The sequence below is a fragment of the Streptomyces sp. NPDC054047 genome, from assembly GCF_055585065.1.
In genome coordinates this window covers 1-112,585 of sequence record NZ_JBVJKV010000009.1, presented here as the reverse complement: position 1 = coordinate 112,585, position 112,585 = coordinate 1, and the positions used below count along the sequence as shown (strand labels likewise).

The 112,585-nt window shown below is 71.4% G+C and carries 96 protein-coding genes, 1 rRNA gene and 2 pseudogenes (1 of these 99 cut by a window edge); 35 read left to right on the top strand and 64 right to left on the bottom strand.

Annotated elements, in window-relative coordinates; all coding sequences use genetic code 11:
- From ACZ6ZP_RS29205 to ACZ6ZP_RS29185, 5 genes are all read left to right on the top strand, one after another.
- Window positions 1–368 carry the final stretch of a GNAT family N-acetyltransferase gene (locus ACZ6ZP_RS29205; RefSeq protein ID WP_469408960.1) on the top strand. Its footprint begins 733 nt before the window's first position, so the window shows 368 of its 1,101 coding nt (coding positions 734–1,101); its start codon lies off the left edge, out of view; it ends in the stop codon at window positions 366–368.
- 379 nt (window positions 369–747) lie between these two features.
- Complete coding sequence (locus ACZ6ZP_RS29200) at window positions 748–1,578, top strand: glycosyltransferase family 2 protein (RefSeq protein WP_351171399.1); 831 nt, start codon at window positions 748–750, stop codon at window positions 1,576–1,578.
- Window positions 1,575–2,606, top strand: coding sequence for a glycosyltransferase family 2 protein (locus tag ACZ6ZP_RS29195; protein WP_469408956.1), 1,032 nt, complete (start codon window positions 1,575–1,577; stop codon window positions 2,604–2,606). The genes ACZ6ZP_RS29200 and ACZ6ZP_RS29195 overlap by 4 nt, the downstream gene beginning before the upstream one ends.
- A gap of 31 nt (window positions 2,607–2,637) precedes the next feature.
- Complete coding sequence (locus ACZ6ZP_RS29190) at window positions 2,638–3,438, top strand: polysaccharide deacetylase family protein (RefSeq protein ID WP_469408954.1); 801 nt, start codon at window positions 2,638–2,640, stop codon at window positions 3,436–3,438.
- Window positions 3,431–7,378, top strand: a complete 3,948-nt coding sequence (locus ACZ6ZP_RS29185; protein ID WP_469408953.1) for a lipopolysaccharide biosynthesis protein — start codon at window positions 3,431–3,433, stop codon at window positions 7,376–7,378. Before ACZ6ZP_RS29190 ends, ACZ6ZP_RS29185 begins: the two co-directional genes overlap by 8 nt.
- A 60-nt stretch (window positions 7,379–7,438) precedes the next feature.
- Here ACZ6ZP_RS29185 and ACZ6ZP_RS29180 read toward each other — a convergent pair whose 3' ends face one another.
- Window positions 7,439–8,863 carry a GH39 family glycosyl hydrolase gene (locus tag ACZ6ZP_RS29180; RefSeq protein WP_351171390.1) on the bottom strand — a complete coding sequence of 475 codons (1,425 nt, stop codon included), beginning with the start codon at window positions 8,861–8,863 and terminating at the stop codon, window positions 7,439–7,441.
- Between the two features lie 173 nt (window positions 8,864–9,036).
- On the opposite strand from ACZ6ZP_RS29180, the gene ACZ6ZP_RS29175 reads away from it, so the two are divergent.
- The gene (locus ACZ6ZP_RS29175) at window positions 9,037–10,131 is read left to right on the top strand and encodes a DUF5925 domain-containing protein (RefSeq protein WP_351171387.1); all 1,095 of its coding nucleotides are present in this window, start codon (window positions 9,037–9,039) and stop codon (window positions 10,129–10,131) included.
- Between the two features lie 113 nt (window positions 10,132–10,244).
- On the opposite strand, the gene ACZ6ZP_RS29170 is transcribed toward ACZ6ZP_RS29175, so the two are convergent.
- Complete coding sequence (locus ACZ6ZP_RS29170) at window positions 10,245–10,631, bottom strand: GntR family transcriptional regulator (RefSeq protein WP_351171384.1); 387 nt, start codon at window positions 10,629–10,631, stop codon at window positions 10,245–10,247.
- A 70-nt stretch (window positions 10,632–10,701) separates the two neighbouring features.
- On the opposite strand from ACZ6ZP_RS29170, the gene ACZ6ZP_RS29165 reads away from it, so the two are divergent.
- Both ACZ6ZP_RS29165 and ACZ6ZP_RS29160 read left to right on the top strand, forming a co-directional pair.
- The gene (locus tag ACZ6ZP_RS29165) at window positions 10,702–11,631 is read left to right on the top strand and encodes a GNAT family N-acetyltransferase (RefSeq protein WP_351171381.1); all 930 of its coding nucleotides are present in this window, start codon (window positions 10,702–10,704) and stop codon (window positions 11,629–11,631) included.
- Window positions 11,612–12,127 carry a ribonuclease FAU-1 family protein gene (locus ACZ6ZP_RS29160; RefSeq protein WP_468614823.1) on the top strand — a complete coding sequence of 172 codons (516 nt, stop codon included), beginning with the start codon at window positions 11,612–11,614 and terminating at the stop codon, window positions 12,125–12,127. Before ACZ6ZP_RS29165 ends, ACZ6ZP_RS29160 begins: the two co-directional genes overlap by 20 nt.
- Before the next feature lie 11 nt (window positions 12,128–12,138).
- On the opposite strand, the gene ACZ6ZP_RS29155 is transcribed toward ACZ6ZP_RS29160, so the two are convergent.
- Window positions 12,139–13,611 (bottom strand): methyltransferase domain-containing protein, encoded by a 1,473-nt coding sequence (locus tag ACZ6ZP_RS29155; protein WP_469408948.1) that lies wholly within the window; start codon window positions 13,609–13,611, stop codon window positions 12,139–12,141.
- A gap of 108 nt (window positions 13,612–13,719) precedes the next feature.
- Between ACZ6ZP_RS29155 and ACZ6ZP_RS29150 the strand changes: the two genes are divergently transcribed.
- Entirely contained in the window at window positions 13,720–13,860 is a 141-nt protein-coding gene (locus ACZ6ZP_RS29150) for a hypothetical protein (RefSeq protein ID WP_351171372.1), read from the top strand.
- Between the two features lie 27 nt (window positions 13,861–13,887).
- Here ACZ6ZP_RS29150 and ACZ6ZP_RS29145 read toward each other — a convergent pair whose 3' ends face one another.
- Genes ACZ6ZP_RS29145 through ACZ6ZP_RS29130 form a run of 4 tightly spaced genes read right to left on the bottom strand, consistent with a single transcriptional unit; the run spans window position 13,888 to window position 17,360 of the window.
- The gene (locus ACZ6ZP_RS29145) at window positions 13,888–14,331 is read right to left on the bottom strand and encodes a GNAT family N-acetyltransferase (protein WP_351171369.1); all 444 of its coding nucleotides are present in this window, start codon (window positions 14,329–14,331) and stop codon (window positions 13,888–13,890) included.
- Window positions 14,328–15,836: a tripartite tricarboxylate transporter permease gene (locus ACZ6ZP_RS29140; RefSeq protein ID WP_361469940.1), complete on the bottom strand. Its 1,509-nt coding sequence runs from the start codon at window positions 15,834–15,836 to the stop codon at window positions 14,328–14,330. The genes ACZ6ZP_RS29145 and ACZ6ZP_RS29140 overlap by 4 nt, the downstream gene beginning before the upstream one ends.
- 1 nt (window position 15,837) lies before the next feature.
- Entirely contained in the window at window positions 15,838–16,380 is a 543-nt protein-coding gene (locus tag ACZ6ZP_RS29135; RefSeq protein ID WP_351171363.1) for a tripartite tricarboxylate transporter TctB family protein, read from the bottom strand.
- Window positions 16,377–17,360 carry a Bug family tripartite tricarboxylate transporter substrate binding protein gene (locus ACZ6ZP_RS29130; RefSeq protein ID WP_351171438.1) on the bottom strand — a complete coding sequence of 328 codons (984 nt, stop codon included), beginning with the start codon at window positions 17,358–17,360 and terminating at the stop codon, window positions 16,377–16,379. The genes ACZ6ZP_RS29135 and ACZ6ZP_RS29130 overlap by 4 nt, the downstream gene beginning before the upstream one ends.
- 235 nt (window positions 17,361–17,595) lie before the next feature.
- Here ACZ6ZP_RS29130 and ACZ6ZP_RS29125 point away from each other — a divergent pair, with 235 nt between their 5' ends.
- Window positions 17,596–18,282 (top strand): response regulator, encoded by a 687-nt coding sequence (locus tag ACZ6ZP_RS29125; protein WP_351171360.1) that lies wholly within the window; start codon window positions 17,596–17,598, stop codon window positions 18,280–18,282.
- 27 nt (window positions 18,283–18,309) lie between these two features.
- On the opposite strand, the gene dgt is transcribed toward ACZ6ZP_RS29125, so the two are convergent.
- The gene (gene dgt / locus ACZ6ZP_RS29120) at window positions 18,310–19,635 is read right to left on the bottom strand and encodes a dGTP triphosphohydrolase (RefSeq protein ID WP_351171357.1); all 1,326 of its coding nucleotides are present in this window, start codon (window positions 19,633–19,635) and stop codon (window positions 18,310–18,312) included.
- Window positions 19,636–19,926: 291 nt separating this feature from the next.
- Here dgt and ACZ6ZP_RS29115 point away from each other — a divergent pair, with 291 nt between their 5' ends.
- Window positions 19,927–20,940 (top strand): lytic polysaccharide monooxygenase auxiliary activity family 9 protein, encoded by a 1,014-nt coding sequence (locus ACZ6ZP_RS29115; protein ID WP_469408945.1) that lies wholly within the window; start codon window positions 19,927–19,929, stop codon window positions 20,938–20,940.
- A 77-nt stretch (window positions 20,941–21,017) separates the two neighbouring features.
- Here the strand turns inward: ACZ6ZP_RS29115 and ACZ6ZP_RS29110 are convergent, their stop codons facing one another.
- From ACZ6ZP_RS29110 to ACZ6ZP_RS29090, 5 genes are all read right to left on the bottom strand, one after another.
- A complete protein-coding gene (locus ACZ6ZP_RS29110; RefSeq protein WP_469408943.1) occupies window positions 21,018–21,893 on the bottom strand; it encodes an esterase/lipase family protein in 876 nt (291 codons plus the stop codon).
- A 157-nt stretch (window positions 21,894–22,050) separates the two neighbouring features.
- Entirely contained in the window at window positions 22,051–22,719 is a 669-nt protein-coding gene (locus tag ACZ6ZP_RS29105; RefSeq protein ID WP_351171348.1) for a response regulator transcription factor, read from the bottom strand.
- Entirely contained in the window at window positions 22,716–24,020 is a 1,305-nt protein-coding gene (locus ACZ6ZP_RS29100) for a sensor histidine kinase (RefSeq protein ID WP_469408941.1), read from the bottom strand. Before ACZ6ZP_RS29100 ends, ACZ6ZP_RS29105 begins: the two co-directional genes overlap by 4 nt.
- Before the next feature lie 92 nt (window positions 24,021–24,112).
- On the bottom strand, window positions 24,113–25,087 hold the full coding sequence (locus tag ACZ6ZP_RS29095; protein ID WP_351171342.1) for a DNA polymerase Y family protein: 975 nt from the start codon (window positions 25,085–25,087) through the stop codon (window positions 24,113–24,115).
- Window positions 25,084–28,542 carry a DNA polymerase III subunit alpha gene (locus ACZ6ZP_RS29090; RefSeq protein ID WP_469408938.1) on the bottom strand — a complete coding sequence of 1,153 codons (3,459 nt, stop codon included), beginning with the start codon at window positions 28,540–28,542 and terminating at the stop codon, window positions 25,084–25,086. The genes ACZ6ZP_RS29095 and ACZ6ZP_RS29090 overlap by 4 nt, the downstream gene beginning before the upstream one ends.
- A gap of 163 nt (window positions 28,543–28,705) precedes the next feature.
- Between ACZ6ZP_RS29090 and ACZ6ZP_RS29085 the strand changes: the two genes are divergently transcribed.
- Both ACZ6ZP_RS29085 and ACZ6ZP_RS29080 read left to right on the top strand, forming a co-directional pair.
- Window positions 28,706–29,761, top strand: a complete 1,056-nt coding sequence (locus ACZ6ZP_RS29085; protein WP_351171336.1) for a DUF3533 domain-containing protein — start codon at window positions 28,706–28,708, stop codon at window positions 29,759–29,761.
- A gap of 52 nt (window positions 29,762–29,813) precedes the next feature.
- Window positions 29,814–30,959, top strand: coding sequence for an AAA family ATPase (locus tag ACZ6ZP_RS29080; RefSeq protein ID WP_351171333.1), 1,146 nt, complete (start codon window positions 29,814–29,816; stop codon window positions 30,957–30,959).
- A 16-nt stretch (window positions 30,960–30,975) separates the two neighbouring features.
- Here ACZ6ZP_RS29080 and adhE read toward each other — a convergent pair whose 3' ends face one another.
- The 9 genes from adhE to ACZ6ZP_RS29035 form a co-directional block, all read right to left on the bottom strand.
- Window positions 30,976–33,609: a bifunctional acetaldehyde-CoA/alcohol dehydrogenase gene (adhE, locus tag ACZ6ZP_RS29075; RefSeq protein ID WP_469408932.1), complete on the bottom strand. Its 2,634-nt coding sequence runs from the start codon at window positions 33,607–33,609 to the stop codon at window positions 30,976–30,978.
- Between the two features lie 177 nt (window positions 33,610–33,786).
- Complete coding sequence (locus ACZ6ZP_RS29070; RefSeq protein WP_351171330.1) at window positions 33,787–34,872, bottom strand: S1 family peptidase; 1,086 nt, start codon at window positions 34,870–34,872, stop codon at window positions 33,787–33,789.
- Window positions 34,873–35,147: 275 nt separating this feature from the next.
- A complete protein-coding gene (locus ACZ6ZP_RS29065; protein WP_361469926.1) occupies window positions 35,148–36,074 on the bottom strand; it encodes a slipin family protein in 927 nt (308 codons plus the stop codon).
- A gap of 158 nt (window positions 36,075–36,232) precedes the next feature.
- Entirely contained in the window at window positions 36,233–37,132 is a 900-nt protein-coding gene (locus ACZ6ZP_RS29060; RefSeq protein ID WP_351171324.1) for a S1 family peptidase, read from the bottom strand.
- Between the two features lie 254 nt (window positions 37,133–37,386).
- The gene (locus tag ACZ6ZP_RS29055) at window positions 37,387–38,217 is read right to left on the bottom strand and encodes a DUF1684 domain-containing protein (protein WP_361469923.1); all 831 of its coding nucleotides are present in this window, start codon (window positions 38,215–38,217) and stop codon (window positions 37,387–37,389) included.
- Window positions 38,218–38,295: 78 nt separating this feature from the next.
- Entirely contained in the window at window positions 38,296–39,279 is a 984-nt protein-coding gene (locus tag ACZ6ZP_RS29050) for an ABC transporter substrate-binding protein (protein ID WP_361469921.1), read from the bottom strand.
- 83 nt (window positions 39,280–39,362) lie between these two features.
- On the bottom strand, window positions 39,363–40,124 hold the full coding sequence (locus ACZ6ZP_RS29045) for an amino acid ABC transporter ATP-binding protein (protein ID WP_351171315.1): 762 nt from the start codon (window positions 40,122–40,124) through the stop codon (window positions 39,363–39,365).
- Window positions 40,121–40,996, bottom strand: a complete 876-nt coding sequence (locus ACZ6ZP_RS29040; RefSeq protein WP_351171312.1) for an amino acid ABC transporter permease — start codon at window positions 40,994–40,996, stop codon at window positions 40,121–40,123. Before ACZ6ZP_RS29040 ends, ACZ6ZP_RS29045 begins: the two co-directional genes overlap by 4 nt.
- Entirely contained in the window at window positions 40,993–41,850 is an 858-nt protein-coding gene (locus ACZ6ZP_RS29035; protein ID WP_366464626.1) for an amino acid ABC transporter permease, read from the bottom strand. Before ACZ6ZP_RS29035 ends, ACZ6ZP_RS29040 begins: the two co-directional genes overlap by 4 nt.
- Window positions 41,851–42,291: 441 nt before the next feature.
- Here ACZ6ZP_RS29035 and ACZ6ZP_RS29030 point away from each other — a divergent pair, with 441 nt between their 5' ends.
- A complete protein-coding gene (locus ACZ6ZP_RS29030) occupies window positions 42,292–43,287 on the top strand; it encodes an ABC transporter substrate-binding protein (protein WP_361469917.1) in 996 nt (331 codons plus the stop codon).
- Between the two features lie 19 nt (window positions 43,288–43,306).
- On the opposite strand, the gene ACZ6ZP_RS29025 is transcribed toward ACZ6ZP_RS29030, so the two are convergent.
- Complete coding sequence (locus ACZ6ZP_RS29025; RefSeq protein WP_351171303.1) at window positions 43,307–44,566, bottom strand: DUF5685 family protein; 1,260 nt, start codon at window positions 44,564–44,566, stop codon at window positions 43,307–43,309.
- A gap of 289 nt (window positions 44,567–44,855) precedes the next feature.
- Here ACZ6ZP_RS29025 and ACZ6ZP_RS29020 point away from each other — a divergent pair, with 289 nt between their 5' ends.
- Window positions 44,856–45,299, top strand: a complete 444-nt coding sequence (locus ACZ6ZP_RS29020; protein ID WP_249590824.1) for a cell division protein SepF — start codon at window positions 44,856–44,858, stop codon at window positions 45,297–45,299.
- Between the two features lie 13 nt (window positions 45,300–45,312).
- Here ACZ6ZP_RS29020 and ACZ6ZP_RS29015 read toward each other — a convergent pair whose 3' ends face one another.
- Window positions 45,313–46,509: an acyl-CoA dehydrogenase family protein gene (locus tag ACZ6ZP_RS29015; RefSeq protein ID WP_351171300.1), complete on the bottom strand. Its 1,197-nt coding sequence runs from the start codon at window positions 46,507–46,509 to the stop codon at window positions 45,313–45,315.
- A 130-nt stretch (window positions 46,510–46,639) separates the two neighbouring features.
- Window positions 46,640–48,280 carry an MFS transporter gene (locus ACZ6ZP_RS29010; RefSeq protein WP_361469913.1) on the bottom strand — a complete coding sequence of 547 codons (1,641 nt, stop codon included), beginning with the start codon at window positions 48,278–48,280 and terminating at the stop codon, window positions 46,640–46,642.
- 230 nt (window positions 48,281–48,510) lie between these two features.
- Between ACZ6ZP_RS29010 and ACZ6ZP_RS29005 the strand changes: the two genes are divergently transcribed.
- Both ACZ6ZP_RS29005 and ACZ6ZP_RS29000 read left to right on the top strand, forming a co-directional pair.
- A complete protein-coding gene (locus tag ACZ6ZP_RS29005; protein ID WP_469408924.1) occupies window positions 48,511–49,668 on the top strand; it encodes a glycosyltransferase family 39 protein in 1,158 nt (385 codons plus the stop codon).
- Window positions 49,669–49,905: 237 nt separating this feature from the next.
- Window positions 49,906–50,925: a phosphatase PAP2 family protein gene (locus ACZ6ZP_RS29000; protein ID WP_351171293.1), complete on the top strand. Its 1,020-nt coding sequence runs from the start codon at window positions 49,906–49,908 to the stop codon at window positions 50,923–50,925.
- A 145-nt stretch (window positions 50,926–51,070) separates the two neighbouring features.
- On the opposite strand, the gene ACZ6ZP_RS28995 is transcribed toward ACZ6ZP_RS29000, so the two are convergent.
- Window positions 51,071–51,295, bottom strand: a complete 225-nt coding sequence (locus tag ACZ6ZP_RS28995; RefSeq protein WP_361469908.1) for an I78 family peptidase inhibitor — start codon at window positions 51,293–51,295, stop codon at window positions 51,071–51,073.
- A 366-nt stretch (window positions 51,296–51,661) separates the two neighbouring features.
- On the opposite strand from ACZ6ZP_RS28995, the pseudogene ctaD reads away from it, so the two are divergent.
- A pseudogene (gene ctaD / locus ACZ6ZP_RS28990) lies at window positions 51,662–53,284 on the top strand (aa3-type cytochrome oxidase subunit I); the annotation flags it as partial.
- A gap of 1 nt (window position 53,285) precedes the next feature.
- On the opposite strand, the gene ACZ6ZP_RS28985 reads toward ctaD, so the two are convergent.
- From ACZ6ZP_RS28985 to ACZ6ZP_RS28965, 5 genes are all read right to left on the bottom strand, one after another.
- Window positions 53,286–54,356, bottom strand: coding sequence for a helix-turn-helix transcriptional regulator (locus ACZ6ZP_RS28985; protein ID WP_351171289.1), 1,071 nt, complete (start codon window positions 54,354–54,356; stop codon window positions 53,286–53,288).
- An 82-nt stretch (window positions 54,357–54,438) separates the two neighbouring features.
- Complete coding sequence (locus tag ACZ6ZP_RS28980; RefSeq protein ID WP_351171287.1) at window positions 54,439–55,314, bottom strand: hypothetical protein; 876 nt, start codon at window positions 55,312–55,314, stop codon at window positions 54,439–54,441.
- Window positions 55,311–56,591 carry a glycosyltransferase family 4 protein gene (locus ACZ6ZP_RS28975; RefSeq protein WP_361469906.1) on the bottom strand — a complete coding sequence of 427 codons (1,281 nt, stop codon included), beginning with the start codon at window positions 56,589–56,591 and terminating at the stop codon, window positions 55,311–55,313. Before ACZ6ZP_RS28975 ends, ACZ6ZP_RS28980 begins: the two co-directional genes overlap by 4 nt.
- Window positions 56,592–56,755: 164 nt before the next feature.
- Entirely contained in the window at window positions 56,756–58,036 is a 1,281-nt protein-coding gene (locus tag ACZ6ZP_RS28970; protein WP_351171281.1) for an ABC transporter substrate-binding protein, read from the bottom strand.
- Window positions 58,011–58,610 (bottom strand): MTB12 C-terminal domain-containing protein, encoded by a 600-nt coding sequence (locus ACZ6ZP_RS28965; protein WP_383817981.1) that lies wholly within the window; start codon window positions 58,608–58,610, stop codon window positions 58,011–58,013. Before ACZ6ZP_RS28965 ends, ACZ6ZP_RS28970 begins: the two co-directional genes overlap by 26 nt.
- A gap of 135 nt (window positions 58,611–58,745) precedes the next feature.
- On the opposite strand from ACZ6ZP_RS28965, the gene ACZ6ZP_RS28960 reads away from it, so the two are divergent.
- From ACZ6ZP_RS28960 to ACZ6ZP_RS28950, 3 genes are read left to right on the top strand one after another with little or no spacing between them, the layout of a single operon-like run.
- Window positions 58,746–59,255: a hypothetical protein gene (locus ACZ6ZP_RS28960; protein WP_468614791.1), complete on the top strand. Its 510-nt coding sequence runs from the start codon at window positions 58,746–58,748 to the stop codon at window positions 59,253–59,255.
- 4 nt (window positions 59,256–59,259) lie between these two features.
- Complete coding sequence (locus ACZ6ZP_RS28955) at window positions 59,260–62,658, top strand: ABC transporter permease subunit (protein WP_469408917.1); 3,399 nt, start codon at window positions 59,260–59,262, stop codon at window positions 62,656–62,658.
- Window positions 62,655–63,374 carry an ABC transporter ATP-binding protein gene (locus ACZ6ZP_RS28950; RefSeq protein ID WP_383817975.1) on the top strand — a complete coding sequence of 240 codons (720 nt, stop codon included), beginning with the start codon at window positions 62,655–62,657 and terminating at the stop codon, window positions 63,372–63,374. Before ACZ6ZP_RS28955 ends, ACZ6ZP_RS28950 begins: the two co-directional genes overlap by 4 nt.
- Here the strand turns inward: ACZ6ZP_RS28950 and ACZ6ZP_RS28945 are convergent.
- Window positions 63,371–64,351: a LysM peptidoglycan-binding domain-containing protein gene (locus tag ACZ6ZP_RS28945; protein ID WP_469408915.1), complete on the bottom strand. Its 981-nt coding sequence runs from the start codon at window positions 64,349–64,351 to the stop codon at window positions 63,371–63,373. The two genes, ACZ6ZP_RS28950 and ACZ6ZP_RS28945, sit on opposite strands and share 4 nt — an antisense overlap.
- A 120-nt stretch (window positions 64,352–64,471) precedes the next feature.
- A complete protein-coding gene (locus ACZ6ZP_RS28940; RefSeq protein WP_351171263.1) occupies window positions 64,472–65,125 on the bottom strand; it encodes a LysM peptidoglycan-binding domain-containing protein in 654 nt (217 codons plus the stop codon).
- Window positions 65,126–65,647: 522 nt separating this feature from the next.
- Here ACZ6ZP_RS28940 and ACZ6ZP_RS28935 point away from each other — a divergent pair.
- Together ACZ6ZP_RS28935 and ACZ6ZP_RS28930 are read left to right on the top strand one after the other, a co-directional pair.
- Window positions 65,648–66,451 carry a hypothetical protein gene (locus ACZ6ZP_RS28935; RefSeq protein ID WP_351171260.1) on the top strand — a complete coding sequence of 268 codons (804 nt, stop codon included), beginning with the start codon at window positions 65,648–65,650 and terminating at the stop codon, window positions 66,449–66,451.
- Window positions 66,452–66,629: 178 nt separating this feature from the next.
- Window positions 66,630–66,932: a hypothetical protein gene (locus ACZ6ZP_RS28930; protein ID WP_351171257.1), complete on the top strand. Its 303-nt coding sequence runs from the start codon at window positions 66,630–66,632 to the stop codon at window positions 66,930–66,932.
- An 88-nt stretch (window positions 66,933–67,020) separates the two neighbouring features.
- Here the strand turns inward: ACZ6ZP_RS28930 and der are convergent, their stop codons facing one another.
- From der to ACZ6ZP_RS28900, 6 genes are all read right to left on the bottom strand, one after another.
- A complete protein-coding gene (der, locus tag ACZ6ZP_RS28925) occupies window positions 67,021–68,493 on the bottom strand; it encodes a ribosome biogenesis GTPase Der (protein WP_351171254.1) in 1,473 nt (490 codons plus the stop codon).
- Window positions 68,494–68,563: 70 nt separating this feature from the next.
- Entirely contained in the window at window positions 68,564–69,250 is a 687-nt protein-coding gene (locus tag ACZ6ZP_RS28920; protein ID WP_366464694.1) for a lysophospholipid acyltransferase family protein, read from the bottom strand.
- Window positions 69,208–69,909: a (d)CMP kinase gene (gene cmk / locus ACZ6ZP_RS28915; protein WP_351171248.1), complete on the bottom strand. Its 702-nt coding sequence runs from the start codon at window positions 69,907–69,909 to the stop codon at window positions 69,208–69,210. Before cmk ends, ACZ6ZP_RS28920 begins: the two co-directional genes overlap by 43 nt.
- A 113-nt stretch (window positions 69,910–70,022) precedes the next feature.
- A complete protein-coding gene (locus ACZ6ZP_RS28910) occupies window positions 70,023–71,108 on the bottom strand; it encodes a prephenate dehydrogenase (protein ID WP_469408911.1) in 1,086 nt (361 codons plus the stop codon).
- Complete coding sequence (gene aroH, locus ACZ6ZP_RS28905; protein ID WP_351171242.1) at window positions 71,105–71,467, bottom strand: chorismate mutase; 363 nt, start codon at window positions 71,465–71,467, stop codon at window positions 71,105–71,107. Before aroH ends, ACZ6ZP_RS28910 begins: the two co-directional genes overlap by 4 nt.
- Before the next feature lie 122 nt (window positions 71,468–71,589).
- Window positions 71,590–72,057, bottom strand: a complete 468-nt coding sequence (locus tag ACZ6ZP_RS28900) for a YidB family protein (RefSeq protein ID WP_351171239.1) — start codon at window positions 72,055–72,057, stop codon at window positions 71,590–71,592.
- Between the two features lie 190 nt (window positions 72,058–72,247).
- Between ACZ6ZP_RS28900 and ACZ6ZP_RS28895 the strand changes: the two genes are divergently transcribed.
- From ACZ6ZP_RS28895 to ACZ6ZP_RS28880, 4 genes are read left to right on the top strand one after another with little or no spacing between them, the layout of a single operon-like run.
- Window positions 72,248–72,943 carry a hypothetical protein gene (locus tag ACZ6ZP_RS28895; RefSeq protein WP_351171236.1) on the top strand — a complete coding sequence of 232 codons (696 nt, stop codon included), beginning with the start codon at window positions 72,248–72,250 and terminating at the stop codon, window positions 72,941–72,943.
- A 29-nt stretch (window positions 72,944–72,972) separates the two neighbouring features.
- The gene (locus ACZ6ZP_RS28890) at window positions 72,973–73,566 is read left to right on the top strand and encodes a DUF6529 family protein (RefSeq protein WP_469408908.1); all 594 of its coding nucleotides are present in this window, start codon (window positions 72,973–72,975) and stop codon (window positions 73,564–73,566) included.
- The gene (locus ACZ6ZP_RS28885; RefSeq protein WP_366464697.1) at window positions 73,563–74,030 is read left to right on the top strand and encodes a Rieske (2Fe-2S) protein; all 468 of its coding nucleotides are present in this window, start codon (window positions 73,563–73,565) and stop codon (window positions 74,028–74,030) included. The genes ACZ6ZP_RS28890 and ACZ6ZP_RS28885 overlap by 4 nt, the downstream gene beginning before the upstream one ends.
- Before the next feature lie 22 nt (window positions 74,031–74,052).
- Entirely contained in the window at window positions 74,053–74,760 is a 708-nt protein-coding gene (locus tag ACZ6ZP_RS28880) for a nucleotidyltransferase domain-containing protein (protein ID WP_383817966.1), read from the top strand.
- Here the strand turns inward: ACZ6ZP_RS28880 and ACZ6ZP_RS28875 are convergent.
- From ACZ6ZP_RS28875 to ACZ6ZP_RS28825, 11 genes are all read right to left on the bottom strand, one after another.
- Window positions 74,757–75,773 (bottom strand): ADP-ribosylglycohydrolase family protein, encoded by a 1,017-nt coding sequence (locus ACZ6ZP_RS28875; RefSeq protein WP_399982354.1) that lies wholly within the window; start codon window positions 75,771–75,773, stop codon window positions 74,757–74,759. The genes ACZ6ZP_RS28880 and ACZ6ZP_RS28875 overlap by 4 nt on opposite strands.
- Window positions 75,770–76,528 carry an NUDIX hydrolase gene (locus tag ACZ6ZP_RS28870; protein WP_469408907.1) on the bottom strand — a complete coding sequence of 253 codons (759 nt, stop codon included), beginning with the start codon at window positions 76,526–76,528 and terminating at the stop codon, window positions 75,770–75,772. The genes ACZ6ZP_RS28875 and ACZ6ZP_RS28870 overlap by 4 nt, the downstream gene beginning before the upstream one ends.
- Before the next feature lie 123 nt (window positions 76,529–76,651).
- On the bottom strand, window positions 76,652–77,902 hold the full coding sequence (locus ACZ6ZP_RS28865; RefSeq protein ID WP_351171219.1) for a pseudouridine synthase: 1,251 nt from the start codon (window positions 77,900–77,902) through the stop codon (window positions 76,652–76,654).
- Window positions 77,903–77,912: 10 nt separating this feature from the next.
- Entirely contained in the window at window positions 77,913–78,578 is a 666-nt protein-coding gene (gene scpB, locus ACZ6ZP_RS28860; protein ID WP_351171216.1) for an SMC-Scp complex subunit ScpB, read from the bottom strand.
- Window positions 78,575–79,549: a segregation and condensation protein A gene (locus tag ACZ6ZP_RS28855; RefSeq protein WP_361469965.1), complete on the bottom strand. Its 975-nt coding sequence runs from the start codon at window positions 79,547–79,549 to the stop codon at window positions 78,575–78,577. The genes scpB and ACZ6ZP_RS28855 overlap by 4 nt, the downstream gene beginning before the upstream one ends.
- An 18-nt stretch (window positions 79,550–79,567) precedes the next feature.
- A complete protein-coding gene (locus ACZ6ZP_RS28850; protein ID WP_361469876.1) occupies window positions 79,568–80,161 on the bottom strand; it encodes a hypothetical protein in 594 nt (197 codons plus the stop codon).
- Window positions 80,146–81,348 (bottom strand): ParA family protein, encoded by a 1,203-nt coding sequence (locus ACZ6ZP_RS28845; RefSeq protein ID WP_351171210.1) that lies wholly within the window; start codon window positions 81,346–81,348, stop codon window positions 80,146–80,148. The genes ACZ6ZP_RS28850 and ACZ6ZP_RS28845 overlap by 16 nt, the downstream gene beginning before the upstream one ends.
- A 324-nt stretch (window positions 81,349–81,672) precedes the next feature.
- The gene (gene ald / locus ACZ6ZP_RS28840) at window positions 81,673–82,788 is read right to left on the bottom strand and encodes an alanine dehydrogenase (protein ID WP_351171429.1); all 1,116 of its coding nucleotides are present in this window, start codon (window positions 82,786–82,788) and stop codon (window positions 81,673–81,675) included.
- A 144-nt stretch (window positions 82,789–82,932) separates the two neighbouring features.
- Window positions 82,933–85,032, bottom strand: coding sequence for a tetratricopeptide repeat protein (locus ACZ6ZP_RS28835; RefSeq protein WP_383817961.1), 2,100 nt, complete (start codon window positions 85,030–85,032; stop codon window positions 82,933–82,935).
- A gap of 193 nt (window positions 85,033–85,225) precedes the next feature.
- Complete coding sequence (locus ACZ6ZP_RS28830) at window positions 85,226–85,852, bottom strand: NUDIX hydrolase (protein WP_351171207.1); 627 nt, start codon at window positions 85,850–85,852, stop codon at window positions 85,226–85,228.
- An 86-nt stretch (window positions 85,853–85,938) separates the two neighbouring features.
- Window positions 85,939–87,588 carry a CTP synthase gene (locus ACZ6ZP_RS28825; RefSeq protein WP_351171423.1) on the bottom strand — a complete coding sequence of 550 codons (1,650 nt, stop codon included), beginning with the start codon at window positions 87,586–87,588 and terminating at the stop codon, window positions 85,939–85,941.
- Window positions 87,589–88,000: 412 nt separating this feature from the next.
- Here ACZ6ZP_RS28825 and ACZ6ZP_RS28820 point away from each other — a divergent pair, with 412 nt between their 5' ends.
- A complete protein-coding gene (locus ACZ6ZP_RS28820; protein ID WP_351171204.1) occupies window positions 88,001–89,812 on the top strand; it encodes a glycoside hydrolase family 15 protein in 1,812 nt (603 codons plus the stop codon).
- 9 nt (window positions 89,813–89,821) lie between these two features.
- Here the strand turns inward: ACZ6ZP_RS28820 and ACZ6ZP_RS28815 are convergent, their stop codons facing one another.
- Entirely contained in the window at window positions 89,822–91,345 is a 1,524-nt protein-coding gene (locus tag ACZ6ZP_RS28815; protein WP_361469873.1) for an APC family permease, read from the bottom strand.
- A gap of 159 nt (window positions 91,346–91,504) precedes the next feature.
- On the opposite strand from ACZ6ZP_RS28815, the gene ACZ6ZP_RS28810 reads away from it, so the two are divergent.
- On the top strand, window positions 91,505–93,148 hold the full coding sequence (locus tag ACZ6ZP_RS28810; RefSeq protein ID WP_361469871.1) for a PucR family transcriptional regulator: 1,644 nt from the start codon (window positions 91,505–91,507) through the stop codon (window positions 93,146–93,148).
- Window positions 93,149–93,165: 17 nt separating this feature from the next.
- On the opposite strand, the gene ACZ6ZP_RS28805 is transcribed toward ACZ6ZP_RS28810, so the two are convergent.
- The 3 genes from ACZ6ZP_RS28805 to recN all read right to left on the bottom strand — a co-directional run bounded on the left by ACZ6ZP_RS28805 (window position 93,166) and on the right by recN (window position 97,212).
- On the bottom strand, window positions 93,166–94,311 hold the full coding sequence (locus tag ACZ6ZP_RS28805) for a glycosyltransferase family 4 protein (RefSeq protein WP_468614769.1): 1,146 nt from the start codon (window positions 94,309–94,311) through the stop codon (window positions 93,166–93,168).
- Window positions 94,312–94,639: 328 nt separating this feature from the next.
- A complete protein-coding gene (locus ACZ6ZP_RS28800) occupies window positions 94,640–95,449 on the bottom strand; it encodes a hypothetical protein (RefSeq protein WP_469408904.1) in 810 nt (269 codons plus the stop codon).
- 35 nt (window positions 95,450–95,484) lie between these two features.
- Window positions 95,485–97,212 (bottom strand): DNA repair protein RecN, encoded by a 1,728-nt coding sequence (gene recN / locus ACZ6ZP_RS28795; protein WP_361469962.1) that lies wholly within the window; start codon window positions 97,210–97,212, stop codon window positions 95,485–95,487.
- A gap of 208 nt (window positions 97,213–97,420) precedes the next feature.
- Here recN and ACZ6ZP_RS28790 point away from each other — a divergent pair, with 208 nt between their 5' ends.
- Complete coding sequence (locus tag ACZ6ZP_RS28790) at window positions 97,421–98,770, top strand: FtsX-like permease family protein (protein WP_361469865.1); 1,350 nt, start codon at window positions 97,421–97,423, stop codon at window positions 98,768–98,770.
- Between the two features lie 138 nt (window positions 98,771–98,908).
- Here the strand turns inward: ACZ6ZP_RS28790 and ACZ6ZP_RS28785 are convergent, their stop codons facing one another.
- The 3 genes from ACZ6ZP_RS28785 to ACZ6ZP_RS28775 are packed head-to-tail and all read right to left on the bottom strand — an operon-like array spanning window position 98,909 to window position 100,978.
- A complete protein-coding gene (locus ACZ6ZP_RS28785; RefSeq protein WP_351171187.1) occupies window positions 98,909–99,814 on the bottom strand; it encodes an NAD kinase in 906 nt (301 codons plus the stop codon).
- A gap of 11 nt (window positions 99,815–99,825) precedes the next feature.
- Window positions 99,826–100,641: a TlyA family RNA methyltransferase gene (locus ACZ6ZP_RS28780; protein WP_351171184.1), complete on the bottom strand. Its 816-nt coding sequence runs from the start codon at window positions 100,639–100,641 to the stop codon at window positions 99,826–99,828.
- A gap of 7 nt (window positions 100,642–100,648) precedes the next feature.
- Window positions 100,649–100,978 carry a hypothetical protein gene (locus ACZ6ZP_RS28775; protein ID WP_351171181.1) on the bottom strand — a complete coding sequence of 110 codons (330 nt, stop codon included), beginning with the start codon at window positions 100,976–100,978 and terminating at the stop codon, window positions 100,649–100,651.
- A 42-nt stretch (window positions 100,979–101,020) separates the two neighbouring features.
- Between ACZ6ZP_RS28775 and ACZ6ZP_RS28770 the strand changes: the two genes are divergently transcribed.
- Entirely contained in the window at window positions 101,021–101,368 is a 348-nt protein-coding gene (locus ACZ6ZP_RS28770; protein ID WP_361469860.1) for an alkyl sulfatase C-terminal domain-containing protein, read from the top strand.
- Here the strand turns inward: ACZ6ZP_RS28770 and ACZ6ZP_RS28765 are convergent.
- Genes ACZ6ZP_RS28765 through ACZ6ZP_RS28755 form a run of 3 tightly spaced genes read right to left on the bottom strand, consistent with a single transcriptional unit; the run spans window position 101,352 to window position 104,322 of the window.
- Window positions 101,352–102,257: an ABC transporter ATP-binding protein gene (locus ACZ6ZP_RS28765; protein ID WP_351171175.1), complete on the bottom strand. Its 906-nt coding sequence runs from the start codon at window positions 102,255–102,257 to the stop codon at window positions 101,352–101,354. The genes ACZ6ZP_RS28770 and ACZ6ZP_RS28765 overlap by 17 nt on opposite strands.
- On the bottom strand, window positions 102,254–103,282 hold the full coding sequence (locus tag ACZ6ZP_RS28760) for a FecCD family ABC transporter permease (RefSeq protein ID WP_351171172.1): 1,029 nt from the start codon (window positions 103,280–103,282) through the stop codon (window positions 102,254–102,256). Before ACZ6ZP_RS28760 ends, ACZ6ZP_RS28765 begins: the two co-directional genes overlap by 4 nt.
- Complete coding sequence (locus tag ACZ6ZP_RS28755) at window positions 103,279–104,322, bottom strand: FecCD family ABC transporter permease (protein WP_351171169.1); 1,044 nt, start codon at window positions 104,320–104,322, stop codon at window positions 103,279–103,281. The genes ACZ6ZP_RS28760 and ACZ6ZP_RS28755 overlap by 4 nt, the downstream gene beginning before the upstream one ends.
- A gap of 53 nt (window positions 104,323–104,375) precedes the next feature.
- Here ACZ6ZP_RS28755 and ACZ6ZP_RS28750 point away from each other — a divergent pair, with 53 nt between their 5' ends.
- Genes ACZ6ZP_RS28750 through ACZ6ZP_RS28740 form a run of 3 tightly spaced genes read left to right on the top strand, consistent with a single transcriptional unit; the run spans window position 104,376 to window position 107,292 of the window.
- Window positions 104,376–105,416, top strand: a complete 1,041-nt coding sequence (locus ACZ6ZP_RS28750) for an ABC transporter substrate-binding protein (protein ID WP_469408899.1) — start codon at window positions 104,376–104,378, stop codon at window positions 105,414–105,416.
- Window positions 105,416–106,459, top strand: coding sequence for an ABC transporter substrate-binding protein (locus ACZ6ZP_RS28745; RefSeq protein ID WP_469408897.1), 1,044 nt, complete (start codon window positions 105,416–105,418; stop codon window positions 106,457–106,459). The genes ACZ6ZP_RS28750 and ACZ6ZP_RS28745 overlap by 1 nt, the downstream gene beginning before the upstream one ends.
- Entirely contained in the window at window positions 106,459–107,292 is an 834-nt protein-coding gene (locus ACZ6ZP_RS28740) for a siderophore-interacting protein (RefSeq protein ID WP_361469853.1), read from the top strand. The genes ACZ6ZP_RS28745 and ACZ6ZP_RS28740 overlap by 1 nt, the downstream gene beginning before the upstream one ends.
- A gap of 135 nt (window positions 107,293–107,427) precedes the next feature.
- On the opposite strand, the gene ACZ6ZP_RS28735 is transcribed toward ACZ6ZP_RS28740, so the two are convergent.
- The gene (locus ACZ6ZP_RS28735) at window positions 107,428–108,456 is read right to left on the bottom strand and encodes an HAD hydrolase-like protein (RefSeq protein WP_469408896.1); all 1,029 of its coding nucleotides are present in this window, start codon (window positions 108,454–108,456) and stop codon (window positions 107,428–107,430) included.
- Between the two features lie 72 nt (window positions 108,457–108,528).
- Between ACZ6ZP_RS28735 and ACZ6ZP_RS28730 the strand changes: the two genes are divergently transcribed.
- Entirely contained in the window at window positions 108,529–109,806 is a 1,278-nt protein-coding gene (locus tag ACZ6ZP_RS28730; RefSeq protein WP_469408895.1) for a DUF1015 domain-containing protein, read from the top strand.
- Window positions 109,807–109,885: 79 nt separating this feature from the next.
- Here the strand turns inward: ACZ6ZP_RS28730 and ACZ6ZP_RS28725 are convergent, their stop codons facing one another.
- The 3 genes and pseudogenes from ACZ6ZP_RS28725 to rrf all read right to left on the bottom strand — a co-directional run bounded on the left by ACZ6ZP_RS28725 (window position 109,886) and on the right by rrf (window position 112,374).
- Window positions 109,886–110,722 carry a tetratricopeptide repeat protein gene (locus ACZ6ZP_RS28725; RefSeq protein WP_361469960.1) on the bottom strand — a complete coding sequence of 279 codons (837 nt, stop codon included), beginning with the start codon at window positions 110,720–110,722 and terminating at the stop codon, window positions 109,886–109,888.
- Between the two features lie 135 nt (window positions 110,723–110,857).
- A pseudogene (locus tag ACZ6ZP_RS28720) lies at window positions 110,858–111,682 on the bottom strand (hypothetical protein); the annotation flags it as partial.
- Between the two features lie 575 nt (window positions 111,683–112,257).
- A 5S ribosomal RNA gene (rrf, locus tag ACZ6ZP_RS28715) occupies window positions 112,258–112,374 on the bottom strand.
- Window positions 112,375–112,585 lie beyond the last annotated feature (211 nt).

Below are 112,585 nucleotides of genomic sequence, written 5' to 3'. Positions count from 1 at the left end.
CGCACTTCGGGCTGTGCTCCGAGCGGGTCTTCGCCCAGTGGTTCCCGGCCTACGACCCGGCGTTCGCCAAGTACTCGCCGGGCCTGATCATGCATCTGCGCATGGCCGAGGCGGCCGCCGCCGACGGCATCGCGTACATGGATCTGGGACGCGGCCAGAAGCAGTACAAGGACTCCCTCAAGACACGTGAACTCACCGTGTCCGAGGGATGGGTGGCTCTGCGCCATCCGGCAGCGATCGGTCACCGGGTGCGGCGCGCTCCGGTCAGGGCGCTGCGCAACACGGTGCTGTCCCGGCCGGAGCTCTTCGAACCGGCCGACAAGCTGCTGAAACGCATGGGTCAAATTCGATCAAGAAAGAAGGAATAAGAGGGATCAGAAAGGAACGGGGCGCTCCATATGCGCCCACCAAGACAGGCCAAATCATCAAAAGGGTGAGGCCTCGTTCCAGGTCTTGCCATACGGTCGCAATCATCAATACCGTCGTACATCCACCCGCATCGGTCCATCACGCAATGCGATCTAGGGGAGGGCTCAAGATCGCGGTGGTTCCGGCGCGGGGCGCGGTAGGGGGGTGCCGTGCTCGGCGACTGAATTCGTGCCGAGTCACGTCCCGCGCAATGCCAGCTCATTTGGCGTGCACGGAGATCGATTTCGTCATGCTCAAGTGAGAACCCCCCTTTCGAACCGGATACATATCCGGACCGCCCGGGGGTGGGCGGTCCACCGGACGAGAGGGATCAGACTCATGAGTTCTTTTGTGCGCCCGGCGACCGAGTCGGACGAAGACCCGTTAAACAAGCCGACGCTGTCCGGCAACTACCGGCCCATTTCCACGCACCTGGCGATCACACCGCCGGTGAGCGTCGTGATCCCCGCGATGAACGAAGCGGAGAATCTTCCCTACGTCTTCAAGACCCTGCCCGACTGGATCCACGAGGTCGTCCTGGTGGACGGAAACTCCACCGACGACACGGTGGCCGTCGCACGGGAGCTCTGGCCGGACGTCAAGGTCGTCCGCCAGCTCGGCAAGGGCAAGGGCGACGCCCTGATCACCGGATTCGAGGCGTGCACCGGCGACATCATCGTGATGGTCGACGCGGACGGCTCGGCCGACGGGCACGAGATCGTCAGCTATGTCTCCGCCCTCGTCTCGGGCGCGGACTTCGCCAAGGGCTCGCGGTTCGCCAACGGCGGTGCCACGGACGACATGACGCCGATCCGCAAGCTCGGCAACCACGTCCTGTGCTCCGTCGTGAACGCCAAGTTCGGCGCCCGCTACACCGACCTGTGCTACGGCTACAACGCCTTCTGGCGGCACTGCCTGGACAAGATCGACCTCGACTGCACGGGCTTCGAGGTCGAGACCCTGATGAACATCCGGGTGGTCAAGGCCGGGCTCAAGGTGCAGGAGATCCCCAGCCACGAGTATCTGCGCATCCACGGCGTCAGCAATCTCAGCGCCGTACGCGACGGTCTGCGGGTCCTGAAGGTGATTCTCACGGAGCGCTCCAACCGCCGCGGCCGACGCCGCACCCGTGGTGTTCCCTTCCGCACACGCCAGGGAGAGGTGTCTTGAGCGGTTCCGGACACCACGGGGGGAGCACGGTCGCGGGCATCTCCGTCGTCATCTGCGTCTACACCGAGGACCGCTGGGAAGACATCCTCGCGGCGGTCGCCTCGGTGCGGGCGCAGTCCCTGGCGGCGCTGGAGACGCTTCTCGTGGTGGATCACAACGCCTCGCTCCTGGACCGGCTCACCAAGGAGTACAAGGAGACCGAGGGGGTGCGGGTGCTCGCCAACACGGGCCCCCGCGGCCTCTCCGCGGGCCGCAACACCGGCATCGCCGCCTCCAGCGGCGAGGTCATCGCGTTCCTGGACGACGACGCCGTCGCGGAGCGCGACTGGCTGCGCCACTTCGCCGAGGGGTACGCCGATCCGAAGGTCTTCGCGGTGGGCGGGCGCACCCTGCCCGTCTGGGAGTCCAGGCGCAGGCCCGCCTGGTTCCCCGAGGAGTTCGACTGGGTCGTGGGCTGTACGTACAAGGGGCTGCCCGAGGGACGGGTGCGGGTGCGCAACGTCCTGGGCGGCAACGCCTCCTTCCGCCGCACCGCGTTCGAGGCAGCGGGCGGCTTCGCGACCGGTATCGGGCGCGACGGCGACAAGCGTCCGCTGGGCTGCGAGGAGACGGAGCTGTGCATCCGCCTCACCCGGGCCAGGCCGGACGCGGTCCTGCTCATCGACGACCGCGCGGTGATCCACCACCGTGTGCCCGCGGCCCGGGAGCGCTTCGACTACTTCCGCACGCGGACGTACGCGGAAGGCCTGTCCAAGGCGCTCGTGGCCCGAAGTGTCGGCGCGCAGAAGGGACTTGAGTCCGAGCGGCGGTACGCCACGCGCGTGCTGCCCGCCGGTGTGGCGCGCGGACTGCGGGACGCGCTCCTTGCACGGCCGGGCGGTGCGGGCCGTGCGGGCGCCATCGTGGCGGGCGTGGTCACCGCGGCGGGGGGGTACGTCCTCGGCAGTGTCCGCGCACGCAGGGGAGGCGCCACTTTCTCGGTCGTGGAGATCGAGAAGGATGCGGACGGTGAGGGGGCTGCGGCATGAGCACGGCACCGATCGGCCGAGGGGGGCCGTCATGAACGCTCCTGTGCCGATACTCATGTATCACTCGATCGCGCATGAACCGACCCTGGAGACACGGGCGTTGTCCGTGTCTCCAGAGGCGTTCGCCGAGCAGCTGGAGCTGCTCGGCGAGCGGGGGTTCACGCCGCTGAGCACGTCCGGGCTCGCCGCCATCTGGCGTACGCCCGGCCGCGCCCTGCCGGCCAGGCCCGTCCTGATCACCTTCGACGACGGATACGAAGGCGTGCACCGGCACGCGCTGCCCGTGCTCGCCAAGCACGGCTTCGCGTCGACGCTCTTCGTCTCCACGGGCTGGATTCGCGGCGCCCATGACACCGGGGGCGGCCTCGACCTGATGCTCGACTGGGACCAGGTGCGCGAACTGGCCGCGGCGGGCACGGAGATCGGCGGGCACAGCCACACGCACCCGCAGCTCGACCAGCTGGACGACGACGACCTCTGGTTCGAGCTGCTGCGCTGCAAGGAGATCGTCACCGACGAGGTCGGCACCCGACCGGCTTCCTTCGCCTATCCGTACGGCTATTCCAGCCGCCGGGTGCGCAACGCGGTGCGCGGCGCCGGATTCGCCCAGTCGCTCGCGGTCGGCAACGGCCTCGCGCGGCGCTCCCAGGGGCCGTACGCCCTGCAGCGGGTGACCGTGCGCCGCTCCACCGGCATCGCGGAGTTCGAGCGGCTCGTCGAGGGCCGTGCGATCGCCCGCAACTTCGCAAGGGACCGTGCCCACACCAAGGGGTACGCCGTGGTCCGCAGAGCCCGACAGGCCCGCCGGAAGGCAACTCGTACCCGTGTCTGACACGTCGACCGCCCAGGCAGACGTCTCTGGGTCTCCCCGCACCGAACAGCAGCCGCCGTCCGGCAAGTCGGGCAGGCAGCGCAGAATGCGCCTGCCCGGCAGGGGCGGCCTCGGCGGCTCCAGCGGTTCGGGCGGCGGGAGCCCCCTGTTCCGCAACGCCTATGCCCTGATGCTGAACACCGGCATCTCCGGCGTGCTCGGCCTCGGGTTCTGGCTGGCCGCCGCCCGGTACTACTCGGAGTCGGCGGTCGGCCAGGGTTCGGCGGCGATCGCCGCCATGAAGTTCCTGGCGGGGCTCACCGCCCTCACCCTGATGGGGGCGCTGGCCCGCTTCATCCCCGTCGCGGGGCGCGCCACAGGCAAGCTCATCTTCCGTACGTACGCGACCAGTTCGCTGGTCGTCGCGTTCGCCGGGCTGATCTTCCTGGCCACGCTCGATCTGTGGGGACCCTCCTACCAGTTCCTGCACGGGTGGCTCAACGGCCTCGGCTTCATCGCCGCGGTCGTGGCCTGGTCGCTGCTCACCCTGCAGGACGGGGTGCTCACGGGGCTGCGCAGCGCGCTGTGGGTGCCGGTCGGCAACACCGTCTTCTCGGTCGTCAAGCTGGGGCTGCTCATCGCGATCGCCGCCGCGATCCCCACGGCGGGCGTGTTCGTCTCGTGGGTCGCCGCGATCGCCATGTCGGTCGTCCCGCTCGGCTATCTGGTCTTCCGGCGGCTCGTGCCACGGCACGTGAAGGCGACCCAGGACAAGACACAGCCGCCGACGCTGCGCGAGATGGGCCGCTTCCTGGCCGGCGACTACACCGGCTCGCTCTTCTCGCTCGCCGTGGTCTATCTCGTACCGGTGATCGTCGCCTCGCAGGTCAGCTCGGTCGACAACGCGTACTTCTACATCACCACCACGATCGGCGGCACGGTCAATCTGCTCGCCATCAACATGGGCGCGTCGCTGACCGTCGAGGGCGCGCACGACCCGGCGCGCCTTGCCGCGAACACCCGGGCCGCGCTGCGCCGCATGGCGCGCATCATGCTGCCGGTGTGCGCACTGCTCTTCCTCTGCGCGCCCTTCATCCTGCGCGTCTTCGGCCAGGGGTACGCGGACGCGGCGACGCCGCTGCTGCGCTGGTTCGCGGTGGGCGCGGCGCTGCGGGTCGTCATGGAGACGTACTTCGCGGTGATGCGCGCGCAGAGCCGTACGTCCGGGATCGCCTGGATGCAGGGCCTGTTGTGCTTCCTCGTGCTCGGCCTGACGCTGCTTCTGCTGCCGCGGATGGGGCTGACGGGGGCGGGCGTCGCGGAGATCTCCAGCCTCGCGGTGATCGTGGCCATCGCGGCGCCGAAGCTGTACCGGGTGGCGCGGGGAGCTCCCTCCTCCGAGTCGGCCGACGCGGCGCCGGACGGCGATCTCGCCGACCTGGGGACGCCCGCGACGCCGCCCCCGTCCGCCCCCGAGGAGCCGGGACAGAAGAAGGAACGGCGCGGGCCCGCGTGGGCGCTGCGCGAGACACTGGACTCGGACACGCTGCAGCTGGCCGTGCAGACCGACTTCGAGCATCCGGAGCGCAGGCCCGACGTGCGTCCGGGGCCGGGTACGCCGACGGGCGGGACACCGGCGTTCGGCAGGTCCGCTCCCGGGCGGGCCGCTGCCGGGAAGTCCGCTCCTGGGCAGTCCGCCGCGGACAAGCCGGCTCCGGCGAAGCCCGCTGCCGGGAAACCCGCGGGCACGGGGGACGAGGGGGACGACGTGGAGCACCGGCCGACCTGGGCGCTGAGAACTCCGCCCAAGCCCCGCGAACCGGCGGCGTCCTCGCCGATGCCGCCCTCGGTGTCCTCGGCCGTCACGGCGCCCGCCGAGGAGCCGGGCACCGAGGCACGCGTGCCCGAGGCCCCGACTTCGCCGCCCGCCGTCGCAGCGGAACCAGCGCTCCCCCGCCGCCGCGCCCTGTTCATGGCGCTGCTCCTGGCCTTCGCGATCGCCCTCTACTGGCTGCCCGCCCTGGGCATCACCGAGGCCGATCTGGACACGATGGGCGGGCTCGGGCTCATCTCCATCCTGCCCGCGCCGACCCTGGTCGGGGCCGCGCTGCTCGTCGTCGTCTTCGCCTCGCTGCTCTGGATGGAGCGGCCGCACAAGGCCCTGCTCCTGGTGACCCTGATCGCCACGGTGGTGTGTCTGCACGCGCTGCCCGCCGTCCTGGAGGACGAGCCGCGGTTCGCGACGGCCTGGCAGCACCTGGGCTTCATGGAGTACATCGACAGGACCGGCTCGGCGGTGCCCGACCTGGACGCGCGCTGGAGCTGGCCCGGGTTCTTCGCCGCGGCCACGTTCGTGGCCAAGGCGTGCGGCCTCTCGGACATGACCGAGGTGATCCGCTGGTGGCCGCTGGCCATGCAACTGCTCTACCTGGCGCCGATGCTGCTGCTCGTGCGCTCCATGCGGGCGGCCTGGCGCGCCAAGTGGGCCGGCCTGTGGATCTTCGCGCTCAGCGGCTGGGTCGGCCAGGACTACTTCTCCCCGCAGGGCTTCACGTACCTGCTCTATCTGGTGTTCGTCGCGGTGCTCCTGGTGTGGTTCCGCGCGCCGCACGTGCTGTGGGCCAAGCGGCGCCCGGGCGAGCTGGAGGTCGAACCCGTCGACCGGCGCCAGCGCGCCGTGCTGCTCGGGGTCCTGATCGCCCTGTTCGCGGCGACGGTCCCGGCGCACCAGCTCACGCCGTTCGTGATGCTCGGGGTCCTTGCCGTGCTCGTCCTGGTGGGCCGCTCGGAGCTGCGCGGCCTGCCGATCCTCTTCGCGGTCCTCGTCGCCGTCTGGGTGGGCTTCCTGGCGGAGCCGTACTGGTCGGGGCACTTCGACGAGCTGTTCGGCGGGATCGGCGGAGTCGGCGGCAATGTGTCGTCGTCGGTGTCGGGACGGATCGAGGGCGGCAGTTCGACCCACCAACTCGTCCTGTACGCCCGCGTGGCGCTGGCCGGCGGCGTCATGGCGCTGGCCTGCTGGGGCTGGTGGCGGCGGCGCGACCACAAGTACACGGAGCGCTCGCTGCTCGTCCTGACCTTCGTGCCGTTCCTGGGCTTCGGCATGCAGTCGTACGGCGGCGAGATGGCCCTGCGCGTCTTCATGTTCGCGCTGCCCGGCGCCGCGCTCCTGGCGGGGCTCGCGCTCTTCCCGCGCGCGGGCATCACCGCCAAGGAGCGCGACCGCGACAAGGTGAGCCTGGCGCCGCTTGCCGCCCTGATGGCGGGTCTCGTCCTGATGGGCGGCTTCCTGGTGGCCCGCTGGGGCAACGAGGCCTTCGAGCAGACCCGGGCCGGCGAGGTCGCCGCGATGGAGTACGTGTACGAGCACGACGACCCGACGGTGCGGCTGCTCTGGATGAGCGACGACACCGTCAACAACGTGACGCCCGCGATGCCGTGGGGCACGCGCGACATGGAGAAGGTCCAGTACGTCCCGACGCTCGCCCCGGCCGACCCGGTCCTGGTCTCCAGCCTGGTGAAGGCGCTCAAGGACGCGGGCCCCAACTCGTATCTGATGATCAACAAGAGCCAGACGATCTATCTCCAGATGGACGTGGGCTACTCCAAGACCTGGGACTCCCGGCTGATCACGAACCTCGACAACCGCCAGGAGCTGAAGAAGGTCCTCACGAACGACGACGCGACCCTCTACACCCTGCGCAAGCAGCCGAACGGCGCGGTCGAGAAGGCCGATCCGGGCCCGATCGGCCCGCAGGTGACGTGGACGCCCTGGTCGGTGATCGGCGCGCTCGCGGCGATCGCCGTGGTCCTGCTGCTCACCACCCGTGAGGTCGTGCGGGTGGCGGTGGAGCCCAGCGTGCGGCAGCTGCGCTGGCTGCAGAGCAGCTTCTGGTTCTCGCTGCCGCTGCTCGCGGTGCTGTTCGCCTCGCTGATCCAGCGGTTCCTGACGATGGCCTGACGTTCCTCGGGGCCGATGGCCGGGCGTGCCCTGGGGCGGGGTGCGGGTGGCTGAGGCGGATCACCGCTTCAGCCACTTCACCTCGTACCCCTTCATCGCGAACCGCTTCCCGTCGACCTTCGCGTCGATCGAGCGGTCCAGGGTGTTCACGACGAGCACCGTGTTCTTGTCGGCCAGGACGCGGACGTTCGGTACGTCGTCGGCGGCGACGGAGACCTTCTCGTACTCCGTGCCGGGCGGGAAGGCCTCGCTGAACCGGGAGAGCATCTCCAGCATCGGCAACTCCGTGCCGCCGTCGTCCAGTTCGGTCGAGCGCCACAGGCAGCCCGCGCAGGTCTCGCCCCTCTTCTGCGGGTTCCAGTAGAAGCCGCTGCTCGCGCCGCCGCGGGCCATCGCCATCAGGCCGCTGGCCTGGACGGCGACGCGGTGCGGCTCGGACCAGTCGTCGCGGTTGTCCTTGCTGTCACCCGGTTCCACGTAGTACTCGGCCCACCACAGCGGCAGGTCGCCGGTGCGCTCCCGCACCCACTTGCCGACCGCGGTGAGCTTGTCGGTGGCCTTGAACTCGTCGGGGAGCATCTCGTCGTCCACGGTGTAGCTGGAGCCGTCCACCACGACGAAGTCCGCGCCCGTCTTGTTCTTGTTCCAGTAGTCGAAGGCGTCGAGGACCCGCTGGTCCAGGCGGCCCCAGTCGCCCTCGACCTCCTTCGAGGCCCCCTCGCTCTGGCGCGGGTCGACGCTGTCCATCACGAGGTAGGGGCCGCCGACCATGATGTCCTTGTTGACCTTCTTGAGCTCCTTGTAGACCAGGTTGTAGAGGTCGGTGTAGCCCTCGTAGTCCCAGCGGGCCTTCTCGTCGTTCCAGAAGCCCTTGAACTCGTTCCAGACGATGAAGTGGCGTACGTCCGGATAGCGCTTGGCGACGGTCGCGGCGAGCTTGGCGAAGTCCTTGTAGTGGGCGCGCTCCGGGGCGGTCTCCAGGGCCTGCTGGCTCCAGTCGGTGTTGTCCGCGCCGGGCTCGCCGCCCTTCATCCAGTCCGGGGAGCAGCACAGGGTGACGACCGGCGTGCCGTCGGTGGCGCGGATGAAGTCCATCCGCTGGTCCATCTCCGCGAAGTCGTAACGCCCCTTGACCGGCTCGGGGTTGCTCGCTCCCCAGCCCATGATGTGCTGGATCTGCGGCAGCGGGCGCGGCTTGTCCGCGAGCAGCGTCTCGGCACGCCGCGTGGCGGCGTCGGTGCCCTCGTCCGCGCTGTACTGGGTGTGGGTGAAGCCCCAGCCCACTTCCGGCTTCGCGTCGCCCGGCGGGACGGCGGGGGTGCCGTGCACCTTGTCCCCGTCGCGCGTGGTGCCCTGGGTGCCCGTGTCGTCCTCGGGGAGCGTGGTGATGACGGTCAGGACCAGGGCCAGTGCGGCCAGACCAATGCCGAGCAGCGCGGTGAGCCGCCACCGCCGTACCCCCGAATTCCACCCATGACGTGCCATCAGGGGCAATAGTAACGGCGGTAGTTGGCGGTAGGACAGGTTCCGGACCACGGGATTGCGGCTTCCCGGCAGCATTGGCGCTGCTCGCGCAAACCTGCGGGCACCTGAACGGAGTACGGCGGAGTGCGTAAACCAGGATGCACGAGGGCACTTGCGTGCCGGATCATGGCGGCATGTCTGCGAACCCTCAGGACACCCTGCCGATCCGGCTCAACGTCGACGACAGCGACTCTCCGTCCGATGTCGTGGACGCCCTCTTCCTCGGGCGCTTCGCCACGGGCGAGCAGCCCTTCTCGCACAGCTCCAACATCGACCGCGTCAAGTCCGGCTGCACGCTGCTCCCGCCGGGTGCGACGGTGCTGCGCGCGGCCCGCGACGACGACCGCAGCGCGACGCTGGCCGAGGGTGACGGCTGGACGCTCCTGATCTCCCGCTGGAACCGCGGCGCGGACGTCACGGTGACGGCGACGAGCGCCGACCTCGCGGAGAAGGTCCTGAAGCAGGCGACGGACGGCGCGCAGGACGAGCCCGAACCGCAGCCGGACAACGTGACCATGGGGTTCTGGTACGTGTCCCCCAGGCGCGGCCCGCACCGCACGACGCGGCAGATCGCCGCCGGTACGTGGGAGGAGGTGCGGGAGAACTACACCGCGCCGGTCGCCGAGGCCATGGACTCCCTGATGAAGACGGGCCCCGAGGACATCTCGGGCCGTCTCCTGCTGCTGCACGGACCGCCGGGCACGGGCAAGACGTCGGCGCTGCGGACGCTGGCGCGGTCCTGGCGCGACTGGTGCCAGGTGGACTGCGTCCTGGACCCGGAGCGGCTGTTCAGCGACGTCGGCTACTTGATGGACATCGCGATCGGCGAGGACGACGGCTCGGCGAAGGGCCGCTGGCGGCTGCTGCTCCTGGAGGACTGCGACGAGCTGATCCGCGGGGAGGCCAAGCACACCGCGGGGCAGGCGCTGTCGCGGCTGCTGAACCTGACGGACGGGCTGCTCGGTCAGGGCCGCAACGTCCTGGTCGGCGTGACGACGAACGAGGACCTGGAGCGGCTCCACCCGGCGGTGGTCCGGCCCGGGCGGTGCCTGGCCCGCATCGAGGTCGGGAACCTGACCCGCGCCGAGTCGATCGACTGGCTCGGCACGGACGAGGGGGTCGCGCGCGAGGGCGCGACACTGGCGGAGCTGTACGCGTTGCGGCGCGGGACCTCCCCCACGTCGGTCCCGGACCCTCGCGAGGGAGCGGACGCGGGGCTGTATCTCTGACAGGTGCCGCTCCCTGTCGTGGGCAGGCGTTCCGCGGGGCGGAAGCGGTGGACACCACGCGAAGCTGCCGGGTACTGACCGAGCAAGGCCTCACGCACCGCCCCGGTGCGGTCTCACCCCGAGTCCCCGTAGGCCGCGCGCACCGCGTCCCGCGCGGCGGCCAGCGCCGCGGCCTCGGAGAGCCCGAGCCGCTGAGCCCGCTCGGCGAAAGCCTGGGCCGCGGCCGAAGCCTCCCGCGCCGCCGCGTCACCGGCCGCCGCCACGAACGTCCCGTGCCGCCCCCGCGTCTCGATCACCCCGTCCCCCTCAAGGGCCCGATACGCCTTGGCCACCGTGTTGGCGGCCAGCCCCAGCTCCTGGGCGAGCCCCCGCACGGTCGGCAACTTGTACCCCACCGGCAGCACTCCGCCGCGCGCCTGCTCGGCGATCTGGGCCCGCACCTGCTCGTAGGACGGCACACCACCCGCACCGCCACCGTCGATCTCGATCTTCAAGGTCACGCGGTGATTGTCCCGCACCCCCGGAAAATAGGAGGCATCCCGGCGCGCCCCGCGCGTAGCGTGCGGCACCATGACCGTCCTAGTCCGCGCCCTGCGCCCCGGCAGCAGACCCGATGCCGAGGCCTTCGCCGCCGTCCGTCGCGCCTGCGTACCCGCCATGCTCGCCACGGCCGATTCGATCCAGTTCGACCTGGCGCACGCCCATCCCCGCTCCCACTACCGCCAGTTGGTCGCCGAGGCCGACGGGGAGATCATCGGCACGGCGCAGGTGGGCGTCGCCCACGACAGCCCCGAACCCGGCCAGGGCTTCGCCAACGTCTACGTACTCCCGGAGCGGCGCGGGCTCGGCGCCGGTTCGCTGATCCTGCGGACGGCGCAGGAGTACCTCGCGGACCAGGACGCCACCACGGTCTTCTCCTGGGTCCTCGACGAGCCCGCGAACCGCGCCTTCGCCGCCGGGCGCGGCTACCGCGCGAGCCGTTCGGCCCACTTCCTCCGCCTCGACCTGGCGGGCGGCGCGCTGCCGCCCCGCCAAGAGCCGCCCGCGGGCGTGGAGTTGCGTACGGGGGCGGAGTTCGGGGACGACCCGCGGGCCCTCTTCGAGCTGGACGCGGAGACGGTCGCGGACGAACCGGGCGATGTGGCAGCTCAGTTCACGGACTACGAGCACTGGCTCGCCGAGACCTGGCACCACCCCTTGGTGAACCGCGAACTGACCTCGGTGGCGATGGTGGACGGCCGTCCCGCGGCCTTCACCCTGGCCCGCACGGACGACGCGTCGCGCTACGCGAGCGGCATGACCGGCACGGCACGCGCGTTCCGCGGACGCGGGCTCGCCAAGCTCGCCAAGAACGACTCCCTGCACCGGGCGCGGGCCGCTGGCTGCACCGAGGCGTTCACCGGCAACGACGCCGGGAACGGCCCGATGCTGGCGATCAACAAATGGTTCGGCTACGAGATCTGCGCAACGGAGGTACGCCATGTCCGAGACCTCGGCTGATACGTCGACGGCCGACAAGGTGGAGGTCGTCCTGACGAAGGCGGGCCGCACGAAGATCCGCTATCCGGCGGAGGTGGTCGCGGACGACGGCACCGTGGTGACGGTCCGCGCACCCTGGGCGGCGGACGGGGTGCGGGACTTCGGCTTCGTACGCTTCGAGCCGGGCGACGTCTTCACGGAGCACTACTGGCGTGACCGCTGGTACGCCGTGAAGGAGGTCCGCACGTCCACCGGCGTCCTGAAGGGCTGGTACTGCGACGTGACCCGGCCCGCGGTACGGGACGGCGCCACGCTCACGGTGGAGGACCTGGACCTGGACCTGTGGTGCTCGGCGGACGGCGGGACGGTCCTGCGCCTGGACGAGGACGAGTTCGCCGAGAGCGGCCTCGCCGAGCGCGATCCCGCCGCCGCCTCGGCTGCCCTGGCCGCCCTCGACGTCTTGGAGGGCCTGGCGCGCGGGGGCGGCTCCCTCTCGCCGGCTCCGCCCCTCCCCTAAGCGGACTCGCGTCAGCCTCCGACCACCAGCTCCACCTCGAACCCCGCCCCGTCCTCCAGGTAAGCGGCACGGTGCTCCTCCCCTCCCGCGAACGGATGCCGCTCCGGGAAGAGCAAGGACCACCCGTGCTCCGGGGCCCGTGCCACGAGACGGTCAAGCTCCGCCGCGCCCGTCACGTGGAACGCCAGGTGATTGAGGCCGGGCAGCCGCCGGTCATGCGCCTCGCCCCGCATGTCCGGCGACTGCTCCAGCACCACGTACGTCGCACCCCGCCGCCAGCTGCCGCCTCTCTCCCACCGCTGCTCACGGACATGCCCCAACTCCCCCAGCAGCCAGCCCCACGAGGCCTCCGCGGCGGCGAAGTCCGTTACCCAGAGCTCGACATGGTGCGCGCCCCGCGCGGGTGCGAGGGCGACCGCCCGCTCGGGCCCGCCCCTCTCGTACCGCACCGCGTCCCCCTCCTCCTGCCAGTGCAGGGCGAACCTCTGCCCCGTCCGCCACGCCTCAAGTGCCGCCCTGCAGTACGCGACCATGTCGTCCGGCAGTGCGTCCGCTCTGTGCCAGCTCAGTCCGTCGCACTTCTCGGGCTCCGCGTTGAAGGGTTCGCCGCCCGTGCCGTACGTCGCCTCGAAGAACCAGCCGATGCGGGCAGCCTCGCCCGGGCCGCGGTGCTGGAGGACCAGTTCGGCGCTCACGTCCTCGGGGGCCAGGTCGAGGCCGATCTCCTCCTTCGCCTCACGGATCACCGCCGTGCGGACGTCCTCGCCGGGCTCGACGTGGCCGGAGGGGACGTTGAACAGGCCGTCGCCGTAACCGGTGTTGGCGCGGCGGGCCAGCAGGACCTCGTCGCCGCGGCGGAGGATCAGGTGGACGTCCACCACCTCCTTGTGGCGGCTGGGGGCGGGGATGACCGCCACCACCGCGTAGCGCTCGTCCTCCACCCTTCTCCCCCACAGCCGCTCGTCGCCCGACAGGCGTTCGGAGTGGAGGTGCGTGGCCAGGGGAGTGAGCGCGTCGACCAGGCGGGACGCGGGGATGCCGGAGGGGTTCGTCGTGCCCCAGACGCCCTCGACGAGAACCAGGCGGCCGCCGGGCCGCAGCAGCCCGCACCAGTGCCGCAGCGCCGCCTCCGGGTCCGGCAGCGTCCACAGCACGTGCCGGACCAGAATCGCGTCGAAGCGGCGCCCCTGAACGGGCGGCTCGCCCGCGTCGCCGACCAGCACTTCCGCGGCGTGCCCCGCCAGCTTCTCGCGGGCCCGCTCCACCATGCCCGGGGACAGGTCCACCGCCGTGACGCGGTGTCCTGCCTCGGCCGCGAGCAGAGACAGGCTTCCGGTGCCGCAGCCCAGGTCAAGCACGTCGCCGGTGGCCGGAAGCCAGTCCCGCAGGCGCTCCGCCCACGCCTCCCGCACCGCCGGGTCCCGCAGCCCGTGGTCCGGCTCTTCGTCAAAGGTGGCCGCCTCGGCGTCCCAGTCGATCCGCATCCGGCGATGGTGACACCCGCCACTGACAATCCCTCTCCGACGAGAAACCCTCCCGGCAGAGGTCTACAGACGTCCCACCTTGGACATCGGTAGTACAGGGAGGCAGCCATGCGCCGTGTGACCGTGCACAAGACCGTCGGGAAGCCCACCAATCGGCAGATCCGGGAGAAGTTCGAGGCCGAGGAGCGGCCCCGCGAGCGCCCCGAGGTCCGCAAGGACGTCCAGCGGACCTGGTGGCCGGACGGGTGAGCCCCGGCGCCCGCGGGGCGCGCACCGCTAGAGGCGCTTCCTGTAGTGGTAGCGGTCGTACGGACCGTCCACTCTGCGCTCCACCATCTCGTAGCCGTACCGAGGGTAGATCTTCTGGTTCTCCCACATCATCGCGTTCGTGTAGAGCCTGACCTCGGGCAGTCCGAGCGACCGCGCCCGGTCGTCCACGAACGTGAGCAGGCGGCGGCCCACTCCTTGGCCCGCCGCCTCGGGGTGGACCGCGATGCTGTCCAGGAAGAGGTGGTCCTCGTACGGGACGAGGACCAGGACGCCCACCACCGGGTCCCCGGTGACGTACACCCGCCCCGCCGCCACCTCCGCCGCGTGGTCCGCCTCCATGGGGACGGGCACGACACCGATGCGCTCGATGTAGGGGTGGTAGGCCGCGTACGTCACCGCCTGCACGGCGGGGACGTCGGCGGCGCCGGCGAGGCGGATGTCGGGTGTCATGCCTTTACGTCTACGTCAGTCCTCCCGCCCCGCACCAGCAGTTTCTTCAGGAGCGGCCAGAGCACGATCAGCGCGATGATCACGTACACCGTGATCGAGAAGGGCGTGTCGACCAGGCCGCTGACGCTGCCGTCGCTGATCTGGAGGGCACGGCGCAGCTGCTGCTCGGCGTTCGGGCCGAGGATGACGCCGATGACGGCGGGCAGGATGGGCAGTCCGTAGCGCCGCATGCCGAAGCCGATCAGGCCGATGATCAGCAGGATCACCAGGTCGAGCGCCTCGCCGCCCACCGCGTACGCGCCCACCGCAGCGAAGAAGAGGATGCCCGCGTAGAGGTAGGGCCTGGGGATGCGAAGGAGCTTCGCCCAGACCGGGGCCAGCGGCAGGTTCAGGGCCAGGAGCAGGACCATGCCGACGAAGAGGGACGCGATCAGGCCCCACACCAGGTCCGGTTCGCGCTCGAAGAGGAGCGGGCCGGGCTGGATGCCGTACTGCTGGAAGGCGGCGAGCATCACGGCCGCCACCGCCGTCGTGGGCAGGCCGAGCGTCAGCATGGAGACGAGGGTTCCGGCCGCCGATGCCGATGCCGCCGACTCGGGGCCCGCCACTCCCTCGATCGCGCCCTTGCCCCACTCGTCCTTGTGCTGGGACAGGCGCTTCTCGGTGACGTACGAGAGGAAGGTGGGGATCTCGGCGCCGCCCGCGGGGATCGCGCCGAACGGGAAGCCGATGAGCGGGCCGCGCAGCCAGGACTTCCAGGTGCGCTTCACGTCCGCCCTGCCCAGCCAGGGGCGGCCGACCGGGATCGCCTCGCCGCTGGTGCGCCGCAGGTGGGCGGCGACCCACAGGGCCTCGCCGATCGCGAAGAGGCCCACCGCGACGATCACCACGTCGATGCCGTCGGCGAGTTGGAGCGAGCCGAAGGTCAGGCGCTGCTGGCCGGTCATCTGGTCCAGGCCGACCAGGCCGAGGGTGAGGCCGATGAGGAGCGAGGCCAGTCCCCGTACGCGCGAGGAGCCGAGGACGGAGGTCACGGCGATGAACGCGAGCACCATGATGGCGAAGTAGTCGGGCGCCCCGATGTCGACCGCGAGGTCGGCGACCGTCGGCGCGAGCGCCACCAGGAGGATCGTGCCGATGATGCCGCCCGCGAAGTGCCCGATGGCGGCGGCCGCGAGCGCTTGTGCGCCGCGCCCCGCCTTGGCCATCGGGTTGCCTTCCATCGCCGCCACCACCGCGGCGCTCTCGCCCGGTGTGTTGAGCAGGATGGAGGTCGTCGAGCCGCCGAACATCGCTCCGTAGTAGATGCCGGCGAACATGATGAACGCGCCGGTCGGCTCCAGGCCGTACGTCACGGGCAGCAGGAGTGCCACCGCCATCGCGGGGCCGATGCCGGGCAGGACGCCGATCGCGGTGCCCAGGAGCACGCCGACGGCGGCCCAGAGCAGGTTCATGGGGGTGAGGGCCGTGCCGAAGCCGTCCATCAGGGAGTTGAAGGCGTTCATGTCACAGCACTCCCATCAGCGGTCCGCCGGGGAGCGGCACCCCGAGCAGGTTGTTGAAGACGACGTACGTGAAGAGGGAGAGCCCTGCCGCGATGAGCGGATCGCGGTCCAGGTGGCGGCTGCCGAGCGCGTACGCGGCGCCCCAGAAGAGCAGGGCGCCCGCGATGGGGAAGCCGAGCGGTTCGATGAGGACGGCGGCGCCGAGGAAGACCCCGGCCAGGAGCAGCACGGTGCGCCAGTCGGCTGGTTCGGACAGGTCGATGTCCTCGCCGCCCTCGGCCTCGCCGCGGCCGCCGCGCAGGACGTCGACGGCGAGGATCACGGCGACGGCCAGGAGTCCGATGCCGACGGCGACGGGAACCGTCTTGGGGCCGATCGGGCCGCGCTGGGCGATCTCGACGTCCATGGTGAGCGCGTCGGTGAGGACGAGGGCGCCGAGGGCCAACAGCATGACGCAGACGCCGAGTTCGGAGTGTTCGCGCAGCCAGGCACGGCGGCTGTTCCGGTGCTCGCCGGGCGCGGTTTCGGGGGTCGACGTCGTCACAGTCCCAGCTCCTTCAGCACGGACACCACGCTCTTGTCCTGGGCGGCCAGGAAGTCGCCGAACTTGTCGCCGGTGAGGAAGGCGTCGTCCCAGCCGTTGGTCTTGAGGGACTTGCGCCACTCAGGGGAGTCGTGGAGCTTCCTGACCAGGCCGGTGAGCTTCTTGCGTTCGGCTTCGGAGAGGCCGGGCGGGGCCACGATGCCGCGCCAGTTGGTGAAGTCGACGTCGTAGCCCGACTCCTTGAGGGTCGGTCCGTCCAGGCCCTTGGCCCGCTTGGGTCCGGTGGTGGCAAGCAGGCGCAGTTCGCCCGACTTGATCTGGTCGAGGTACTCGCCGACGCCCGAGACGCCGAAGGCGACCTTCTTGCCGAGGATCGAGGCGAGGAGTTCGCCGCCGCCGTCGAAGGGAACGTAGTTGACCTTCTTCGGGTCGATCCCGGCGGCGCGCGCCATGAGCATGGGGGCGAGGTGGTCGGGGCCGCCGGGGGAAGAGCCGCCGCCGACGGGGAGTTTGCCGGGGTTCTTCTTCCAGGCGGTGACGAGCTGCTTGATGTCCTTGTACGGCGAGTCCTTGGCGACCACGACGACGTCCGGCTCTTCGGTGAGGCGGGCGATCGGGGTGGTGTCGGCGAGGGTCTTGGCCGAGTCGTTGGAGCGTGCGGCGCCCACCACGCCCAGGCCCATGGACATCGCGAGCTTGCCGTTGCCGTGCTCGCCGACGAGGCGGCTGAGGCCGACGGTGCCGCCGGCGCCGGGCAGGTTGAACACCTCGATGTTGTGGGTGAGTCCGGCGTCCTCGGCGTTCTTCGCCGCGGTGCGGGCGGTGATGTCGTAGCCGCCGCCCGGCGTGTTGGGGACCATGAAGCGCAGGCCGGGGATCTGTGTGCCGGTCTCGGCGCCGCTGCCCGTGGAGAGCAGCGGCGGGCCGGCGAGCACGAGCAGCGCGGCCCCGAGCAGGGCAAGGGGTGTGCGCAGACGCACGTGTGCCACCACCTGTCGGTACGTAGTCGTACGGCGTCGTACGCGGTCGGTACGGAGTCGCACGGGGGAATGGACGGCGGCCGGGTTCCCCGTGGGGGCGGGAGCCCGGCCGCCGTCCGCGGGGACGGGGATACCTGTGAGGTGGCCCACATGTTGCCTGGGCGTTAAGAAGCTGTCTCTCTTCCGGAATCAACGGACGTTGTGGTCGTTGTGGTCGCGCCCATAGCCTGCGGCGATGACAAGGGTGCTGGTCGTGGACGACGACTTCATGGTCGCCAAACTGCACAGCCGTTATGTGTCCGCGGTGGACGGGTTCTCGGTGGTGGGAGTGGCGCACAGTGGGGCTCAGGCGCTGGCGGCGGCGGAGCGGCTGCGCCCCGATCTCGTACTCCTCGACATCTATCTGCCCGATATGGACGGCATCGCGGTGCTACGGGAGTTGCGGGCCGTCGAGGAGCGCGACCGGGACCGGCAGCCGCTGGACGCGCTGTTCATCACGGCGGCGCGGGACGCGGAGATCGTGCGGGCCGCGCTGCGGGCGGGAGCGGTGCACTACCTGATCAAGCCGTTCAACCAGGCGGCGCTGCGCGAGCAGTTGCTGCACGTGGCGGCGTTGCGGGCCCGCCTGGCCGGCCTGGACGAGGCACGCCAGGAGGACGTGGACCAGCTCTTCGGCCCCCGCCCGCCCGGCTCCCGCGAACTCCCGAAGGGCCTGGCGGCACACACCGCGGACCTGGTCGAGCAGACGCTGCGGGGGCACCCGGACGGCCTCTCCGCCTCGGAGTGCGCGCAGGAGGGCACGCTCTCGCGGGTCAGCGCGCGCCGTTACCTGGAGTTCTTCGCGGACACGGGGCGGGTCGAGGTGACGCTCCGGTACGGGGGGACGGGGCGGCCGGAGCGGCGGTATCGGTGGGTGCGGTAGCGGGCGGACCGCAGGGCTTTTTCGGCGTCACAGCCACACGTTGTCGTTGACCGAGCCGAGGCCCGTGCCGGACAGGCGGCGGTGCAGGGCCAGGGCCTGGTCCTCGGTGAGCGAGGCGACGTGGTCGGCGGCGGCCCGCAGCCGGTCGCCGTGCAGCGCCAGCTCCTCGGCGCGGTCGGGAGGCAGCAGCTCGGGCGCGTCATGGCTCCAGCGCAGCAGCTCGCCGACCACGCGCCGCTTGCCGTGCTGCTGGGTGGCGAGCGCGGGGCGGTCGATGACGTAGCACCACACCAGCTCCTTGAGCAGATCGCAGGCCGCCCGCCGCTCGGCCGGGATCACCAGGCGTGCCCCGTACCGGATCGCGGCGGGGCCGCCCACCTCCAGCTCGATGCCGCGGGTGAAGTACGAGATCAGGTCGGCGGTGCGCCGGTTGACCGCGACCGCGTCCTCGTGGCTGCCGCTGTAGGGGGCGTGCACCGCGAGGCGCTTGCCGATGTCCGCCATCAGGAGCAGCGCCGCGGCGCGGTCGAACGCCTCGCCCGCCCGCTCCCGCTTGGCCTGTACGTAGTCGAGGAAGCGGCGGGTCTCGCGCTCGGTGTCGCCGCCCGCGGCTCCGTCCGGCGGGAACAGCGCGGCCAGCGGGATCAGGCCCGTGCGGTAGAAGTCCTCCACGTCGTGGCAGGCGTAGGTGACGTCGTCCGCCCAGTCCATGACCTGCTCCTCGACCGGTACGGCGGTGTCGGTGCGATCGGCCCGCACCCACGCGAACGCCTCGCGGTCGGCGACGTACACGCCCCACTTCACGTGCCGCGCCGGATTCCGGTCGACCGGCGCCCGCTCCCACGGGTATTTGGTGGACGCGTCAAGACAGGCGCGGGTCAGGTGCAGTCCGCGGTGGCCCGGGTACTTGTGGGCGGCGAGGAAGGTCAGCACCCTCAAGGTCTGGGCGTTGCCCTCGAAGCTGTCCAGGACACCGTCCGCGAAGTGCAGTTCGTCCATCGTGTCGCGCAGCGCCAGCTCGCCGGCGTGCCCGAAGGGCGGATGGCCGATGTCGTGCGCCATGCAGGCCGCTTCGACGAGCGCGGGATTGGGCCCGCCGTACTTGCGCTCCAGGCGCTCGGCCATGCGCCGGCCGAGCTGGGCCACCTTCATCGAGTGCGTGAGCCGTGTGTGGTAGGCGCCGAGCTCGGCGCTGGCCACCACCTGGCTCTTGCCCGCGAGGGCCCGCCACTGCGTCGAGTACAGGATGCGGTCCACGTCGTGCTCGAACCCGGACCGCTGTCCGTCGTCGGACACCCGGCGCCGCAGGGAGTGCTGCTCTAGATCCTCGTCGCTGTATCTGGCTGGTCGCATGCGCGGATGGTACGGCCTGCTCCCCCGGACCGTCCCCTGGCGCACGTACTGGGCGAACCGGCCCTCACGGGGGCTCAGCCTCAGCCCTCGGTTAGCCCTCCCTTAAGTCGACCATAAAGATCACCATCACCCCCTTCCAGCAGGCGAATTCGGGGATTTCAGCGGCTAGTTTTCTCGTCGCCGGGCCGGTTACGAACCGTCGGCGCCGCACGCAATCGGGGGGCGGCACCGGCCGTTCGCAACCGTCTCGTGTCCCCCACCCCCCAGAACCGCCGCTGAGGAGAACCACTCATGACCGCACGTCGAAGCAAGGTCGCCGCGATCGCCGCCGCGGGCATCGCCCCGCTCGCCCTGACCGCCCTGTCGGCCGCCCCCGCCGCCGCGCACGGTTCGATGACCGACCCGGTGAGCCGTGTCTCCGCGTGCTTCCAGGAAGGCCCGGAGTCGCCGACCTCCGCCGCCTGCAAGGCGGCTGTCGCGGCCAGTGGCGCGCAGGCCTTCTACGACTGGAACGGCGTGAACATCGCCAACGCCGCGGGCAAGTCGAAGGAGATCATCCCCGACGGCAAGCTGTGCAGCGCGGGCAACGACAAGTACAAGGGTCTCGACCTGCCGCGCGCCGACTGGCCGTCCAGCAAGATGTCCGGCGGCAACCACACCTTCCGCTACAAGGGCACCGCCCCGCACAAGGGCTCCTTCGAGCTGTACATCACCAAGGACTCGTACGACCCGACCAAGCCCCTGAAGTGGTCGGACCTGGAGGAGAAGCCCTTCGTCGACGTCGCCGACCCGAAGATGGAGAACGGCGACTACGTCTTCGACGGCAAGGTCCCGGCCAAGTCGGGCCGTCACCTGATCTACTCGGTCTGGCAGCGCTCGGACTCCCCCGAGGCCTTCTACACCTGCTCCGACGTCGTCTTCGGCAAGGACAGCGGCGGCGCGGCGGCTGCTCCGGCCCCGGCCGCCTCCGCGCCCTCCGAAAAGGACATCGCCGCGGGCGCGGAGAAGTCCACCGTCGAGCACCACGGCCACGGCGACAGCGACGCGAAGACGGGCGCCGAAGCCTCCGAGGCGGCCCCGGCCGCGGGTGACGGCGCGGCGCCGGGTGACGACGCCGCCGCGAACGAGCCCGAGGTGAACGGCGGCGCCGAGAAGCCCGTCGCGGCCACGAACGAGAACCTCGCCGAGACCGGCGGCGACAGCACCACCCCGTACATCGCGATCGGCGGCGCCGCCGCCCTGGCCGTCGGTGCCGCGGCCATGTTCGGCACGGCCCGCCGCCGCACGGCGCGCCACGGCCGCTGAGCCTGAGCTGAACCTCCGCTGACGCACGGAGCAGCCGCTGACCTCGGTCAGCGGCTGCTCTCGGTTCCGGTCTCGGTTCAGGAGAAGCAGGTGCTCGGCGTCGCGTGCGCCGGGTCCAGCGCGTTGGCGACCTCGTGGTGCGCGACCCGGTCGAGGATGCCTATCGCCACGTGCTCCGACAGGTCCACGGGGCAGAGGTCCTGGATGGTCACGTTGCGTACGTCAGGGCCGTTCAGGAATTGCGTGCGGTACGGGGTGACCACCTCGTCGTACTTGGTGGCGATGACGGTGTAGCGCACGCCGGGGACGGTGTCACCGCCTTCGTTGAGTTTGGTCAGGAACGGCGATCCGGCCACCTGGTCGGCGAGGCTCGGGGTCTTGGTGGTGAGCAGGTCCTCGATGCCGGGGAAGTGGGGCAGCAGCCTGGTCAGGCCGAGCAGGGTGGTGCCGTGGTTGTCGGGCGCGAGGCCGACCAGGGCGTTCACCTTCTGGGCGCCGCCGAGGAACTTCAGGTAGTAGCGGGGCATCATGCCGCCCTGCGAGTGGCCCACGAGGTCCGCTTCGGCTGCGCCCGTGGCGGCGAGCACCTTGTCGACGAAGCCGTCGAGCTGCTCGGCCGACTTGTCGATCGGGCCGAGCCCGTTGAAGAACGGCACGCCGGGCAGCTGGCCGTAGTCCAGGGAGTAGACGCAGTAGCCGCGCCGCACCAAGTAGGGCGCCAGGACGAGCCAGTTGTCGACGGAGTTGCCGAAGGTGCCGTGCACGAGGACCACGGGGCGCGGGTGGGCTGCGGACGGCTTGCAGTCGTAGTCGTTCCAGCCCCGTGACGAGGCCGCGGAGGCTGCGGACGAAGCGGTGCCGGCGGTCGCCGTGGCGGTGGGGGTGAGGGTGAGCGCGCCCGTCATGAGCAGGGCGGCGGTGAACGCTCTGAGCGCTCGTCTCCAGGGCAGCATCGTGTGATCTCCTTGCGGCTCAAGGGAGTTGCGATGGGTGAGCCCTGTGATCCGGATCACGAGGATGCCGTGCACACGACAAATTAAGGGCGGGCCGTGGAAGTGTGAAGTTACGCGTCAGTAAAAACTTCCAGTAACCACTGGCGCGGTCGCCGCCTCACCGCGGCGGCGAGACAAGCCCCGACTCGTACGCGATGATGACCAGTTGGACCCGGTCACGGGAGTCGAGCTTGGTGAAGAGCCGCGCCACGTGCGCCTTCACCGTGGCCACGGTGATGAACAGCTCGGCCGCGATCTCCGCGTTGGACAGGCCGCGGCCGACCAGCGTGAGCACCTCGCACTCGCGGTCGGTGATGCCGTTCACCGTCCGCCGGGCCCGCGGTCTCGGATCGGGCCGCGCGGCGAACTCCGCGATCAGGCGCCGGGTGACGCTCGGCGCGATCAGGCCGTCCCCGGCGGCCACCACGTGGATCGCCGCGAGGATGTCCTCCAGCGCCATGTCCTTGACGAGGAACCCGCTCGCGCCCGCGCGGAGCGCGCCGTACACGTAGTCGTCGTCGTCGAAGGTGGTGAGGACCAGGACCCGCGTCGCCTCGGCCTCCGCCGTGATCAGGCGGGTGGCCTCGATGCCGTCCATGCCGGGCATGCGGATGTCCATCACGACGACGTCGGGGCGTACGGCGCGGACCAGTCGGACCGCTTCGGCGCCCGTCCCCGCCTCCCCCACGACCTCGATGTCGGGGGTGTCGGCCATCAGGACGCGCAGGCCCGCGCGGACGAGGGGCTGATCGTCGGCGAGTACGACGCGGACGGTGGGGCCGGTCATCGGGCCGCCTCCCGCAGGGGCGCGTCCGGCAGGGGCAGCAGGGCCGTCACCCGGAAGCCGCCTTCGGGGCGCGGGCCCGCGGTGAACCGGCCGTGCAGCAGGGCGACCCGCTCGCGCATGCCGACGAGGCCGAACCCGGTGCCCGCGGGCAGGCCGCCGCGGCCGTCGTCCTCTATGTCGAGGGACAGTTCGCCGTCCCGCCGTTCGACGGTCACCCGGCAGGTGTCCGTTCCCGCGTGCCGTACGACATTGGTGAGGGCCTCCTGGAGGATGCGGAACGCGGCCAGGTCGATGTCGGCGGGCAGCGGCCCGCGCTCCCCGCGCCAGCGGACCTCCGCGCGGACTCCGGCGTCCCGCGCCGAGGCGGCGAGGCGCTCGACGTCGGCGAGGCCGGGGGCGGGTTCGCGGGGCGGCGCGGACGCCTCGCGGACGGAGTGCGCCGTGCCGTCGACGGCCCCCCGCTCCGGCTCGGGCCCCGACTCGGGCCTGCGCAGGGCGACCAGCGTGCGGCGAAGGCCCGCGAGCGTCTCCCTGCTGGTGGCCTCGATGGTGGTGAGCGCGTTGCGCGCCTCTGCGGGCTGGGTGTCGATGACCCTGCTGCCCACGCCCGCCTGGATGGCGATGACGCCGATGCTGTGCGCGATCATGTCGTGCAACTCCCGCGCGATGCGCAGCCGTTCGGCGGTGACGGCCCGCGCCGTGGCCTGGGCGCGCAGCGCGTCGGCGTGCGTACGGCGCTCGCGGGCCGAACTGCCCGCCGTCCAGGCGGCGACGAGGGCGACGGCGACGAACGCCACGGTCTCGCCGTTGTTGCTCGCCCAGCCGGAGGACGGGCAGCCGCCCGCCTGGTACGGGGGGTGGCAGTCGCCGTCGGGCGGGAAGGCGAAGAGGGTGACGGCCTGGGTCGCGAAGGCCATGACGGCGGCGACGACCGAGGTGCGGCGCGGACGGGTGGCGGCGAGATAGCCGATGGCACAGGCCCCGGCCAGCGTCTGCAGATAGCTGACCTCCGTCTTGCGCATCTCCATCGTCGCCGCCACCGCGCCCAGGAGGAGGAAGGCGAGCGCCGGCAGCGGTCTGCGCCGCAGGAGCGAGGCGACCACGGCCGTCAGGGCGATCGACGCGAGGACCATCAGGGTGTCGAAGCCCTGCCGCCCGTGGTCGAAGGTCACGTACGTGACGAACGGGTAGACGACGGCTCCGCTCCAGGCCAGGCCCGTGCGCACGGGTGGCCACAGCCGTCCGGGCGCAAGCCGGCTCCGGCCCTCCCCGGGCAGCGGCTGACCTGGCTCGATGTCCATGCGCCGATCGTATGTGCCCTTTCCTCGCGGGGGTATTGGCCCGCGGTCGTACGCCCAGGGGCTACCGGAGCGACCCGCAGCCGCCGCGGCGGTTACGCCGCCAGCGTTCCCGGCACGATCGCGCCGGGGCCGAACTTCGCCCGCGCCCGGTCGGCCACCGCCTCGATGCGGCGGGCCTTGTCGTCCACCGGGTCGAACATCAGCTGGTGGGCGGCGTGTTCGGCGGGGCCGAGCCCTTCGGCGCGCAGCGATATGCCGCGCACCCGGGCCCGCTGGAGGCCGAGCGCCTCGTACATCCGGTACGCGGATCCGGTCAGCGCGCTGGAGTGCGCGGTCGGCTCGGGCAGCGTACGCGTGCGGGTCGTCGTGGAGCGGTCCGCGTACCGCACGGTGAGGGTCAGGGAGCGGCACACCTGGCCCTCGTCGCGCATCCGCGCACCGAGTTCCTCGGTGAGCGAGAGCAGCGCCCTGCGGTGTCGCGCGGGGTCCAACTCGTCGCGCGGGAAGGGCCGTTCGGCACCGAGGGAGCGGGCGGCGGCGTTCGGCACGACGCGCGCGCGGTCGACACCGCCCGCCTTCTCGCGCAGTTCGCGGCCGGCGCGGGCGCCGACGAGGCGCTGCAGCGTGGACAGCGGCGCCGCGGCCACCTTGCCGACGGAGTCGAGCCCGTACGAGCAGAGGGTGCGGGCGGTGGCGCGGCCGACCCCCGGCAGCTCGGCGACCGGCTTCGCCCCGAGGAACTCCGCGACGGCGTCAGGGTCCGGGCCCACGACCCGGGTCACCCCCGGCGCGGCCTCCCGCACGGCCATCCGCGCCAGCATCGGGCCGGGCCCTGCGCCGATCACGCAGTCCACCCCGCAGTGGGCGAGCGCCCGTACCCGGATCACCGAGGCGATCTCGACGGCGTCCCACCCGAAGTAACGCATCGCCCCGCGCACGTCGACGAGCGCGCCGTCGGGCGGCAGGGCCTCGACGACCGGGCTGAACTCGCCGAGCAGTGCCAGCAGTCGGGGCATGGCGGCCTCGTACATCGGCGGCAGGAGGAACCGTACGCAGAGGGTGCTCATCCCGCGCTCCCCGGGCTCTGGTGCCACAGCTTCCGCCCTGTCGCCGCCCGTTCGCCGGGTGGCTGGAGGTCGGCCCAGGGGTGCATCTCGTACCCCGTGGACATGCGGATGCGACGGCCGGCGTCCGCTGGGGCGCCGTCGGACTCCCCCTCCGATGCCGACGCCGGACCCGGCCCTGGCCCCGGTTCGGCGAGGCGCGCGCCCACCGCGTCGAGCCCGCCCTCCCGCCGCAGCTCCACCAGTTCCGCCAGGTTCCACGCGGCGGCGCCGACCACGCTGAGGCTGCGCGGGCCGCGCCGCTGCACCACTCCGCGGACCAGGAGCAGCCAGGAGTGGAAGACGGTGTGCGCGCACCGTTCGTGGGCGTCGTCGAAGAAGGCCAGGTCGACCAGGCCCGTGCCGTCGTCCAGGGTGGTGAAGATGACCCGTTTCCCGGAGCGGATCGGCGGGGTCTGGGTGGCCGCCTTGGCGCCCGCGACCAGGACGGTCGCCCCGTGTTCGGCCTCCCGCAGGCGCCGGGCCGTCAGGACGCCGAGCTCCCGGAGGAACCGCGCGTGGTCGCTCATGAGATGGCGCGAGGAGTCCATGCCCAGGACGCCGAGCTCGGCGCTGAGCCGCTCGGCGTCGTCCAGGTCGGGCAGCCCGGCGGGGGCCGTCTCGCGCCCGCCGGACAAGGGGAGTTGGCCCCCGGATGCGCCTCGGGAGCCGCGCCGCAGCTCCGTCAGGTGCAGTTGCAGGTCGCGGCGGTTGGCGCCGAACGCGTCGAGCGCGCCGACCTGCGCGAGGCGCTGGGCGACCGGTTTGCCGGGCCTGGCCCGCTCCCAGAAGTCGAGGAGCGAGGCGTAGGGCTGCCCGTCCGCGATCCGCGCGGCCTCGGCCTCGCTGATGCCGTGGACGTCACAGAGCGCGAGGCGCAGGCCCCACCGGTCCGGAGCTGAACCAGAACCGGACACCAGTTCGATACGGTGAGCGACCGCGGACCGGTTCACGTCCAGCGGCAGGATCGGCACCCCACGCCGCCGCGCGTCCGCGAGCAACAGCCGCTTCGGGTACATGCCGGGGTCGTGCGTGAGCAACCCCGCGTAGAACGCGGCCGGATGATGGGCCTTCAGCCACGCCGACTGGTAGGTGGGCACGGCGAAGGCCACCGCGTGCGCCTTGCAGAAGCCGTATGAACCGAAGGCCTCGATGATCTCCCAGGTCCGGCCGATGGTCTCGGCGTCGTACCCCTTCGCCGCCGCCTGCTGCGCGAACCAGAACCGGATCCGCCCCTGGGACTCGGGGTCGGAGAGCCCGCGGCGCACCCGGTCCGCCTCGTCGCGCCCGCAGCCGGTCATGATGTCCACGATCTCGATGATCTGCTCGTGGAAGACGACGACGCCGTACGTCTCCTTGAGCGGCCTCGCCAGGTCCGGATGCGGATAGCGGATGGGCGCGCGGCCGTGCCTCGCCTCGATGAAGGGCCGCACCATGTCGGCGGCGACCGGCCCTGGCCGGAAGAGCGAGATGTCGACGACCAGGTCGTGGAAGGTCGCGGGCTGAAGGCGTCCGACCAGGTCGCGCTGGCCCGGCGACTCGATCTGGAAGCAGCCCAACGTCTCGGTCGACTGGATGAGCCGGTACGTCGCCGGGTCCCCCGGCTCCACCGCGTCCACGTCCACCCGCTCACCCGTGGCCCGCTCGACCTCCCCCACCGCGTACGCCAGCGCCGACTGCATCCGCACGCCGAGCACATCGAGCTTGAGCAGCCCGAGGTCCTCGACGTCCTCCTTGTCGAACTGGGACATGGGAAAGCCCTCGCCGCTGGTGGGCACGACGGGCGTACGCGCGAGCAGCGAGGCGTCGGAGAGCAGCACCCCGCACGGGTGCATGGCGACCCCGCGCGGCAGCGCGTCCAGGGCCTCGACCAGCTCCCACAGACGGCCGTGCTTGTCCACGTCCCCCGCGACCTCGCGCAGTTCGGGCAGTTCCTCCATCGCCGAGCGGGCGTCGCGCGCGCGGATGTGCGGGAAGGACTTGGCGATCTTGTCGATCTCGGCCGGGTCCATGGAGAGGGCGGCGCCCACGTCGCGGATGGCGTGGCGGACCCGGTAGGTCTCGGGCATGGAGACGGTCGCGACCCGCTCGGTGCCGAAGCGGCCGATGATCGCGCGGTAGACCTCCAGGCGGCGGGCCGACTCCACGTCGATGTCGATGTCCGGCAGGACGGACCGCCGCGTCGACAGGAACCGCTCCATGAGCAGGCCGTGCTCGACGGGGTCGGCGTGCGCGATGCCGATGAGGTGGTTGACCAGGGACCCGGCGCCGGAGCCGCGCGCCGCGACCCGGATGCCCAAGTCGCGTACGTCGTCGACCACTTGGGCCACGGTCAGGAAGTAGGAGGCGAAGCCGTGGTACGCGATGATGTCCAGCTCGTGGTGCATCCGCTCCCAGTACTCGCGGTGCCTGTCATAGCCCCGCAGCACCATCCCCGCGGCCGCCCGGGACGCGAGCACGCGCTGGGCGGTGCGGCGGCCCGCGCCGACGAGGTGCGGCTCGGGGAAGCGCACGGAGCCGATGCCGATGTCGTCCTCGGGGTCGACGAGGCACTCGGCGGCGGCCGTCTGCGTCTGCTCGACGAGGCGCTGGGCGGTGTCGCGGCGGAATCCCGCCGCCTCCACGATGCGCTCGGCGTTGCCCAGCATGGCGTCGGCTCCCTTCAACCACCGCTCCCCGCTGTCGAGTTCCTTGCTCGGGTCGACGGGGACGAGGCGGCGCGCGGCGTCGAGCACGTCGGCGACCGGGCCGAGCCCCGCGTCGGCGTAGCGGACGGCGTTGGTCAGGACGGGGCGCACACCCTGCTCGGCGGCGAAGCCGACGGTGCGGGCGGCGAGGCGGAGCGAACCGGGTCCGGTGCCTTCGCGGCCGTGCCAGACGGACTCCAGGCGCAGCGCGTCCCCGTAGCGCTCGCGCCAGGGGGCCAGGAGCCGGACGGCCCGGTCGGGGCGTCCGGCGGCGAGCGCGCGCCCCACGTCGGACGCGGGCCCGAGCAGCACGGTCATGCCGTCGCCGTGGTTCTCCTCCCACGGCAGCACGGGCTGCCCCTCGCCGCCGCGGTGCGCTGCGGTGATCAGGCGGCACAGCGAGGCCCAGCCGGTGGCGCCGTCACGGGCGAGGAAGGTGACACGCGGGGTCGACTCGTCGATGAAGGCACCTCCGCGCACCGGAGTCCGCCGCCGCGCACCGCTCGCCGACGCGGGCTCCCCCACCGCGAGCTCGGTGCCGAACAGCGGCCGCACCCCCGCCTTCGCGCAGGCCTTGGCGAACCGGACGGTGCCCGCGAGGGTGTCCCGGTCGGTGAGCGCGAGGGCGTCCATGCCCCGCTCGGCGGCGCGCTCGGCCAGCCGCTCCGGGTGCGAGGCGCCGTAGCGCGGGGAGAACCCGGAGACGGTGTGCAGATGCGTGAACCCCGGCACACGCACCTCCTGAAACCCTGAACCGATCCGACCTCACATCCCCCGCCTCCACCATAGACCAAGTTTCGAACGCATGTGCGACACCCGAGTCGAACCGCACCCCGCTTCGCCCATTCGGCCCCGCCCACCTGCGGGAACGGCAGGGGCCACGGAGCGTGGGGGCATGAGTTTCACCGATGAGTTGAAGAGCGCCGTCACCCCGCGAGCAGCCCTGCTGGTCATCGGTGTACTGGCCCTGCAGCTGCTGTTCATCGCCTCCTACGTAGGGGCCCTGCACGACCCGAAGCCGAAAGACGTGCCCTTCGGAGTCGTCGCTCCGGGCCCCGCGGCCAAGGAGACCTCCGACAAGCTCGGGAAACTCCCCGGTGAACCGCTCGACCCGCGCGTGGTCGAGGACGAGGCCGCGGCCCGGCACCAGATCATGAACCGCGACATCGACGGCGCCCTGATCGTCGACCCCCGCGGCACCACCGACACCCTTCTGGTCGGCTCCGGCGGCGGCACCGTCCTCGCCACCGCACTGGAGAAGATCGCCACCGAGGTCGACGGGGCCCAGAAGCGGACGGTCAAGACCGTGGACGTGGCCCCCGCCTCCAGCAAGGACTTCGACGGGCTCTCGTCCTTCTACCTGGTCGTCGGCTGGTGCGTCGGCGGCTACCTGTGCGCCTCGATCCTGGCGATCAGCGCGGGCTCCCGGGCCGCCAACGGCCGCCGCGCGCTGATCAGGACCGGCGTCATGGCGCTCTACTCGATCGCGGGCGGCCTGGGCGGCGCGATCATCATCGGGCCGATCCTGGGCGCCCTGCCCGGCAGCATCATGGGCCTGTGGGGCCTGGGCTCCCTCGTCGTCTTCGGGGTCGGCATGATCACGCTCGCCCTGCAGTCGCTCACCGGCATCGTGGGCATCGGCCTCGCCGTCCTGCTCGTCGTGATCGCGGGCAACCCGAGCGCGGGCGGCGCCTTCCCGCTGCCGATGCTGCCGCCGTTCTGGAAGGAGATCGGCCCCTGGCTGCCGCCGGGCGCGGGCACCTGGGTGGCGCGTTCGATCGCGTACTTCAAGGGCAACGCGATCACCGGACCGATGCTGGTGCTCGCCGCCTGGGCGATCGTGGGCACCGCCGTCACCCTGGTCATGTCCTCGCTGCGCGGGGACCGCCAGCCGGGCCAGAAGCCCGCGATGCAGGAGACGGACACGGACACCGGCGCCCACCGCGGGTGAGCCCGAGCGGCGGCCCGGGGCGATTGTCAGACCCGGGTGCGAGTCTTGAGCAATGATCACCACCCTGGCGGTCGAGAACTACCGCTCCCTGCGCAAACTGATCGTCCCCCTGGACCGGCTGAACGTCGTGACGGGCGCGAACGGCACCGGCAAGTCGAGCCTGTACCGCGCGCTGCGGCTGCTCGCCGACTCCGCGCGGGGCGGTGCCGTCTCGGCCCTGGCCCGCGAGGGCGGGCTGCCCTCCGCGCTGTGGGCGGGCCCCGCGAAGGCGGAGCCGACCAGCCTGCGCCTCGGCTTCGCGGGCGACGATTTCGGGTACGCGGTCGACTTCGGGCACCCGGCCCCCACCTCGGGCGCCGGCGCCGAGCCCTCCCTCTTCAATCTCGACCCGGAGATCAAGCGCGAGTGCACCTGGGCGGGCCCTGTGCTGCGCCCCGCCGCACTGCTCTGCGACCGTGCGGGCCCGGCCGTGCGCACCCGCACCGCCGACGGCGGCTGGCACCGCACCCAGGGCATCCGTCCGTACGACAGCATGCTGAGCGAGCTCGCCGACCCGCAGCTCGCCCCCGACCTGCTGCGGCTGCGCGAGCTGATCAGGTCCTGGCGGTTCTACGACCACGTCCGTACGGATGCCGGAGCCCCCGCGAGAGCCGCCCGCATCGGCACCCGCACCCCGGTCCTCGGCCATGACGGCGCCGACCTGGCCGCGGCCCTGCAGACCATCCGCGAGATCGGCGATCCGGCCGCCCTGGACGACGCGGTGGACGACGCCTTCCCCGGCAGCCGGGTGGGCGTCGTCGAGCACGGCGGACGGTTCGAGCTCCAGCTGCACCAGCGCGGACTGACCCGCCCCCTCGGAGCCGCCGAGCTGTCCGACGGCACTTTGCGCTATCTGCTGTGGGCGGCGGCCCTCCTCACCCCCCGGCCGCCCTCGCTCCTGGTCCTGAACGAACCGGAGACGAGCCTGCACCCCGACCTCCTGCGCCCCCTCGCGGATCTGATCCTCACCGCCACGAGGGACACGCAGGTCGTCCTGGTGACCCATGCCCGCCCTCTCGCCGAAGCCGTGGCCAAGGGGGCGGTGCGCCACCGGGTGGACGTCAACTCCATAGAACTGGTGAAGGAGTCGGGGGAGGCGACGGTGGCGGGCCGCGAGAGCCTCCTGGACGAGCCGCTGTGGTACTGGCCGAAGCGCTGATCTCGACTGCGGGCCGTCAGTGGCTGGTCGCGCGGTTCCCCGCGCCCCTACGGGGCTCGCCCCCGTAGTACGCCCGCCTCATCAACTCCCGCATCTCATCGAGCATCGGCATCCGGGGGTTGGCCGGCGCGCACTGGTCCGCGTACGCGTTCATCGCCTGCTCCGGCAGGGCCTCGATGAAGGCGGCCTCGTCGACGCCCTCCTCCTGGAAGGAGGCGGGAAGGCCACACTTCGCGCGCAACTCCTCGACGGCGGAGGCGTAGGACTCCACCCCCTGCTCCGGGGAAGCCGCCGCGAGGCCCAGCATGCGCGCGATCTCCTGGAACCGCTCCGGGGCCCGGTAGACCTCGGCCTTCGGCCAAGGCGTCGCCTTGGCCGACACCGTGCCGTTGTGCCGGATGACGTGCGGCAGGAGCAGCGCGTTGGTGCGGCCGTGCGAGACGTGGAAGGTGTTGCCGAGGGTGTGCGCCATCGCGTGCACCAGGCCCAGGAAGGCGTTGGCGAAGGCCATGCCCGCCACGGTCGAGGCGTTGTGCATCTTCTCGCGCGCCTCGGGGTCGTCGGCCCCGTTCACCACGCACCGCTCCAGGTTCTCGAAGATGAGCTTGATGGCCTGGAGGCAGAGCCCGTCGGTGTAGTCGTTCGCGTACACCGACACGTACGCCTCGGTGGCATGGGTCAGCGCGTCGAAGCCGGAGTCGGCGGTGACCGTCGCGGGCAGCCTCATCGGCAGCACCGGGTCGACGATGGCGACGTTCGGGGTGAGCGCGTAGTCGGCGAGGGGGTACTTCCGCGCGGCCTTCGGGTCGGAGATGACCGCGAAGGGGGTGACCTCAGAACCCGTTCCGGAGGTCGTCGGGACGGCCACCATCCGCGCCTTCTCGCCGAGGCCCGGGAACGTGAAGGCGCGCTTGCGGATGTCGAAGAACTTCTCCTTGGTGTCCGCGAACTCGATCTCCGGGTGTTCGTACATCAGCCACATGATCTTGGCCGCGTCCATCGGCGAGCCGCCGCCGAGCCCGATGATCGTGTCCGGCCGGAACTCCCGCATGCGCGCGGCTCCGGCCCGCACGGTCGCCAGCTCCGGGTTGGGTTCGACGTCGTCGATGACCTGGACGGTGACGGCGTCGGGGCGCGCGGCGAGGATGTCGGTCACCCGGGCGACGAAGCCGAGCTGCGACATCGTCTTGTCCGTCACGATCGAGACGCGCCCGATGCCGTCCATCTCGCCCAGGTACCGCAGGGAGTTGCGCTCGAAGTAGATCTTCGGCGGGACCTTGAACCACTGCATGTTGGTGTTGCGCCGTCCGATCCGCTTGACGTTGATCAGGTTGACCGCGGAGACGTTGTTCGACACCGAGTTGTGCCCGTAGGAGCCGCAGCCGAGGGTGAGCGAGGGCAGGAAGGCGTTGTAGACGTCGCCGATGCCGCCGAAGGTGGAGGGCGCGTTGACGATGACGCGCACCGCCTTGACGCGCCTGCCGAACTCCTCGGCGAGCTCCTCGTCCTCGGTGTGGACGGCGGCGCTGTGCCCGAGGCCGTCGAACTCGACCATCCGGGCGGCCAGTTCGAGGCCCTGCTCGGTGGAGTCGGCCTTCAGGGCGGCGAGGACCGGGGAGAGCTTCTCGCGGGTCAGCGGCTCGGCGTCGCCGACCTCCGCGCACTCGGCGACGATGACCGACGTACCCGAAGGGACCTCGAACCCGGCCTGTTCGGCGATCCACCGCGGTGACCTGCCGACGACGGACGCGTTCAGCTTCGCGCCCGAGCAGTTCGCGCCGAAGGCCGTGGCGCCGAAGACGAACTCCTCCAGCTTGGTCTTCTCGGCCGCCGTGACGACGTACGCGCCGAGCCGTTCGAACTCCGCGATCCCCGCGTCGTAGATCTCCTTGTCGAGGATCACGGCCTGCTCGGACGCGCAGATCATGCCGTGGTCGAAGGCCTTGGAGAGCACGATGTCGTGCACCGCGCGGCGCAGCTTGCCGCTGCGCGTGACATACGCGGGTACGTTGCCCGCGCCGACGCCGAGCGCGGGCTTGCCGCAGGAGTAGGCGGACTTGACCATGGCGTTGCCGCCGGTGGCGAGGATGGTGGAGACGCCGTCGTGGTTCATGAGCAGACCGGTCGCCTCCACCGAGGGCTCTTCGATCCACTGCACGCAGTCCGCGGGGGCGCCGGCCTCGATCGCGGCGTCGCGCACGATGCGGGCGGCCTCGGCGGAGCAGCGCTGGGCGCTGGGGTGGAAGGCGAAGACGATCGGGTTGCGGGTCTTCAGGGCGATGAGGGCCTTGAAGAGGGTCGTCGACGTCGGGTTGGTCACCGGGGTCATGGCGCAGACGACGCCGACCGGTTCGGCGATCTCGGTGATGCCGTTCAGTTCGTCGCGGGAGATGACGCCCGCGGTCTTCAGGCCGCGCATCGAGTTGACGACGTGCTCGCAGGCGAAGAGGTTCTTGACGGCCTTGTCCTCGAAGAGCCCGCGCCCCGTCTCCTCGACGGCCAGCTTCGCCAGTTCCCCGTGCCGGCCCAGTGCGGCGATGGAGGCCTTCTTGACGATGTGGTCGACCTGCTCCTGGTCGTACGACGTGAACCGGCCGAGCGCGGTGAGCGCCCTCTCGACCAGTCCGTCCACCATCTCCTTGGCCGCCATGACAGGGCTCCTTCAGCTGAGACCTTTTCGCTCGTGCCTCCATTGCACACCTGCACACAGCCCCGCAGGGGCCGAGAAAGACCCCTCCGGGCAGGTCGAAGGTCCCCTTGTGAAGGATTTCACAAGGGGACGGGCGAAGGGGCCGGTCCGCCGTGGCGGACCGGCCCCGGGCCTACGTCAGCCGATCTCCGCACCGAAGGCGGAGAGCGCCTCGGGAACCGGCTGGAAGAACGTCTCCCCGCCGGAGCCGCAGTCACCGCTGCCGCCCGAGGTCAGGCCAAGGGCGGTGTCGCCCGCGAAGAGCGCGCCGCCGCTGTCACCGGGCTCGGCGCAGACGTCGGTCTGGATGAGCCCGTTGACGATGTCGCCGTTGCCGTAGTTCACGGTGGCGTCGAGACCGGTGACCGAGCCGTCGTGCAGCTGCGTGGTCGAGCCGCTGCGCTGCACCTTCTGGCCCACGGTCGCGTCGCCGGCCTTGGTGATGGCCTGCGTCGAACCGTTGTAGAGGTTCACCTCGCTCGGGTGCGCGGTGTCGCCGCTGTACTTGACGATGCCGTAGTCGTTGTCCGGGAAGCTGGAGCCCGCGTTCTCACCGATGACCGGTCCGCCCTGCTCCTCGGACCAGCTCGTGATCGACTCGGTGCAGTGGCCCGCGGTCAGGAAGTGCGGCGCACCGTCCTTGACCACGTTGAAACCGAGCGAGCAGCGGCCGCCGCCACCCCAGATGGCGTCGCCACCCGCGATGAAGGGCTTGAACTCCCCCTTGCTGCGCTGGAGTTCGGCCTTGGAGCCGAGCCCCTTCACGACCGCGCCGAGCTTGTCGAGCTGGGCGCCCTTGACCGTGCGGTCCGCCGTGACGACGACCTTGTTGGTGGCCGGGTCGACCGCCCACGAGGTGCCGGGGATGGACGCCTTGTCGGTGAGGGTGGTGCGCGCGCTCTTCAGCTCGGCGAGGGAGTTCTCGACGATTCTCGCCTTGGCGCCCGCCGACTCGACGGCGTCCGCCGCACTCTTGTCGAGGACGTTCACGACGAGGTTCTTGGCCTTGGCGTCGTAGTACGTACCTGCCGCGTCCGGACCGAGGTCCTTGCCGAGGGACGAGGCGAGCTTTCCGGCCTTCGCGACCGAGAGGGTGTCCGGCGTGGGGGTCGGGGCACTCTCACTCGCGTTCGCAGTCTGGAAGGTGATTCCGGCGGCGATCAGTGCGGTGATGCCCGCACCTGCCACGGCTGCACGTCGCTTGGATATGCGTCGGTGCTTCAAGTCACGTCCTCCTGTGGGGGGTCGGCCCGTTCGGTGTGGGGACCTGGGGACCGGAAGGCGTACCGGCACGGAGTCGCACACGCTGCGAAAGCCGCGTCCATGCCAAAGGGTGCGGCCCACTATCCCGATCCCGCCTGGTAGCACACAAGGTCTACTTCAGGACGCGCACGCGACAATCACCGTGCGCCCCACATGTCTTCACCGGCGCCGGTCTCACCACGTCGGTTCCCGCTGCAAACACCGCGTGCGAGCGGGTGATCGGCAGCGGGTAAGGACTAGTCCTGTCCGGTTCTCGACGCTCCTGGCGCGTCCGGCACTCCGGCTTCCGAATCCGCCGTACCGAAATCCGGCAGCTCGACGGCGGGCGGCCCGGACCCGGCCGCGGGTGACTCGGACACGGCGGCCGGTGACTCGGACACGGCGGCGGGCGGCTGCGGCTGCGCCTGCTGGGCCCGCTCCAGGAAGCGCAACAGCTCCACGGGGAAGGGCAGGACGAGGGTGGAGTTCTTCTCGGCGGCGACCGCCACCACCGTCTGAAGCAGCCGCAGCTGGAGCGCGGCCGGCTCGTCCGCCATCTCGTGCGCGGCCTCGGCCAGCTTCTTGGAAGCCTGCAGCTCGGCGTCCGCGTTGATCACGCGGGCCCGCCGCTCGCGGTCGGCCTCGGCCTGCCGGGCCATCGAGCGTTTCATCGTCTCCGGGAGCGACACGTCCTTGATCTCCACCCGGTCGATCTGCACGCCCCACCCGACCGCGGGAGAGTCGATCATCAACTCCAGGCCCTGGTTGAGTTTTTCGCGGTTGGAGAGCAGATCGTCCAGGTCGCTCTTGCCGATGATCGAACGCAGCGACGTCTGCGCCATCTGCGAGACCGCGAAACGGTAGTCCTCCACCTGGACGACGGCCTCGGAGGCGTCGATCACCTTGAAGTAGATGACCGCGTCCACCCGCACCGTGACGTTGTCCCGGGTGATGCCGTCCTGCGCCGGGACCGGCATCGTCACGATCTGCATGTTCACCTTGCGGAGCCGGTCCACGAACGGCACGATCATCGTGAACCCGGGCCCCCGCACCGAGCGCTGGAGCCGCCCGAGCCGGAGCACCACGCCCCGCTCGTACTGTTTGATGACACGCGCCGCAGCCATCACATAGACCGCTCCGACAGCCCCGACGGCCACTCCCGCCGTCACCAGCTCCTCGACCATGCCGGCCCCCCAGGGTCCGAATTGGGCGTGTTGGGCGTGCACTTCGAAGGTAGCGCCGCACGGCGCGCAAAGGGAGACGGGAGACAGGGGAGAGCCCCCGCCCGGACTCCGGGCGGGGGCTCTCCTGCTGCTGGCTGCAGACTGGTCCGTTACCCGGATCAGTAGACGCTCACGCCGTACGCGCTCAGCGCCTCGGTGACCGGCTGGAAGAAGGTCGTGCCGCCCGAGGAGCAGTTTCCGCTGCCGCCCGAGGTGAGACCCAGCGCCTTGGTCCCCGCGTAGAGCGGGCCGCCGCTGTCGCCGGGCTCGGCGCAGACCGTGGTCTTGATCATGCCGTAGACGATGTCACCGCCGCCGTAGTTGACGGTCGCGTTCAGGCCGGTGACCCTGCCGCTGTGGGTACCGGTGGTCGAGCCACGCCGCGTGACGTTCTGACCCACGGTGGCGTTGCCCGCGCTGGTGATGTCCTGGCTGCCGACCGTGCCGGACTTGGTGATCGACGAGTTGGAGTACTTGACGATGCCGTAGTCGTTGGTCGGGAAGCTCGATCCCGTCGTGGACCCGAGGACCGTGGTCTTCGCCGAGTTGGCCCACCAGGTGCCCGCACCGTCGGTGCAGTGACCGGCGGTGAGGAAGTAGTAGGTGCTGCCGCTGCGGACGTTGAAGCCGAGCGAGCAGCGCCAGCTGGACGCGTAGATCGCGTCGCCGCCGGAGATCAGCTTGCTGAACTTGCCGGGAGTGCGCTCGACCTTGAGGGCGTCCGCGTTGCTGCCCGCCGCCTTCTTGATCTTGGCGATCTCGGCCTTGGAGACGGTGCTGTCGGCGGTGACGACCAGACGGTTCGTCGCCTTGTCGACGCTCCATGCGGTGCCTGCGACATCCGCGTCGAGCACCGCGTCGCTCGCCTTGGTGAGCTGCGCCGAGCTGAAGGTGGTGACGTCATTGGCGTTCGCAGCGGGGACGGCGAGCGCGCCGACGGCCACAAGTCCGGTGGCCACGGCGAGCAGACGAGTGTGTCTCGCTATGCCGCTGCGGGGGGTGGTGCGCTTGATCCTCACTTGTTGTTCCTCCCGGGGGGAAGTCAGTGGGCCGCGTGGGTTGGGGCCCGTGAGGCGCAGCCAATGAGCAAGAGGCAGGCCGGATTCCGGATACGCCGTGCTCCTGACAAGCGCTGCTCGGGAGTATTCGGGCCGGGGACACCGCGCACAAGGGCGCCTTTCGGCCGTCAGCCGGATACGGCGACCGGCCCCGGCGGCTGTCGTACCTGTCGTACGCCGCCGGGGCTTGGGTCATCGGCTCTGCTTCTGACGTGTCAGCTGCCGATGAGGTTCCGCTCCCCCGCGGCGATCTCGGCGCCGAGGGTGTTGCCCGGAGGCGGGAAGGGGCAGATGAAGTGGTCGGCGAAGGCGCACGGCGGAAGCAGCGCCCGGTTGAAGTCCACCGTCGTGCGCCCCTCGGCGTCCGGCGCGGCGGGCCGCAGGAAGCGGAACCGGTAGCTGGACACCCCGCTGGTCGCGTCGGCGAACACCGCCCAGAGCGACCCGTCGCCCTCCACCGACACCTGGAGCGTGTGGTCCTTTCCGGCCAGGCTGAAGGCCAGCTCACCCCCGAGGCCGAGCCCCCGCTCCACCCCGTCCGCGTTGCCGACCCGCACGGTGCGCACCCCGTCGGTGGTGCTCTCGGCGGCGTACGGAGTGAAGCGCCCCTCCACCGCCCAGCGCGCGTCGTACTCGGTGGCCTCGATGCCCCGGAAGGCGCGGCGCGTGGCGGACTCCGGGTCGAAGTCGCGTACCGCCCAGAGCCCTTCGCGCCGCAGCACGACCAGGCGGCGGTCGCCGTGCCCGACGCGGGCCGCGGCGACCGGGCCGGGGTCGGCGCCGAGCCGGGCCTCTCCGTCGAAGAGCTGCCCGTCGAGGGTGAGCCCGTCACCGGCTTCCGCGGTCAGGACGATCTCGTCGCCCGCCTCGGTCCAGCGCCCGGGGATGTCCGGAAGCGACCCGTCCGGGTAGTCCGCGAGCCAGTGCGTGCCCGTGAGGGAGAGCGGGCCGTAGGGCGCGGACACCGTCTCCGTCCGCTGCTCGTGCCAGTGCTTCCAGTCGCGGGAAGCGTCCGTCGTGCCGTCCGTCGATGCGTCCGTCGTCATGTGCCAACCCTTTCATACCGGTATGTGCCGCATGCGGTGTCCCCTTGCGGCTTTCCGCTGACGCTTGCTGACGCTCCCCTACGGCTTGGGCAGCCCCTTGGGGTTGATCTGCGACTCCTTCACGGCCTCGCTCGTCAGGTCCCAGCGCCCCAGGACCTTGGCGTAACTGCCGTCCTTGATCACGTGGTTGAGCGCGGCGGCGTACGCGTCGACGAGCCCGCTGTCCTTCTTCGTGGTGGCGGCGATCTCGCCCTGGATGCTGGGGCCGCCGCCCGAGAGCGTCCCGATGATCTTCGTCTGTCCGGACGACGCGACGTGATAGGCGGCCGACGGGTTCGGCCCGAGGTAGGCGTCGATGCGTCCCGACTGGAGGGCGAGGTAGTAGTCGGAGTCCTTCTGGAAGTACTTGATGTCCACCGGCTCGCGGCCGGCCTTCTCGTTCCGCTCGCTCCAGTCGACGAGGATCTTCTCCTGGTTGGTGCCGGAGGAGACCGCGATCGACTTGCCCGCCACGTCCGCGGGCTTCTTCGCCGTCCACTTCGCGTCCTTGCGGGCCTCGAAGGCGATGTTGTCGTGGCGGTAGGTCGCGAAGTCGTACTTCTCCTTGCGCTCCTCGGTCACCGTGACGTTCGAGAAGACGCCGTCGAACTTCCCGCTGTCCAGGCCGACGAAGAGGTTCTCCCAGGAGACCTGCTCGAACTTCGGCTTGAGGCCGAGCGTGTCGGCGACCAGGCTCGCGATGTCGACCTCGGAGCCGATGCGCGTCTTGTCGTCGGTGGCGTAGAAGCCGAGCGGCGCGACCGAGTCGGCGCTGCCGCCGAGCCGCAGCGTGCCGCGCTCGCGCACCTTCGCGGGCAGGAGCTTCGCGATCGCCTCGACCTTCTTGCCGCGTACGCGGTTCTGGTCGGGCCCGATGTTGATGCCGCCGACCTTCTTGGTGCCGGGCTCGCCGCCGCCGGTCGCGGCGTCGCTGTCCCCGCCGCAGGCGCTCAGCAGGGGCGCGATGGCCAGGGCGGCGACGGAGACGGAGACGGTGCGTCGGCGGGTACGTCGGGAAAGCATGCGGGAGCTCCTGGAGAACTGGAGGGGACTGGACGGGAACGGACGGGAACGGACGGGAATGGTCGGGACGGGATGAGAGAGGGCTAGAGGACCTTGGAGAGGAACGCGCGGGTGCGGTCGTGCCGCGGCCGGTCGAGTACGTCGCCGGGCGCGCCCTGCTCGACGATGAGCCCCTCGTCCATGAAGACGACCGTGTCGGCCACCTCGCGCGCGAAGCCGATCTCATGGGTGACGACGATCATCGTGGTGCCCTGGCTCGCCAAGTCCTTGATGACGTCGAGGACTTCACCGACCAGCTCGGGGTCGAGCGCCGACGTCGGCTCGTCGAAGAGCAGCAGCTTCGGCTCCAGGGCGAGCGCGCGGGCGATGGCCACGCGCTGCTGCTGACCGCCGGAGAGCTGCTTGGGGTAGGCGTCCGCCTTGTCGGCGAGCCCGACCCGGGCGAGCAGGGCCCCGGCCTGGGCGACGGCTTCCTTGCGCGGGCGCTTGAGGGCCGAGATGGGCGCCTCGACGACGTTCTCCAGGACGGTCAGGTGCGGGAAGAGATGGAAGTTCTGGAAGACGAAGCCGATCTGGGTGCGCTGCTTGAGCACCTCGCGTTCGCGCAGCTCGTACAGCTTGTCGCCGGAGCGCCGGTAGCCGACGAGCGCGCCGTCGACGCTGATCCAGCCCTTGTCCACCTTCTCCAGGTGGTTGATGGCACGCAGGAGCGTGGACTTGCCGGACCCGGAGGGCCCGAGGATGACGGTGACCTCGCCCTTGCGCACCTCCAGATCAAGGCCCCGCAGGACCTCCAGGGGTCCGAAGGACTTGTGTACGGCGCGGAGTTCGACCATCGCGCTCATCGCGATGCCCCCTTAGAGAAGTGACGTTCGACGTAGTGCTGGAGGACGGAGAGGGCGCTGGTGAGCAGGACGTACCAGGCGGTGGCGACCATCAGGAGCGGCACGACGCGGCCGTTGCGGCCGTAGATGACCTGCACCTGGTAGAAGAGCTCGCCGATCGCCATCACGGAGACGATCGATGTGCCCTTGAAGAGGGAGATGATCTCGTTGGCCGCGTTGGGCAGGATCGAGCGCATCGCCTGCGGCAGGACGATGCGGCGGATCTGCCGCAGCCGGGGGATGCCGAGCGCCGCCGCGGCCTCCAACTGGCCGCTGTCGACGCTCAGTACGCCCGCGCGCACGATCTCGGCGGCGTACGCGGCCTGGTGCAGGGCGAGCCCGAGGACCGCCGCGCTCATCGCGCCGACGAGCCCCATCGTGTCGAAGGTGAGGAAGCCGGGCCCGAACGGGATGCCGAACTGCAACTCCTTGTAGAGATAGGCGAGATTGAACCAGAACAGCAGCTGCACGATGAGCGGGATCGAGCGGAACGCCCAGATGTAGGCGAAGGCGACCGCCCGCAGGAAGGGGCTCGCCGAGAGCCGCATGAAGGCGATCACGACACCGAGCGCGAAGCCGAGCGCCGTGCCGTAGAAGGTGAGCTGGAGGGTGACCCAGACCGCCTTGAGGATCACGTCGGCGGTGAAGAACTCGGCGAACACCTCCCATTCCCAGCCGGAGTTGGTGGCCAGGCCGTGCGCGAACTGGGCCACGAGGACGGCCGTCGCGACGACGGCGGCCCAGCGCCAGGGATGGCGCACCGGGACGACCTTCAGCGCGCCGAAGTCGTCCTTGGCGATGTCACTGGCCGGCTTGCGCTCCGTCACGCTCATCGGGTGCGCTCCGAACCGCGCGCGTAGTGCCGCTCCACGTAGTACTGGCCGACACTGAGCAGCGAGGTGATCACGACATACCAGATGGTGGCGACCAGGAGCAGCGGGATGACCTGGTAGGTGCGGTGGTAGACGAGCTGCACGGAGTAGAGGAGGTCCTGCACCGCGATCACGCTGACGATCGACGTGCCCTTGAGCGTGCCGATCAGCATGTTCCCGGCGGGCGGCACGATGGAGCGCATGGCCTGCGGCAGGACGATCCGCCGCCATCTGCGCCACCGGCTGAGGCCGAGCGCCTGCGCGGCCTCGATCTGCCCGCGGTCGACGGAGAGGATGCCGCCGCGCACCACCTCGGCGGCGTACGCGGCCTCGTGCAGGGTGAGCCCGATGACGGCGATGGTGATGGGCCCGAGGAGGTTCACCGTCTTCACGCCGAAGAGGTACGGGTACAGCGCCCCGATGTTGAACCAGAACAGCAGCTGCACCAGGATCGGCATCGACCTGAAGAGCCAGACGTAGCCCCAACTGACCGCGCGCAGCACGGGGTTGGACGAGAGCCGCCCCAGGGCGAGCACCGCGCCGAGCGCGAAGCCGAGCACCATGACGACGGCGGTCAGCCAGAGCGTGAGCCACAGGCCGCGCAGCACGGACGCGGAGGTGAAGTAGTCGCCGACCACGTCCCACTGGAACGCGTCGTTGCGGACGACGGAGTTGACGGCGATGGCGAGGAGAGCCAGGACCGCCGCGGCGGCCACCCACTGCCCGGCGCGGCGCTGCGGCACGATGCGCGGGACATCGGGGGGCGGGTCCTGGGGAGGGGCGGGTGCGGCTTTGGCGAGCGTGTCGGAAGACATGGCGAAGGCTCCGTGGATACGGGTGGTGCCTTCACACGGACCGAGCCCCTCAGCAACGATCCGCCTTGAGAGTACGGGGCGCTTTCGGCCCGCTGTCAAGGCTGTCCAGGATATGAGCGTTACGTCTCACGGCAGTTGACGCGGAAACGGATGCCTGCTCCACTTGCCCCATGCATCCGCAGCAGTGGCTGGTCACGCGCTCCCACATCGACTTCGGTCGAGTGTGGTCGGCGTCGTGTTCGACGACTCTCTGAGCCGCCCCCCTGCGCGTTGAGCCCTTCTTCTCCCGGGTCTCTCCCGCCTTGCATCTCCCGTGCGCCCGCGCGCCGTTGACCTCGCCTTCACACGCGTACTCCGCCATCGCACCGCTCTGCGCGACGGCACCCCTCCCTCGTACGTCCGCTTCGCCCTGCCCTGCTGCCTGATGGAGAACGTCACGCCATGAGCACGTACCCGCATTCCCGCCGCGCCCCGCACTCCCGCAGCGTGTCGCACTCCCGTCGCATCCCGGCGGCCTTCGCCCTGATCACCGCCGCCACCCTGACGCTCACCGCCTGCGGCTCCGGCGGCTCCGCCGACACCACGGGCGGCGCGGCGCCCGCGGGCAAGAGCGACAAGATCCCCACCCAGGACGTGGTCTCCTCCGTCGAGAAGAACGCGGCGGCAGCCGAACTCCTGCCGGCGGACGTACGCGAGCGGGGCACCCTCGCTCTCGCGACCGCCGTCGGCGGCAGCCCACCCGGCAACACCTATCTGGAGGACGGGAAGACGATCGTCGGCCAGGACGCCGACTTCGCGGAAGCCGTCGCCAAGGCGCTGGGCCTGAAGCTGAAGCGCGAGGCGGCGAGCTTCGAGGCGATCCTGCCGGCGCTGGACAGCGGTAAGTACGACCTGGGCACCGGAAACTTCGGCGTGACCGAGGAGCGGCGCAAGACCATCGACTTCGTCACGTACATCAACGACGGCCAGGGCTTCGCCGTCCGCGAGGACAGCGAGCTGAAGAAGGTCACCGACTTCCGGCAGCTGTGCGGCCTGAACGTGGCGACCGGCGCGGGCACCACCTTCGAGGTCACCCTGGAGGACAACAAGCACGTGTGCGAGGACGCGGGCAAGAAGCCGTACAGCGTCAAGACGTACGCCGAGCAGGGCGCGATCTGGGGCTCGCTCCAGCAGGGCCGCACCGATGTGGTGATGTCGACCATCAACGGTCTGCGCTACGCGGTCGACCACCAGGAGGGCCTGAAGTTCCTCGGCGAGTACCACCGTCTCGACGTCGGCTTCGCCTTCAAGAAGGGCACGAAGCTGGCGCCCGCCTTCCGGGCGGCGGTGAACCACCTGATCGAGGACGGGACGTACGACCGCATCCTGAAGAAGTGGGGCACCCGGGACTCGGCGATCGACGAGTCCCGGATCTCACCCCCGGAGATCAAGGACTGACGGACGCTCAGGGCGGACCCTAGAGCCCGCAGTCGCAGCACTGGCAGCACTCGCAACAGCCGCAGCACCCGCTGTCGCCGCAGTTGTTGCAGCAGCCCTCGCGCTTCTTGCGGGACCAGGGGCCCTCGTACGAATCGGCGCAGCACAGCTTGCAGGTGCAGCAGAGCCCGATGGCGACCGCGCACCCCGCCCAGAACCCCCGCTTGCCCGGCTTCGGCGGCGGCTGCGGCTCGAACCCGGGCCCGCCGCCCCCAGGCCCACCGGGACCGCCGGGCACCCCGCCTCCGTACGGATTGCCACCTCCGTACGGGGACTGCGGGCCGTACGGACCGCTGGAGGGAGGTCCGTACGGCCCGCCCTGCTCCGGGGGCGGTCCGAAGGTGCCGCCCTGATGAGCCGTCACCTCGTGGGTGTGCCCGCAGGCGTCGGTACCGAAGGCGCGGTCCACCGAGCGCCCCAGCTCGTGCGCGAGCAGCATGTGAGCGAGCTTGCCGTCGGTGAATTCGACCTCGCGCAGCGCGAGGCGGATGCCGTGCAGCGCGTCGTCGGCCAGGCGCCGGGCCTCGGCGAGGCCGGTGCCCGTGGCCGTCAGCGGGTTCCAGGCACCCGACGCGGCGTCAGCTTCCTTGTCCTCCACGGCATCCAGGAGATGCGCGAGCCTGCCGAAAAGCCGCCCGGCCTCGGCGAGCGGCTCGGCGTTGCCGGGCCTGCCCGCGATGACGGCGGTGTGCGCGAAGGCCGCGGCGGTCGCGGTCTCGGTCGGCTCGGTGACCGCGAGCAGGGGCGTGCCGGGGCCCGCCAAGCCCTCGATGCCGACCTGCCGTTCGACGGCGTCGAGCAGGACCGCCGTGTCGAAGCCCACATCGGCGCCGGTGCGCGCGCCCGCCCGGTCCCAGCTCCGTGCGACCTTCCGGGCGGCGGCCGCCACCGGCCTGCGCGCCAAGAAGCCGTCCCCGTCGACCACGTGGTCGCGCACCTTCGCCGACGCGAGCACCAGCGAGACGGCGGCGGCGAGCCGCGCCCCCTCGCCCTGCGCGACGGACGCGGTGCGCATGCCGCGCAGCGGACAGGGCCCCGCGGTGCGCCGCCGGCCGGGCGACTTGGCGGCCTGAGCCTCCGTCAGAACCGAGATGATCAGGCCGTCGTAGTTGGTCACGACCCGGGCGAACTGCCCGTGATCACCGCGCAGCGCGAGGCAGAGGCCGCACAGGTGCGCCATCCACTGCGCCTTCAGCCCCTCGCCCAGACGATGGGTGCAGGGCCTGACGATTCCGAACATGCGACTCCCCCGTGAGCCTGTTTTCGATCAACTGGGGCATCGTATCGAGGGGTCCGTTCACCCGGACGCACCGGTCGTCACCCATACGCCGTGAAGAATCATATTTCACTCACTGTCAGCAGCCGTACACAGCAGGACCCTTGGAGAACCACGTGAAACACCGTGTTGACTCTGCACCAGTACCGTCACGAAAACCCCGCGCGGCGACTATCCACTTGGCGCACTATCCGCATCATGGACGAACATGGGGATGCGGAACGCAGAAAGCCCGCTGTGAGAGGAGGCGTCCATGGGATCGGTACGCAAGGCGAGTGCCTGGCTTGGCCTCGTCGACGACAACAACAATGACGAGCGTTACTACGACGGCTACGACGACGACGGAGCCGAGGGGCCCGGCGATGCCTGGGTGACCGACCCGCGGGTGCGGGTGGTGGCCGAGGCCGCCGAGGAGGAAGGGCGCCGCATCGGGACCGTGACCCCGGACAGCTTCCGGGACGCGCGCGGCATCGGCGAGCTCTTCCGGGACGGTGTCCCGGTCATCATCAACCTCACGTCGATGGAGCCCGGCGACGCCAAGCGCGTCGTGGACTTCGCGGCGGGCCTGACCTTCGGTCTGCGTGGCTCCATCGAGCGCGTGGCGACGCGGGTCTTCCTGCTCACCCCCGCCAACACGCAGATTGTCAACGGGGAGGCCACGAGCCGTCCGTCGGACGGCTTCTTCAACCAGAGCTAGCGGGCGAGGCCGCTCACCGGAAGGCGTCGAGGCCGGTGAGCGCCTTGCCCAACACGAGTTGATGCATCTCGACGGTGCCCTCATAGGTGAGCACCGACTCGAGGTTCGTGGCGTGCCGCATCACGGGGTACTCAAGCGAGATCCCGTTCGCGCCCAGGATCGTCCGGGACGTGCGGCAGATCTCGATCGCTTCTCGTACGTTGTTGAGCTTGCCGAAGCTGACCTGTTCGGGGCGGAGCCTGCCCGCGTCGAGGCGCCGGCCGAGGTGGTGGGCGAGCAGGATGCCCTTGTGCAGCTCGACCGCCATGTCGGCGAGCTTGGCCTGGGTGAGCTGGAAGCCGCCGATGGGCCTGCCGAACTGCTCGCGGGTCTTGGAGTACTCGACGGCGGCCTCGAAGGAGGAGCGGGCGGCGCCCATGGCTCCCCAGACGATGCCGTAGCGCGCGTGGGAGAGACAGCTCAGGGGGCCCTTGAGCCCGGTGACCTCGGGAAGCACCGCGTCGGCCGGCAGCCGCACCTCGTCGAGGACCAGCTCGCTGGTGACGCTCGCGCGCAGCGACCACTTGTGCTTGATCTCGGGGGCCGAGAAGCCGGGCGTTTCGGTGGGGACGACGAAGCCCCTGATCCCGTCGTCGGTGTGCGCCCAGACCACGGCGACACCGGCCACCGAACCATTGGTGATCCACATCTTGCGTCCGGTGAGCACCCAGTCGGTGCCGTCCTTCTTCGCGAAGGTGCGCATGGAGGCCGGGTCGGAGCCGTGGTCGGGCTCGGTCAGGCCGAAGCAACCGATGATCTCGCCCGCGGCCATGCCGGGCAGCCAGCGCTGCTTCTGCTCCTCGGAGCCGAAGCGGTGGATGGCGTACATGGCCAGGGAGCCCTGCACGGAGACGAGCGAGCGGATGCCGGAGTCGGCGGCCTCCAGCTCCAGACAGGCCAGGCCGTACTGGACGGAGCTGGCGCCGGCGCAGCCGTAGCCCTCCAGGGACATGCCGAGCGCGCCGATCGAGCCGAGCTCGCGGGCGAGATCGCGGATGCCGGGCAGCTCGCCCTTCTCGTACCAGTCGGCGATGTGCGGCAGGACGCGGTCGGCGGCCCAGCCGCGGACGGTCTCGCGGATCGCGAGGTCCTCCGGCTCCAGGAGGTCGTCGATGCCGAGGGGGTCGGTGGGGTCGAAGGGCGGCAGGGGCGTACGGCTGCGTGCGGACATCTCGGGCCTCCGGCGGCGCAAAAACTAGCAGTGGTAGTTACTACGGCTCGCGCTGACGTTACGACGCGGGGTCGCGCAGGAACAAGGGCGGGCGGGTGGGAGAATTCCCCGGCCGAAGGCCGGAATCACGTCAGCGGACGGACTCCGCGGGAACTCCGGCCTCGCCACGGGGTGCCGGTACCCCCTGCTCGCAAGCCCCCTGCTCAGGCAGCGCCGCGGGCGCCCCGCATTCCATGGTCCGCGGCAGCTTCAGCGCCATCAGCGCGCCGAGCAGCAGCAGCCCCGCGCTGACCAGCAAGGTCACGTGCAGCCCGTGCACGAAGGACTCCCGCGCGGCGCTGCGCAACGCCGCGCCCGCAGCGCCACCGAGGCCGGAAGCGACTTCGTACGCCTCGCCCAGCGAGTGGCTTGCGGCGGCGCTCTCCTTGGCGGGAACGCCCCGCACGGACGAGAGGCCCGGCGCGTACGCCGCGTTCATGACGCTGCCCAGCAGCGCGATGCCGATGCCCGCGCCCAGCTGGTAGGAGGTCTCGCCGATCGCGGCGGCGCCGCCCGCCTGCGACTGCGGCGCCTCGCTGAGCATCGACTCGTACGAGCCGAAGAGGGTGGTCTGCAGACCGAGGCCGAGCAGCACGAAGCTGGTGATCATCAACGGGTCGTTGAGCTGGTCGCCCATCCCGGTGAGCACCACCACGGCCACCGCGGTCAGGGTGAAGCCGGAGGCGACCATCACCCGCGGGCCGAAGCGGTGCAGGAACTTCGATCCGGCGAGGCCTGCCACCATCGCGGCGACGGTGAGCGGCACGAGCCGCATGCCGGTCTCCAGCGGGGAGAGGCCGAGCACCAGCTGGAGATACTGCGCGGCGACCAGTTCGAGGCCCACCAGGGCGAGCATCGCGAGCACGATGCAGCCCAGCGAGGTGCTGAACGCGGGCCGCGCGAACATCGACAGATCGATGAGCGGGTGCTTGCGCCGCCGCTGCCTGCGGACGAAGCCGATCAGGAGGGCCCCGCCGATGAAGAAGGAGAGGAGGGTCGTCATGCCGAACGGCGACTCTCCGCCACCGGCCCGCTTCACCGCGAACACGAGGCCGAAGAGGCCGCCCGCGGCCATCAGCGCGCCGACCACGTCCCACGGGCCGTCGCGGTCACCCGTCGACTCGGGAAGGAGCAGCCGCCCGATGGGCAGGCTGACCAGCATCAGCGGGATGTTTATCAGGAAGACCGAGCCCCACCAGAAGTGCTCCAGGAGGAAGCCGCCGAGCAGCGGTCCGCCCGCCGCGCCGATTCCGGCCACCGCGCTCCACACGCCGATGGCGACGGCGCGCTCACGCCGGTCGGGGAAGACCTGGCGGAGGATCGAGAGGGTCGCGGGCATGATCATCGCGCCGCCGACGCCGAGCAGGGCGCGGGCCGCGATCAGGACCTGGGCGTTGTCGGCCATGGCCGCCACGGCCGAGGCCACGCCGAAGAGGGCGTAACCGAGCAGCAGCACGCGTCTGCGGCCGACCCGGTCACCGAGGGTGCCGAAGAGGATGAGCAGCGAGGCGCAGACCAGTGGATAGACGTCCACGATCCACAGCAGCTCGATGCCGCCGGGCTTGAGGTCTTCCGTGACGGCGGGCACCGCGACGTGCAGAACGGTGGCGTCGACGGCGACGAGCAACAGGCTTACACAGAGAACGACGAGCACCAGCCAGCGGTTGGCGCCACCCTGCGACCCGGGTACCCGACGGCCGGAAGGAGCGGTGGCCGTGGTTGAACCCGACATGTGCGATACCTCCCAGTGGTCCCTCGCATCGGCGGCCCCGCGGGACGTGATCTCCCAGCTGGCGGCGGCGAAAGGCGAGTGAGCCGTCAGAGTACGCGAGTTCACGGCTGTGGCGCGTGGCGGACCTCTCATGGTTGAGCGGAGAGGGTGTGGCGTACGCCACGCCGCCCACCCATGGACCACGCCCCCGGGCGGGGGGCCGGTTCCCGCCGACGCCGATAATCGACCCCGTGACCGACCTGGATCAACGCCCGCCGCCCTCGTACGGAGCCCGTGCGGGCGCCGCCCTGCACCGCGCGGCGCCCGCGCTCCTCGCCTACGCCGGGGTGCGCGCCCTGGGGGTCGCGGTGCTCGCGGCCTGGAGCGCGGCGGCGGGCAAGAGCCCGCACACGCTGCTCACCGCCCGCTGGGACTCGCTCTGGTACACCCGCGTCGCCGAGCACGGCTACGGCTGGGAGGTGACGCTCCCGGACGGCAGCGTCCACTCGAACCTCGCGTTCTTCCCGCTGCTGCCCTGGCTGGAACGCCTCGTCTCGGCGATCACCCCCTTGTCGTACGCCGACGCAGGACTGGTGGTGAGCTGGCTCGCCTCGCTCTGCGCCGCCGCGGGGATCTTCGCGATCGCCGATCACCTCTACGGGCGACGTGCCGGGATCTGCGCGGTCGCCCTCTGGGCGGTCCTGCCCGTGGGGATCGTGCAGTCGATGGCGTACAGCGAGTCGCTCTTCACGGCGCTCGCGGCCTGGTCGCTGTACGCGGTGCTCACCGGACGCTGGGTGTGGGCGGGCGTGCTGGCCTCCTTCGCGGGCCTGACCCGTCCCGTGGGCGCCGCGGTCGTCGCGGCACTGTGGGTGACGGCGGCGGTCCAGGTGCGCCGGGAGCGCGGCGCCGACCGGCGCATGGTCCTCGGCGTGCTCCTGGCACCGCTCGGCGCCGCGGGCTATGTCCTGTGGGTCGGCCACCGCACCGGGGACGGCCTCCTCGGCTATCTCGACGTCCAGGCCGGGTGGGGCAACGGCTTCGACTTCGGCTACGCCTTCGCCCGCTTCGTCGGCGACAAGTTCACCGCCTTCCCCGCGGCCCTCGCGGGCGTCGGCCTGATCGTCGGGGTCGCCCTGGTGGTCTGGCTGTACGTCATCGGCGTACGGCAGAGGCAGCCGCTGCCGCTGCTCGTCTACTGCGGGATCGTCGTGGCGCTCGCCCTGTGCGCGGCGGGCTATTTCGGCTCGAAGCCGCGCCTCCTGCTGCCCGCCTTCCCGCTGCTCCTGCCCCTCGCGGTGGGGCTCGCCGGGCTGCGTACGTCCAGGTCGGCGCTGGTCCTGGGGGGTGTGGCGGCGGCGAGCGCGGTGTACGGGGCGTTCTGGCTGAACGGCTCGGGTCCGCCATGATCATTTCCGGGTCCCGCGGTGAGCGCCGGGCAAATTCCACACCAGACCCCGGTGAACGAATTCATAAGCGCCATAAAACGGTCGCACTAATGATCAACCAATTCAGTAAGGGGCTCGTCGCGGAATAGCGGGGCCGCCGGAATAAACCCCCGCCTGAGATCAATGCCACATCACATCGTCATCACAAAGCCACTGATTCGGCCTAGTCGTGCACTCACTCGCTGTAACGTCGATTGGGTGCGTACCGAACGAAACCTCACCCGTCTGGACCGGGTCTTCGCCCGTCTTGACCGTGAGCCGGAACGACCGGCCGGCCTCGATGTGCCGAGGATGAGCAGGCACCGGATCGTGCTCTTCAGCGCGACCCTCGCCTTCTACCTCGCCATCGTGGTCGCCGTCCTTGCCACCTCGTGGCTGGTGCGGTTCGACTGGCAGGTCATGTTCTTCCGGCCCTACCAGCAGTGGCCCGAGATCCACGCCTTCCTCGACTACTGGGTGGTCCTCGGCCAGCGCGGTCCGACCGCGGTGATGGTCGCGGCCTGGCTGGGCTGGCGCTCCTGGCGTCAGCACACGATCCGCCCGCTCCTGACGTTCGGCGCGGCCCTGCTGCTCCTGAACGTCACGGTCGGCGCCGCCAAGATCGGCATGGGCCGCCTCGGCCCGCACTACGCCACCACGATCGGCGCCAACGAGATGTGGCTCGGCGGCGATATATTCCCCTCCGGTCACACCGCCAACGCCGTGGTGACCTGGGGAATCCTGGCCTACATGGCCTCCACCCCGCGCACCCGCCGCTATCTCTCGGCGCTCTCGGCGGTGGTCTCCCTCAGCGTCGGCCTGACCACCGTGTACCTGGGCACGCACTGGCTGAGCGACGTCTTCCTCGGCTGGGCCGCGGGTCTGCTCGTCCTGCTCGCGCTGCCCTGGGTGGAGCCGCTGCTCACCCGGGTCGAGGGCTGGATCTTCAGCCTGCGGGACCTCTGGCGCGAGCGCCGCGCCGGCGCCGGCCTCCCGGCCCCGGTCGCCCCGGTCCCGGCGACGCTGCCACGGCCCGCAGCCGCACCGGCCGACGAGCCCCAGGTCCGCGAGCCGGTCGGCGCCTCACGCCCCTCCCGCGCCCCGGCCTACCTCGCGCCGGGCCCGCACACACCGCGCTCCGAGCGCAGCCCGGTCACCCCGGCGGGCAGCCGCCGCCCGCCGCACTCCGAGCGCGCCTCACGCGCCGCCACGTCGCCCCGCCCGGTGGCGGGCGGCTAGCCCCGGACAGCGGGGGTCGGTACGCACAACCCATCCCCCGCATCGCGAAGGCCCCGGTTCCGTCCAGGAACCGGGGCCTTTCGCCGTGCCGCGTGCTGCCTCGCCGCACGCCGTCACGGGTCGTCGTGGGTCGCCGGGGGCGCGGTCAGCCCTTCCAGCAGCGGATCACGACGCCTTCCTTGACCTCGAAGTTGAGCCGCCCCGCGAGGTACTCCATGGTGATGATCGCGCCCGGCGGCAACGACCTGACCGTGGACCAGCCGCGCTCGCGGGCCTGCTGCTCGGCGCCGTCGGCCGCGAGGCCCACGTAGGCGTCGATGCTGTCCTGGGGTTCCTGGGGTTGGGCGGGAGGGGTCGGAATAGGTGCCATGGCCGCCACGTTAGGCGGCGCGGCCCGGCCGGGGAAGGCCGTAGCCGGACACCATGCGTCACCGGTCCCCCTCCGGTCACGCTTTTGTCACAGCATCACGACCGGCGTTTCGCCTTAACTCCGTCACACGTACGGGCGGTTCCGGAGTTGTTCCGACGTGATTCCCGGATTTCCCGCGGGGTTCCCCACCGCGCCCAGAAACGACCGTATTAGCACGGCCGAAAAGTGGACGAGGCGCCTTTACACACCCCACCCAATTCCCGAATCCCGGACGCTCCGGGGGATGTGACGCCGCATAGGGAATTCAAGGTTCCAGCACAGCGGTCTCGTACGCCCCCTGTCGGAGCCGGGTGGGACGCGAGCATCATGGCGGGTGCTTCAGGCAGGCCCAGCGGCGCGACGGCGAAGGGGCGAGCGATGGGGACTGAGACCGCGACCGAGGCCGCACCACCGGTCCGGCACAAGAGTTCGGGCCGGGTCCTCGTGGACTGGCTGACCACCACCGACCACAAGAAGATCGGCCACCTGTACCTGATCACGTCCTTCGTGTTCTTCCTCGCCGCGGGCCTGATGGCCCTGATGATGCGGGCCGAACTCGCCCGTCCCGGCTTGCAGCTGATGACGAACGACGAGTTCAACCAGATGTTCACCATGCACGGCACGATCATGCTGCTGCTCTTCGCGACGCCGACCTTCGCCGGCTTCGCCAACGAGATCATGCCGCTGCAGATCGGCGCGCCCGACGTCGCCTTCCCGCGGCTCAACATGCTGTCGTACTGGCTGTTCCTCTTCGGCGGCCTGATGGTGCTCGGCTCGTTCCTGGTGCCCGGCGGCCCCGCCGCGTTCGGCTGGTTCGCCTACGCGCCGCTCAACAGCCTGGAGCGGTCGCCGGGGATCGGCGCCGACCTGTGGATCATGGGGCTCGCGCTCTCCGGGTTCGGCACGATCCTGGGCTCGGTGAACTTCCTGACGACCATCATCGGGATGCGGGCACCGGGGATGACGATGTTCCGGATGCCCGTCTTCACCTGGAACGTCCTGTTCACCTCGATCCTGGTCCTGCTCGCGTTCCCCGTGCTCGCCGCCGCGCTGCTCGTCCTGGAGGCCGACCGGCGCTTCCACTCCATGGTCTTCGCCTCGGAGAACGGAGGCGCGCTGCTGTGGCAGCACCTCTTCTGGTTCTTCGGGCATCCGGAGGTCTACATCATCGCGCTGCCGTTCTTCGGGATCATCTCCGAGATCATCCCGGTGTTCAGCAGGAAGCCGATCTTCGGCTATCTGCCCCTGATCGGCGCGACGATGGCCATCACCGGGCTCTCGGTCGTCGTGTGGGCGCACCACATGTTCGCGACGGGCGCGGTGCTCCTGCCCTTCTTCTCCTTCATGTCCTTCCTCATCGCGGTCCCCACGGGCGTGAAGTTCTTCAACTGGACGGGGACGATGCTCAAGGGCTCGCTGTCGTTCGAGACACCGATGCTGTGGGCCGTCGGCTTCCTGGTGAGCTTCCTGTTCGGCGGGCTCACCGGCGTCATCCTGGCCTCGCCACCGCTGGACTTCCACGTCACCGACTCGTACTTCGTCGTCGCGCACTTCCACTACGTGGTGTTCGGCACCGTCGTCTTCGCGACCTTCGGCGGCTTCTACTTCTGGTGGCCGAAGCTCACCGGGAAGATGCTCGACGAGAGGCTCGGCAAGATCCACTTCTGGACGCTCTTCGTCGGCTTCCACGTGACGTTCCTCGTCCAGCACTGGCTGGGCGCGGAGGGCATGCCCCGGCGTTACGCGGACTATCTGGCGGCGGACGGCTTCACGGCGCTCAACACCGTCTCGTCCATCGGCGCGTTCCTGCTCGGCCTCTCCACGCTGCCGTTCCTCTACAACGTCTGGAAGACCGCCAAGTACGGCAAGAAGGTCGACCTCGACGACCCCTGGGGCTTCGGCCGCTCCCTGGAGTGGGCCACCGCCTGCCCGGCGCCGCGCCACAACTTCGTCACGCTGCCCCGGATCCGCTCGGAGTCCCCGGCCTTCGATCTGCACCATCCGGAGTTCGCGGCGTTCCATCCGCCCCAGGCGCAGTACCCGGACCCGCAGACCGAGCACCCCGGTCCAGGGCCCGGCTCAGGAGGCCCCTCGCCGAGCTGAGCCGCTCGGTGAGGCCGGCCGGTTCGACGACCTCGAACTCGAAGCCCATCATCAGCACGTGGATCACCAGGACGTCCAGGCTCGTGGCACCCGTGCGCAACAGGCAGCTGCTCTCGGTCTCGGCCTCCAGCGTGCCGTCGGACGGGGAGACCCGCTGGGCCGCCTCCTCCAGGGGCACCAGGAGCCGGAACACCGCCTGGGCGGCGTACGCGCGCGTGGAGACGCCCCTGGCGACGTACGCGGCCAGGTCCTCGGCGGGCGCGGCGCGCGGACCGAAGCGGGGGCCGTGCGGCGGCCTCGGGGTGATGCGGTCCGCGCGGAAGGTGCGCCAGTCCTCGCGCTCGACGTCCCAGGCGACCAGGTACCAGCGGCGCTCGGTGCAGACGATGCGGTGCGGTTCGACCGTGCGGCGGGTCGAACTGCCCTGGTGGTCGCGGTAGTCGAAGCGCAGCCGCTCGGAGTCCCGGCAGGCGTGGGCGAGTTCGGTCAGGACCGAGGGGTCGACGGCCTGCCGCTGCGGGGTCCTGAGCATCGGCACGGTGAACGCGGTGAGCGCGCCGACCCGGCGCCGCAGCCTGCTCGGCAGGACCTGCTCCAGCTTGGCCAGGGCGCGTACGGAGGTCTCACCGATGCCCTCGATGCCCTGCCCGGCGGCGGTGCGCAGGCCGACGGCCACCGCGACCGCCTCGTCGTCGTCCAGGAGCAGCGGCGGCAGCTCCGCGCCCGCGCCCAGCTGGTAGCCGCCGCCCGTGCCGGGGCTCGCGTTGACGGGGTAGCCGAGCTCGCGCAGCCGGTCCACGTCACGCCGCACGGTGCGCGGGGTGACGCCGAGCCGGTCGGCGAGGTCGGCGCCCGACCAGTCGCGGTGGGCCTGCAGCAGCGAGAGCAGGCGGAGCAGTCGTGCGGAGGTCTCCAGCATGGGGCCGATTGTGCCCGGCGTCGCGGACAGCCACGGTCCGCGACGGCGTCGGCCACCGATGGCATTCAGCCTCTCGACGAGGTCAGCCGTCGATCGCGTCCGCCTCGCGGATCCGCACCGAGAGGTCGTTGTCGTTCGTGTAGTACGGCCCCGCGTCGAGCGGTCCGTGCGCCGCGGTGTCGAGCCGCACCACCGGGTAGGTGAAGATCTGCTTCTTGTCCGGCACGTCGTCCAGGAGCCTCGCGAGCCGGATGCGCGGCCCGCTCTCCCCCGCCGGGCGCAGCCAGAGGTCCCAGGGTCCCGGGCCGCTGTCGGCGAGCACGTCGCAGTGCAGGCCGAAGCTGAACTCCACTCCGTCCGCGGTCAGTTCGGAGCGCTCGACGCGGTCGGGCTCGGCACGGCGGGACGCCTCGGCGTAGGCGGCGCCGGTCAGCACGGTGCCGTAGACGCGGCCCTGGGCGGTCACCGCGGGGCCGGAGATCCGCAGCTCGCCGATCTCCGCGTGCGGGGCGCGCAGCCAGCTGCGTACGGAGAGGTTGCCCTGCTTGGTCGCGTACGGGATGCGGACGGCGATGTGGCCGCGGGCCCCGCTGGGGGCGCGGTCGACCAGCGAGCGCAGGTCGTTGACGCCGGGCGCGAGGCGGCGCGGGGTGCCGCCGCCGACCTCCGCGTAGGCGTTCCAGCGCCCCTCGGCCAGCTGGACGCTGCTGGGCAGTGCGGCCCGCAGCCTGCCGTCGGCCGCCGGGGACAGCGGCAGGCGTACGTCCTCGTCGGCGGACGCGGCGTCGCGGCGGCGCAGCAGAAGGTAGGCCGCGCCCTTGCCGCCGGGGTCGGTGACGTCGAAGGTGAGGCCGCCGGCGGAGTCGGCTATGCAGTCCGCGCGCGGTGCGGCGGCGACGTCGTGATCGACACCGGCGTCGCAGGGCGATGAGGCGTCCGAGGTGGCCAAGGCCGTCATGCGGTGGATCCCTTCGTCTGTATGCCGCTGGTCGGTACCCCGTGTCCGATGTCCCGCAGCGCGTACGCGCCGCCGAGCAGCGCGCCGCGGGTGCGGTGCAGTGAGCCGCGCATCCGGCCGCCGAAGGAGCTGCCGCGGGCCAGCATCCCGGTGAACATCGCGTCGTAGCGCTCGGCGATGCGGGCCGGGTCGAAGCGCTCGGAGTCGTGGAGCGCGGCGCCCGCCATCCGTCGGCGCAGTGTGTCGTTGTTGATCAGTTCGAGCAGTCCGCCCGCGATCGCGTCGGGGTTGCCGACCTCGACCAGGCGCCCGTCGACACCGTTGTCGATGATCTCGCCGGGACCGTGCGGGCAGTCGGTGGCCACCACGGGCAGACCGCAGCGCATCGCCTCGACGATCGTCATGCCGAAGGACTCCAGGCTGGAGGTGACGGCCGCGATGGAGCCCTTGGCCCACTCGGGCTCGATGGGGTGGGCGGGGCCCATCAGGAAGACGTGGTTGTAGAGGCCGAGTTCGTCGATCAGGGCGCGCAGCTTGTCCTTCTGCTTGCCGCCGCCGTATATCCGAAGCCGCCAGTCGGGGCGCTCGGCGCGCACCTGGTCGAAGGCCCGTATCAGCAGGTCGTACCGCTTGACGGGGGCGAGCCGCCCTGCCGCGACGACCCACTTCTGGTTGCCGTCGGCGGGCTCTATGCCGGGCGCGGGCACGGGGTTGGGCACGGCCTGGACGTGGACTCCGGGCAGGCGCATCATGCGGCGATAGGCGCGGGCGTCGGCCTCGGTCGTCGTGGTCAGGACGTCGAGGCGGGGGTAGACGCTGCGCAGCTGTCGGCGCAGTTCCTTGGAGTGGCTGTCGAGCGTGAGGTGCTCCTGGCCGACCCGCAGCGGGCCGCGCGCCGCCTCGCGGGCGATGTGCACGTTCAGGCCCGGCCGCGTGCCGACCACCACGTCGGAGTCGAGCGAGGAGAGGTGCGCGGCGATGCGCCGGTCGGTCAGGGCGCTGTACTGGTCGTAGCGGCCTTCCGCGCCGGGGAACGTGCGGGCGGGCCGCAGGGCCTCGGGGGTCTCCCCCTCGTAGCCGGGGCTTTCCTTGCGCATGTCGACAAGGTGACGGAGCCCGACGCGGGAGTCGGGCGAGAAGACGGGTTCGTCACGGTGCCGGAAGACGGAGACGATCTCGACGTCGTGGTGCTCGGCGAGTGTGTTCGCCAAGTTGTACGTCGTCCGGATCGTCCCGCCGATTCCGTACGCGTTGTGAATCAGGAAAGAGATGTGCATGCGTCCCCGTATCCCACGCTTCCCCGCGGACAGTCCTTCTCGTCCGCCTACCGCAGGGTTAGACGGGGATTACGGCCTCAGGGTTGGGCTCCATCATCATCTTGTTCCTGAACGGTTGTGCCATTGGTATCCGGTTCCGGGAACTTTCCTGCTAGGTACACGCATCATGGCTGGTAGGAGAGCTGCGGCACGTCGAAGCAGTTGTCGTTCATGTCTCCCTGTGTGACCCAGCCCTCACTGTCCTTCCAGCGGGCCACCGACACACAGGTCATACGGGTCTCGGGCGGATCGGCCCGCTCCTCGTACGTCACCGGAAGCAGCAGCCCCCGCGCGGTGTACGACTTGCCCCGGTTCATAAAGCGGTCGACGCATGCGCGCGTGACATCACCCCGGCACGACGTCGCCGCGTCCGTGAACCACATGGCGGCTGCCCAGCCCTCCAGCTGCCACTGGGAGAGGTCCTTGTGCCCCTTCATGGCGTCGCGGAACTCGCGGACGGCCGGCTGACCGGTGTCCTCGTAGTTGCGGCTCGCGCCGGTGGCCCACAGGGCGTTGCGGCAGCGCGGTGCGTCCTTGTAGTCCTCGGCCACCGACGAGGTCCAGTTCTGCACGTTGGTGACCTTGGCGGTGACCTCCGCCCCCACCTCGTCCATCGCCTCGCACAGCTGGGCGTTGCCATGGGTGTCCATCGCGTCGAAGACGAGGTCGACGCCCTGCTCCTTCAGGTCGGCCGCCGCCGCGCGGAAGTTGGGCAGCGCGAAGTCGACCTGCTCGGTGACCACCTCGTACCCCTCGGCCTTCAGGCCCCGGGCGACGAGTCGGGCGTACGCGGCGGACGCGGCCTGGTTGTAGGAGACGACGCCGGCGGTGCGTGCCCCCTGCTCCCGCTTGAAGTAGCGGTAGACCTCGGTCCCGCCGATCAGCTTGCCGTCCCAGCCCGGCTTCCCGTTCCGCGGGGCGACGCTGCCGTAGATCCCGTACAGATGCGGATAGGTGTCGTACGCGGACCCGATCGGCTGGCCCCCGACGTCGGGCACCCGTGCGCGGGAGACCCGGGAGGCCCCGGCGTAGTCCAGCGAACTGGTCGCGACGAGCGCGACGACGCGCTCCTCGTCGACCAGCTTGTCCACGCATTCACTGTTGCCGACACCGCTGCCGCCGTCGTCGCACGTACGCACCTCGACCTTGCGCCCCTCGATGCCGCCCCGGGCGTTCAGGCGCTCGAAGTACGCCTTGGCCCCGTCCCGGGGCCCGGTGAACGCGGAGCCGCCGACCGGGCTGGTCGCGCTGGTGATGACGCCGACCCGGATCGGCGCCCCCGACGGGGCGGGCGCCCGGCTCCCGCCCTCGAAGTCGCTCTCGGGGAGCCGGCTGCCGCACCCCGCCACCGCCACGAGCAGCGCGGCTACGGCAAGGGCCTCAACAGCCCGGACCGGGCGACTCATTGCCGCTCAGCTTCACCAGGGCGCAGAGAGTCTTGACGGACACCTTCCAGGTGTCGTCCTGGTTGACGGAGGTGCCCGAGGCGTCGGGCAGCGCGGTGGCACCCTTCAGGGTCAGGGCGTACGTCACGTCCGCCTCGGTCGCCGAGCTGAACTCGACCTTGTTCACGTCGGCGCTGACCTGCTTGCCGCGCTCGTCGCCGCTGAAGCTCTTCAGGACGGCGCGCATCTTCGGCCCGTCCTCGAGGACGGCCTCCTTCTCCTTCATGGAGACGGCGGGATCGAAGAACTTCTCGAAGTTCTCCTTGACCTCTTTCTCGGCCGCCGCCGGATCCGCGGGCGCGCTCGCGTCCTCCGAAGGAGCGTCCTCCGAGGGGGCGTCCTCCGAAGGCGTGTCCGGGGTCGACGTCTCGGCGGACGGCTTGGGCGGATCGCTGTCGCCGCCACCGCCGCTGTCGTCACCGCATGCCACGGCGGCCGGAGCGACCAGCAGGACCGCGGCTGCCGCCAGCGCCGCGCTCCTCACCCTGCCCCGCCTGAGATCGCTCCCCCGCTTGGGGCTTGTCCAGAGCACCATCTGGCTCACCACCGGGTGTCGGTCCGGGCCATCAGGGCCCGGTGCTTTCAGGGTCAGCTTGCAGAAGGCATAGTGCAAGCCATCGGCTGACATGGACAGCCCACCGACGCTACGAACGTGTCCCAGGGGGCGCAGATGCGGGCGGCTCAATCGGATCGGACAGCTCGTTCGGCGCGGCTCCGCGCCGTGCGCCCCCTCCTCTGGGTGGCCTTCGCCGCCCTCGCCACCGGCGCCGTGCTCTGCGTGGTCGGCTGGTACGGCATCTCCGGCGAGCGCTTCGCCGAGCGGCAGCTCCCGTATCTGGCGTCGTGCACGGTGCCGGGCGCCGCGCTGATCATCGCCGGGGCGGTGCTCCTCACCCACGGCAGGAGCACGCTGGCCACGGCCCGCGTGGAGGAGCTGTACGAGCTCCTGGTGACGGCGGGCACGCCGGACGCCGCGGCGGAGCGGCCGGCCCCGGCGGTGGCGACCAGCGGCGCATCGCTGATGATCCCCGGCGGAACCCTCTGGCACCGCGCGGACTGCCCCCTGGTGGCGGGGAAACCGGAGGCCGTCCCCGCGGACGCCCACATCCTCGCGACCGGCGATCTGAGCCCCTGCCCCATCTGCGAACCACGGCCCGCCGCCGCTCCCCCGGAGCGATGACCCGGTGGCCTCCCTGAGCTACGACCTGACGCTGGCCGGGCTCGCGGTCGGCAGCGCGGCGGCCCTCACCGGCATCGGCCTGATCGTCACGTACCGCGCGACCGGTGTCCTCAACTTCGCGCACGGCGCGATCGCGATGGTCTGCGCGTACGTCCTGCGCCAACTGACGGTGGAGTGGCACTGGCCGCTGCCCCTGGCCACGGCGGTCACGCTCCTCCTGATCGCCCCGGCCATCGGCCTGCTCCTGGAGAAGGCGGTCTTCCGCCCCTTGGCGGTCCTGGGCAGCGAGCCGGCCCAGACCCTGGTGGCGTCCATCGGCGTCTTCATCCTCCTGGTAGGAGGCGCCGCCCTGATCTGGGGCCCGGGAGCGAAGGCGGACGCCCCCGCCCTCGTGTCGACGGACCCCTGGGTCCCCCTGGCCGCGACGGTCGCCCTCGCCACCGCGGTCTGGGCGATCACCCGCTGGACCCGCTTCGGCGGCGAACTGCGGGCGGTGGTCGACAACCGCCCGCTCGCGGTCCTCAGCGGCATCGACGCGGACCGGGTGGCGTCGGTGGGCTGGGCGTTCGGCGCCTTCACGGCGGGCCTGACCGGCGCGCTGCTCGCCCCCTTCGTACGCCTCGACCCCTACGGCATGCCCCTCCTGGTCATGGAGGTGGTGGCGGTGGCGGTGGCGGCCCGCATGCGCAGCCTGTCCATCGCGGTGGTGGTGGCCCTGGGCCTTGGCGTGGCCCAGAGCCAGCTGACCCGCCTGCACCCGTCGGGCTGGGCGGAGCCCCTGATCCAGGCGCTGGGCGCGAACCTCTTCGTGGTGGCCCTCCTCGTCGCGGCCCTGGTGCTCCCGGGCATCGGCTCGCGGACCACGCTGCCGCGCGCGGTGACGGCACGGGTGCCGACGCCGCCGGGCGCGTGGATAGTGGCGGCGGTGCTCTTCCTGATCCCGCTGGGCTTCGCGGGCTCGGACCTGACGACATCGGTCCAGGTCCCGGCGCTGGCGGTGATCCTCCTCTCCCTGGTGATCGTGACGGGGCGCGGCGGCCAGATCTCCCTGGGCCAGGCGGCGTACGCGGGTCTGGGCGCGCTCTTCACGGCGCTCCTGACGGCGGGCCGCTTCCCGGGCCTGCCCGAGCTGCCCCACCTCCCGGCCCTGGCCGTGGCCGTCCTCCTGGTGGCCCCCCTCGGCCTCCTGACCGGCTGGCCCGCGATCAGCCGCCGGGGGCTCGCGCTGGCCCTTGCGACGTTCGCGGTGGGCGTCGGCGTGAGCCGCTTCGTCTTCGCCCAGCCGTACGCGACGTCGGGGCTCACCCTGGACCGCCCCGCGGGCTTCGACAGCGACCGCGCCTACTACGTCCTCGAACTCCTCCTGCTCGCCGCGGCGTTGCTCTTCGCGAGCAGCATGCGCCGGGGCCGCATGGGGCGCGCGCTTGCCGCGATGCGGGACCACGAGGCGGGGGCGGCGGCCGCGGGCGTGCCGGTCCGCACCCTGAAGCTCACGGCCTTCGTGGCCGGTGCGGCGCTGGCCGCGCTGGGCGGGGGGATGCTGGGCATGGGGCTGCGGGCCTTCGACCCGGCCGCGTACGACCCCGTGCGCGGGCTCCTCTGGTTCGCGGCGGTGGTGGTCCTCGGCGCGGACAGCCTCCTGGGCGCGCTGCTCGCGGCGGCGCTGCTGGTGGGGCTTGACGCGGGGACGCGGGGCGGTGTGGCGGCGGCCCTGATCGGCGTCCTCGCGGTCCTGCTGACCCGCGTGCCGCCCCCCGCCGGCCGGCCCCGCCGCCGCTCCCTGACCCCCCTGGCCCACCGGACCCGCACCACCCTGCCCCCACCCCTCCACACCCCCCACATCCACCCCTACCCGGCCCCGCTCTCCCACCCAGCCACCCGATCCCCCCAAAACACCCGACCGGACCTCGCCCGATGGCACCACAGTGCGCGGGCGCTCCTCGCCCGATGGCGCCCATGGCGGGCGGGCCCCGCCCGGCCGCCCCGGTGGTGGGTGGGCGCCCCTCGAACACCCCGCAGCGAGCCGACAGACCCCACACAACCGCGCCGATGGCGGCTCAGCCCCACACAACCTCCCCGCAGCAAGCGGGCAGGACGCACCCGGTCACGCCGATGGTGGGTGGGCGCCCCTCGATCGGCCCGCAGCAAGCCGACGCCCCCCACCCGACCGCGCCGATGGCGACTGGGCCCCGCCCGACCGCGCCACAACGAACAGACGAACTCCACTCCGTCACGCCGTTGGTGGCAATGCCCCGCCCGGCCGCCCCGCGGCGAGCAGAGGGGCTCCACCCGGCCTCCCGCCCGCGACGGACAGCCGGACGGTGAAAGTGGTGGCGCGCGAGCGCGGGAGAGCGGCACCGGGCCGCAGACGCCGGTCCGGCCCGAGGGGACGGGTCGGTATGTCCGCCCGGAGCACGGTTCGCGGCGCTCCGGCGCCGAAGCAGCTACGCGGCCACCGGACGATAGCGAGGACGGACATACCGACGCGGCCCCGTCCCCCGATCGCCCCCGCCGCGAAACCCCGCACCCCGCTCAACCAGACCACGAAACAGCCCCGCACCCCGGCCGCCAGAGCGACAAATCCCTGCCCCCCGGTCACCCACACCGCGAGGCCCCGCACCCCCCTCAACCCCACCACGAAACAGCCCCACACCCCAGCCACCCCAACGACGAAGCAGCCCTGCCCCCCACCCCCCGTCACCCCCACCGCAAAGCCCCCCACCCCCTGACAGCCCACGGAATCACCGCCACCTACGACGGCTTCACCGCCCTGGACCGCGTCGACCTCTCCGTACCCCCCGGCCACATCACCGCCGTAGTAGGCCCCAACGGCGCAGGCAAAAGCACCCTCTTCCACTGCCTGGCCGGCACCCTCCGCCCCGACTCCGGACGCATCACCTTCGACGGCAAGGACATCACCGGCACACCCGCTCACGCCCGCACCCGCCTGGGCCTGGCCCGCACGTTCCAACAGCTGGCGGTCTTCCCGTCCCTGACCATCATGGAGAACGTCCAAGTGGGCACAGAGCAGGGAAGACTCACCCACCCTCAAGCCACCGCCCAAGCCCTTCGCCTCTTCTCCCTCCACGACGACGCCACCCGCCACCACCCCGCCGCGGACCTCCCCACCGGCACCCTCCGCCGCGTAGAACTGGCCCGAGCCCTCGCAGGCCAACCCCACACCCTCCTCCTGGACGAACCGGCAGCAGGCCTGGACACCGCCGAAGTGGCCGCACTGGCCCGCGTCCTGCGCGCCCTCGCGGCCGACGGCATGGCGCTCCTCGTGGTCGAGCACGACATCGACCTGGTGGCGGACCTCGCCGACACCGTGCACGTCATGGCCGCGGGCCGCATCGTCACCTCCGGCCCCCCGACCGAAGTCCTCCACAGGACAGCCCCATGAGAACCGGCATCGAACTCCACGAAGCCCGCGTCCGCTACGGCCCCCTGGAGGCCCTGCACGGCGTGACCCTCGCCGCCCCCGCCCCCGGCCTCACCGTCCTCCTCGGCCGCAACGGCTCGGGCCGCACCACCACACTGCGCGCCCTGGCCGGCACGGCCCCCCTCACCAGCGGCACCGTCACCTGGGACGGCACCGACGTCACCCGGCTCCCCGCCCACGCACGCGCACGGCGCGGCCTGTGCTTCGTACCGGACGGACAAGCGGTGTTCGGCCACCTCACCGTCGCCGAGAACCTCGGCCTCTCCGGCCCCGGCCGGAAGGCCGACATCACCCCGGCCCTGGACGCGTACCCCGAGCTGCGCCCGCTCCTCCCCCGCCCGGCAGGCACCCTCTCCGGCGGCGAGCAGCGCATGCTCGCCCTCTCCCGCGCCCTCCTCACACCCCACGCCCGCGTGATCCTCATCGACGAACCCACCCAGGGCATGTCCCCCGCCGTCGCCTCCCGGACGTACGACCTCCTCGTCGGCCTGAGCGCGCGCACCACCCCCACCTGCGTCCTCACCGCGGAACAACGCCTGCCGCCCGGCCTGCGGCGCGAGCACGCGGGCGGCCGGACGGCAGTGGTGGTGCACGAACTGCGCCGTGGCGCGGTCGTGTTCAGCGGCGAGGCAGCCGAACTCGCCGGAACCGACACCTCAGGCTTGACCGACGCCTAAGGCTTCGCCTTCGCCGACCCGGCAGGCTCGGGCAATGCGTCCGGCTTGACCGACCCGGCGGGCTTCGCCGACTCGGCAGGCTTAGACGACCCGTCAGGCTTCGCGGACTCAGCGGGCTTAGCCGACCCGGCAGGCTCCGGCGATGCGCCAGGCTTGACCGACCCGGCGGGCTCAGGCGACTCGGCTGGCTTCGCCGACTCGGCGGGCTTGGCGGACTGGGAGGGCTTCGCCGACTCGGCGGGCTTGGAGGGCTTCGCCGACTCGGCGGGCTTGGAAGGCTTCGCGGACTTGGAGGGCTTCGCCGACTCCCCCGGCTCCACGGGCTTGCCCGGCTTGGACTGCTTACCCGGCTTCCCCGGCTTGGACTGCTTCCCCGGCTCAGGCGGCGCCTTGGCCGTCTTCTTCGGGATGACCAGCTTCGTGCCGACCGCCAGCCTGTCGGGGCTGCTCCCGACCGCCTTGCGATTGGCTCGATACAGGGCTTCCCATCCGCCCTTGACGTCGTATCGGCGGGCGATGGAACTCAGCGTCTCCCCCGCCTTGACGACGTGCACGACGCCCCAGCCCTCCCGGATCTCCCGGGGAATCCTCTTGGAGCACACGGGCCAGGCCTTCCAGCCCTGGACCCGCAGCACCGCCTCGGCGACCTTGATCTGCTCCGCCTTGGTGGCGAGGTCGGCGCGCCGCGCGTACTTGAGCCCGCCGAACTCCTCCCAGGTGGACTGCTTGAACTGCAGCCCTCCGTAGAAGCCGTTCCCCGTGTTCACATGCCACCGGCTGGTGCTCTCGCACTCCGCGAGGCACTCCCAGCGCCCCGCGGTGCGGGAGCAGTCGTACGCGGCAAGACCGGCCCCCGGCCCCGGAAGGGGCCGCGGCGGGGTCGGAGCCGCGTTCGCGGACCCGGGCAGCAGCAGTGAGCCGGCGGCGACGATGACCAGACCAGCGGGCCACGACGAGCGGAGACTCTTGATCGGCATCGGATACATCCGCCCACGCTAGGCAGCGCCCCCGCGGCGCGGAGCCGTGCCGCGCCGCCACGGGCGCGGCCCCGCCCGGTCGGACGACCGGGCGGGACCGCGCCCCTGAACGGCCGGAGCTCAGAGGTCGAGCCGCTGCCCGGGCAGGATCACGTTCGGGTCCCCGCCGATGACCGCCTTGTTGGCGGCGTACACCTTCTGCCAGCTGACGCCGTGCGCCGCCGCGATCCGGCTCAGGGTGTCCCCCTGCCGAACGGTGTAGTCACCGCGCCCCGAGCCCCGGTCGGCATGGCTCGGCACGTGCTGCCGCGGCGTGGCGGGCCGCTGCTTCGCCGCCTTCGGAGCCTGCGCCGCCTTGGGGGCCCGGGGCGCCTTGGCCGCCTTGGGGGCCGCGGGAGCGGCCGCCGCCCCCGGCGCGCTGCCGGACGCACCCGCACGCGCCGAACAGCTGGGCCAAGCGCCCCACCCCTGAGCACGCTGGACCTTCGTGGCGACAGCGATCTGCTGCGCCTTGGACGCCTTGTCGGCGGTCGCCGCATAGGCTCCTCCGCCGTACGCGCGCCAGGTGGACGCGGAGAACTGGAGCCCTCCGTAGTAGCCGTTCCCGGTGTTGATCTGCCAGTTTCCGCCGCTCTCGCACTGAGCGATGCGATCCCACACTCCGCCGTCCGCCGCCGACGCCTGGCCGGTGGCGGTGAGCAGTCCCAGCGGGGCGAGCAACGCCGCTCCGCCGATCACTGCTGTCCTGCGAACGCACTTGGGACGTGCGGACATGAATATCCCTCTCGAAGGACCCGGGGTCCCCCAGGTGTCCCGGACCTCCTCGCGCATCTGACGCCGGAGGTCCGCTCACCCCGTCCGCCGGAGTGCGGCACTCCTGTGCCGCGGTGCTTGAGCTGGCTGGTGCGGCCGGCGGACGTACCCGAGCGGTGCTCGCTGCACACGGCGGTGGAATCTAGGTGCCTGCTCGCCCCGATATCAACCAACTCCTTGTCATTCCAGGCCAGTTGGCCGTTACCCGGAGTATCGGCGAATTCAAGCCAGCCACTTAATTCACTGATTTCATGATTTGTCGACCGGTCGACCTGGTGATCTGTGACTCAGCTCACCGCACCAACTTCCCTGTACGCAGCAGACGTTGGCGCTCAGTGACGGATTCCGCCGGACAACTCACCCTCCGCTGCGGATGGTTCGATTCCGTTCGCCTTCACGCGTGACCTGTGCCACTGATCGCCCGTTGTCTTCTTATGAGCCGGGCACCCCCGGTCCGTACGCAACGATTCCGAGGAGCCACCCGTGCCGCGCATGCTCGACGTCGGCGACGACGTCCGCGCCGAGATCGGCGACGAAGAAGCCGACCGGCTGCTCGCCGGAGAGAACGCCCCGGGCAGTTACGACTGCACCTCCTGCCGCACTCCCGGCGACACGGAGCAGGAACGCACCAGCACGGTCCTGTTCATCGGCGACGAAACCGCCGTACTCGCCTTCGCCCACGCCACCTGCCTGCCCTCCCAGATCGTCCAGGTCTCCGAGGAGCAGCTGCAGGGTGCCGTGCGCTCGATCACCGGCGAGGACGGCACCGGCCTCGCCGGGGTCCCCGCCCCCGCTCCCGGCGAGGGAGTGCCCGACCAGGCGGTCCTGGGCGTGACCAGCGGTCTCGTCCTGATCGAGGGCGAGCTGCGGCCCGCGCTCGTCGTCGAGCCGACCGGCGCCATCGCGCGCCCCGGCACCGCGCCCGGCGGCGGCGACGACTTCCTCCAGCTCCTGGTCGAGCAGGGCTTCCACCCGATCGCCTCGCTGGACGGCGTGCCACCGGCGCTGCACGGCTGGTCGGTGCTGCTCGCCGCGGGTCAGCTGCACGCCGTGCTCCAGCCCGGCACAGGCGGCTCCCCCGTCGCCTGGTGGCAGGCCCACCACCCGCTCCAGGTCACCGAGGCCTGGCGGTCCGCGGCCAACAAGCTGCAGACGGTGCTCCTGTTCGCGGCGCCGGTCGGCTCCATCGGCCGCCAGCCCCGCGAGGACCTGCTGCGCGGGGCCCTGGACAAGGCGGCGGTGCACGGGCGGCTGGTCGCGGCGTCGATGCCGCTCGCCGGCACCTGAGCCCCCAGGGGCCGCGCCGCCACCGCGCTCCGCATCCCGACTGCGCCGGTCACACTCCCGGCGCCCCGTGAAAGCGGCGCGGCCCCCGCATCCGTACGCGGACAGGGTCGTTGGCACATACGTGCACACATACGACCCCTCCCGCCCCCGGCCGGCGTACCAGACCCCCATCCCCTCCATGCGCTCCGCGCAGGAGACGGGGGCCGACCACTCGGCCACACCGATCTACGACGCGCTCTACTCGGAGTACCGCAGGTCGTTCAAGGCCCTTCCGGGTGACCGGACCGGCGAGGAGGATCTGGGCTTCACGTCGTTCGGCGGCTCGCCCTACGGCATGCACCGTGCCGGCGACCGGTACGACCCCCGGCACAACACCTTCAGCCAGCTGCACGTCACCCGCTACGGCGGCCACGATCAGCACGGCACGGGGTACCAGCAGTTCCCCGCGGCGCTGCCGCCGGGGCCGCGCAGGGAGCGCTGAGGCGCCGTCGCGAACGGGCCGGGCCCCGCCTTCACGAAGAAGGCGGGGCCCGGCCCATCGGTCTGTCCGCGCTGACGCGTCGCGGTGCCTACTTGTTGCGGCCGCGCTTCTCGCGCACCCGCACCGAGATGTGGATCGGCGTGCCCTCGAAGCCGAACTCCTCACGGAGCCTGCGCTCCACGAAGCGGCGGTAGCCGTGCTCGATGAAGCCGGAGGAGAAGAGCACGAACCGCGGCGGCTTCGTGCCCGCCTGCGTGCCGAAGAGGATGCGGGGCTGCTTGCCGCCCCGGATCGGGTGCGGGTGCGAGGCCACGAGCTCGCCGAGGAAGGCGTTGAGCCGACCGGTCGGCACACGCGTCTCCCAGCCCGCGAGGGCCGTCTCGATCGCCGGGACGAGCTTCTCCATGTGGCGGCCGGTCTCGGCGGAGACGTTGACCCGCGGGGCCCACGCAACCTGGAGGAGCTCGGTCTCGATCTCCCGCTCCAGGTAGTAGCGGCGCTCCTCGTCGAGGATGTCCCACTTGTTGAAGGCGACGACGATGGCGCGGCCCGCCTCGACGGCCATGGTGACGATGCGCTGGTCCTGGACGCTGATCGACTCGCTGGCGTCGATCAGGATGACCGCGACCTCCGCCTTCTCGACGGCGGCCGCCGTGCGCAGCGACGCGTAGTAGTCGGCGCCCTGCTGGAGGTGGACGCGCTTGCGGATGCCCGCGGTGTCCACGAACTTCCAGACGATGCCGCCGAGCTCGATGAGCTCGTCGACCGGGTCACGGGTGGTGCCCGCGACCTCGTTCACGACCACGCGGTCCTCGTCCGCCACCTTGTTGAGCAGGGACGACTTGCCCACGTTCGGACGGCCGATGAGCGCGATGCGGCGCGGGCCGCCGAGCGCGGTGCCGAAGGTCTGGGCGGGCGCCTCGGGCAGCGCGTCCAGGACGGCGTCCAGCATGTCGCCGGTGCCGCGGCCGTGCAGCGCGGAGACGGGGTGCGGCTCGCCGAGGCCCAGGGCCCACAGGGCGGTGGCGTCGGCCTCGCCGGACTGGCCGTCGACCTTGTTCGCGCACAGCACGACGGGCTTGCCCGACTTGCGAAGGAGACGTACGACCGCCTCGTCCGTGTCGGTGGCGCCGACCGTGGCGTCCACGACGAAGACGACCGCGTCGGCCGCCTCGATCGCGTACTCGGCCTGGGCGGCCACGGAGGCGTCGATGCCGAGGACGTCCTGCTCCCAGCCGCCGGTGTCGACGAGCTTGAAGCGGCGGCCCGCCCACTCGGCCTCGTACGTCACGCGGTCGCGGGTCACGCCGGGGCGGTCCTCGACGACGGCCTCGCGGCGGCCGATGATGCGGTTGACGAGGGTCGACTTGCCGACGTTCGGGCGGCCGATGACCGCGAGGGCGGGCAGCGGGCCGTGGCCCGCCTCGCCGATCGCGCCTTCGACGGTCTCGGGGTCGAAGCCCTCTTCCGCGGCGAGCTCCATGAACTCCGCGTACTCGGCATCGCCAAGCGCCCCGTGCTCGTGTGCAGCCGAGCCTTCGGGCTGGATCTGGTCGTTCATGAAGTCCGTACCTCTGTCGTATTCGTGATCGGTGGACCGCCTCGCGACGGGCCACTACTGAAAGTCTCGCTCAGTGCCCGGTCAGGCGCCTGGCGTTGTCCAGGTGAGCGGTGAGCCGCTGCTGGATGCGCACGGTCGCCTCGTCGAGGGCCGTGCGCGTGCGCCGTCCGCTGCCGTCGCCCGCTTCGAAGGGGTCGCCGAAGACGACGTCGACCCTGCTGCGCAGCGGGGGCAGCCCCTTTATCAACCGTCCGCGCTTCTCCGTGCTTCCCAGTACGGCCACCGGGACGATCGGCGCCCCGCTGCGTACGGCGAAGTAGGCCAGGCCCGCGCGCAGCGAGGCGAAGTCTCCCTCGCCCCGGGTGCCCTCGGGGAAGATCCCGAGGACGCCGCCGTCGTCGAGCACGCCAAGGGCCCGGGTGATCGCCGTGCGGTCGGCGATCTCACGGTCCACCTTCACCTGCCCGATGCCGCGCAGGAAGCGGTCCAGGGGGCCGATGAACGCTTCCTTCTTGATGAGGAAGTGGGTCGGCCGGGGCGCCGTGCCCATCACCATCGGGCCGTCGACGTTGTGGGAGTGGTTCACGGCCAGGATCACCGGGCCGGTCGCGGGGACCTTCCAGGCGCCGAGGACGCGGGGCTTCCACAGGCCGTACATGAGGCCGACGCCGATGCGGCGGCCGACCTCCGCACCCCGTTCCGATGGCGCCGCCGTCACTTCGCTGCCCGCTTCTCCTCGACGAGGGTGACGACGCACTCGATGACCTGCTGCAGCGTGAGCTCGGTGGTGTCCACCTCGACGGCGTCGTCGGCCTTGGCCAGCGGGGACGTCTTGCGGCTGGAGTCGGCCGTGTCCCGCTTGATGAGCGCCTCACGCGTGGCGGCGACGTCCGAGCCCTTGATCTCGCCGCTGCGGCGCGCGGCGCGGGCCTCGGGCGAAGCCGTCAGGAAGATCTTCAGGTCGGCGTCGGGCAGGACGGTCGTACCGATGTCACGCCCCTCGACGACGATGCCCTTCTCGGCGGAGGCGGCGATGGTGCGCTGCAGCTCCGTGATGCGGGCGCGCACCTCGGGGACGGCGCTGACGGCGCTGACCTTGGAGGTGACCTCGGTGGTACGGATCGGCCCGGCGACGTCCGTGCCGTCGACCGTGATGGTCGGGGCCAGCGGGTCGGTGCCGGAGATGATCTCGGGCTTGCCCGCGACCGCGGCGATGGCGGTCGGGTCCGTCAGCTCGATGCCGTTGTGCACCATCCACCAGGTGATCGCACGGTACTGGGCACCGGTGTCCAGGTAGCTGAGGCCGAGCTGGGCGGCGACGGCCTTGGAGGTGCTCGACTTGCCCGTGCCGGAGGGCCCGTCGATGGCGACGATCACTGCTGCGGGCGCCGAACCGGCGGTTTCCACGGTTTCCACGGGGTGCGGACACCTTTCTCAGGACGCGGGGGGAGGGTAGCGGGGCGCGGACACGCCCCGCACAAGGTTACTGGCTCCCGCGCGCACCTCTTACTGCCGGATGCCCCAGCTCTTCACTGCCGGATGGCCCAGCCCCGCTCCCGCAGTGCCGCGGTGAGCACCGGGACCGCCTTCGGCTCCACCATCAGCTGCATGAGACCCGCCTGCTGACCCGTCGCGTGCTCGATGCGTACGTCCTCGATGTTCACCCCGGCCCGCTCCGCGTCGGCGAAGATCTTCGCCAGCTGCCCCGGCTGGTCGTTGATGAGCACCGCGACGACCTCGTACACGGCCGGCGCCGCACCGTGCTTGCCGGGCACCCTGACCTGTCCCGCGTTGCCCCGCCGCAGCACGTTCTCGACCCCGGCGGCGCCCTCGCGCCGCTTCCCGTCGTCGGCCGACTGGAGCGCCCGCAGCGCCGTCACCGTCTCGTCGAGATCGGTGGCGACGGCGGACAGCAGATCGGCGACGGGGCCGGGGTTGGCCGACAGGATGTCGATCCACATCCGCGGGTCCGAGGCCGCGATGCGCGTGACGTCGCGGATGCCCTGTCCGCACAGGCGCACCGCCGTCTCCTCGGCGTTCTCCAGCCGTGCCGCGACCATGCTGGAGACCAGGTGCGGCATGTGCGAGACGAGGGCGACCGCGCGGTCGTGCGCGTCGGCGTCCATGACGACCGGCACGGCACGGCACAGGGCGACGAGCTCCAGGGCGAGGTTGAGGACCTCGGTGTCGGTGTCGCGGGTGGGCGTGAGCACCCAGGGCCGTCCCTCGAAGAGGTCGGCGGTGGCGGCGAGGGGCCCACTGCGCTCGCGTCCCGACATGGGGTGCGTGCCGATGTACGGGGTGAGGTCGATGCCGAGCGCCTCGAGCTCACGGCGCGGGCCGCCCTTGACGCTGGCCACGTCGAGGTAGCCGCGGGCCACCTCGCGCCGCATCACGTCGGCCAGCGTCGACGCGACGTGCGCGGGCGGCACGGCGACGACGCACAGGTCGACACGGCCCTCGGGGGCTTCGTCGGTGCCCGCGCCGAGCGCGGCCGCCGTGCGCGCCTGTCCGGGGTCGTGGTCGGCGAGGTACACGCTCACGCCGCGCGATGCGAGGGCCAGGGCGGCGGAGGTGCCGATCAGGCCGGTGCCGATGACGAGGGCGGTTCTCACTGGGCGATGTCCTTGCGCAGGGTGGCCGCGGCGCCGAGGTAGACGTGCGTGATCTCGGAACGGGGCTTGGGGGACTCTATGTGTGCGAGGACGCGGACGACCCGCGGCATGGCGCCCTCGATCTGCAGTTCCTGCGCGCAGATCAGCGGGACGTCCACGATGCCCAGCCTGCGGGCCGCCGCCGCGGGGAAGTCGCTGTGCAGGTCGGGCGTCGCGGTGAACCAGATGCTGATCAGGTCCTCCTGCGTCAGCGCGTTCCGCTCGAGGATGGCGGTGAGCAGCTCGCCGACCTGCTCGTCCATGTGGTCGGCCGCGTCCCGCTCCAGTTGGACGGCGCCCCGGACCGCTCGTACCGCCACAGTGCTGCTCCTCGCTCGCGTACGTATGACCGATGTACCGACAAGGGTAGTCAGGGCCCCGGGGACGAGTGCGCGGCGCCCGCCTGCCGAGACGGACGCCGCGTTGCCTCACCGGGGTGGGATCAGAGCTTCTGCTCCTTGATGATGTCCTCCAGCGAGCCGGTCGGGACCTGACCCTCCGGGGTCAGCTTGTCGACGGCCTGGGGCAGCTGCCGGGCGATCTGGTCCGCGGCCTCGTCACGGCTGACGCCCGCGTCGGTGGCGACCTTGTCCAGGGTCTCGTCGGGGACGGCCTGCTTGACCTGGTCCGGGCTCAGCGGCTGGTTGTCGCCCTTGCCGACCCAGGAGTCGAGCTGGTCCTGGCTGACCAGGCCGGACTTCGTGATCATGTCCATCAGGCCGCCCAGCGGGTTGTTCCCGCCGGCGCCGCCCTGGGCGCCGCCCGCGCCACCCGCGCCGCCGCCGAGCAGTCCGCCGAGCAGCGAGCCGAGGACGTTGCCGCCTCCGGAGCCTCCGGCCGCGCCGCCTTGGCCGCCCTGTCCGCCGCCGAGGAGACCGCCGAGAAGGCTTCCCAGATCGTTACCCGCCATGGTCGCGCCTTTCGAGTGAGGGGCCGGGCCGGCGCCTCGAACGGGCGCGGACCTCGGACCATGCCAATGTCGCCCTAATCGCCCCCTGTCGCCACTTGGCCCGATTGGTGGCCGTTCAACTATGGACGCCGGGGGCACGGGTCCGCTTGCATGGAGGGGCCGTCAAGGCCACGCCTCGGGGGAGGCCCGCATGAAGCGCTCCGGACCGCTCTACACGCTCCTCGGGGGGCTGCTGCTGGCCCTGTTCATGCTGTCGCTCAACGCGACGACAGGGACGGGCAACACGTCGTACGGAGGGGACGCGCCCGGCGCCGCGTCGCCCGCGCCCACGTCCGCGGAGCCCACCTCCGCGAAACCCACCGAGGACGCCCCGTCCGCCAAGCCCACCGACAGCCCTTCGAAGAGCCCCTCGAAGAGGCCTCCCGGGAAGTCCGAGTACGCGGGCCGCACCGCTGACGACGCCGCCGCGATCTCCCTCTCGATCCGCGACGACAAGGCCATCGCGTACTACTGCAACGGCCGCGACGCGGAGTCCTGGCTGAAGGGCGACGTCGAGGACGACGGCTCCATGCGGCTGACCGGCAAGCACGGCGCGAAGCTGGAGGCCACGCTCGCCGACAACGCGGTGCGCGGCAAGGTCGAGATCGACAAGAAGCCGCGGGACTTCACCGCCGCCAGGGCGAAGAAGCCCTCCGGTCTGTACCGCGCGACGACCGAGGTGCGCGGCGCCGAGATCGACGGCGGCTGGATCGTCCTGCCCGACGGGCGGCAGGTCGGGATCCTCAAGCAGGACGGCAAGCCGCAGAAGGCCCCGCGCCTCGACCCGGAGACCGGCACCGTCCCGTTCGACGGCGGTGAGCTCACCGCCCGTCCCGTCGTGCCCTGACCCCGCTCCGCCCCGACCAGGGAGCCGCCATGAGCGTCGATCCGAACGCCGCGACACAGGGCGGCTTCGGCCCGCCCCCGGCGGCGGGCGACCACCGCCGCCCGCACCCCGCCCGCTACCTCGTCCCCGCCCTGGTCGCCGCCGCGGTCGCCGTCGGTCTCGGCGTGTACGGCAAGACGCACGACCCCGAGGGCACGGCCTTCAACCTCGCCGGGTTCAGCAGCACGAGCGCGGTCAAGGCCTGGCTGGGCACCACGGCGTTCGCCTTCGCGCTGGTCCAGATCGTGTCGGCGCTCATGGTGTACGGGCGCCTGCCGGGACCGTCCTGGTCGTCGGCGCTGCACCGCTGGTCGGGCCGGATCGCGTTCCTGGTGGCGGTCCCCGTGGCGGTCCACTGCCTCTACGCGCTCGGCTACCAGACGTACTCGAGCCGGGTGATGTGGCACTCGCTGCTGGGCTGCTTCTTCTTCGGGGCATTCAGCGCCAAGATGCTGCTGCTCCGCTCGGAGAAGCTGCCCGGCTGGCTGCTGCCGGTGATCGGCGGCCTGGTCTTCGTGGTCCTCACGGTGGTCTGGTGGACGTCGGCGCTGTGGTTCTTCCGTACGTTCGGGGTGACGACATGAGCGGCGCACGCCCCTCACGGCGCACCGTCATCGCCGCGGGCGGCGTGGTCGCGCTGACTGCCGGGTGCACCAAGTACGGGGACGAGGGCGCGGAACCGGAGGCGCCGAAGTCGCAGCCGCCGACGGCATCGCCCTCGGCGTCGAAGCCGGGCGACAAGGATCAACCACCTCCCAAGGCAGAGGAGTTGGCCAAGACCTCCGACATCCCGGTCGGCGGCGGCAAGGTCGTCAAGGACAAGAAGGTCGTGGTGACCCAGCCGGAGAAGGGCGACTTCAAGGCCTTCTCCGCGGTCTGCACGCACTCGGGCTGCATCGTCAGCGAGGTGTCGGACGGCACGATCAACTGCGCCTGCCACGGCAGCAAGTACCGCGTGGCCGACGCCTCGGTGGCGGACGGCCCTGCGCCGCGCCCGCTGCCCCCGCAGAACATCAAGGTCACCGGAAATTCGATCACCCTCGGCTAGCTCCTGGCCGTACGCTCCCCGCATGCACAGCCCCAAGGCCCCGGGCCCCGATCTGGATCTCGTACGCGACCACACCGTCTACGCCTGCGTGATGGGCTCGCGCGCCTTCGGCCTGGCCACGGACGGCAGCGACACCGACCGCAGGGGCGTCTTCCTGGCCCCCACCCCGCTCTTCTGGCACTTCGACAAGCCGCCCACGCACGTGGAGGGCCCGGCGGAGGAACAGTTCAGCTGGGAGCTGGAACGCTTCTGCGAACTGGCCCTGCGCGCCAACCCGAACATCCTGGAGTGCCTGCACTCGCCGCTCGTGGAACACGTGACGGACACGGGCCGCGAGCTCGTCGCCCTGCGCGACGCGTTCCTCTCCCGCCGGGCCCGCGTCACCTTCGCCGGCTACGCGCTCGGCCAGCACAAGAAGCTGGAGGCCGACGTACGCCTGCACGGCGCGCCCCGCTGGAAGCACGCCATGCACCTCCTGCGCCTCCTCACCAGCTGCCGCGACCTGCTGCGCACGGGCGAGCTGACCATCGATGTCGGCGACCAGCGCGAGCCGCTGCTCGCGGTCAAGCGGGGCGAGGTGCCCTGGCGGGAGATCGAGTCCTGGATGCGACGCCTCGCGGAAGAGGCGGAAGAGGCGGCCTCGCGCACGTCCCTGCCGGCCGAGCCGGACCACCGCCGGGTCGAGGACTTCCTGTTCCGCGTGCGCCGCGAATCGGCGGCAGCGGCCTAGGCGACTCGGCCGTCCCCGTCCCAGAGCGCGCCGAGCTCCAGCAGCTCCTGCCGGTACTCGATCCGCTCGGCCCACTCGGCGGGCCAGGCGTCCGCGCCCAGGTGGGCGCCCGCGAAGGCGCCGGTCAGGCAGGCGATCGAGTCGGAGTCGCCCGAGGTGCAGGCGGCCCTGCGCAGCGCGGTGAGGGGCTCGTCCACGAACTGCAGGAAGCACAGCAGCGCCGTGGCGAGCGCCTCTTCGGCGATCCAGCCCTCCCCCGTGGCCAGGCAGGGGTCCGTCTCCGGGTTGGTGTGCTTCAGCGCGGCTTCGAGGCGCTCCAGGACGGCCAGGCACTCGTCCCAGCCGCGGGCCATGAACGCCTCGGGCGTCGGATCGTCCGCGCGCGTCCACAGCTCGCCGAGCCACTGCGCGCGGTACGTCTCGCGGTTCTCGTACGCGTAGGAGCGCAGCAGCCCGACGAGCCCCGTCGGCTCGGCGCCCTGCGCAAGGAGACGTACGGCGTGCGCCGTGAGGTCCGACGCGGCGAGCGCGGTGGGGTGACCGTGGGTGAGCGCGGACTGCAACTGGGCCGCGCCCGAACGCTGCTCGTCGCTCAGGCCGGGGGCCAGTCCGATGGGCGCGACGCGCATGTTGGCGCCGCAGCCCTTGGAGTGCACCTGGCTGGCCTCCTCCCACGGCTTGCCGGTCTTGAGCAGGTAGCAGGCCTTCAGGCAGGTGTTGCCGGGCGCGCGGTTGTTCTCCGGCGACTGGTACCAGTCCACGAACTCCTCGCGCACCGGCCGCTCCATCCGCTTCGGCCCGAGCGGTCCCCGGTCCATGGCGGTCCGCAGGCCGCGGCCCAGCGCCAGCGTCATCTGCGTGTCGTCCGTGACGATCGCGGGCCTCGGCAGCTCCATCTCCCGCCAGGGCCCGCACTTGGCGAGGATCGACGGTACGTCGTTGAACTCGGTCGGGAAGCCGAGCGCGTCCCCCAGGGCGAGGCCTATGAGGGATCCGGTGGCGGCACGCTTCATGAGGGCTGTCCTTCCGAGGGGGTGACCGTGGGGCGGAGCAGGGGCGGGTGCAGGGAGGTGGCAGGACCGGCGCGGTACACGGCCGCCGGTTTGCCCCGGCCGCCCGTCAGGCGCGCCGCCCCGGGGACGGCCTCGACGAAGCCCGGCGTGCCGAGCACCTTGCGCCGGAAGTTGGCCGGGTCGAGTTCGGCGCCCCACACCGTCTCGTAGACCTGGCGCAGCTCGCCGAGCGTGAACTCTGGCGGGCAGAAGGCCGTGGCGAGGCCGGTGTACTCGAGCTTGGCGCGGACGCGGTCGTGGGCGTCGGCGAGGATGCGGTCGTGGTCGAAGGCGAGCGGCCCCTGGGCGCCGTGGGGCAGCCACTCCGCGCGGGCCGCGTCGCTGCCCGCGCGCACCGCGGGCGGGTCGGGGACGAGCGCCGCGAAGGCGACGGAGACGACGCGCATCCGCGGGTCGCGGTCCGGTTCGCTGTAGGTCCGCAGCTGCTCCAGGTGGAGCCCGCCGCTGTCCGCGAGGCCGGTCTCCTCGGCGAGCTCTCGTTCCGCCGCGGTCTCGGCCGACTCCTCGGGCAGGACGAATCCGCCGGGCAGTGCCCAGCGGCCCGCGTACGGCTCCTGGCCGCGCTCCACGAGCAGCACGTGCAGGCGGCCCGCGCGGACGGTGAAGACGGCGAGGTCGACGGTGACGGCGAACGGCTCGAAGGCGTACTTGTCGTAGCCCCGCACGACTCCCCACCCCCTTTTCTTTATGGTCACTGAGACTATAAAGGTGTGGAGGTCGGCCCGCAAGACACGAAGAAAGGCGGCCGGCCCCTGCGTGCGCAGGGACCGGCCGCCTTCACCGATCTCGGGGCCGGAGCCTCGGGATCTTCGTACTGCCTAGAGGTCGACTTCCTGCATCAGCATGCCGACCTCGGTGTTGGACATCCTGCGCAGCCACCCCGACTTCTGGTCGCCCAGCGCGATCGGCCCGAAGGACGTCCGCACCAGCTTGTCGACCGGGAAGCCGGCCTCCGCGAGCATGCGGCGCACGATGTGCTTGCGGCCCTCGTGCAGCGTCACCTCGACCAGGTAGTTCTTGCCGGTCTGCTCGACGACGCGGAAGTGGTCCGCGCGGGCGTACCCGTCCTCGAGCTGGATGCCGTCCTTGAGCTGCTTGCCCAGGTCGCGCGGGATCGGACCCACGATGTGCGCGAGGTAGACCTTCTTCACGCCGTACTTCGGGTGCGTGAGGCGGTGGGCCAGCTCACCGTGGTTGGTGAGCAGGATGACGCCCTCGGTCTCCGTGTCCAGACGGCCCACGTGGAAAAGCCGCGTCTCGCGGTTGGTCACGTAGTCACCCAGGCACTGGCGGCCCTCGGTGTCCTCCATCGTGGAAACGACACCGGCGGGCTTGTTCAGGGCGAAGAACTGGTACGACTGGGTGGCGACCGTCAGGCCGTCGACCTTGATCTCGTCCCGCTCGGGCTGGACCCGCATGCCCTGCTCGATCACGATCTCGCCGTTGACCTCGACACGGGACTGCTCGACCAGCTCCTCGCAGGCACGGCGCGAGCCGTAGCCCGCGCGGGCGAGGACCTTCTGCAGCCGCTCGCCCTCCTGCTCGGCGCCCGGGAAGGTCTTGGGCGGGCTGACCTTCGGCTTGCCCGCGTACCGCTCGCGGTTGCGCTCTTCCTGCCGCGCGTCGTACTCACGGGACGTCGCGGGAGCACCCGCGCCGCGCCGGGTACCCCGGTCCGAGCCCTGAGGTGCCCTGGGGCCGCCCTTGGCGCCGCCGCGCGCCGCCGCGCCACGGCCCTTCTTCGAGGCGTCGCCGCCTACGTCGTAACGGCGCTCCTCGGGACGGGGCCTGCTCTCCCGCTTCGGCGCGGCCTGGTCGTCGCGCGCGCCACCGGCGCCGCGGCCCTGCCGGTCGGGGCTGTTGCCGGAACCCCGGAAGTCGCGGCCGCCACCGCTGCCGCCGCGGCCTGCGCCGCCACCGCTGCCACGGCCACCGCCGGTCGGGCGGCCACCGCCGCTCCCGCGACCGCCGCCGGTCGGGCGCCCACCGCTGCTGCCACGGCTGCCGCTGTTGCCACCACGGCTCCCGCCGTTGTTTCCGCTGCTGTTCCTGCCGTTGCTGCTTCGCATCAAATTTCCGTTAGTCGGCTGTGTCCTGGGTGTACTCGTACCCCGGCGCATCGGGTGCGTCCGGGTCGAACGACAAAGCGCCTTCCAGCGTCTCGGCCTCGATCGCCTCCGCCTCGGGGAGGAAGGGCGCGAGCTCCGGGAGCTCGTCCAGGCCACGCAGGCCCATCCGCTCCAGAAAGTAGTTCGTCGTCCTATACAGGATCGCACCTGTTTCGGGTTCCGCGCCCGCCTCCCCCACCAGACCCCTCTGGAGAAGCGTCCGCATCACGCCGTCACAGTTCACTCCGCGCACCGCGGAGACCCTCGACCGGCTGACCGGCTGGCGGTACGCGACGACCGCGAGGGTCTCCAGGGCCGCCTGGGTGAGCCGCGCCTGCTGCCCGTCGAGGACGAAGCGCTCGACGGCCGCGGAGTACTCGGGCCGCGTGTAGAACCGCCAGCCGCCCGCCACGAGCCGCAGCTCGAAGCCCCTGCGCTGCACGGTGTACTCGTCGGCCAGCTCCCGCAGCGCGTCGGCGACCTGCCGCCGGGGGCGGTCCAGGATCTTGGCGAGGTGCTCCTCGGTGGCCGGTTCGTCGACGACCATGAGCACGGCCTCCAGGGCGGGCCGCAGCTCCAGGTCGGCTACGGCGCCCGCCAGGTCCCCCGCGGGACCCGCGTCGCTCACGTGGCTCATGTGACCGTTCCCTCACTCGTCGTCTCGGGCGGCCGGTCGAATTCGTCGGTCACCGTCGGCTCCCCGTCGCCTTCCCCACCGGTCCACCGCACCATCAGCTCGCCCAGGGCCTCTTCCTGGTCCAGCTCCACGGCCTTCTCGCGGTACAGCTCCAGGAGCGCCAGGAACCGGGCGACGACGGTGAGGGTGTCCCCCGCGTCCTCGACGAGCACCTGGAAGCTGACCTCGCCCCGCTCCCGGAGCCGGGCCACGACGAGCCCGGCCTGCTCCTGCACGGACACCAGCGGGGCATGGATGTGGTCGACGTACACCTGGGGCTTCGCACGGGGCTGCATCGCCTTCACCGCGAGCGCGGCGAACCCAGCGGCGCCGATGCTGATGACGACCTCGGGCAGCAGCTCGGCGTGGTGGGCCTCGAGCCCCACGGTGCGCGGATAGCGGCGCGCCTCGGACTCCAGGCGCCCGCTGAAGATGTCGGCGATCTGTTTGTACGCGCGGTACTGCAGCAGCCGCGCGAAGAGCAGGTCCCGCGCTTCGAGCAGCGCGAGATCCGCCTCGTCCTCGACCTCGGCGGAAGGCAGCAGCCGGGCCGCCTTGAGGTCGAGCAGGGTGGCGGCGACCACGAGGAACTCGGTGGTCTGATCCAGGTCCCAGTCGGGCCCCATGGCCCGGATGTGCGCCATGAACTCATCGGTCACGGTGGACAGCGCTACTTCGGTGACGTCCATCTTGTGCTTCGAGATGAGCTGGAGCAGCAGATCGAAGGGGCCCTCGAAGTTGGCGAGGCGGACCTTGAACCGCCCGTCGTCCGGCGCGGCCACCGGGGCCGGCTCCGGCGCCGGTTCCGAGGGCTCCTGGACCGACTCCTGGACGGGCTCCGGCGCCGGTTCGGGCTCCGCCGGAGCCACCCCCGGGCCCCGCCCCAGGGCGCGGCGCGGGGCAGGCTGCGCGGAGTCGTCAGTCGTGGCCATCAAGCGGGAACGCTACCGCTACCGCCCGCGCAACCGTCGTACGAGAATGCTCGCGTCCCCGCGGGACTCGAGATCCGCCAGAACCACGGCCACCGCCTCACGGACGATCCGCCCGCGGTCGACCGCGAGGCCGTGCTCGCCCCGCAGGACGAGACGCGCGTGCTCGAGGTCCATCAGCTCCTCGGCGGACACATACACGGTGATCTTCTCGTCGTGCCGCTCGCGCCCGCTGGGCCGCCGGTTGGCCGCCCGTGCGCGGCGCCGCGCCTGTGCCGTGGAGGAGGAGTTCGCGGACCGGCCGCCGCCCTGTGCGGCGGCGCCCTCCTGGCCCTGGGCGGGACGGCGTCCGTCCCGCTCGCCCTCGCCACCGGCCGACCGGCTGCGGGACTCGCCCGACTCCGCGTCGGCGGCGCCGTGTTCGGCGGCGTCACCGCCGTCCCCCGCGCCGCCGCCGTGTCCGTCACCGGCAGCGGTCTCGTCGCTCTCGCCCGCGGGTGCGGGCACCCGCGTCTCGCCGTTCGCCTGGCGTCGCGGGGACGACGACTGCAGCGCCATCCCCCCGGTCGTACGGAACAGTTCGTCGGCCCCCGGCAGACTCACTCGGCGTGACACCGGGCGAGCACCTCCCTGGCGAGCTGGCGATAAGCGGCCGCGCCGACCGAGTTCGATGCGTACGTCGTGATCGGCTCACCGGCGACCGTGGTCTCCGGGAAGCGGACCGTGCGTCCGATCACCGTGTGGTACACGTGATCGTCGAAGGCCTCGACCACCCGTGCGAGCACCTCACGGCTGTGCACCGTGCGGGAGTCGTACATGGTGGCCAGGATGCCGTCGAGCTCCAGGTCGGGGTTGAGCCGCTCCTGGACCTTCTCGATGGTCTCCGTCAGCAGGGCCACACCGCGCAGCGCGAAGAACTCGCACTCGAGCGGCACGATCACCTTGTGAGCCGCCGTCAGGGCGTTCACGGTGAGCAGGCCGAGCGAGGGCTGACAGTCGATCACGATGTAGTCGTAGTCCTGCATCAGCGGCTTCAACGCCCGCTGCAGCGTGGACTCGCGCGCGACCTCGCTCACCAGCTGCACTTCGGCGGCCGACAGGTCGATGTTGCTGGGCAGCAGGTCCATGTTCGGGACCGCCGTCTTCAGCAGCACCTCGTCGGCCGACATGCCCCGCTCCATGAGCAGGTTGTAGACCGTCAGGTCCAGCTCCATCGGGTTCACCCCGAGGCCCACGGAGAGCGCGCCCTGCGGGTCGAAGTCGACCAGCAGGACCCGGCGTCCGTACTCCGCGAGCGCGGCACCCAGGTTGATGGTCGACGTCGTCTTGCCCACGCCGCCCTTCTGGTTGCACATCGCGATGATCTTCGCGGGGCCGTGATCGGTCAACGGACCCGGAATCGGGAAGTACGGCAGCGGGCGGCCGGTGGGACCGATGCGCTCACGGCGCTGACGGGCCGCGTCCGGGGCCAGCGTGGCCGCGTACTCGGGATCGGGCTCGTACTCGGCGTCAGGGTCGTAGAAGTGCCCCTGGGGCAGTTCCTCGTAGTCGGCGAGTTGGGTGTGGGTGGTGTTCTCGCCACTCCGGTCGCCGGCCATGGCGTTCACGTGATGGCCATCCATGCTCTGGGGTGCAGACGATGTCGACTGGGTCGCCCCAGTCGGCTGTGCCTGCTGGGGGTTCTGGCGGGCTGCGAAGGTGCGGACAGCGACGGAGCCGACAGCCTCGAGCCCCACGGGTCCTTGGCCCCGCTCAGAGGTTCCTGGTTGACCACCCCCGGGAGCAAATGTCGACTCATTCACAAGTCGTCTTACCTCCTTGGTGACCAGGAAATTTCTCGATAGGTCAGCGTGGCACCATGCCGACGGTTGGCGACTCTATGGCGTGTCACCGGTCCGCAGCAACACAATCCGCCGGACCCGGCCCGATGTGTCGGCAATCGAACGCCCCCATGTCAAGGGCGCGCGGGGTGCCATTGGCACATTTCCGGGGTGCGCGAATCGGTTAAAGGGTTACGTTCAAGGCGAGTTGACCATGTCCACGGACATACGCATACGGCCGGACCCCTCTCAAGGTCCGGCCGTGGGCGTGAGATTGACGACTTTCGTTGACGAAAGCGGTCAGGTTCAGCCGAGGAGCGTCTCCAGCTCGACGTGCTCGAGGCCGTGCGACTCCGCGACCTCCTTGTAAACCACCTTGCCGTCATGGGTGTTGAGGCCCAGGGCGAGCGCGTGGTCACGGCGCAGGGCCTCGACCCAGCCGCGGTTCGCCAGCTCGACGATGTACGGCATCGTCGCGTTGGTCAGCGCGTACGTCGAGGTGTTGGGCACCGCGCCGGGCATGTTGGCGACGCAGTAGAACACCGAGTTGTGGACCGGGAAGGTCGGCTCGGCGTGCGTCGTCGGATGCGAGTCCTCGAAGCAGCCGCCCTGGTCGATCGCGATGTCGACAAGGACACTTCCCGGCTTCATCCGCGACACGAGCTCGTTGGTGACGAGCTTGGGGGCCTTGGCGCCCGGGATGAGGACGGCGCCGATGACGAGGTCGGCGTCGAGGCAGGCCTTCTCGAGCTCGAAGGCGTTGGAGACGACGGTCTGGATCTTCGTGCCGAAGATCTTGTCCGCCTCCTTGAGCTTGTTGATGTCCTTGTCGAGCAGGGTCACGTGGAAGCCCATGCCGATGGCGATCTGCGCGGCGTTCCAGCCGGAGACGCCGCCGCCGATGACGACGGCCTTGCCGGCCGCGACACCCGGGACACCGCCGGGCAGGACACCGCGGCCGCCCTGGGCGGCCATCAGGTGGTAGGCGCCGACCTGCGGGGCCAGGCGGCCCGCGACCTCGGACATCGGGGCGAGCAGCGGGAGCGCGCGGTTGGCGGTCTCGACCGTCTCGTAGGCGATGGCGGTGGTGCCGGACTCCAGGAGCGCGTCCGTGCACTCCTTGGAGGCGGCCAGGTGCAGGTAGGTGAAGAGGGTCTGGTCCTTGCGGAGGCGGTGGTACTCCTCGGCGACCGGCTCCTTGACCTTCAGGAGGAGGTCGGCGGTGGCCCAGACCTCGTCGGCGGTGTCCAGGATGACCGCGCCCGCGGAGACGTACTCCGCGTCCGTGATCGAGGAGCCGACACCGGCGTTCCGCTCGATGACGACCTGGTGGCCGTGGCGCACCAGCTCGTGCACACCGGCGGGGGTGATGGCCACCCGGAACTCGTTGTTCTTGACCTCGCGGGGGATGCCGACCTTCACGTCGATCACGGTCCTCTTGGCTCAGGGGTTTTTCGGGCAATGCACTACATACCGATACACAAGAGGGCGCATCGGAGACACCACGGAAGTACGCGGCGGAGCCAGTCTAATGAAGGACTTCTCGCTGTCTAGCCTTTCAATGCATCAATCTTCTGCGGAAGCGCTACGGATTTCGTAGGCGGAAGCCCCTGCTCCATCCTTGGAATCCTTCGATGCAGGCCCTGTGACCTCCTCGAGCCCCGTTCCCAGCATGCGCTCGGCCGCACCGCGGTGCAGCCGGGCGGCCGCCGGGTCCCCGAGCCGGTCCAGGGTGTCGGCGAGCCTGAGCTGGAGCGCCGCCTGCAGACGTACGTCGTCGGCCTGCCGCGCCCACTCGACGGCCTCCTGGCAGGTGCGCAGCGACTCCTCGGGCCGCCCCGCGTACTCCTGCACCCGCGCCAGCTCGCTCAACGCCCTTGCCTGGCCCGCCACATCGCCGGTCTTGCGGTGCCCGGTGACGGCCGAGCTCCAGTTGCGCAGCGCCTCGCCGTAGCGGCCCGCGTAGGTGTGCACCGCCGCGATCCGGCCGTAGAGCCGGGCGGCGTCGGTGCGCTCGTCGCGCGCGAGCCGATGGGCGAGGGCGCGCCCGAACCAGTCCGAGGCCCGCGACCAGTCCCCCAGCTCCTGGTAGGCACTGCCTACGGATTCCATCGCCCGGCCGGTCGCGTACGGATCATTTGCCTCCCGTCCGGCGTCCAGAGCCAGCCGGTAGCGCACCAGTGCCTCCTGCGTACGTCCCGTCCTGGCGTCCAGGTCCGCCAGATTCAGCAGGGCTGCCGCCTGCTCGCGGGGCAGGTGCCGGCGCTCGGCGACATCGAGGACGAGGCGGTGGATGCCGTACAGGTCGGGGGCCGCTTCCTCCGTGCCCCGATGGGCGACCAGGGCCCGCGTCAGGGCCGCCATCAGGCGTCGCGCGAGGGTGTCGAGCTCCCCGTCGGCGACCGCGAGGCGGGCGGCGGCGAGCAGCGCGGGCCGTCGGATGCGCAGCCACTCGGAGGCGGCGCCGGGGCTGGGGAAGCGCAGGGCGCGCGGCATCCCGGCGAGCTTCTTGCGGGCCGCCGAGCCGTCCGGCTCCGTGATCGCCCGGCAGGACTGGAGCAGGCGCACGGTCCGCTCCAGCATCCTGGCCCGCGCGAGCTGCACCTCGGCGGGCCGGTCCAAGGTCTCGGTGAGCGTGCGCAGCAGCGGCATCAGGCAGCTGGGCAGCTCGTACTGCGGCAGGGGCGACGGGACGGCCCTGACCAGGCCGAGCTTCACGAAGTCGTCCAGGGTCGTGCGGGCGGCGGAGACCGAGCAGCCCGCGAGCGCGGACGCGGTGTGCGGGTCGACGTGGCCCGCGGGGGCGAGGGAGAGGAAGCGCAGTATCCGCGCTGCCGTCGACGGCAGCGAGGCGTAGGTGTGCCGGAAGACGCGTGTGAGCGCGGAGCCCTCCTCGGGCCGGTCGTGCACCTGCTTGGCCAGGTCGGCGACGGCCGCCTTGGGCCGCACGGAGAGCCAGCCGCCCGCCAGCACGAGGGCGGCGGGGTGCGCGGCGCAGGCCTCGACCAGGCTCTCCGCGGAGCGCGGGTCGACGGTGATGCGCACCGGGCCCGCCGCACGGGAGAGCAGTTCGACCGCGGCCGCCGAGTCCAGGCCGCCCAGCGTGCACGGCCGCACGTCCGGGATGCCGGTGAGCGGGCCCTCCGAGACGGCCACGGCCAGGCACTCGGGCGCGTCCGGGAGCAGCGGGTCGACCTGCTCGGCGTCCGCGGCACCGTCCAGGAGGAGCAGGGCCCTGCGGCCCGAGAGCGCATCCCGGAGGACTTCGGCGAGCTCGTCCTCGTCGGCTCCCGGGGGCGCGGGGACGCCGAGGGCGTCCAGGAGTTCCCGTGCGGTGCGTTCGGTGGGCACGCGGGTGCCGTCGGGTTCGGTGAGGTGGGCGCGGAGCACTCCGTCGGGGTAGTCGTCGGCGATCTGCCGCGCGAGTTCCTCGGCGAGTGCGGTGCGGCCCGAGCCGGGGCGGCCCGCGATGAGCAGCACGCGGGCGCGTGGCGCCTTGCGGCCCGAGATGGTGTCAAGGCCCGCGCGGTCGATGTCCGCGCGGAGCTCTTTCAACTCCCGGCGTCGGCCGACGAATTGACCGCCCGCGGAGGTCTGGGCCACCGCGGGCCGCGGCACCGCGCCGCCCGCTGCCGATCCGTCCGTGTCGACTGCCTGATCCGTCACGGGCCATGCTCCGTCCGACTGCGCGCGAACCCGCCGGGACTCCGGTCGGGACGCTTCCAGAGCCTAGTTCAGGCCCTGCCGCCTCCCCCGCCCCGCGGCGCGCGCAAGTCCCCCGATCGGATCAGTAGATCGTCACACCGGAGGACTCCAATGGCCCCCTGGGCGCTTCCCCGGGGGCCACCGCGGACGCCTCTCAGGCCTCGAAGGGGCGCGCGGGCCAGGGCGCGTCGGCCGGGCGCAGCGCGTCGACGCCGTCACCGCTCAGCGCGGCGGTCAGCGAAAGGGCGCCCACGACCAGGCAGTTGTTGTGCAGCTCCCCGGCGAGCACGCCGCGTACGAGCTCTTCGAGCGGTACGCGGGCCAGCTCCATGTCGGCCTCCTCCTCGGAGACCTCGAAGCGCTCGCCGTCGGCCTCGGAGAGGTCGCGGGCCAGGAAGATGCGCACGGCCTCGTCGCAGCCGCCGGGCGTGGTGTAGACGTCGGCGAGGACGCGCCAGTTCTCGGCCTTGACGTGCGCCTCTTCGTAGAGCTCGCGCTGGGCGGCGTGCAGGGGGTTCTCGCCGGGGATGTCGAGCAGCCCGGCCGGGATCTCCCAGAGCTTGTGGCGGACGGGGTGGCGGTACTGGCGCAGGACCAGGACGCGGCCCACGTCGTCCAGGGCGAGCACGGCGACCGAGCCGGGGTGCACCTGGTAGTCACGGTGGACGACGGTCCCGTCGGGCATGACCACGTCGTCGGTGCGCACGGAGGTCTTGTTCCCCACGAAGGGGGTCTCCGTGGCCGTGACCTGCCACTCCTCGGCGGTGTCCTTGATCGTCATGTCGCCCTGTCCTCCCACACGTGCAAACAGAAACCGGGGCACCAGCCTCACAAGGCTCGTACCCCGGCAACCGTATCGCTCTTGTGTTACTTACCCGTCTGACGCTCCACCGCGGCCTTCACCAGGCCGGCGAAGAGCGGGTGCGGACGCGTCGGGCGCGAGCGCAGCTCAGGGTGCGCCTGGGTGGCGACCAGGTAGGGGTGGACCTCACGGGGGTACTCGACGTACTCGACGAGCTTGCCGTCCGGGGACGTGCCGGAGAAGAGGATGCCGGCCTTCTTCTCGAGCTCGGCGCGGTAGGAGTTGTTCACCTCGTAGCGGTGACGGTGGCGCTCCTCGACGTACTCCTTGCCGTCGTACACCTCGCGGGCGATGGAGCCCTCGGCGAGCTTCGCCGGGTACATGCCCAGGCGCATCGTGCCGCCCATGTCGCCCTCGCCCGCGACGATGTCCAGCTGCTCCGCCATGGTCGAGATGACCGGGTGGGCGGTCGCGGCGTCGAACTCCGTGGAGTTGGCGTCGGGGATGTCCGCGAGGTTGCGGGCGGCCTCGATCACGATGCACTGCAGGCCAAGGCAGAGGCCGAGCAGCGGGATCTTGTTCTCGCGGGCGAAGGTGATGGCGCCGACCTTGCCGGTCACGCCGCGGTCGCCGAAGCCGCCCGGGATGCAGATCGCGTCCACGTCGGCGAGCTGCTTGGCGGCGCCCGCCGGGGTCTTGCAGTCGTCGGAGGTGACCCACTTGACCTTGACGCGGGCGCGGTTGGCGAAGCCGCCCGCGCGCAGCGCCTCGGTCACCGAGAGGTAGGCGTCGGGCAGGTCGATGTACTTGCCGACCAGCGCGATGGTGACCTCGTGGTTCGGGTTGTGCACCCGGTCCAGGAGGTCCTCCCACTGGGTCCAGTTGACGTCGCGGAACGGCAGGTCGAGCTTGCGCACCACGTAGGCGTCGAGGCCCTCGGTGTGCAGGACCTTCGGGATGTCGTAGATCGACTTGGCGTCGACACACGCGACGACCGCGTCCTCGTCGACGTCGCACATCAGCGAGATCTTGCGCTTGATGGCGGTCGGTACGTCGCGGTCGGCGCGCAGCACGATGGCGTCCGGCTGGATACCGATGTTGCGCAGGGCCGCGACCGAGTGCTGGGTCGGCTTGGTCTTCAGCTCACCGGACGGGCCGATGTAGGGAAGGAGCGAGATGTGCACGACGAAGACGTTGTCGCGGCCGACCTCGTGGCGGACCTGACGGACCGTCTCCAGGAAGGGCAGGGACTCGATGTCGCCGACCGTGCCGCCGACCTCCGTGATGACCACGTCGACGTCGTCGGTGGCCATGCGGCGGATGCGGTGCTTGATCTCGTTCGTGATGTGCGGGATGACCTGGACGGTGTCGCCGAGGTACTCGCCGCGCCGCTCCTTGGCGATGACCTGCGAGTACACCTGGCCGGTGGTGACGTTGGCCGTGCCGTCGAGGTCGACGTCCAGGAAGCGCTCGTAGTGCCCGATGTCCAGGTCGGTCTCGGCGCCGTCGTTCGTGACGAACACCTCACCGTGCTGGAAGGGGTTCATCGTGCCCGGGTCGACGTTCAGGTACGGGTCGAGCTTCTGCATGGTGACGCGCAGGCCGCGCGCCTTGAGGAGCGCACCCAGGCTCGAGGCAGTCAGACCCTTGCCGAGGGAAGAGGCGACACCCCCGGTGACGAAGATGTGCTTGGTCGTCGTGGACTTTGGCTGCATGGCCAAGAGGGGGCTCCCGTGGTCGCGGTCTGGAGGGTGCGTACCGGCGTCGTCCTCAGGTTTCTGGAGGAGCTGCCGTCGCTGCGGTTCGGGGGTTCAATGACCACCGGCTCACGGGCTACCAGGGTATCAGCGACGGGAGGAGGCTGCTTCCGGCCACGCTGGGGCACTGCCGTCACACCTCCCTCACCTGGTGCTCACCCGTTCGGCGCAGGCCCGTTGCCGGGAGCGGCGCGCAGATCAGGGAGGTGCGTCGTATCCTGCTCGGACACTCGCTGCCGAGCCGGTCCGACTAACGGCAACCACCCCCGTCCGTTCCCAGGAACAAGAGGCTCGTGCAGTTCGTTTTACAGCGAAGCCTTGACCGTAGAGCGAGCGCCCCCGAGAGGGCGACGTGGCCGTTTGACTGGAGATGCACGTGGCCGGGCGCATCGAGGATTACGCACTCATCGGAGACATGCAGACCGCTGCCCTGGTCTGCCGGGACGGCACAGTCGACTGGCTGTGCCTGCCCCGCTTCGACTCGCACGCCATCTTCGCCGGATTGCTCGGCACGGAGGAGCACGGATTCTGGCGCCTCGGGCCCGCTCACAGCCCCGACGCACCACCGCCGACCGCCGCGCGGCGCACGTACCGCGGCGACTCGCTGATCCTGGAATCGGAGTGGGACACCCCGCGCGGCACGGTCCGCGTGACCGATTTCATGCCCCCGCGCGACACGGACGCCCCGCAGCTGGTGCGGATCGTCGAGGGTGTCAGCGGCCGGGTGCCGATGCGCTCCGCCCTGCGGATGCGTTTCAGCTACGGCCGCGTGGTGCCCTGGGTGCACAAGGTCGACGGCCGCACGGTGGCCGTCGCGGGCCCCGACTCGGTGTGGCTCGACACGTCGGCCGAGACCTTCGGCAAGGACCTCACGACGTACTCGGACTTCACGGTCGCGCCCGGTGACCGGATCGCGTTCACCATCTCGTGGCAGCCCTCGCACAAGGAGCCGCCCGCACCCGCCGAGCCCGAGAACGCCCTCACGGCCACGCAGGACTTCTGGCGGGAGTGGGTCGAGCACTGCACGTACCACGGCCCCTACCGCGAGGCCGTGGTCCGCTCGCTGATCACGCTCAAAGCCCTGACGTACGCCCCGACGGGCGGCATCGTCGCGGCGCCCACGACGTCGCTGCCGGAGGACATCGGCGGCTCCCGCAACTGGGACTACCGCTACACCTGGCTGCGCGACGCCGCCATCACGCTCTCCTCGCTCCTGCGCACCGGATACCGCGAGGAGGCCCGCGCCTGGCGCGAGTGGCTCCTGCGGGCGGTGGCGGGCGACCCCGAGAACCTCCAGATCATGTACGGCATCGCGGGCGAGCGCGAGCTCGGCGAGGCCGAACTGGACTGGCTTCCCGGGTACGAGGGCTCGACCCCGGTCCGGGCCGGCAACGGCGCGGCCCACCAGCTCCAGCTCGACGTGTACGGCGAGGTCACCGAGGCCCTGCACCTGGCGCACATGACGGGCCTGGCCCGCAGCGACTACGCCTCGCTGCTCCAGCTCAAGCTGATCCGCTACCTGGAGACGAACTGGGACCAGCCGGACGAGGGCATCTGGGAGGTGCGCGGCCCGCGCCGCCACTTCGTGCACTCCAAGGTGATGGTCTGGGTCGCCGTCGACCGAACGATCAAGCTCATCGAGTCCGGTGACGCGGACGGCCCCCTGGAGAAGTGGCGCGAGCTGCGCGACGACATCCACCGGGACGTCTGCGAGAAGGGCTACGACAAGGAGCGGAACACGTTCACGCAGTCGTACGGCTCCAAGGAGCTGGACGCCTCGCTGCTGCTCATCCCCCAGATGGGCTTCCTGCCGCCCGACGACAAGCGCGTGATCGGCACGATCGAGGCGATCCAGCGGGAGCTCTCGACGTCGGACGGCTTCATCCTGCGCTACCCGACCACGGGCGACGACGCGGGTGTGGACGGCCTGGAGGGCGACGAAGGCGCCTTCCTCGCCTGTTCGTTCTGGATGGCGGACGACCTGGCGATGATCGGCCGGGTGGACGAGGCCCGCAGGCTCTTCGAGAAGCTGCTCGCGCTCCGCAACGACCTGGGGCTGCTCGCCGAGGAGTGGGACCCCCGGCTGCAGCGCCAGGTCGGCAACTTCCCGCAGGCGTTCAGCCACGTGCCGCTGATCGACACGGCACTGCGGCTGACGGCCAGCGGGGCGTACGGCGGTTAGCGAGGCCCTTCAGGTCCGGACGGCGACGGGTTTCCCGTCGCCGTCCGTGCGTTCGGCCGCGTCCTCCAGGACGATCCGGCCGATGATCTCGTAGCGGGCGGGGTGCCTGGCCTTCAGGTACAGGCCGAGGCCGAGCCCTCCGAAGAAGACGAGGCCGACGATCCACGGGATGGCCTTGAAGAACAGCGAGTCCGCCGCCGTGCCCGCCGCGGTGTCCATGTTGATCACCAGCAGGACGACGACGGCGATCATGCCGATGCCGCCGAGCAGCGGGGCGACCAGGGTCGTGAACCAGTGCCGGTCCTCGGGGTGGTTCCTTTGGAAGTAGCCGATCACGGCGAACGAGCAGAGGGTCTGCACGATGAGGATCGCCATCGTGCCGAGGATCGCGAGCAGCGTGTACAGGTGGATGTACGGGTCCTGGCCGGTGAGCCAGAACGCGCCGACCAGACCGACGGCGATCGCGGACTGGACGTAGGAGGCGATGTACGGGGAGCCGTGCCTGGGGTGCGTACGGCCCAGGCCCCGGTGCAGGAATCCCTCGCGCCCGATCGCGTACAGATAGCGCGAGGCGCACTGGTGGAAGGCCATGCCGCAGGCGAACGAGCCGGTGATCAGGAGCCATTGGAAGGTGTCGACCGCCCAGGCGCCGATGAAGGCGTGGGCCGGGTCGAAGAACAGGTCGAGCGGGCTCGTGGACTGCGAGACCTTCACCGAACCGGCCAGGCCGTTGCCGGCGATGGTCATCCAGGAGACGTAGATGTAGAACAGGCCGACGCCGACGACCGAGACGAGGGTCGCGCGCGGGATGACCTTCTTGGGGTTGCGGGACTCCTCGCCGTACATGGCGGTGGACTCGAAGCCGACCCAGGACCAGAAGGCGAAGAAGAGGCCGAGGCCGGCCGATGTGCCGGTGAAGGCGTTCTTCGGGTCGACCGGTTCGACGGGGATGCCGTCGGGGCCGCCGCCGTGGACCAGTACGGCGGTGGCGACGGCGAAGAGGACCGCGATCTCGGCGATCAGCATCACGCCGAGCGCCTTCGCGGTGAGGTTGATGTCGAAGTACGACAGGACGACGGTGACGGCGAGCATCGCGGCCGCGTAGAGGATCCACGGCAGGTCGGCGCCGAGCTGATCGTGGACGGTGGTCTTCGCGAAGTAGGCGAAGACGCCGACGATCGACGCCTCGAAGACGACGTAGGCGAGGACGGCGAGCATCCCGGACGCCATGCCCGCTATGCGGCCCAGGCCGTGCGAGATGTAGCCGTAGAAGGCGCCGGCGGCGGTGATCCGCTTGGCCATGGCGACGTAGCCGACCGAGAACACGGTCAGCACGAGCGTGGCGAAGAGATAGCCGGCCGGCGCTCCGGTGCCGTTGCCCGCGCCGACGGCGATGGGGAGGTTGCCGGTCATGGCCGTGATGGGCGCCGCGGTGGCGACCGCCATGAAGACGACGCCGACGAGGCCGACGGAGTTCGCCTTCAGGCGGTGGACCTCGGGGGAAGTGGACTGCTCTGGCATCTTCTCTGGCATGGCGGGCACCCTGCCGTGGAGTGACGTACGCCACAACCGACAAGGGGTAGCGCAATTGACGCCCCGGCGCGACGAGTTGTCGGGGTTTGAGCGGACCAGATCATTCCCGTGACCGGCCGGAGATGTTCCCGGAACGTATGCGCAGGTACCGTCCGCCCCATGGAAAGTCAGGGCACGCAGGGCACTCAGGGCGGCATCACCGTGCAACGTGCCCTGGAACTTCCGGGTCTGCGCGGCGGGCTCCCCGAAGTCGTCGCGGGCGCGGAGCGGCTGCAGCGCACGGTGCGGTGGGTGCACGCGGGCGAGGTGCCGAACATCGCCTCGCTCCTCAAGGGCGGCGAACTGCTCCTGACCACGGGCCTCGGACTGGGCGCACGCCCCGCCGAGCAGCGCGTCTTCGTGCGCAAGCTCGCCGAGCGCGGCATCGCGGCGCTCGTCGTCGAGCTGGGCCCGCGCTTCACGCGGCTGCCCGCGGCGATCGTGGAGACGGCGCGCGCGGCGGGCCTTCCGCTGGTGCAGCTGCACCGCGAGGTGCCCTTCGTGACGGTCACGGAGGAGGTCCACACCGAGATCGTCAACGGCCACTACGCCCTGCTCCAGCGGGCCGAGGAGGTCCACAGGCGCTGCACGGAGGCGCTGCTCGGCGGGGGCGGCGTGCCCCAGGTCCTCAATGTGCTCGCGGACTTCAGCGGCAACCCGGTCTTCCTGGAGACGCCGGACGGACAGCTCCTGTACGCCGCCGGGGCGGGCACCGAGTGCGCCGATCCCCTCCAGGTGTGGGAGGGACTGCGGGGCCGGACCGTCGACCGGGACGGGCCGCCCGCGGGCGCGCTGCTCGTGGACGTGCCGGGCGGCGGGCCAGGGTCGGGCTCGGTGCGCGCCCGGCTCGTACTGCTCGCCGTGGAGTCCGTGCTGCTTCCGGTGCACCGGATCGCGGCGGAGCGGGCCGCGGGGTCGCTCGCGGTGGTCCTGATGCAGGCCCGGCAGGAGGAGGAGCTCGCCGCGCGCGGCCGGGGCGACTTCCTGACCGACCTGGCGGAGGGGCGGATCAAGGCCGACGACGCGCCCGCCCAGGCGCGGGTGCTCGGCTTCAAGCCCGGCGAGAGTCCGCTGCTTCCGGTCGTGATGCGCCTTGCGGACGGACTGCCGCCCGGGGGTGGCTGGGCCGTGCTCGCGCGGGCGGTGGCGGAGGAGCTGGCGGCGGTGGGCGTGCCGGTGCTGCTCGGCGTGCGCCCGGTGGAGGGGCGCGTCCCCCTGCTGCTCGGGCTCCGTACGGAATCCGAACGCACCGCGGTGGCCGACCGGGTCGCCGCCGCGCTGCGGGCGGGCGTGGAGCGGGCGGGGATGCAGCGGGCCGGGGCGCTGCCGCCGGTCGTGGTGGTCGGGGTCGCGGGCGGCTGGGCCGCGGCATCGGCGGGCCTCAGACACGCGGCGGAGACGGCGACGGCCGCGCAGGGCCTGCCGGACCGCCCCTGGCACGACGCGCGGCGCCTGGACATCGACCTGCTGCTGTGGCGCCTGCACCACTACGACGACTCGGCGCTCGCGGCGTTCGTGGACCGCGCGATCGGCCCGCTGCGGACCCACGACCTGCGCTCGAAGCCACCGCTGCTGCCCACCCTGCAGACGTACCTGGCCCATGCGGGACGCAAGGCGGAGACGGCGCGCGAGCTGCACCTGAACCGGCAGACGCTCTACAACCGCCTCGCCAGGATCAGTGAACTCCTCGGCACGGACCTGGACGACCCGCAGACGGTCCTCGCGCTGAGCCTGGCGCTGCGCGCGCGAAGGCACGTGGCGTAGGGCCGCGCACCTCGGCGCTACATGGCGAACGGCTGCGTCAACTCGTCGTAGACGCTCAGGACTTGGGTGACCGTCTCGTCCTCGGTCGGCCAGGTCGCCGCCTGGGCCGTGCCCTTGTCCTTGAGCCGCTCCCTGAGGGCGGGGTCGGCGAGGAGGCGTGCGACGGCGGTGGCCAGGGCCTCGGCGTCGCCGTACGGGACGAGCGCCGCCGCGTCGCCGACCAGTTCGGGGATGCCGCCGACCGCGGTCGCGACGAGCGGCACGCGCGCGTGCAGGGCCTCCTGGGCGAGCACGGAGCGCGACTCCCAACTGCTGGGCAGCACCACGAGATCGGCCGCCGCGAGCATCTCGGGCACGTCGTCGCGCCGCCCGATGAGCTGAACCGGCAGGCCTTCGCTCTCGATACGACGCTGCAGGGCGCCACGCTCGGGCCCTTCACCGGCGATGACGAGGAGCGGCAGGGGGTCGAGGTGCCGCCAAGCGCGCGCCGCTTCGAGAAGGACGTCGTAGCCACGCTGCCGTTCGAGCGTGCCGACCGTGACGATCAACGGCCGTCCGACGGCTCCGAGTTCGGCCAGGGCCTTGTGCCGCAGCCCGTCGGCCTCGTCGGCCCCTTCGGACGCACTGGCCGCCGTGCGGGGCGCGGGGAGTGTGACGGGGGCGAGGCGGGCGTCCCGCGCGCCCCTGCTGCGGGCGCGGTCGACGAGGTCGGACGAGGTACCGAGGACCACGGCGGCGGCCTTGGCGACGCGCCGCTCCAGGAGCTGCAGGAGGTGGCCGCGCGCGCCTTCCGCGTGCGCGCGGGTGTGCCAGGTGACGACGAGGGGGGTGCGGCGGCCGGTGAGCGCGAGGGCGGCGCGGAGCGCGGCGTGCAGTCCGTGCGCGTGCACGAGGTCGGCGTCGGCGCAGGCCAGGCGGAGGGAGGCGACGGACGCGGGGTCGCTGCTGCGGGGCACGTGCACGTGCCGGGCGCCGGTGCCCGTCAGGTCGTAGGCGCCGGCCGCCTCGGAGGGGGCGCACACCGTGACCCGCACGCCGCGCGCCGCGAGGCCCGCGGCGAGCGACCTGACGTGGGCACTACTGCCCGCGCTGCCACCGCCCAGGACTTGCACGGTGTGCAGGGAGGTCTGACCGTGCGGTGAGTGGCTGCTCACGTGGCTCACGTAGCCGGGGCTCCTGGGTCGGCGTCGGGGGGCTGCGCCAAGGATGCCAGTCCGTACGGACGTTCCGGCACCGCCGAAAGGTCTCTTCCGTGTCGGGGCGGGCAACTCCCTGACCCGGATCACCCACAAGGGTGAGGACAACGGGGTTTCAACACCGCGGACGACCTGCGGTCCCCGCATCTTTGCAGCGTGTCTATGCCGCTGGGAAGCCTTTCCGAGCCTCGGCGTGGCCGACGTCGAGATGTGGCTGCGAGGTGGGGCACCGGGGGGCCGCTGCGGGGTATGTCGCCGAGAGGCCGCGAGGTACCTCGCCGTCGCCGGGAGACCGCTACGCAGCGAGGCGGCGGGGAGCCTTGGCCGGTCGGCCCAGGCTTCGCGCGGCCCCGCTGATTCGCTCGCCGTAGGCTGCCGCCGCCAGCAGGCCCGCCGCGTGGACGGCGAGGCCCGCGCGGCCGTTGCCCGTGGCGATGGCGGTGCCGAGCGCCGCGCCCAGGGCGTGCGCTCCCGCGTCGCCGATCATGGCGCGCTCCCCGATGTCCTCCGGGAGCACGGCCGCCGCCGCACCCACGGAGGCTGCGGAGAGGACACCCGCGGCGCCCTTGCGCAGCAGTCCCGGCGCCCCCAGCGCCACCACCGCTCCGGCGGCCCTTCCCGGGCGTACGTCCACGAGGTTGACGAAGTGGGCGGTGCCCGCGATCACGACACCCGCAAGGAGCTTGTCCACCGGCCGCTCCTTGAGCAGCGCGCCGGCGGCGAGACCCGCAGCGGAGATGCCGAACAACTTCACCGCCCCGCTGGTCACTTCGCCGTCCCGCAGCGCGCCGAGGTGCGCTCGGAAGCCCCGGCGCGGGTCGCCCTCCCCCGCCACATCGTCGTACGCCCCGCACGCCCCCGCCGCGAGCACGGCGAGCGCGGCGGCGGCGCGGGGCCGGGCGGGCAGCGCCACGGCTCCGGTCACCGCACCGAGGGCGGCGGCGGGACCGGTGTACAACTCCACCGTCCGCCCCGCGTAGTTCCTCCGCTGCCAGCGGCCCGGCCCGCCGGGAGCGCGTGAACGCAACCCGGTGGTGGCCGCGCGGGTGGCGGCGGCCGCGGCGAGCAGGGCGGTGAGGCGGCGGGGAGGCCTGCGGTCGATCATGCGGCCCAGCCCAGGACCGGGAGCACGACCGGCCCCTACCCGTCCCCCCGAGCCGTCGCCAGCAACTCCTCCGCATGGGCCCGCGCGGTCTCCGAGTCCTCCTGGCCCGCCAGCATCCGCGACAACTCCCGCACCCGGTCCTCCCCTTCGAGCACCAGGACCCCGGAGCGGGTGACGGACCCGTCGTTGGTCTTCTCGACCAGCAGCTGCCGGTCGGCGAACGCCGCCACCTGCGGAAGGTGCGTCACGACCACGACCTGCGCGGACTTGGCCAGCCTTGCGAGCCTGCGGCCGATCTCGACCGCCGCCTTGCCGCCGACGCCCGCGTCGACCTCGTCGAAGAGGTACGTCGGGACGGGGTCCGTGCCCGCGAAGACGACCTCGACGGCGAGCATCACGCGCGACAGCTCACCGCCGGACGCGCCCTTGGCGATCGGCCGCGGCGGGGCCCCCGGATGCGGTGCGAGGAGGAGTTCCACCTCGTCGACACCCGCCGGGCCGTACGCGACGAGGCGTCCGTCGACCGGCACGCCGTCCGCGCCCTCCGGCACCTCCGTGGCGGTGATGTCGATCGTCACGCGCGCGTGCGGCATCGCAAGCGAGGCCAGCTCCTCGGTGACGGCCGCCGCGAACCGCGACGCCGCCTCCTGCCGCGCGTCGGTCAACGCCTGCGCGAGTCCGGCCAGTTCGCTCCGGAGCGCGTCCCGCTCCGCGGTCAGCTCCTCCAGACGGTCGTCGTCGCCCTCGAGTTCGGTGAGCCGCGCGGCCCCCTCCTCGGCCCAGGCGAGCACGGTGTCGATGTCGGAGCCGTACTTCCGGGTCAGCTGGGTGAGCGCGGCCCGCCGCTCCTCCACCGCCGCCAGGCGCAGCGGATCGGCGTCCAGGTCATCGGCGTACCCGGCGAGCTCCCCCGCCACATCGCCCAGCAGGATCCCGATCTCGCCGATCCGCTCGGCCAGCGTGGCCAGGGCGGGGTCGTGCGAACGCACCGCTTCAAGAGCCCGGTGGGCGCCCGCGACCAGCGTCGTGGCGTCGACCCCCTCCGGGTCCTCGGGGTTACCCGCGAGGGCGGCGTGCGCGGACGTGGCGGCGGAGGCGAGCGCCTCCGCGTGGCCGAGGCGCTCGGCCTCGGCTGCCAGTTCGGTGTCCTCGCCCGCGAGCGGCTCCACTCCGGCGATCTCCTCGAGGCCGAAGCGCAGCAGATCGGCCTCCTGGGCCCGCTCACGCGCCCGCGTGGTGATCTCGTCGACCTCGGTCGTCACGGCCCGCAGCCTGCGGTACGCCGCCGTGTACTTGGCCAGCGGCACGGTGACCGCGTCGCCCGCGTAACGGTCGAGCGCGCCCCGCTGCCTGGCCGGCTTGAGCAGCCCCTGCTGGTCCGTCTGGCCGTGCACCGCGACGAGGTCGTCGGCGAGTTCGGCCAGCAGACCCACCGGCACCGACCGACCGCCCAGGTGCGCCCGGGATCTCCCCTCCGCCGAGACCGTACGACTGATCAGCAACGCCCCGTCGTCGAGTTCGGCCCCCGCCTCCTCGGCGCGCACGGCGGCCGAGGCGCCCGCGGGCACAGTGATCCGCCCCTCCACCACCGCCGCCTTGGCGCCGATCCGCACCAAAGCGGGATCCGCGCGTCCGCCGAGCAGCAGGCCAAGGCTGGTGACCACCATCGTCTTGCCCGCACCGGTCTCGCCGGTCACGGCGGTGAACCCCGGCGACAGCTCGACCACTGCGTCGTCGATGACTCCGAGCGACCGTATCCGCATCTCCTCCAACACGGACACGACCTTACGAGGTCATGGGCCAGGTGTGCGACGGGCCCTGGCCTCCCGCCGCCCTTCGTCCGCGAAGACGCAGGTGGCAAAGGCGGACCGAACGGACTCTGTCACCCGCAGGGGGGTGGGGATTTCCCCACCATGATCTTCCTGCCGGCCTCCTGGTGCGCGGGTGCCCCGGCACCTCAGTCTGATCGGTATGGGAACGGGACTGGCACAGGCGGCACTGCGGGCGCATCGCCCGGCGTTCGTAGGCACGGCCGTGGCCGCGCTCTTCGCGGCGACGGTGGTGAGCGCCTCGACGATGATGCTCGCCGCGACGGGCACCGACGGGCTCTCCGCGCGGGCCCGCAGGCAGATCAGCGAGAACGGCGTGGGCGACATGGCCGTCGTCCTGTTGATCGGTTCCATCTACATGTCGATATTCGTGGTCGCGTCGACGATGGGCACGGCCGTCACGCAGCAGCACCGCGAGCTGGCCCTGGTCCGTTCCATCGGCGCCAAGCCCCGCCAGATCCGCCGCGCGGTGGCCGTCCAGGCCCTCGTCGCGTCGATCCCGGCGGCCCTGGCGGGCTTCGTCGTCGGCGGCTTCGCGGCGCGGTGGTGGCACGCGGGCATGGTCGCGCACGGACTGCTGCCCGCCGAGGCGGACTTCCGGTTCGCCTGGCTCGCCCTGCCGGTGTGCCTGGGCGTGGCCGTGGTGACGACGACGCTCGCCGCGGTCCTCTCCTCGCTGCGGTTCTCGCTGCTGCGCCCGGCCCGCGCCCTGAGCGAGGCGGCGACCGGACGGCGGGGCCTTGGCATGCTCCGGGCGCCGCTCGGTCTGATCGCCGTCGCGGGGGCGGTCGCGGTCGCGGTGCTGCTGTCGAAGCAGCCTGCGGCCGAGGCGAGCGAGGGTGCGTTCCTCGTCCTGATCCTCTTCTGCGTCGGCGCGGGGCTGCTCGGCCCGCGGATCATCGGGCCCGCGGCCTGGCTGGTCTCCGCGCTGGTGGGCCGGCTGGGCAGCAGCGCGCGCCTGGCCATGCTCAACGTCCGCTCGCAGCCCCGCCGCTTCTCCGCCGCGGTCGTGCCGCTCGTCCTGGTCGTGGGCTTCGGCCTGACCAAGATCGGCATGCACACCACGGCGCAGCACCACACGGGTTCGGCGGGCAGCACGGGCGAGGTCTGGCTCGACTACGTGGGGACGGGGCTGTACGCGGGCTTCGCCGCCATCGCCGCGGCGAACACCCTCGCCATGATCTCCTTCGAGCGCCGCCGCGACGTCGCCCTGCTGCGGGTGGTGGGCAGCCAGTGCGCCCAGGTGCGGGTGATGGCGGCCTGGGAGGCCGTGGTCGTGGCGGGGACCGCGCTGCTGCTCGGCACCGCGATCGCGCTCGGCACACTGGCCCCGATCCTCAGCACGGCCTTCGGCTCGTCGCTCCCCCACCTGCCGTGGGGCGTACCCGCGGGGATCGCGGCGGGCACGTTGCTGCTCACGCTGCTGGCGACGGGGCTTCCGGTACTCGCGGTCATGCGGAAGCGGGCCATCTCCGTGGTCTGCTCCACGTAGAGGCGCGCGAGCAGCCGCCGAGGGGGCTGCGCCCCATCAGGGGCGCGGGGAACTGCGCCACCAGCCACGAGCTGCCCGCAGTGTCCCGCCCCCGCAGCCCACACGAACCACCCATCGGACCGCCCATCCAGCGGAGCGCTAGTGCGGCGCCCCGCGCCACCCCGAGACCGGCAGGGCGAACTTGGCCACGAGCCGGTCGGTGAACGAAGCGTGGTGCAGCCGCGCGAGCCGCACCGGCACCCCGCCCCTGCGCACCTCCACCCGCGCCCCCGGCGGCAGCTCCACGGTCCGCCGCCCGTCGCACCACAGCACCCCGTGCGGCGTGTGCTGCTGGACCTCGACGGCGAGCACCGAGTCCGGCGAGGTCACCAGGGGCTTGGCGAACAGGGCGTGGGCGCTGATCGGCACCATCAGGAGCGCCTCCACCTCCGGCCACACCACGGGCCCGCCCGCGGAGAAGGCGTACGCGGTGGAGCCGGTCGGAGTGGCGCAGACGATGCCGTCGCAGCCGAAGCCGGTGACCGGACGGCCGTCGATCTCCAGGACGACCTCCAGCATCCGCTCGGCCGACATCTTCTGCACGGCGGCTTCGTTGAGCGCCCAGTCACGGTGCACGACGTCGCCGTTGCTGTGCACGACGACGTCGATGGTCATCCGCTCCTCGACCTCGTAGGCCTTGGTGACCACCCGGTCGACGACCTTGTCCAGGTCGTCGCGCTCGGCCTCGGCGAGGAAGCCGACGCGGCCCAGGTTCACGCCGAGCATCGGCACCCCGGAGGCGCGGGCGAACTCGGCGCCGCGCAGCAGCGTTCCGTCGCCGCCGAGCACGACGAGCAGTTCACAGCCGTCGAGGCACTGCGGGGTGGCCTCCTTCACCGTGCCGACCTCGGGCGGCAGCGGCAGATCGGCCGCCTCCGCCTCCAGGACCCGTACGCCGATGCCGCTGCGCAGCAGCCCCTGGACGACGAGTTCGGCACTGCGGATGGCCGCGGGCCGTCCGGTGTGCGCGAGCAGGAAAACGGTACGAGCTCGGGTCTGGGTCACTCGGTCCTGAGTCAACGGGGCCCCTCCGCCACGGCACGGTCAACGTCCGCCGGGTCGAGTTCGGGCGCCCCGGCACGCAGCCACAGAAAGTACTCGACATTTCCGGAAGGCCCGGGCAGCGGGCTCGCAGTCACGCCACGCACACCGAGCCCGAGCCCCCATGCCTGGCGCGCCACACCGCGTACGGCGTCGGCCCGCAGTTCCGTGCTGCGCACGACACCGCCGGTGCCCAGGCGTTCCTTGCCGACCTCGAACTGCGGCTTGACCATCAGGACCAGGTCCGCGTCCGGCGCGGCGCACCGCACGAGGGCGGGAAGCACCAGGCCGAGCGGGATGAACGAGAGGTCGCCGACGACCAGGTCGACAGGGGTGCCGTCGATGGTCTCCAGCGTCAACTCCCGTACGTTCGTGCGGTCCTTGACGGTGACCCGGTCGTCGCTCTGCAGCGACCAGGCGAGCTGCCCGTACCCGACGTCCACGGCGACGACGCCCGAGGCACCGGCGCGCAGCAGCACATCGGTGAAGCCGCCGGTGGAGGCGCCCGCGTCGAGCGCGCGCCGCCCCTCGACGACCAGACCCTGCGGCACGAACGCGGCGAACGCGCCCGCCAGCTTGTGGCCGCCGCGCGAGACGTAGTCGGGATCGCTGTCGTCGGTCGCGACCACGATGGCTGCGGCGGTCTCCACCTGCGTCGCGGGCTTCGTCGCGGTGTTCTTGTCGACGGTCACCCGGCCTGCGGCGATCAGCTGGCTCGCGTGCTCGCGCGAGCGCGCCAGCTTGCGGCGGACCAGTTCGGCGTCGAGGCGGCGGCGTGCCACTCCTGCCACGTTCTGTTCAGCTCCTGTTGTACGGGGGTGAGTGCTGGGACGAAGCCGCGGGCGTCCCCATGGGCGAGGGCGCCGGCGGCCCGGGGCGTGCGTCGAGCGCGGTCAGCGCGTCCCGCAGTCCCCGGTGTACATCCTCGTACACCTCGATGTGGCCGTCCGTGGCGAGGTGGTCGGCGTCGCCGAGCCGCCGCAGCAGGCCGTCGACCTCCGCGTCACCGGTCGGGACACGCTCCACTCCCAGGGGCGCGGGCCCCACGGGGTCGTACGTCTCCGCCTCGGCCTCGGGGGCCAGGGGCTCCACCGGCTCAGGCTCGGGGCCCGGCATCGAGTCGTTCATGCCACGACGCTACCTCGAAGCGCTGCGGTACCGTCGATCACGATGGCGACGATCGAAGAGTGCCGTACGGCGCTCGACAAACTCAGCGACAACCTGGCGGGCGCCGAAGACGGCGTGCGCGGCGCTGCCGCGCTCGACCGCTCGTTGAGCTGCCGCATCACGGATCTCGACGTGACCTTCACGGGCCGCCTCCAGAACGGCCGGATCACGGTGCTCGACACGCATCCCGGCGCTCCTCGGGAGAAGGCCGAGATCCGCCTCGCCATGTCCGGCGACGACCTGGTGGCGCTGGTGGACGGCGAGCTGAACTTCGCGAAGGCCTGGGCCTCCGGCCGGGTCAAGCTGGAGGCGGGCCTGCGCGACATGCTCCGCCTCAGGTCGCTGCTCTAGCCCCCGCGTCGGCCACCGTCCCGGCCGCGGGCTTCTTGCGGCCACGGCGCGCCGCGGGCACCACCAGCGGTGTCCCCGACTCCGGGTCCTCGATGATCTGGCAGTCCATCCCGAAGGTGTCCCGCACCAGCTCCGTCGTGACGACGTCGGACGGCGCGCCCTCGGCCACGACCGCGCCGTCGCGCAGGGCGATGAGGTGAGTGGCGTACCGGGCCGCGTGGTTGAGGTCGTGCAGGACGGCGACCAGCGTGCGGCCCTGCTCCTCGTGGAGGTCGGCGCACAGGTCGAGCACGTCGATCTGGTGCTGGATGTCGAGGTACGTCGTCGGCTCGTCCAGGAGCAGCAGCGGGGTCTGCTGGGCGAGCGCCATCGCGATCCAGACGCGCTGGCGCTGTCCGCCGGAGAGTTCGTCGACATAGCGATCGGCCAGTTCGGCGACGCCGGTCGACGCCATCGACTCGCCCACGATCCGCTCGTCCTCCGCCGACCACTGCCGAAGCAGCCCCTGGTGGGGGTAGCGGCCGCGGGCCACCAGGTCGCCCACCGTGATCCCGTCGGGCGCGATCGAGGACTGCGGGAGCAGGCCGAGCGTCCGTGCCACCTTCTTCGCGGGCATCGACTGGATGACGCTGCCGTCCAGCAGGACACGGCCGGCCGAGGGCTTGAGCATCCGGGACAGGGCGCGCAGCAGGGTGGACTTGCCGCAGGCGTTCGGTCCGACGATCACCGTGAAGGAGTTGTCGGGTATCTCGACGGACAACTTCTCGGCGATGACGCGCTGGTCGTAGCCAAGGGTCACGTCGTCCGCGATGAGCCGGTTCACTGCGGCACGCTCCTGCCTGTCGGTGCTCTGAGAGGTGTTCGTGTTCGTGGCCGTGCGCGTCTTCATATGCGCCCCGCCTTGCGCTCGATGACCAGGAGCCACAGCAGATAGATGCCGCCGAGCACGCCGGTGACCACGCCGACGGGCAGCTGGTCGGCGCCGAAGGCCCGCTGCGAGGCCCAGTCCGCGACGATCAGCAGGGTGGCGCCCATGAACATCGCGGGCATCAGGTTGGGCCCAGGCGAGCGGGTGAGCCGCCTGGCCAGCTGCGGCGCGGTGAGCGCGACGAAGCTGACGGGGCCCGCCGCGGCGGTGGCGGCCGCGGTGAGCAGCACCGCCGAGGCCATCAGGACGATGCGGGTGCGCTCGACGGGCACGCCGAGCGCGTAGCCGACGTCGTCGCCCATCTCCAGCATCCGCAGCGGACGGGCGTAGGCCATGACGAGCGGCACGAGGATCGCACACAGGATGAGCAGCGGCCAGACCTGCTCCCAGTCCCGGCCGTTGAGCGAGCCGGTCATCCAGACGACGGCGCGCGCGGCGTCGACGAGGTCCGCCTTGGTGAGCAGATAGCCGTTGATCGCGGTGACGAAGGCGGAGACGCCGATGCCGACCAGGACGAACCGGAAGCCGTGCACCCCCCGCTTCCAGGCGAGCACGTAGATCGCGAAGCCGGTCACCAGACCGCCCACGAGGGCGCCGCCCGCGACCTGCGCCGCGCTGCCCTGGAAGAGGACGATCATGATGAGCGCCCCGGCGGTGGACCCCTGCCCGAGGCCGAGGATGTCCGGACTGCCCAGCGGATTCCGCGAGATGGACTGGAAGATCGCGCCGCCGAGTCCGAGCGCGGCCCCCACCAGGAGGCCGACGATGACCCGCGGAAGCCGCAGGTCGTTGATGATGAACTCCTGCCCGGCGTCTCCGTTGCCGAGCAGGGTGCGGATGACGTCGGCCGTGGGGATGTAGAAGTCGCCGGTGCCGATCAGGACGACGCTCGCAGCGAGCGCGGCCACGATGAGCACGGCGACGACCACGGCCGTGCGGACGTCGAGGCGGAAGCTGAGCCCGCCCCGGGTGCGTATCGCCTTCACAGCTGAGCCAGCCTCCGCCGTCGTACGAGAAAGATGAAGACCGGTGCCCCGATCAACGCGGTGATGATGCCGACCTGCAGTTCCGCGGGCCGCGCGACGACGCGTCCGATGACGTCGGCGCCGAGCAGCAGCACCGGCGAGAGGATCGCCGCGTACGGCAGGATCCAGCGCATGTCGGGTCCGGTGAAGGAGCGCACGACGTGCGGCACCATCAGGCCGACGAACATGATGGGCCCGCAGGCCGCGGTCGCGGCCCCGCAGAGCAGGGTCGCGGCGGCCATGGACAGGGCGCGGGTGCGGTTGAGATGGGCGCCGAGCGCGCGGGCGGTGTCGTCGCCCATGGCCATGGCGTTGAGCGGCCGTGCGAGGCCGAGGGCGAGCACGATGCCGATCACAAGGAAGGGCAGGACCTGAAGGATGGTCTCGGTCTTGGCCGAGGCCAGGGAGCCGACCGTCCAGAAGCGCATCTTGTTGAGCGCGGCGTTGTCCGTGATCATCACGGCCTGGAGATAGCCGTAGAGCGCGGCGCTCATCGCGGTTCCGGCGAGCGCGAGGCGCACCGGGGTCGCGTTGCGCGTGCCGCCGAGGACGTAGACGGCGGCGCCGACGACCGCCGCTCCGGCGAAGGCGAACCACACGTAGCCGCTCAGCGAGGTGACGCCGAAGAAGCTGATGGCGGTGACGACGGCGGCCGAGGCGCCGAGGTTGATGCCGAGCAGTCCCGGGTCGGCCAGCGGGTTGCGCGTCAGCGCCTGGAGGACGGCGCCGGCCAGGCCCAGGGCCACACCGACGAGCACGCCGAGCAGCGTCCGCGAGAGCCGCTCCCCGACGACGACATCGCCGTACGTCCCGGTGTCCTGGAAGAGACCGTGCCAGACCTGGTCGAGGGACATCTGTTTGGCACCGACCGCGATGCTCGCCACGACGACGAGCAGCAGCACACAGACCGAGACGAGGAGCCCGGCGCTGCGTATCGCACGGCGGTTGGGTGGCGCGGGGGCGGTCTCCGCGCTGGCTTCGGGGGGACTGTCGACCAACACCAGGTTAGGTTAGCCTACCCTCGCACTTGACTTCGACGAGAGAAGCACCACCGATGCGTGCCCGCCGCCCGATACCTCCCGCCCTGACCCGTCGTGGTCTGCTCGGTGCGGGCGGCGCCCTCGGTGTCGGCGGACTCCTGACAGCATGCGGCGGAGGCGGCGACGGCGCGAAATCGTCAGGCGGAGGCTCGGCCTGGAGCTTCGGGGACGACCGCGGAACCACCGCGAAGGCCGCGAACCGCCCGCGCCGCATCGTCGCCTACATCGGCGCCGCCGCCGCGCTGCACGACCTCGGCGTCGAGTGCACCGGCGTCTTCGGCCCGACGAAGCTGAAGAACGGCGAACCCGACGTACAGGCCGCCGACCTCGATGTCGACAAGGTGACCGTCATCGGCAACACCTGGGGCGAGTTCAGCATCGAGAAGTACGCGAAGCTCCGCCCCGAGCTCCTCGTCAGCACGATGAACGCGTCACCGACGCTCTGGTACGTCCCCGAGGAATCCGCCAAGAAGATCACCTCGCTCGCACCCACCGTCGGCATCCTCACCGGCAGGACCTCCCTGACCCAGGCGATCGGCCGCTTCGCCGAACTCGCCGCATCCCTCGGCGCCGACCTCGCGGCGGAGAAGGTCACCGCCGCGAAGAAGCGCTTCGAGGCGGCCAACGAGACCCTGCGCAGGTCCGCGAAGGCGGCGAAGGCCCGAGGCGGCCTCAAGGTCATGGCGGTCTCTGCGCAGGCCGACCTGCTCTACGTGGGCGATCCGGCCGACTTCACCGACCTGCGCCACTACGCCGACCTGGGCGTCGAGTTCGTCACCCCGGCGAAGACGGCCAAGGGCGGCTTCTTCCAGGAGCTGGGCTGGGAGAACGCCGACAGGTACGCGGCGGATCTGATCCTCGTCGACGGACGGACGGGCAACCTCCAGCCCGCCGAGCTCAAGAAGTCCAAGCCCACCTGGGCGAAACTCCCCGCGGTCGGGGCCGGCCAGGTCATCTCCTGGCACAACGAGGCCCAGTTCAGTCACGCCGGCTACGCGCCGCTCATCGAGCGGCTCGCGGCAGCCGTCGACAAGTCGAAGAAGGCGGCAGCCTGATGTCCACCACCCACCGCCCCCTCGCCTCCAGAGGCATGTCCCGCCGCGGCCTGCTCGCCTCCGGCGGCGCCCTCGGCATCGGCGCCCTGCTCAGCGCCTGCGGGAGCGACGAGAGGTCCGGGAAGAAGAGCGCGGGCTCCAGCGCGGGCTCCAAGCCCTGGAGCTTCAAGGACGACCGCGGCAGGACCGCCAAGGTCGACCACACCCCGAAGAACATCGTCGCCTACGTCAGCACGGCGGCCGCCCTGCACGACTACGGCATCGAGTGCACCGGCGTCTTCGGCCCCTCCAAGCCGGTGGACGGCAAGCCCAACCCGCAGGCGGGCGACCTCGATGTCGACAAACTGACCAGCCTGGGCCAGTCCTTCAACCAGTTCAACATCGAGAAGTACGCGGGCCTGGACCCCGACCTCCTGATCAGCAACATGTTCCCGCCGCCCGCCCTCTGGTTCGTCCCCGAGGACAGCACCAAGAAGATCGAGGCTCTCGCGCCCACCGTCGGCATCAAGGGCGCCCGGACCTCGCTCCTGGACCCGCTGAAGCGCTACACCGAGCTCGCCGAAGCCCTCGGCGCGGACCTGGAGACGGCGAAGGTGAAGGCCGCCAAGGCCCGCTTCGACAAGGCCGAGCGCCGGCTGCGCAAGGCGGCGAAGGCCAACCCCGGCCTGAAGGTCCTCGCGATGACCGGCGACGCCGACCAGTTCTACGTCGCCGTGCCGGACTCCTACTGCGACCTGAACTACTTCAAGGACCTCGGCGTCGAGTTCGTCGAGGGCAAGAAGGTCGACGAGTGGGGCTTCTGGGAGTTCCTCAGCTGGGAGAACGCCGACAAGTACCACGCCGACCTGATCATGATCGACAACCGTGAGTCCGCGCTGACCCCCGGGCAGCTCGCGGAGAAACCCACCTGGGAGCTGCTCCCCGCCGTCAAGGCCGATCAGACCGTGCCCTGGTCGATGGAGGAGCGCTACAGCTACGCCGGCTACGCACCCGTGCTCGAACGACTCGCCACCGCCATCGAGAAGTCGAAGAGGCTCACCTGATGACCGCATCCCCGTACCACTTCTTCGATGTCCACGTACTGCGCACCGAGTACGTCACCCCGTCCATGATCCGCGTGGCCCTCGGCGGCGCCGACCTGGCGCGGATGGCCTCGGCGGGCCGCGACCAGCGCATCAAGGTCTTCCTGCCGCACCCGGGCCAGGACGCCCCGGTGATGCCGGACACCACCGGCGGGGACGCGGCCGACTGGTACGCCGACTGGTGCGCCCTCGATCCCGACGTCCGGGGCATCATGCGCACCTACACCACGCGTGAACTGCGCCGCGATCCGGACGAGTTGATCGTCGACTTCGCGGTCCACGGCGCGACGCCCTCGCCTTCCGACGGCCCGGCCACCAGCTGGGCGCGGTCCGCGGGGCCCGGCGCCCGCATCGGCGTGCTCGCCCCGATCGAGGACGAGAACGGCGCGTACGACTTCAGGCCGCCGCAGGACACCGACTGGGTCCTCCTGACCGCCGACGAGTCGGCGCTCCCGGCGGTGGCGGCCATCCTCGAGACGCTCCCGCCGGCCACGCCGACCCGCGTCTGGATCGAGGTGCACGACCTCGCGGACCAGCAGGAGCTGCCCACGAAGGCCGACGCCGAGATCACCTGGCTCACGCAGGAGGGCTCGACGACGTCGGCGATCCGCGCCGCGGAGCTGCCTTCGGGCACCCCGTACGCATGGGTCACGGGCGAGTCCGCCACGGTCAAGGCGGTCCGCCGCCACTTGGTGAGCGACCGCGCCTTCGACCGCAAGCGGATCTCGTTCTCCGGCTACTGGCGCAAGGGCACCACCACGGACGAGCTGATCGACCGCAACGAAACGGCCTGACCTGGCCCCTGCGCCGCCGGAGCCCCGACCACATGCCGGTCGGGGCTTCGCCGTGCGGCGGGCAAGCGTGGGGCGGGCAAGCGTGCGTGCGTGCGTGCGTGCGGGCAAGCGTACGGGCGGGCAGGCCCGGGAGAGCTACACCCCCAGGCGCGACAACGCCTTCTCCCCGTCCAGCGCGCACGCCCCGTCCCCCGCCTCCGTCCACGCCGCCGCGCACAGCGCCCGCAGCCCGTCCATCGCGTCGCCCTCGCCGTCGAGCACCAACTCCTGCCCCCGCGCCGACGCCGTCCACCCGCCGCAGCCGAAGCCGCCCTCCGCCGGGGTCACTTCGGGCTGACCGGTGAGCATGCCGCGCAGGTCCGCGTCCACGTACGTGGGGCGGTGCTCGGGCGGGGCCGCGAGCAGCTGGGCGCCGTCCGTGACCCCGGTCAGGACGAGCAGCGAGTCCACCTCGCCGTTGAACGCGCCCTCGATGTCCGTGTCGAGCCGGTCCCCCACGACCAGCGGCCGCTCGGCGCCCGTCCGCAGGATCGTCTCGCGGTGCATCGGCGGCAGCGGCTTGCCCGCCACCTGCGGCTCCGCGCCCGTCGCGATGCGTACGACCTCGACCGCGGCGCCATTGCCGGGCGCGATGCCCCGCGCACCGGGAATCGTCAGGTCCGTGTTGGACGCGAACCACGGCACCCCGCGCGCGATCGCGTAACAGGCCTCGGCGAACCGCCCCCACGCCATGTCCGGACCGCCGTACCCCTGCACGACCGCCACCGGACCGTCGTCCGCCGACTCCACCGGCTCGAGCCCACGCTCCCGCAGCGCGACCCGCAGCCCCTCGCCGCCGACCACCAACACCCGCGCGCCCGCGGGCACTTGCTCGCTCACCAGGCGCGCCGCCGCCTGCGCGGACGTGATGACGTCCGCGGCACCGGTCCGGATGCCGAGCTCCGTCAGATGTTCGGCCACCGCGTCCGGCGTACGCAGCGCGTTGTTCGTCACGTACGCGAGATGCATGCCGCCCGCGCGGGCCGTCCCCAGCGACTCGACGGCGTGCGCGATCGCGTGACCGCCCGCGTACACCACCCCGTCCAGGTCGAGCAGCGCCGTGTCATAGGCCTCGCTCAGCACATTTCGGCTGCCTTCGGGCCGTGTCCTGATGGTCTGGCTCATTACACATCGCTCCTCTGTCGATCTCACTCCCCCGATCATCGCTCATGCCACGGACACACATACGATGCAGCAATGAACACAGCGGGTCACACCGACGACCAAGGCCTCGACCTGATCCCGTTCCGAGGCGTGCGCTACGTCCCCGAGCAGGTCGGCAGCCTTGCCGCCGTGACGTCGCCGCCGTACGACGTGGTCGTACGGCCCGACGGCCTGCTGCACCTGGAGTCCGCCGACCCGCACAACATCGTCCGGCTGATCCTCCCCCAGGCCATAACCCCGGCGGCCCGCAACGAACAGGCGGCCGAGACCCTGCACGCCTGGCTCTCCCGGGGCATCCTCGCGCCCGACCCGGAGCCCAGCCTCTACGTCTACGAGCAGCGCGACGCCGGAATCCTCCAGCGCGGCATCATCGGCGCACTGCGCCTGTCGGAGGCGGCGGACGGCATCGTCCTGCCCCACGAGGGCGTCATGTCCCACGTCGTGGAGGACCGCGCGGGTCTGATGCGCGCGACGAGCGCCAACCTCGAGCCGCTGCTCCTGACCTACCGCTCGAACGGCGACGCCACGGGCGCGACGGCCGTCGTCGAGCGCACCGTGGTGACCGAGCCCCTCCTGTCGACGACCACGGAGGACGGCTTCCACCACCGCCTGTGGGCGGTCACGGACCCCGCCGACATCGCCGAGATCCAGTCAGATCTCTCGCACCACCAGGCCCTGATCGCGGACGGGCACCACCGCTGGGCGACCAGCCTCCGGCTGCGCTCCGAACACACGACGGCCGGCCCCTGGGACTACGGCCTTGTCCTCCTGGTGGACACCGTCCACTACCCCCTCCGGGTCCGCTCCATCCACCGCTACCTGCACCGCCTCCCGGTCCCCGACGCACTCGCGGCCATCAAGGAATCCTTCCGCGTACGCGCCGTCGACGGCCCCTTGCCGAACGCCCTCGAAGCCCTGGGCGAGGCCGCGGCCGAGAGCAACGCCTTCCTCCTCGCGGGTGACGGCGGCTTCCACCTCATCGACCGCCCGTCCCCGGACCTCCTCGCCCGTACGATTCCGGCCAACCCTCCGGAGGCTTGGCGCACCCTGGACGCGACGGTCCTGCACGCCACGCTCCTGGACCACATCTGGCAGATCCCGGACGCCCCGGAGCACATCGCGTACATCCACGACACCGCGGCGACCGTGGAGAAGGCGGAACGCGACGGCGGTACGGCCGTCCTGATGCACCCGGTCCGCGAAGAGGTCGTACGCGACCTGGCCCGTCAGGGGGTCACGATGCCCCGCAAGTCCACGTCCTTCGGCCCGAAGCCGGCATCGGGCCTGGTCCTGCGCAGCCTCGACTTCTGAACCTCGCGCAGAGCGCACATACGACAACGGGCGGGACCCCTGGTGGGGTCCCGCCCGTTGTCTGCGACTAGGTCAACGCTCAGACCTTGCGGTCTTCGTCGTCTTCTTCATCGTCTTCTTCATCGTCGTCCAGGTCACTCTCGTCCTCGTCCTCGTCCTCGTCGTGCTCCTCCTGGACGGGGGTGGCAGGCGTGACGTCGCCGACCACGGGCTCCGCGACCGGCGCCACCTCGTCGTCGTCCATCACGTCGACGAACTCGACGCCGTCCAGCTCGGCGAGACGGTCCGACGCGTCGGTGCTGCCGTCCTTGTCGGACTCGATGACCTTCGCGAACCACTCGCGCGACTCGTCCTCACGCCCGGCGGCGAGCAGCGCGTCGGCGTACGCGTACCGCAGTCGCGCGGTCCAGGGCTGGACGGAGTTCGACCCGAGCTCGGGACCCTGCAGGGTGACGATGGCGGCATCGATCTGCCCCAGGTCACGCCGCGCGCCGGCGGCGACGAGACGCATCTCGACCTGCCCCGGCTTGTCCAGCTTCTGCACCTCGGGCGCACCGGCCATGTCCAGCGCCTTCTCGGGCCGGCCAAGACCGCGCTCGCAGTCCGCCATGACGGGCCAGAGCTCGACGCTGCCGGTCATCCGACGGGCGGCACGGAACTCGGACAGCGCCTCGCTGTACTTCTGGGTGGCGTACGCGGCGAAGCCGGCGGCCTCCCGTACGGCGGCGACGCGCGAGGCGAGCCGCAGCGCGATCCGCGCGTAGGCGTACGCCTGCTCGGGGTCGTCGTCGATGAGGTTGGCGACCATCACCAGGTTCCTGGCGACGTCCTCAGCGAGCCCCTTGGGAAGGCTCTGCAGCTCCTGCTGTACGTCCTTGTCGATCTCGTGGCCCGTGACGTCGTCCGGGATCGGCAGCCGCTTGATGGGCTCGCGCTCACGGTCGTCACGTCCGCGGTACCCACCGCGGTCGCCGTCACGCCGGTCGTCGCGCCCACGGAACCCGCCACCGCCACGGCTGTCGTCACGCCGCGGTCCACGGTCGTCACGCCCACGGAAGCCACCACGGTCACCACCGCGATCGCCGCCACCACCACGGTTGTCATCACGACGGAACGCGGGACGGTCGCCCCCGCGGTCGCTGCCACGGTCATCACGCCGGAAGCCACCACGGTCACCACCGCGGTCGTCACGCCGGTCGTCACGGCGGAACGGGGGACGGTCGCCGCCACCACGGTTGTCGTCACGCTGGAAAGCAGGCCGGTCGCCACCACGGGGTCGGTCGTCGCGCCGATCGTCACGGCGGTCGTCGCGCCCACGGAAGCCACCCCGGTCACCACCGCGATCGCCGCCACCACCACGGTTGTCGTCGCGACGGAAACCACCGCGGTCTCCACCGCCACGGTTGTCGTCGCGCTTGAAGCCCGGACGGTCGCCGTCACGACGGAACGCGGGACGGTCGCCGCCACCACGGTTGTCGTCACGACGGAAGCCGCCACGGTCGCCACCGCGGTCGTCACCGCGGTCGTCACGACGGTCATCCCGCCGGTCGTCACGACGGAAGGGCGGACGGTCGCCGCCACCACGGTCGTCACGGCGCGGAGCGCCGGAGGTCGAGCGGTCATCACGACGGAACGGAAGACGGTCACCGCCGCCGCCACGGTCCTCACGGCGCGGAGCACCAGAGGTCGAGCGGTCATCACGACGGAACGGAGGACGATCGCCGCCACCACGGTCGTCACGCCCGCGGTAGCCGCCCCGGTCGCCACCGCCACCACGGTTGTCGTCGCGGCGGAAACCGCCACGGTCGCCACCGCCGCCACGGTTGTCGTCACGACGGAACGCGGGACGGTCACCGCCGCCACGGTCGTCACGACGCGGAGCGCCGGAGGTCGAGCGGTCGTCACGACGGAACGGAGGACGATCGCCGCCGCCGCGGTTGTCATCGCGGCGGAAACCGCCACGGTCACCGCCACCACCACGGTTGTCGTCACGGCGGAAGCCACCGCGGTCACCGCCACCACCACGGTTGTCGTCACGACGGAAACCGCCACGGTCACCGCCACCACCACGGTTGTCATCGCGACGGAAGCCACCGCGGTCACCACTGCCACCACGGTTGTCGTCACGACGAGGGGCGCCCCGGTCACGGTCGTCACGGCGGGGGCCACCGGAGGTGGGGCGGTCGTCGCGGCGGAACGGAGGACGCCCACCGCCACTGCGGTCGTTGTCGCGACGCGGTGCGCCGCCACGGTTTCCGCCCCGGTCGCCACCGTCCCGGCCGCGCTGCTCGCGCTCCGGTCGCTCGTCGGGAGAGTTGGTGGACATCGGTGACTCCTAGTCTTCGGTACCGCAGTCATTCTTGCGCAGCCGGGTAGCCGGCGCGCTTCGACAAAACAAAAAGGACCCCTGGTCCCAGCGTGGACGCTGGGACCAGGGGTCCTCCAAAGATTGTTCGGCGGCGTCCTACTCTCCCACAGGGTCCCCCCTGCAGTACCATCGGCGCTATGAGGCTTAGCTTCCGGGTTCGGAATGTAACCGGGCGTTTCCCTCATGCTATGACCACCGAAACCCTATGAAATATCCCGCCGCAAAGCGGGATCTCAAACAGGGCAGCGAACAAGCACACTCTTCAATTAAGTGGTGTAGCTGTTCAGCCGACACAACTGTTCGTTGTTTCAGAACTAACACAGTGGACGCGAGCAACTGAGGACAAGCCCTCGGCCTATTAGTACCAGTCACCTCCACCCGTTGCCGGGCTTCCAGATCTGGCCTATCAAC

Excerpts from the sequence above, each read along its gene's own strand:
- ACZ6ZP_RS28865 (WP_351171219.1), bottom strand. The coding sequence starts at position 77,902 with ATGCGAAGCAGCAACGGCAGGAACAGCAGCGGAAACAACGGCGGGAGC.
- ACZ6ZP_RS29025 (WP_351171303.1), bottom strand. The coding sequence starts at position 44,566 with ATGTTCGGAATCGTCAGGCCCTGCACCCATCGTCTGGGCGAGGGGCTG.
- ACZ6ZP_RS28820 (WP_351171204.1), top strand. The coding sequence starts at position 88,001 with ATGCACGTGGCCGGGCGCATCGAGGATTACGCACTCATCGGAGACATG.
- ACZ6ZP_RS28930 (WP_351171257.1), top strand. The coding sequence starts at position 66,630 with ATGCGCTCCGCGCAGGAGACGGGGGCCGACCACTCGGCCACACCGATC.
- ACZ6ZP_RS29180 (WP_351171390.1), bottom strand. The coding sequence starts at position 8,863 with ATGGCACGTCATGGGTGGAATTCGGGGGTACGGCGGTGGCGGCTCACC.
- ACZ6ZP_RS29125 (WP_351171360.1), top strand. The coding sequence starts at position 17,596 with ATGACAAGGGTGCTGGTCGTGGACGACGACTTCATGGTCGCCAAACTG.
- recN (WP_361469962.1), bottom strand. The coding sequence starts at position 97,212 with ATGCGGATACGGTCGCTCGGAGTCATCGACGACGCAGTGGTCGAGCTG.
- ACZ6ZP_RS29035 (WP_366464626.1), bottom strand. The coding sequence starts at position 41,850 with ATGTCTTCCGACACGCTCGCCAAAGCCGCACCCGCCCCTCCCCAGGAC.
- ACZ6ZP_RS28765 (WP_351171175.1), bottom strand. The coding sequence starts at position 102,257 with ATGAAGACGCGCACGGCCACGAACACGAACACCTCTCAGAGCACCGAC.
- ACZ6ZP_RS29105 (WP_351171348.1), bottom strand. The coding sequence starts at position 22,719 with ATGACCGGCCCCACCGTCCGCGTCGTACTCGCCGACGATCAGCCCCTC.
- ACZ6ZP_RS29110 (WP_469408943.1), bottom strand. The coding sequence starts at position 21,893 with ATGCTGCCCTGGAGACGAGCGCTCAGAGCGTTCACCGCCGCCCTGCTC.
- dgt (WP_351171357.1), bottom strand. The coding sequence starts at position 19,635 with ATGCGACCAGCCAGATACAGCGACGAGGATCTAGAGCAGCACTCCCTG.
- ACZ6ZP_RS28875 (WP_399982354.1), bottom strand. The coding sequence starts at position 75,773 with ATGAAGCGTGCCGCCACCGGATCCCTCATAGGCCTCGCCCTGGGGGAC.
- ACZ6ZP_RS28730 (WP_469408895.1), top strand. The coding sequence starts at position 108,529 with ATGAACACAGCGGGTCACACCGACGACCAAGGCCTCGACCTGATCCCG.
- scpB (WP_351171216.1), bottom strand. The coding sequence starts at position 78,578 with ATGAGCCACGTGAGCGACGCGGGTCCCGCGGGGGACCTGGCGGGCGCC.
- ACZ6ZP_RS28985 (WP_351171289.1), bottom strand. The coding sequence starts at position 54,356 with ATGCTGGAGACCTCCGCACGACTGCTCCGCCTGCTCTCGCTGCTGCAG.
- ACZ6ZP_RS28740 (WP_361469853.1), top strand. The coding sequence starts at position 106,459 with ATGACCGCATCCCCGTACCACTTCTTCGATGTCCACGTACTGCGCACC.
- adhE (WP_469408932.1), bottom strand. The coding sequence starts at position 33,609 with ATGGCGGCCAAGGAGATGGTGGACGGACTGGTCGAGAGGGCGCTCACC.
- ACZ6ZP_RS28950 (WP_383817975.1), top strand. The coding sequence starts at position 62,655 with ATGAGAACCGGCATCGAACTCCACGAAGCCCGCGTCCGCTACGGCCCC.
- ACZ6ZP_RS28970 (WP_351171281.1), bottom strand. The coding sequence starts at position 58,036 with ATGAGTCGCCCGGTCCGGGCTGTTGAGGCCCTTGCCGTAGCCGCGCTG.
- ACZ6ZP_RS28825 (WP_351171423.1), bottom strand. The coding sequence starts at position 87,588 with ATGCAGCCAAAGTCCACGACGACCAAGCACATCTTCGTCACCGGGGGT.
- ACZ6ZP_RS28895 (WP_351171236.1), top strand. The coding sequence starts at position 72,248 with ATGAAGCGCTCCGGACCGCTCTACACGCTCCTCGGGGGGCTGCTGCTG.
- ACZ6ZP_RS28855 (WP_361469965.1), bottom strand. The coding sequence starts at position 79,549 with ATGGCCACGACTGACGACTCCGCGCAGCCTGCCCCGCGCCGCGCCCTG.
- ACZ6ZP_RS29030 (WP_361469917.1), top strand. The coding sequence starts at position 42,292 with ATGAGCACGTACCCGCATTCCCGCCGCGCCCCGCACTCCCGCAGCGTG.
- ACZ6ZP_RS28790 (WP_361469865.1), top strand. The coding sequence starts at position 97,421 with ATGGGAACGGGACTGGCACAGGCGGCACTGCGGGCGCATCGCCCGGCG.
- ACZ6ZP_RS29145 (WP_351171369.1), bottom strand. The coding sequence starts at position 14,331 with ATGACACCCGACATCCGCCTCGCCGGCGCCGCCGACGTCCCCGCCGTG.
- ACZ6ZP_RS28800 (WP_469408904.1), bottom strand. The coding sequence starts at position 95,449 with ATGATCGACCGCAGGCCTCCCCGCCGCCTCACCGCCCTGCTCGCCGCG.
- ACZ6ZP_RS28745 (WP_469408897.1), top strand. The coding sequence starts at position 105,416 with ATGTCCACCACCCACCGCCCCCTCGCCTCCAGAGGCATGTCCCGCCGC.
- ACZ6ZP_RS28775 (WP_351171181.1), bottom strand. The coding sequence starts at position 100,978 with ATGAACGACTCGATGCCGGGCCCCGAGCCTGAGCCGGTGGAGCCCCTG.
- ACZ6ZP_RS28940 (WP_351171263.1), bottom strand. The coding sequence starts at position 65,125 with ATGTCCGCACGTCCCAAGTGCGTTCGCAGGACAGCAGTGATCGGCGGA.
- ACZ6ZP_RS28980 (WP_351171287.1), bottom strand. The coding sequence starts at position 55,314 with ATGACGGCCTTGGCCACCTCGGACGCCTCATCGCCCTGCGACGCCGGT.
- ACZ6ZP_RS28885 (WP_366464697.1), top strand. The coding sequence starts at position 73,563 with ATGAGCGGCGCACGCCCCTCACGGCGCACCGTCATCGCCGCGGGCGGC.
- ACZ6ZP_RS28900 (WP_351171239.1), bottom strand. The coding sequence starts at position 72,057 with ATGGCGGGTAACGATCTGGGAAGCCTTCTCGGCGGTCTCCTCGGCGGC.
- ACZ6ZP_RS28810 (WP_361469871.1), top strand. The coding sequence starts at position 91,505 with ATGGAAAGTCAGGGCACGCAGGGCACTCAGGGCGGCATCACCGTGCAA.
- ACZ6ZP_RS29095 (WP_351171342.1), bottom strand. The coding sequence starts at position 25,087 with ATGAGCACCCTCTGCGTACGGTTCCTCCTGCCGCCGATGTACGAGGCC.
- ACZ6ZP_RS28965 (WP_383817981.1), bottom strand. The coding sequence starts at position 58,610 with ATGGTGCTCTGGACAAGCCCCAAGCGGGGGAGCGATCTCAGGCGGGGC.
- ACZ6ZP_RS29020 (WP_249590824.1), top strand. The coding sequence starts at position 44,856 with ATGGGATCGGTACGCAAGGCGAGTGCCTGGCTTGGCCTCGTCGACGAC.
- ACZ6ZP_RS28880 (WP_383817966.1), top strand. The coding sequence starts at position 74,053 with ATGCACAGCCCCAAGGCCCCGGGCCCCGATCTGGATCTCGTACGCGAC.
- ACZ6ZP_RS28945 (WP_469408915.1), bottom strand. The coding sequence starts at position 64,351 with ATGCCGATCAAGAGTCTCCGCTCGTCGTGGCCCGCTGGTCTGGTCATC.
- ACZ6ZP_RS28770 (WP_361469860.1), top strand. The coding sequence starts at position 101,021 with ATGGCGACGATCGAAGAGTGCCGTACGGCGCTCGACAAACTCAGCGAC.
- ACZ6ZP_RS29200 (WP_351171399.1), top strand. The coding sequence starts at position 748 with ATGAGTTCTTTTGTGCGCCCGGCGACCGAGTCGGACGAAGACCCGTTA.
- ACZ6ZP_RS28960 (WP_468614791.1), top strand. The coding sequence starts at position 58,746 with ATGCGGGCGGCTCAATCGGATCGGACAGCTCGTTCGGCGCGGCTCCGC.
- ACZ6ZP_RS29190 (WP_469408954.1), top strand. The coding sequence starts at position 2,638 with ATGAACGCTCCTGTGCCGATACTCATGTATCACTCGATCGCGCATGAA.
- ACZ6ZP_RS29165 (WP_351171381.1), top strand. The coding sequence starts at position 10,702 with ATGACCGTCCTAGTCCGCGCCCTGCGCCCCGGCAGCAGACCCGATGCC.
- ACZ6ZP_RS29080 (WP_351171333.1), top strand. The coding sequence starts at position 29,814 with ATGATCACCACCCTGGCGGTCGAGAACTACCGCTCCCTGCGCAAACTG.
- ACZ6ZP_RS28735 (WP_469408896.1), bottom strand. The coding sequence starts at position 108,456 with ATGAGCCAGACCATCAGGACACGGCCCGAAGGCAGCCGAAATGTGCTG.
- ACZ6ZP_RS29115 (WP_469408945.1), top strand. The coding sequence starts at position 19,927 with ATGACCGCACGTCGAAGCAAGGTCGCCGCGATCGCCGCCGCGGGCATC.
- ACZ6ZP_RS29010 (WP_361469913.1), bottom strand. The coding sequence starts at position 48,280 with ATGTCGGGTTCAACCACGGCCACCGCTCCTTCCGGCCGTCGGGTACCC.
- ACZ6ZP_RS29175 (WP_351171387.1), top strand. The coding sequence starts at position 9,037 with ATGTCTGCGAACCCTCAGGACACCCTGCCGATCCGGCTCAACGTCGAC.
- ACZ6ZP_RS28815 (WP_361469873.1), bottom strand. The coding sequence starts at position 91,345 with ATGCCAGAGAAGATGCCAGAGCAGTCCACTTCCCCCGAGGTCCACCGC.
- ACZ6ZP_RS28995 (WP_361469908.1), bottom strand. The coding sequence starts at position 51,295 with ATGGCACCTATTCCGACCCCTCCCGCCCAACCCCAGGAACCCCAGGAC.
- ACZ6ZP_RS29140 (WP_361469940.1), bottom strand. The coding sequence starts at position 15,836 with ATGAACGCCTTCAACTCCCTGATGGACGGCTTCGGCACGGCCCTCACC.
- ACZ6ZP_RS29055 (WP_361469923.1), bottom strand. The coding sequence starts at position 38,217 with ATGACGACGGACGCATCGACGGACGGCACGACGGACGCTTCCCGCGAC.
- ACZ6ZP_RS28830 (WP_351171207.1), bottom strand. The coding sequence starts at position 85,852 with ATGACGATCAAGGACACCGCCGAGGAGTGGCAGGTCACGGCCACGGAG.
- ACZ6ZP_RS28975 (WP_361469906.1), bottom strand. The coding sequence starts at position 56,591 with ATGCACATCTCTTTCCTGATTCACAACGCGTACGGAATCGGCGGGACG.
- ACZ6ZP_RS29050 (WP_361469921.1), bottom strand. The coding sequence starts at position 39,279 with ATGCTTTCCCGACGTACCCGCCGACGCACCGTCTCCGTCTCCGTCGCC.
- ACZ6ZP_RS29100 (WP_469408941.1), bottom strand. The coding sequence starts at position 24,020 with ATGGACATCGAGCCAGGTCAGCCGCTGCCCGGGGAGGGCCGGAGCCGG.
- ACZ6ZP_RS29045 (WP_351171315.1), bottom strand. The coding sequence starts at position 40,124 with ATGAGCGCGATGGTCGAACTCCGCGCCGTACACAAGTCCTTCGGACCC.
- ACZ6ZP_RS29040 (WP_351171312.1), bottom strand. The coding sequence starts at position 40,996 with ATGAGCGTGACGGAGCGCAAGCCGGCCAGTGACATCGCCAAGGACGAC.
- ACZ6ZP_RS29065 (WP_361469926.1), bottom strand. The coding sequence starts at position 36,074 with ATGGTCGAGGAGCTGGTGACGGCGGGAGTGGCCGTCGGGGCTGTCGGA.
- ACZ6ZP_RS29150 (WP_351171372.1), top strand. The coding sequence starts at position 13,720 with ATGCGCCGTGTGACCGTGCACAAGACCGTCGGGAAGCCCACCAATCGG.
- ACZ6ZP_RS28890 (WP_469408908.1), top strand. The coding sequence starts at position 72,973 with ATGAGCGTCGATCCGAACGCCGCGACACAGGGCGGCTTCGGCCCGCCC.
- ACZ6ZP_RS29155 (WP_469408948.1), bottom strand. The coding sequence starts at position 13,611 with ATGCGGATCGACTGGGACGCCGAGGCGGCCACCTTTGACGAAGAGCCG.
- der (WP_351171254.1), bottom strand. The coding sequence starts at position 68,493 with ATGAACGACCAGATCCAGCCCGAAGGCTCGGCTGCACACGAGCACGGG.
- ACZ6ZP_RS29085 (WP_351171336.1), top strand. The coding sequence starts at position 28,706 with ATGAGTTTCACCGATGAGTTGAAGAGCGCCGTCACCCCGCGAGCAGCC.
- ACZ6ZP_RS29160 (WP_468614823.1), top strand. The coding sequence starts at position 11,612 with ATGTCCGAGACCTCGGCTGATACGTCGACGGCCGACAAGGTGGAGGTC.
- ACZ6ZP_RS29015 (WP_351171300.1), bottom strand. The coding sequence starts at position 46,509 with ATGTCCGCACGCAGCCGTACGCCCCTGCCGCCCTTCGACCCCACCGAC.
- ACZ6ZP_RS28750 (WP_469408899.1), top strand. The coding sequence starts at position 104,376 with ATGCGTGCCCGCCGCCCGATACCTCCCGCCCTGACCCGTCGTGGTCTG.